The organism is Streptomyces roseoverticillatus (assembly GCF_000719265.1).
Taxonomy (GTDB): Bacteria; Actinomycetota; Actinomycetes; order Streptomycetales; family Streptomycetaceae; genus Streptomyces; species Streptomyces roseoverticillatus.
Genome location: NZ_JOFL01000019.1, coordinates 112,447 through 224,961, shown reverse-complemented (window position 1 = coordinate 224,961; position 112,515 = coordinate 112,447). Strand labels below are relative to the sequence as shown.

The window sequence follows — 112,515 nt, the reverse complement described above, 5'->3', positions numbered from 1 at the left end:
GAAGGTGACCGCCCCGGAGGGGTTCGCGCTCGCGGTGCCCAAGGGATGGCGCCGGGAGGACAAGGGGAGCGGCCAGGTCGACTACACGGGCAGCACGGGCCCCGAGCACCTGCGGATCGGCATCGTGCGCGACGCGAAGCAGTCGCCGTACGACCACTTCCAGGAGCTGGAGAAGGGCGGGGAGGGGCAGAACGGCTACCGGCGGGTGTCGATGACGCGGAACACCTTCCAGGGCCGGCCGGGCGCCCTGTGGGAGTGGACCTGGACCGAGAAGTCCACCGGCCGCACCATGCACGCCTACAACCAGGCGTACGTGGACGGCTCGGGCACCGAGTACGCCGTCATGTTCGCCGGCCGGGACGAAGGGGACGCCACGCGCAAGCCCTTCGACACCGCGCTCGGCTCCTGGCAGGCCGGTCCGCGGGCATCCGGCTGACGCTCCGCCGGGGCCGGCGAGGAGGAGCAGCCCCTGCCCGGGGCCGGGCGGGCGGCTCATAGACTCGGGTGACCAGTCCTCAGCCGAACCGGGAGAGCCGACCGTGACCGATACCGAACACTCCGCGGATGTGATCGTCGTCGGGGCCGGCCCGGCCGGGTCGACCACCGCGTACTACCTCGCCAAGGCCGGACTGGACGTCCTCCTGCTGGAGAAGACGGCGTTCCCGCGCGAGAAGGTGTGCGGCGACGGCCTGACCCCGCGCGCCACCAAGCAGCTCGTGTCGATGGGCATCGACATCTCCGAGGAGGCGGGCTGGCTGCGCAACAAGGGCCTGCGCATCATCGGCGGCGGCGTCCGGCTGCAGCTCGACTGGCCGGACCTCGCGTCCTTCCCGGACTACGGACTGGTCCGCAAGCGCGACGACTTCGACGAGCAGCTGGCCCGCAACGCGGTGAAGGCCGGCGCCCGGATGTACGAGCGCTGCAACGTGGGCGCCCCCGTCATCGACGACCGCACGGGCCGCATCGTGGGCGTCGAGGCGAAGCTCGGCGAGGAGAAGACCCCGGTCACCTTCCGCGCCCCGCTCGTCGTCGCCGCGGACGGCAACTCCTCCCGGCTGTCGCTGGGCATGGGCCTGCACCGCCGCGAGGACCGCCCGATGGGCGTCGCCGTGCGGACGTACTTCACCTCCCCGCGCCACGAGGACGACTACCTGGAGTCCTGGCTGGAGCTGTGGGACCGGCGCGGCCCGAAGGACCGGCTGCTGCCCGGCTACGGCTGGATCTTCGGCATGGGCGACGGCACGAGCAACGTCGGCCTCGGCGTCCTCAACACCTCCGAGTCCTTCAAGGAGCTGGACTGGCGCGAGGTCCTCAAGGCCTGGTGCGCCTCGATGCCCGAGGACTGGGGCTACACCCCGGAGAACATGACCGGCCCGATCCGCGGCGCCGCCCTCCCCATGGCCTTCAACCGCCAGCCGCACTACACGCGCGGCCTGCTGCTGGTCGGCGACGCGGGCGGGCTCGTGAACCCGTTCAACGGCGAGGGCATCGCGTACGCCATGGAGTCCGGGCAGATCGCCGCGGACGTCATCGTGCAGGCGCACGCGCGCGCCTCGTACGCGCAGCGCGAGCTGGCCCTGCAGCGCTACCCGAAGGTCCTCAAGGACACCTACGGCGGCTACTACACGCTCGGCAGGGCGTTCGTGAAGCTCATCGGCAACCCGAAGGTCATGAAGATCGGCGCCCAGCACGGCCTGACGCACCCGCTGCTGATGAAGTTCACCCTGAAGATGCTGGCGAACCTCACGGACCCCACGGGCGGCGACGCGATGGACCGCATCATCAACGGGCTGAGCCGGGTCGCGCCGAAGGCGTGACGATTGAAGCGACAGTAGGCCCCGGTCGTCCGCTCCGCAGCGGGTGCCCGGGGCCTCGGGGCCCGGCGCACTACAGCTTGGCGCGCCACTTCCCCCGGGCGAGGTACGTCGAGCCGTCGGGCTTGACGTAGACCCTGGCTCCGCGCACGGGCAGTTCGCCGTTGGTGAGCCAGTACGTACGGATGTCGTCGAGGGCGTCCCACAGACGGCGCGGGCCGCCCTGATGGACCCTGGGGGGCTCGTCGGTGCGAGCGGTCGCTCGTGCCCATGACCCGTCGGCATGCGCCATGACGGCGACGCGCTGTTCGTCGTCCTCACTGTATTCGTGCTCGATGCCGGGGACCATGATGTCCAGCATCGACGCCAGATCCCATGCTTCGGTCACATGAACGACCGGGTAACGACCGGTGCCGATCGCGTCGCCGTCATGCTCGCGGGCAGTGGCGAGCAGGGCGGCGAGGCGTGGCGGATAGTCGGCGCCGTGGCGGGTGTGCATGAAGCCGGCCCGGTCCCACTCGACGCGCCCTGTCGCCCCGCCCTCGTCGTTTTTTTCAGCGGTGATCAGGAGTGATGTTCCGGCGATCGTGGTCACCAGCCGGCCGCCGGGGTTCAGCGCGGCGAGCCAGCTCGCGGGGATCGGCCGGACGGCGACCGTAGCGACGATCCGGTCGAACATGTCGGGCAGACAGCCGGTTGCGTCCATGCTCACGACGGTGGGGTGCAGCCCCATCTCATCGAGGCGTGCGCGCGCGGCTTCGGCGAGGTACGGGTCGACGTCCACGGTGGTGACCTGTCTGTCCCCGAGGCGGTGACAGGCGAGGGCGTCGGCGTAGCCGGGGCCGGTGCCGATGTGCCCGAGGGTGTCGCCGTCGCCGAGCCTGGCGTGCTGAAGCATGCTGACGTTCAGGCTCGGCAGGGTCGAGGACGACGTCGGCAGGCCGGCCGGGCGGTCGTCAGTGGCGGCGCGGTCGGCGTGCAGCCCGCTCACCCGGGTCACGATGGTCTTGTCGCTGTATGCGGCGTCGAGCCATCGCGCCTCATCCGAGGGCCCGTCTCGAAGCGTCCAGCCGTCGGGGCTGCGCTCCCACCACCGTGGTGCGAGCTGATGCCGGGGCGTCCGCGCCACAGGAGCGCGCCACCGTGATGAGCGGTGGGTGACGCGCTCGGCGAGTGCCGCGGCGCGTGGTTCCCAGTTCATTCGGTCCGTCTCCTATGAGCCGTCGCCGTCGTCGTCGCCACCGGGGAAACCCGGCAGGCATGCCTCGGTGTTGGCGGGGTCGCAATCGCCGCTGTCGTCCGGGGTGCAGGCGTTGCGCCGGATGGGCACACTTTCAGTGATCTCTGCCCACTCAGGGCCGGTGAGCACCTTCGCGAGTCCGCCGGACTTCACGTTGCCGGCGACAAGGTGGCGCGACAGGATGCAGCCGTACACGTACCCGTCGGGCGAGATCGCGGCGCGTTGGCGGAAGCACCGGCCGCACAGCTCGCTCATGGCCGGTGTGGGCGTGTCCGGGGTCGCGGCGCGGCCGACTTTGCGGACGTGGTCGATGCGGGTGTGCTTCACGCCGAGGGCGCGCAGTTCGGCCTCGGCCTGCTGGACACGTTGGCCGTCGAGGATTTCGACCAGGCCGGCCCGTAGCGGGATGCCGAGTTCGAGTGCCTTGACGATGTTGGCGCGGGTGCGCGCGTGGCTTCCGGGGGACTCTGTGATCTTGTCGTGCTCGGCCGGATTGTCGCTGTAGTACGACGTGGCCAGGTGGACGCCCTTGCGGGTGAACAGCTTCCAAAGGCCGGGTCGGATGTGGGTGAGGTTCGAGTACACCTCGACGGCGAGGCGGCGGTCGAGGGCGTACTTGATCAGGGTGGGCAGGTGGGGGGATCGCGTCGGCTCACCGCCGATGAACTGCACGGTCGGGATGCCGAGGGCGTCGATGTCGTCGACGACGCGCTGCCAGTCGGCGAGGGTCATCGAGCCGTGCGACATGGTGGGGCCGGAGAGGGTGCAGTAGTGACCGCAACGCAAGTTGCAGACCTCGGTGAGCTCGCACTCGACCGACTGGACAACGGAGACGGTGGGAGATGGTGCCTGCATGACGGAGGGCATTGATGTGCCTCCTGCGGCTGATGGCCCGCCCTGATGGCTCGGCTGGGTGTGGTGGGACGTGCCTCCAGGCGGTCCCCCGCGACCGCCCGGTGCGGAGAAGATCAGGTCAGTACGGGAAGCTGCGCGTTGATCCGGAGTCCGTTACGGAGGTAGGGCGTGCCGGTGCCGCAGTTGAGGCTGGAGACGGCAGCCTCGAGACATCTCCGGTGGTAGCGGGCAATGCCCGGATGAAAGTACGTCGGGTCTACGAACGCGCAGGACTTCACGTCGTCGGGCAGCGTGACGTCGTTGAGAGAGCTGACCTCGGCGGGGGTCAGTGTGCCGCAGTGAAAGACCACGGTCAGAGTGTCTCCGGCGACGCCGAGGGGGAGCGCTTCCATGTGGTCGACGGCCAGAATGGGGCCGGGCTGCTTGGCCAGGCCGAGGCGGCGCAGATGGTAAGCGGCCGACCGCACTGCGGGCTCTTCCAGGATCGCTTCGCCACCGGGCAGTTCGAGCGCTCCGGTGGGGCGATTCACCATGAGCAGCTGCCCCGTTGCATTGGTGACCAGCGCCAGTCCAACGAGTCGCCGTGTCGAGATCTGCCCGAATCCCTGTGCCATGAGGTCTGTGCGCTCCTCGCGTGGGGGGAACTCCCGAACGCTCCGGTGTAGTACGGGAGTTACATCGTCCGCCGGACGCGGTCTCGCCTGTCATTCGCCCGGCGCGGTGGTGCAGGGCAGAACGTAGCGCTGCCATCTCGCCGGGTGCAAGGGTGGGGCAGGAGTCCGACCCTTGAGGTTCAAGTCCCTACGTTGGGCCCGCATATGCCAAAAGCCCCCCACCTGCATCGATGGGGGGCGTGCGCCGTGGCTGATCGCTAGATCAGGTCATCGAGGCGACCTGACTTGACGCCTCTGATCAGCGAGCGGAGGTGTGCCGCGGTCGTCATGATGATGTCGTTCGGGATGTCGCTTTCCCTGATCGCGATCAAGTGGGAAGCGTGCGCGACTTCGACGCAGGATTGGTTATTATCCCCACCAGAGAATGAGGACTTCTGCCATATGAGTTCGCCGGTCATAATTCTTCGCTCACAGTTCCTTTGTGATGCGTCGGATGAACTTGCTCGATTCGTCGGGGTCGAGCGCTATATCCGCCACGGAATTCAACAGGGCTCGGTAGCGTGACAGCTGAGCCTCTGCGTCCAGGAACCCGGCAGCAAACGCGCTATCGATCTGCACCGTGTCGAGCTGTGGAATCGGCCCGCCTGTGTACAGCAGTGAATGAACCGAGCTGGTGATCCGCTTCTCGAACGGGATCACGCGAACCGTGGCGGTCGGGAAATCCGACATGTCGCTCAGGAAGTCCAGCTGTTCCCGCATGGTCTCAGGCTCGCAGTAGCGCATGCGCAGTGCAGCCTCGTGGATGAACGCCTCAAACTTCGGCGGCGCCGGCCTGTCGAAGATTTCTCGACGCCTCAGTCGATGCGCAACCCTGGCGTTAAGCTCGGCTGCAGGCAGAGCGGGCATTGAAGAGATGCTATTCGACATCACCTCGCGCGCGTACTCGGCGGTCTGGAAGATTCCCGGGATGTGCAGCATCTGCACGTCCCGCAGGTACGTTGCGTGGTGCTCAAGCTCAGACAGGTAAAGGAATCCCGGCGACAGTATCCCCCGGTACTCCTCCCACCAACCCTTACTGCGCTCATCCGCCATGGCTGCGAGTGCGTCAATGAGGTGTTTGTCTGCTGCGGAGTAGTAGGCAGCCAAACGTCGGACTCTCTCCGCGCTGATGCCGTATCGGCCGGATTCGATGTGGCTCACCTGCGCACGCTCACCGCCCAGAAAAGCGGCGACCTTGCTGCCGGACATGCCCGCCTTTTCGCGCAGCTTGCGCAGCTCAGCCCCAAGTCGCCGCTGCCGCGCGGTTGGGTAACTCCTCGGCGGCATCGCCCCTCCCTCTCCCTCGTCGGTCCGAGTGTGCCGCCTACTGTGCCACGCTCCCAACTCTTGGGCCCGGCGTACCACTGTTGCGCCGTCCCACAGGTGGGCCCTATGGTCCTGACAGCACCGCGCAGCGCGTCGGGAAGACCCGAAGTGCAGCCGCCTGCATGCCTGTTGACGGGCACTCCGGGGGGCGGCCGAGCCACGGACGGCGTGAGGTGCGCGGCTACAACCGATGGGAGACGCCCCATGCGTACAGCCATGCTCAGCAGTCCCCGCACCACAACGGACGACCAGGGTGAGCTCTACCGCATCGCCGTGCCGGCCACCGAAACGGCGATCCGGGTCGCACGCGACGCTTTGCAAGCGATCCTGCGCGCTCACCCCGCAGTGATCGAGGACGCGCGCGTCTGTGTATCCGACGCCATCGCCTACGTCCTCGCCGAGACCCCCGGGCACCCGACGGTCACCGTGACTGTCCGCCTGCACCGTACGTACGTGGCCTTCGTGATCGAGGACAGCGACGGCCCTTCGCGCAACCTGTACCACTTGACGCCGAGGGACCTCGCCGCCGCGCCCCGGCTGGAGATCATCCGTCGGATGGCGCTCTACACCGGCGTTTCCCGCATGTGGGACGGCCGCCGACGAGCCACGAGCGTCTACCTCGCGCTGCCCATCCAGCGTCCGGTGCACGAACTCGCCGACTGCGTGGGCGTGCTCGCGTCGCCCGCCGACCCGCGGCGCATCCGTGCGCTGTGGCGCTTACGGCGGATCGCCGGGTGGCGTACCTTCCGGCGGAGGAACGGTCCGTCCTTCGGGTGACTTCCAGGAACGGGGCACCCGGGACACCAGGGGCAGGGCCCCTGGGGATAACTACGTCACTCCGTTCAGCAGCGCCAGCCCCAGCGGCGTCAGCGTGTGCCGCACGGACGGCCCCGTGCGGCGCGTGGTGAGGAGGCCCGCCTCCCGCAGGACGGTCGCGTGCTCGCTCGCCGAGGCCGGGGAGATCCCGGCGCGGCGGGCGAGCTGCGCGGTGCTGCCGCCGTCCGCGACCGCGTCCAGCACGCGGGCGCGGGTGCGCCCGAGCAGTGCGGTCAGCCGCACGAGGTCGCCGGTGCCGCGCCCGGCGGGGCCGGTGAGCACCGTCTGGTAGGCGGTGAGGTCGAGGGCGACGGGATAGCAGAGGTCGATGGGCGCCTCGTCGTCCGCGCTGTGGGCCCGCGCCGTGGGGTGCGGCCAGAAGAACGAGGGCGTGAGGGTCAGGCCCCGGCCCGCCAGGTGCACGTCGTGGAAGTCCCGGTGGAAGCCCTCGTTGTGCATGCAGGGCACGTGCAGCACGGGCGACTCCCAGTGCACCGTGGGGTGCAGGGTGGCCAGGAGGTGCTCGACGCCCTGCTCCGCGGCGGTGCGGATGCGGCGCGTGCGGTCGGCCTGCACGCAGGCGGTCACCTGCGACCAGTAGGGCGCGAGGGCCGTGTCGTAGTACGAGCGGAAGGCCTGGTCGACGGTGCGGGCGGCCGGCCGGTCGGCGGTGTGCAGGTCGCCGAACCACTGCGGCACGGGGCGGTGGTCCAGCGCGCACTCCAGCTCGGCCGTCCAGACCTTCTGCGGCAGGGCCCACACGGACTCCAGGCTCTCCCCGAGCGTGGTGGCGCCGTCCTCGGCGTGCAGGAACGCCTCCGGGAGGTACTCGCCCATGCCCGCCGGGGCGAGCTCCAGCAGGGGCCGCATGAGGGGGCTCAGGCCGCGCTGGGTGCGGTGCCGCCAGCCGTCGAGGGCGATCCCGCCCATCCAGCGGTTCTGCAGTACGGGCAGGCTCAGCGCCGCCTCCGCCAGGGGGTCCGGGCCGGGCGTGAGGCGCACCCTGCCGAGGTCGTCCGGGCCGAAGTGGATGCGGAGCACGACGACCGACGGTAGCGCGGGGGCACCTGCGCGGGGAACCTCCGCGCAGAGCTTCGCGCGGATTCGCTCAGGACCCCGCGCGCGTCCGGATTCGGCCCCCGCCGAAGGGCTTTGTCCCGCCGGTGACGGTGCTTGCAGACTTCACATACCGGGACGGGCGCTTCTCCAGCGGCTCGGAGCTCCCGTTCCGGTACGGGGGAGGCCGGGGTCGCGTCCTGTGGGCGACGGGGGTCGCAGGGCGTCCGGCCGGCAGCCGCGCCGCGGGCCGTGCGGGGGACACGGCCGCCGGCGGGCATGCCGAAGGGCCGCCGTCCCGAGCGGTGGGACGGCGGCCCTTCGTACGTCTGCGGAGCCCTGGGTTACAGGACGCGGACCGCGCCGGTGGGCGGGTCGTAGTTCATGTTGCGCTCGACGATGCCCGTGCTCGGGTTCTGCGCGCCGATGAACTTGCCGCCGCCGACGTACACGGCCACGTGGTACGCGCTGCCCGCGGAGCCCCAGTACAGGATGTCGCCGACCTGCAGGTTGCTCAGCGAGACCTGGGTGCCGGCCGTCGACTGGTCCTGCGAGACGCGCGGCAGGCTGATGCCGATCTGGTTGTAGGCCGCCTGGACCAGGCCGGAGCAGTCGTAGGAGGACGGGCCGGTGGAGCCCATCACGTACGCCTTGCCGAGCTGGGCCTCCAGGAAGGACACCAGGGTGGAGGTGGAGCCGGTGGCGCCCTTCGAGGAGGACGAGGCGGCCGTGGCCGCGTCCTCGGAGGTCTGGGCGGCGGACTTGGTGCTGAGGCTCTTGCGCTCGGTGGCACGGGAGGCGCGGTCGGCCTCCTCCTTCTCGCGCTTCTCCTTGGCGGCGGCGGCCTTGCGCTCCGCCTCCGCCTTGCGCTCGGCCTCGTCGGCGGCCTTCTTGGCGGCGGCCTCGACCTTGCTGGTCGCCTCGTCCTGCTGCGCGCGGTCCTGGAAGTCGAAGGACGTCTGCTGGGTGGCCGCCGCGCTCTGCGCGATGGACGTGGCCAGGGCCGCGTTGACCGCGGGCATCTCGACGGTCGCCTCGACGGGCTTCTCGGCGGCGGTGGCGGAACCGGCGCCGGCCACGGCCAGGGTGCTGAGGACGCCACCGGCAACACCAGTGCGGACGACCCACGACTGGGTGGCCGTACGACGGGGCTTCCGGTGGCTGGTTATGTGCGCGTTGGGGGACATGGGACAACGGACTATCAGTCCGCGCAGGTTGAGTTCAATAAAGGTGACGTGCGTCACAATTGACGTGCACGCGCCCAGAATTCGGGCATTTGATCACGGGAACATCACGGCGGCGGATCGCCCATGAACCCCTATCGGCCGCCTCAGCATGGGGTTTTGGCCACCGGTCATGATCGGCGATGGTCATATCACCATCACGGTTCACGTGTCGAGGCTACCCATGAAATCCGGCCCCCGAACCTCCTGTCGCGTGGCGCAGCTCACGTCCCGGCCACCCCCGTACGGGTCCTCGTGAACGAAGGCGCCGGCGGCGCGCCGCGGGCGACGCCGGGTCAGTGGGCGGCCGGTCCATATCAGTTGACGGCGGCACATACCAATTTGTGTGTGCGGCACACCCCTTGATAGTGAGCAGCCCCTCCGACCAGGCCTCGGGCGTCCGAATGTCACCCCTGGTGATCACTTGTGTGCTTCATGTATGAAGATCGCCGCTCATCCGACTTGATGATCGTTCGTCAGGTGGTGGAGATCACAAACGCGGGTGTGTACCCCGTGTCGCAGATCACAGACCGACGGGCATAGGATGCAATCGACCCGGGCTTGTGAACTGCCTCACATATCGGTGATCTTCGCGGTGATCTCCGGTGGCCCGCAGGGGCGGTCCGCCCGGCCGGGTTGGTTGAGCCGGCAGTCAGCGTCGACTGGAAGGAGCGAGGAGCGGTGAACGCCTACGCGCCCATCCTCGTACTGGGAGCCCTCGGGGCAGGCTTCGCGATCTTCTCCGTGGTCATGGCCTCGATCGTCGGGCCCAAGAGGTACAACCGCGCCAAGCTCGAGGCCTACGAGTGCGGTATCGAGCCCACCCCGCAGCCCGCGGGCGGCGGGCGCTTCCCGATCAAGTACTACCTGACGGCGATGCTCTTCATCGTCTTCGACATCGAGATCGTCTTCCTCTACCCCTGGGCCGTCACCTTCGACGCCCTGGGTCTGTTCGGGCTCGTGGAGATGCTGCTCTTCGTGCTCACCGTCTTCGTCGCCTACGCCTACGTCTGGCGCCGCGGCGGCCTGGAATGGGACTAGGGGGCACCACATGGGACTCGAGGAGAAGCTGCCCAGCGGCTTCGCGCTGACCACCGTCGAACAGGCCGCCGGCTGGGTCCGCAAGTCGTCCGTCTTCCCGGCGACCTTCGGCCTGGCCTGCTGCGCCATCGAGATGATGACCACCGGCGCCGGCCGCTACGACCTGGCCCGCTTCGGCATGGAGGTCTTCCGCGGCTCGCCCCGCCAGGCCGATCTGATGATCGTCGCCGGCCGGGTCAGCCAGAAGATGGCCCCCGTCCTGCGCCAGGTCTACGACCAGATGCCCAACCCCAAGTGGGTGATCTCCATGGGTGTCTGCGCCTCCAGCGGAGGCATGTTCAACAACTACGCGATCGTCCAGGGCGTCGACCACATCGTGCCGGTGGACATCTATCTGCCCGGCTGCCCGCCGCGCCCCGAGATGCTGATGGACGCGATCTTGAAGCTGCACAAGAAGATCCAGGGCGAGAAGCTCGGGCCGCACCGCGAGAAGGCCGAGCGCGAGGCGGAGGACGCCGCCCTGAAGGCCCTGCCTCTGATCGAGATGAAGGGGCTGCTGCGATGAGCGGACCCACGGCCGGCGGGGGCGAGCCGAACGCGGGCGGCGTGAACCCCGACAAGGACCTGAACGCCCAGAACCTCCCGGGCCAGCGGGGCGAGCACGGCGAGGCCATCCGCGTCCAGCGCGGCATGTTCGGCGCCCGCAACGGCGGCGACACCTCCGGCTACGGCGGCCTGGTGCGCACCGTCCGGCTGCCGGGCGAGGCCACCCGCCCCTACGGCGGGTACTTCGACGAGGTGGCGGACGAGCTGGAGGGCGCCCTGGAGGAACAGGGCCTCCTCCCGGAGAGCGTCATCGAGAAGACCGTCGTCGACCGCGGCGAGCTCACGTTCCACATCGCCCGCGAGCACCTCCCGCGCGTGGCCCGCACCCTCCGCGACGACCCCGCGCTCCGCTTCGAGCTGTGCACGGGCGTGAGCGGAGTGCACTTCCCCGGCACTGCATCTCTTCACGACGTGGGCCGCGAGCTGCACGCGGTCTACCACCTGCGCTCGATCACCCACAACCGGCTGATCCGGCTGGAGGTGAGCGTCCCCGACAGTGACCCGCACCTGCCGTCGATCGTGGACGTCTACCCCACCAACGACTGGCACGAGCGCGAGGCCTACGACTTCTTCGGCCTCGTCTTCGACGGCCACCCCGCGCTCACGCGGATCATGATGCCGGACGACTGGCAGGGCTTCCCGCAGCGCAAGGACTACCCCCTCGGCGGCATCCCCGTCGAGTACAAGGGCGCCCGGATCCCGGCTCCGGACGAGCGGAGGTCGTACAGCTGATGAGCGCATCACAGGCAAGCCCGCGCGAGACCACGGAAGGCACCGTCTACACCGTCACCGGCGGCGACTGGGACGAGGTGGCGGCAGCCGCGAAACAGGCCGACGACGAGCGCATCATCGTCAACATGGGCCCGCAGCACCCGTCCACCCACGGAGTGCTCCGCCTGATCCTGGAGATCGACGGCGAGACCGTCACCGAGGCCCGCTGCGGCATCGGCTACCTCCACACCGGCATCGAGAAGAACCTCGAATACCGGACGTGGACGCAGGGCACCACCTTCGTCACGCGCATGGACTACCTGACGCCGTTCTTCAACGAGACGGCGTACTGCCTGGGCGTGGAGAGGCTGCTGGGCATCGAGGAGCAGATCCCCGACCGCGCCACGGTCATCCGCGTCCTGCTGATGGAGCTGAACCGAATCTCCTCGCATCTGGTGGCCATCGCCACCGGCGGCATGGAGCTCGGCGCCACCACGATCATGATCTACGGCTTCCGGGACCGCGAGCTCGTCCTCGACGTCTACGAGCTGATCACCGGCCTGCGCATGAACCACGCCTACGTCCGCCCCGGCGGCCTCGCGCAGGACCTGCCGCCCGGCGCCGTCGACGCGGTGCGCGCCTTCGTGAAGAAGATGCGCAAGAACCTGCCGGAGTACGACAAGCTCGCCACCGGCAACCCCATCTTCAAAGGCCGCCTCCAGGGCATCGGCCACCTCGACCTGGCCGGCTGCATGGCCCTCGGCGCGACCGGCCCCATCCTGCGCGCCACCGGTCTCCCGCACGACCTGCGCAAGTCCCAGCCGTACTGCGGCTACGACACCTACGACTTCGAGGTGCCGACCGCCGACAGCTGCGACGCGTACGGGCGCTTCCTCATCCGCATCGAGGAGATGCACCAGTCCCTGCGGATCGTCGAGCAGTGCCTGGACCGGCTGGCGCCCGGCCCGGTCATGGTCGCGGACAAGAAGATCGCCTGGCCCGCGCAGCTGGCCCTCGGCCCCGACGGCCTCGGCAACTCCCTCGACCACATCAAGAAGATCATGGGCACCTCCATGGAGGCCCTGATCCACCACTTCAAGCTGGTCACGGAGGGCTTCCGGGTGCCACCCGGCCAGGTCTACGCCGCGGTCGAGTCGCCCAAGGGCGAGCTGGGCGTGCACGTCGTCAGCGACGGCGGCACCCGCCCGTACCGCGTCCACTTCCGCGATCCGTCCTTCACCAACCTGCAGTCCATGGCGGCGATGTGCGAGGGCGGCCAGGTGGCCGACGTGATCGTCGCGGTGGCGTCCATCGATCCCGTGATGGGAGGCGTCGATAGGTGAGCGTCGCACGCGCGGCCGCCGGGCCGCGGACGAAGACGAATCCCGCACCTCTGCGCCGCGCGGGCGGAGAAGCGACCAGGGAGGCGCCGTGACACATGACGTACAGCTGGGGATGCCTTCGCTCCCCGCGCCGGACTATCCCGCGGAGGTACGGGAACGGCTGGCGGCCGATGCCAAGGAGGTGATCGACCGCTATCCCGACAGCCGGAGCGCCCTGCTGCCGCTGCTCCACCTCGTCCAGGCCGAGGAGGGGCACGTCACCCGGACCGGCCTGCGCTTCTGCGCCGAGACGCTCGGCCTGACCATCGCCGAGGTCACGGCGGTCGCCACCTTCTACACGATGTACCGGCGCGAGCCGGGCGGCGAGTACCAGGTGGGGGTGTGCACCAACACCCTGTGCGCGGTCATGGGCGGCGACGCGATCTTCGAGGGCCTGCGCCGGCACCTCGGCGTCGACAACGGCGGCACCACCCCCGACGGCAAGATCACCCTTGAGCACGTCGAGTGCAACGCCGCCTGCGACTTCGCGCCCGTCGTGATGGTCAACTGGGAGTTCTTCGACAACCAGACCGTCGAGAGCGCCAAGGCCCTCGTCGACGACCTGCGCGCGGGCCGCCCCGCCGCGCCGACCCGCGGCGCCCCGCTCTGCACCTTCCGGGAGACCTCCCGGATCCTCGCCGGCTTCCCCGACTCCCGCCCGGGCGCGGTCGAGGCGAGCGGCGGTGCGGGCCCGGCCTCCCTGGCGGGGCTGCGGCTGGCCAAGGGCGAGCGGCCCGGCGCGGCGGCGCGGGTGGGGCCGCCGCGCGGTGCGCCCCCGGCCGACGGCGGGCCCGGACACCCCGGAGAGCACCTCAGCTCCCACGACGCGCCGCACGAGACGTCCGCCTCGGACCCCGACCACCCCGCGGGCCCGGTCAGCGAGGAGGGGGAGGGATGACCATGGCACCAACGATGGGGGAGACGAGCCCGGAGAAGCTGCTCGCCCCCGTGCTCTCCGCGTTCTGGGACGAGCCGCGCTCCTGGACGCTGGAGACCTACCTGCGCCACGACGGCTACCAGGGCGCGCGCAAGGCCCTCGCGATGGCCCCCGACGACGTGATCGCCTACGTGAAGGACTCGGGCCTGCGCGGCCGCGGCGGCGCGGGCTTCCCGACGGGCATGAAGTGGCAGTTCATCCCGCAGGGCGACGGCAAGCCGCACTACCTCGTGGTCAACGCGGACGAGTCCGAGCCGGGCGCCTGCAAGGACATCCCGCTGCTCTTCGCCGCGCCGCACACCCTCATCGAGGGCATCGTGATCGCCTGCCACGCGATCCGCTCGAACCGGGCCTTCATCTACCTGCGCGGCGAGGTCGTCCCCGTGCTGCGCCGGCTGCACGAGGCCGTGCGCGAGGCCTACGCCGCGGGCTACCTCGGCACGAACGTCCTCGGCTCCGGGCTGGACCTGGAGCTGACCGTGCACGCGGGCGCGGGCGCGTACATCTGCGGCGAGGAGACCGCCCTCCTCGACTCGCTCGAAGGCCGCCGCGGCCAGCCCCGGCTCCGGCCCCCCTTCCCCGCGGTCGCCGGCCTCTACGCCTGCCCCACTGTCGTGAACAACGTGGAGTCCATCGCGTCGGTTCCCGCGATCCTCCACCGGGGCAAGGAGTGGTTCCGCTCGATGGGCACCGACAAGTGCCCCGGCTTCACGCTCTATTCGCTCTCCGGGCACGTCGTGAACCCCGGCCAGTACGAGGGGCCCATGGGCATCACGCTGCGCCAGCTGCTCGACATGAGCGGCGGCATGCGGCCCGGCCACCGGCTGAAGTTCTGGACGCCGGGCGGCTCCTCCAGCCCCATGTTCACCGCCGAACACCTCGACGTGCCGCTGGACTTCGACAGCGTGGGCGCGGCCGGCTCGCTGCTGGGCACCAAGTCGCTGCAGTGCTTCGATGAGACGACGTGCGTGGTGCGCGCGGTCACCCGCTGGACGGAGTTCTACGCGCACGAGTCGTGCGGCAAGTGCACGCCCTGCCGCGAGGGCACGTACTGGCTCGTCCAGCTGCTGCGCGACATCGAGGCCGGCAAGGGCCGCAAGGCCGACCTCGACAAGCTCGCCGACATCTCCGACAACATCAACGGCAAGTCGTTCTGCGCCCTCGGCGACGGCGCCGCGGCGCCCATCCTCTCCTCGCTGCAGCACTTCCGCGCGGAGTACGAGCAGCACATCACGGGCAAGGGCTGCCCCTTCGACCCGTCGAAGTCGACCCTGTGGGCCGACGGCCCGCAGAACTTCCCCCTGGAGGTGAACGCGTGACGGTCACGACGTCTGCCCCCTCCGGAGGAGGGGGCGCGAAGCCGCCGCCGGAGGACCTCGTCTCCCTCACCATCGACGGCGCCGCGATCTCCGTCCCCAAGGGGACGCTGGTCATCCGCGCCGCGGAGCTGCTGGGCATCGAGATCCCCCGCTTCTGCGACCACCCGCTGCTCGATCCGGCCGGCGCCTGCCGGCAGTGCATCGTGGAGGTGGAGGGCCAGCGCAAGCCGATGGCGTCCTGCACCATCACCTGCACCGACGGCATGGTCGTCCGGACGCAGCTGACCTCGCCCGTCGCGGAGAAGGCGCAGCGCGGCGTGATGGAGCTGCTGCTGATCAACCACCCGCTGGACTGCCCGGTCTGCGACAAGGGCGGCGAGTGCCCCCTGCAGAACCAGGCGATGACGGCGGGGCAGGCGGACAGCCGCTTCGAGGGCCGCAAGCGGACCTTCGAGAAGCCGGTGCCGATCTCCCCGCAGGTGCTGCTGGACCGCGAGCGGTGCGTGCTGTGTGCGCGCTGCACTCGTTTCTCGCAGCAGATCGCGGGCGACCCGATGATCGAGCTGCTGGAGCGCGGCGCGCTGCAGCAGGTCGGCACAGGCGAGGGAGTGCCCTTCGAGTCGTACTTCTCGGGCAACACCATCCAGATCTGCCCGGTGGGGGCGCTGACGTCGGCGGCGTACCGCTTCCGCTCGCGCCCCTTCGACCTGGTGTCGTCGCCGACGGTGTGCGAGCACTGCGCGGGCGGCTGCGCGCTGCGCACGGACCACCGGCGCGGCAAGGTGATGCGCCGCATGGCCGCCGACGACCCCGAGGTCAACGAGGAATGGGTGTGCGACAAGGGCCGCTTCGCGTTCCGCTACGCGCAGCGGCCGGAGCGCTTCACCCACCCGCTGGTGCGGAACGCGGAGGGTGTGCTGGAGCCCGCGAGCTGGCCGGAGGCGCTGGAGGCCGCGGGGCGCGGGCTGGCGGCGGCGCGCGGCAGGGCGGGCGTCCTGACCGGCGGCCGGCTGACGGTCGAGGACGCGTACGCGTACGCCAAGTTCACGCGCGTGGCGCTCGACACGCACGACGTCGACTTCCGGGCCCGGGTGCACAGCGGTGAGGAGGCCGACTTCCTGGCCGCCCGCGTGGCGGGCAGGGGCCGGGATCTCGACGGCGGCGGGCTGACGTACGCGGCGCTGGAGAAGGCCCCGGCGGTGCTGCTGGTGGGCTTCGAGGCGGAGGAGGAGGCGCCCGGCGTCTTCCTGCGGCTGCGCAAGGCCTGGCGCAAGCACGGGCAGCGCGTCTTCGCGCTCGCCACGCACGCCACCCGCGGCCTGGAGAAGGCCGGGGGCACGCTGCTGCCGGCCGCGCCGGGCACCGAGACCATGTGGCTGCGGGCGCTGGCCGACGGCACGGGCCTGGACGACGGAGGGCAGGCCGCGGCCGAAGCCCTGCGCGCCGGCGGGTCGGTGATCGTCGTCGGTGAGCGGCTCGCGGGCGTGCCCGGTGCCCTGACGGCCGCCGTTGCCGCGGCTTCGGCGACCGGCGCGCAGCTGGTGTGGATCCCGCGCCGGGCCGGCGAGCGCGGCGCGGTCGAGGCGGGGGCCCTGCCGGGGCTGCTGCCCGGCGGCCGCCCGGCCACCGACCCGCGGGCGCGCGAGGAGACCGCGGCCGCCTGGGGCGTGTCCGGCCTGCCGCGCAGCCCGGGCCGGGACACCGGCCAGATCGTGGAGGCGGCCGCGCGGGGCGAGCTGGGTGCCCTGCTGGTGGGCGGCGTCGAGGTCGCGGACCTGCCCGACCCGGCCCGCGCGCGGGAGGCCCTGGACGCCGTCGGCTTTCTGGTCAGCCTGGAGCAGCGGCCGAGCGAGGTGTCGGACCGTGCGGACGTCGTCCTGCCGGTGGCGGCCGTCGCGGAGAAGGCGGGCACGTTCCTCAACTGGGAGGGCCGGGCCCGCCCGTTCGAGGTCGCGATCAAGCCCGACCAGCTGCCGCGCCGCCACGTGCCCGCGGACGCCCGCGTGCTGCACATGCTGGCCGACGCCATGGGCATCGGCCTCGGCCTGCCCGACACCGACGCCGTGCGCGCGGAGCTGCGCCGCCTCGGCCCCTGGGACGGGGAGCACGCCGCGGACCCGGCGGAGACCGCCGGGCCGCTGCCGCGGCCGGCCGCGGGCGAGGCGGTCCTCGCGGGCCACCGGATGCTGCTGGACCAGGGGCGCCTGCAGGACGGTGACGACGCCCTCGCCGGCACGCGGCACGCGGCGCTCGCCCGCCTGTCGCCCGCGACCGCCGCCGAGGCGGGCGTGCGCGACGGAGAGGTGCTGGCGGTGACGGGCCCGGCCGGAACGGTACGGCTGCCGCTGTGCGTGACGGCCATGCCGGACCGCGTGGTGTGGCTGCCGCTGAACTCGGCGGGCGGTGGTGTCGCCGGGGACACGGGGGCGCGCCCCGGCGAGCTCGTACGGATCGGGGCGGATTCCGGTGAGGGCACCGGGACCGGGACACCGGAGGCGCGGTAGTGAAGACTGTGGAGGCTTACAGCCTGAGCGAGCTGGCCGCCGGGGACCTGTCGGTGTTCGGCCGGGACCCGTGGTGGCTGATCGTCGTCAAGGCGGTCTTCTGCTTCGCGTTCGTCATGCTGACCGTGCTGTTCTCGATCGTCTGGGAGCGCAAGGTCGTCGCGTGGATGCAGCTGCGGATCGGCCCCAACCGGCACGGCCCGTGGGGCATGCTGCAGTCCCTCGCGGACGGCATCAAGCTGATGCTGAAAGAGGACGTGATCGTCAAGCGGGCGGACAAGGCGGTCTATCTGCTGGCCCCCGTCGTGGCGGCCGTCCCCGCGTTCATGGCGATCGCCGTGATCCCCTTCGGCCCCGCGGGCAATGAGATCTCCATCTTCGGGCACCGCACGACGATGCAGCTGACGGACCTGCCGATCGGCGTGCTCTACATCCTCGCCACGGCCTCGGTCGGCATCTACGGCATCGTGCTCGCGGGCTGGTCGTCCGGCTCGACGTACCCGCTGCTGGGCGGCCTGCGCTCGTGCGCGCAGATGATCTCCTACGAGATCGCGATGGGCGTCTCCTTCGCCGCCGTCTTCCTCTACTCCGGGTCGATGTCGACCTCGGCGATCGTGGAGGCCCAGCACGACCGCTGGTACGTGCTGCTGCTGCCGGTGTCCTTCCTCATCTACATCGTGGCGATGGTGGGGGAGACCAACCGGGCGCCGTTCGACCTGCCGGAGTCCGAGGGCGACCTGGTCGGCGGCTTCAACACCGAGTACTCCTCCATCAAGTTCGCGATGTTCATGCTGGCCGAGTACGTCAACATGGTCACCGTCTCGGCGGTGGCCGTGACGCTGTTCCTCGGCGGATGGCGGGCCCCGTACCCGGTCTCGGCGTTCTGGGAGGGCGCGAACCACGGCTGGTGGCCGCTCCTGTGGTTCGTGATCAAGCTGCAGCTGCTGCTGTTCTTCTTCATCTGGCTGCGCGGCACGCTGCCGCGGCTGCGCTACGACCAGTTCATGAAGCTGGGGTGGAAGGTCCTCATCCCGGTCTCGATGGTGTGGCTGATGCTCGTCGCCTCGGTGCGGGCGCTGCGGAACGAGAACTACGACTTCCAGCAGATCGTGCTGTACGTCGGCGGCGCCGTCGTCGCCGTCCTGCTGCTCTCCTTCGTCGCGGACATCTTCCGCAAGGGCGAGCGCGGCCAGGGGGACGGGGAGGCCGCGCCGGAGCGGGAGTTCGACCCGACGGGCGGCGGATTCCCCGTGCCGCCGCTGCCCGGGCAGACGCCGCCGCCGGTGCCGCGCCGCAGGCCGCGCCGCGACGGAGAGCTCATTGTCAGTGGTGGGCCCGATACTGTGCGTGACGGAAAGGAGGGCTGACGGCAGTGGCTACCGACCCTGCGGGCGACGCTTCGCGCGACACCCCCCGCAATCCCGTGGCCGGCTTCGGCGTGACCTTCAAGGCCATGTTCAAGAAGCGGCTGACCGAGCAGTACCCGGAGTACAAGAAGCCCACGGCCCCCCGCTTCCACGGCCGCCACCAGCTCAACCGGCACCCGGACGGCCTGGAGAAGTGCATCGGCTGCGAGCTGTGCGCCTGGGCCTGCCCCGCCGACGCCATCTACGTGGAGGGCGCGGACAACAAGGACCAGGAGCGCTATTCGCCGGGCGAGCGCTACGGCCGCGTCTACCAGATCAACTACCTCCGCTGCATCCTGTGCGGCCTGTGCGTCGAGGCGTGCCCCACCCGCGCCCTGACCATGACCAACGAGTACGAACTGGCCGACACCAGCCGCGAGTCGCTCATCTACACCAAGGAGGAGCTGCTCGCGGGCCTGGAGGAGGGCATGGTCGACGCGCCGCACGCGATCTTCCCCGGCATGACCGAACAGGACTACTACCGCGGGCTGGTGACGGAGGCCGCGCCCGGCACGGTCCGCCAGGTCGCCGTCTCCAAGGGAGAGAAGCCGGAAGAGGAAGGGGCGGACGCATGATCGCCCCTTCCCTGGCCGCCTCGGCCGCCTCCACCACCTCGACGGGTGAGGCGGTCCAGTTCTGGATCCTGGCCGTCGTCGCCGTCCTCGGGGCGCTCGGCGCCGTCCTGATGAGGAAGGCCGTGCACAGCGCCCTCTCGCTGGCCGGCACCATGATCGTCCTGGCGGTGTTCTACCTCGCCAACGGCGCCTATTTCCTGGGTGTCGTGCAGATCGTCGTCTACACCGGCGCGATCATGATGCTCTTCCTCTTCGTTGTCATGCTCGTGGGCGTCACCGCCGCCGACTCCCTCAAGGAGACCATCAAGGGCCAGCGGTGGCTGGCCGGGCTGTGCGTGCTCGGCTTCGGCATCCTGCTCATGGCCGGCATCTCCAACGCCTCCCTGAAGGAGTGGAACGGCGTCGGCCGGGCCAACGCCGGCGGCAATGTGGAGGGCCTCGCCTCCCTCATCTTCACCAAGTACGTGTTCGCGTTCGAGATCACCGGCGCCCTGCTGATCACCGCGGCCGTCGGCGCGATGGTGCTCACCCACCGCGAGCGCACCGAGCGCGCCGCCACCCAGCGCGAGCGCGCCGAACAGCGCGTCCGCGAGGGCAAGCAGGTCACCCCGCTCCCCGCCCCGGGCGTCTACGCCCGGCACAACGCCGTGGACATCCCGGGCCTCCTGCCCGACGGCACCGCCTCCGACCTGACCGTCAGCCCCACCCTGCGCGCCCGGGGCCAGGTCCGCGACGTCTCGGGCGAGGCCCTGCAGGACCTCAAGGCCCTGGAGCAGCGCTCCAGCGAATGGCTGGAGCGCGGCCGCAGCGAGGACGCAGACGCGAACGGGAAGGGGGCGGGCAAGTGAACCCGGTCAACTACCTCTACCTGGCGGCCCTGTTGTTCACCATCGGGGCGGCCGGCGTGCTCATCCGGCGGAACGCGATCGTCATCTTCATGTGCGTCGAGCTGATGCTGAACGCCTGCAACCTGGCGTTCGTCACCTTCGCCCGGCTGCACGGCAATCTCGACGGCCAGATCATCGCCTTCTTCACGATGGTCGTGGCCGCGGCCGAGGTCGTGGTGGGCCTCGCCATCATCGTGACGATCTTCCGCTCCCGGCACTCGGCCTCGGTGGACGACGCCGGCCTGCTGAAGCTGTAAGGGGACGCTGACGTGGAGAACCTCATCGGATTGCTCGTCCTTGCGCCCCTGCTGGGAGCGGGCGTGCTGCTGTGCGGCGGGCGCAGGCTCGACCGGAGCGGGCCCTGGCTGGGCACCCTGCTCGCGGCCGTGTCCTTCGCGCTCGGCGTGGTGCTCTTCGCCGACATGCTCGGCAAGGGCGGCGAGGAGCGCGCCCTGGACGTCACGGTCTTCCAGTGGGTGCCCGTCGGCGGTTTCCGCGCGGACGTCGGCTTCCACCTCGACCAGCTGTCGATGACCTTCGTCCTGCTGATCACGGGCGTGGGCTCGCTCATCCACCTGTACTCGGTGGGCTACATGGCCCACGACGAGCGCAAGCGGCGCTTCTTCGGCTATCTCAACCTCTTCCTCGCCGCGATGCTGCTGCTCGTCCTCGCCGACAACTACCTGCTCCTGTACGTGGGCTGGGAGGGCGTCGGCCTCGCCTCGTACCTGCTGATCGGCTTCTGGCAGCACAAGCCGAGCGCGGCCACCGCCGCCAAGAAGGCGTTCCTGGTCAACCGCGTCGGCGACATGGGGCTGTCGATCGCGATCATGCTGCTGTTCACCACGTTCGGCACCTTCGCCTTCGATCCCGTCCTGACGCGGGCGACCGACGCGGGGGAGGGCAAGCTGACGGCCGTGGCGCTGATGCTGCTGCTCGCCGCGTGCGGCAAGTCCGCCCAGGTGCCGCTGCAGTCCTGGCTCGGGGACGCGATGGAGGGCCCGACGCCGGTCTCGGCCCTCATCCACGCCGCGACGATGGTGACCGCCGGCGTCTATCTGATCACCCGTTCCGGCGCGGTCTTCGACGCGGCGCCGGACGCGCAGACGGCGGTCGTCACGGTCGGCGCGGTCACGCTCCTCTTCGGTGCGATCGTCGGTTGCGCCAAGGACGACATCAAGAAGGCCCTGGCCGGCTCCACCATGTCCCAGATCGGGTACATGATCCTGGCCGCCGGCCTGGGGCCGATCGGCTACGTCTTCGCGATCATGCACCTGGTGACCCACGGCTTCTTCAAGGCCGGGCTCTTCCTCGGCGCCGGGTCCGTCATGCACGGCATGAACGACGAGGTCGACATGCGCCGCTACGGCGGCCTGCGCACGTACATGCCGGTCACGTTCGTCACCTTCGGCCTCGGCTACCTCGCCATCATCGGCTTCCCGGGGCTGTCCGGCTTCTTCTCCAAGGACAAGATCATCGAGGCGGCCTTCGCCAAGGGCGGCACCGAGGGCTGGATCCTCGGCGGCGCGGCCCTGCTCGGCGCGGCCATCACCGCGTACTACATGACGCGGGTGATGCTGCTGACCTTCTTCGGGGAGAAGCGGTGGCAGCCCGACGCCGAGGGCGAGATGCCGCACCCCCACGAGTCGCCCCGCACCATGACGGTCCCGATGATCGTCCTGGCCTTCGGATCGGTCTTCGCCGGCGGCCTGTTCAGCATCAACGACACCTTCCTGAAGTGGCTGGAGCCGGTCACCGGGCACGAGGAGGGCCACTCGCCCGTCAGCGCCCTCACCGTCACCGCCGCCACCATGGTCGTGCTCGTGATCGGCGTGGCGATCGCCTGGGCGCAGTACGGGCGCCGGCCCGTCCCCGTCACGGCCCCCCGCGGCAGCCTCCTCACCCGGGCCGCCCGGCGGGACCTGCTGCAGGACGACTTCAACCACGTCGTGCTGGTCCGCGGCGGCGAGCACCTCACCCGCAGCCTGGTCTACGTCGACCACAGCCTGGTCGACGGCGTCGTCAACGGCACCGCCGCCTCGGTGGGCGGGCTGTCGGGCCGGATGCGCAAGCTGCAGAACGGCTACGCCCGTTCGTACGCGGTCTCGATGTTCGGCGGTGCGGCGGTGCTCATCGCCGCCACCCTGCTGATGAGGGCGGTTTGATTATGGCCTTTCCCCTGCTGACGCTCACGGCCGCGATCCCCGCGGTCGGCGCGGTCGCCACCGCGGCCGTGCCGGCCGGGCGGCGCACCGCCGCCAAGTGGCTCGCACTCGCCTTCTCGCTCGCCACGCTCGCCCTGGCGGCCGTGCAGCTCGTGCGCTTCGACCCTGGGGGTACCTCCCAGGCATCAAGCTCTGGGGGAGCGAAGGGTCCCTTCCAGCTCACCGAGTCGCACGCCTGGATCGCGGACTTCGGGGTCCGCTACGAACTGGGCGTGGACGGCATCGCGGTGGTCCTCATCGCCCTGGCCGCGCTGCTGATCCCCTTCATCATGCTGGCCGGCTGGCACGACGCCGACCCCCTGGAGACGCGTTCCTCGCGGTGGCGCCCCACCCAGGGCTTCTTCGCGCTGATCCTTATGGTCGAGGCCATGGTGGTGATCTCCTTCGAGGCCACCGACGTCTTCCTCTTCTACATCTTCTTCGAAGCCATGCTCATCCCGATGTACTTCCTCATCGGCGGCTTCGGGGACGGCGCGGCCGAGCACGGCGAGGCGGGCGCGGCGGCCCAGCGCTCGTACGCCGCCGTGAAGTTCCTCCTCTACAACCTCGTCGGCGGGCTGATCATGCTGGCCGCCGTCATCGGGCTGTACGCGGTCACCGCCGACCAGCTCGGCACGGGCACCTTTTCCCTCCAGGAGATCGTCCAGGCCCGCGCCGCCGGCAAGCTCGACATCGCGACCACCACCGAACGGGCCCTGTTCCTCGGCTTCTTCTTCGCCTTCGCCGTGAAGGCCCCGCTGTGGCCGCTGCACACCTGGCTGCCCAATGCCATGGGCGAGGCCACCGCCCCCGTCGCCGTGCTGATCACCGCCGTGGTCGACAAGGTCGGCACGTTCGCGATGCTCCGCTTCTGCCTCCAGCTCTTCCCGGAGGCCTCGAAGTGGGCCACCCCCGTCATCGTCGTCCTGTCGCTGATCAGCATCCTGTACGGGGCGCTGCTCGCGGTCGGGCAGCGGGACATCAAGCGGCTGGTCGCGTACGCCTCGATCTCGCACTTCGGCTTCATCGTGCTCGGCATCTTCGCGATGACCAGCCAGGGCCAGAGCGGCGCGACGCTCTACATGGTCAACCACGGCGTCTCCACGGCCGCGCTGATGCTCGTCGCCGGCTTCCTGATCTCCCGCCGCGGCTCGCGGCTCATCGCGGACTACGGCGGCGTGCAGAAGGTCGCTCCGGTCCTCGCCGGCACCTTCCTCGTCGGCGGCCTCGCGACGCTGTCGCTGCCCGGCCTCGCGCCGTTCGTCTCCGAATTCCTCGTCCTCGTCGGCACGTTCAGCCGCTATCCGGTCGCCGGCGGGATCGCCACGCTCGGCATCGTGCTCGCCGCGCTGTACGTCCTCGTGCTCTACCAGCGCACCATGACCGGGCCGGTGAAGGAGGAGGTGCGGGGCATGCCCGACCTCAGGGCGCGCGAGCTGGCAGTCGTGGCCCCGCTGATCGCCCTCCTGCTCTTCCTCGGCGTCTATCCGAAGCCGGTGACGGAGATCCTCGACCCGGCGGTCCGGCACACGATGTCGCAGGTGCACCAGGCCGACCCCAAGCCCGACGTGAACGATGTGGAGGCCGCGAAGTGAGCCACGCAGCATCCGTCCACAGCCTGTGGACGATGTCGGCGGACGCGCCGCAGAAGATCCCGGCACCGCACATCGAGTACGCCCAGCTGTCCCCGACGCTGATCGTGCTCGGCGCCGCGGTGCTCGGCATCCTCGTGGAGGCATTCCTCCCACGGCGCACCCGCCACCCCGTCCAGCTGCTGCTGACGTGCGTCGCGCTGGCCGCGGCCTTCGCCGCCGTCGTCGCCCTCGCGGCCGGCGGCTACGGCACGGGCAAGGCGCACGCCGCCGCGATGGGCGCCGTCGCCGTGGACGGCCCCGCGCTGTTCCTGCAGGGCACCATTCTCCTCGTCTCCCTCGTCGCGGTGTTCACCTTCGCCGAGCGGCGCCTGGACCCGGCGGCGCACGGCCGGCCCGTCGACTCCTTCGCCGCCCAGGGCGCCGCCGTGCCCGGCGGCCGGGCGGAGCAGGACGCGGTCAGGGCGGGCTTCACCACCACCGAGGTGTTCCCCCTCCTGCTCTTCGCGGTGGGCGGCATGCTCGTCTTCCCCGCCGCGGACGACCTGCTGACGCTCTTCGTCGCCCTGGAGGTCTTCTCCCTCCCGCTGTACGTGCTGTGCGCGCTGGCCCGCCGCAAGCGGCTCCTGTCGCAGGAGTCGGCGGTCAAGTACTTCCTGCTCGGCGCCTTCTCCTCGGCCTTCCTGCTCTTCGGCGTGGCCCTGCTCTACGGCTACGCGGGCACGGTCACGTACTCCGGCATCGCCGACGTCGTCAACGGCAACGTCCGGATGCTCGACCCGGCCCTCGCCGCCACCACCGGCAACGACGCCCTGCTGCTGATCGGCGGCGCGCTCGTCCTGATGGGCCTGCTCTTCAAGGTCGGCGCGGTGCCCTTCCACATGTGGACGCCGGACGTCTACCAGGGCGCCCCCACACCCGTCACCGGCTTCATGGCCGCCGCCACCAAGGTCGCCGGCTTCGGCGCGCTGCTGCGGCTGCTGTACGTGGTCCTGCCGGGGCTGCGCTGGGACTGGCGGCCGGTGATGTGGGGCGTCGCGATCGTCACCATGCTGGTGGGCGCCATCGTGGCCGTCACCCAGACCGACGTGAAGCGGCTGCTGGCCTACTCCTCCATCGCCCACGCCGGCTTCATCCTCGCCGGCGTTGTCGCGACGTCGCCCGACGGCGTGTCGTCCGTGCTGTTCTACCTGGGCGCGTACTCGTTCGTCACGCTCGGCGCGTTCTCGGTCGTGACGCTGGTGCGCGACGCGGGCGGGGAGGCCACGCACCTGTCCAAGTGGGCGGGGCTGGGCCGCCGTTCGCCGCTCACGGCGGCGACGTTCGCGGTGTTCCTGCTGGCCTTCGCGGGCATTCCGCTGACGAGCGGGTTCGCGGGGAAGTTCGCGGTGTTCAAGGCGGCGGCGCAGGGCGGGGCGGGGCCGCTGGTCATCGTCGGTGTCGTGTCCTCGGCGATCGCCGCGTTCTTCTACGTCCGGGTGATCGTGCTGATGTTCTTCAGCGAGCCGAAGGAGGACGGGCCGACGGTCGCCGTCCCGAGCCCGCTGACGTCCTCGGCGATCGCGATCGGGGTCGCGGTGACGCTGGCGCTGGGCGTGGCGCCGCAGTACTTCCTCGATCTGGCGGGCCGGGCGGGCGTTTTCGTGCGGTGACGCCGCCCGGCGGGGCCCTCCGTACGCGCGGAAGCCCGGACCCGTCTCGTGCACGCGCCGCTGCCCGGCAACCCTCCCCGGTTGCCGGGCAGCGGCACGCGTACGGGGCTCAGCTCTTCGGCATGGTGGGCAGGCCGCCCGCGATGCCGCCGGCGACGCCGGTCGGCTTGCCGTCGCTGCCGACGGCCTTGCTCATCTTGTCCTGCTTGCCGGAGGCCCAGACCACCGTGAAGGACTTGCCGTCGAAGTCCTTGATGGTGCCCGTGCTGTAGTCCGTGCTGCCGTCCTGGCAGCGCTTGATGGTGATCGTCGCCGGCTGCGAGGTGTCGACGAGCGTGCCCGAGCAGGCGGTCTTCCCGCTGACCATCACCGTGTTCTGGGCGAACGACAGGATGACGAGGCTCTTGTCGGTGAGCTTGCCGTTGTTCGACCAGCCGCCCGCGAGGCCGGCCGCCGTCGCGCGCTGCCCGGCGTCCGCGGCCGGCGAGGACGGCTGCTCCGCCGGGGCCTGGGAGGTCGGCGTGGCGCCGCCGACCGGCTTGTCGTCCTTCTTGCCGCCGTCGCTCGAACTGCTGCAACCGGTCATCAGCACAGCGGCGCAGAGCGCCGCCCCCGTGATCTGTACTGCCTTGCGCACGTCTCTCCTTAAAGCTGGTTCAGGGCATGACAAGTTAGCAGCCCCGGTCCGGCACTCCGAGTGACTCAGCCCGCGGCCCCGCCCCCGGCTGAATCCGCGCTGTCGCGCATCCGGTTCTTGTGCACGGCCCGCGCCACCCAGTCCGCGCGCATGAGCCGGTGCATCGCCTGCCGCTGGTGCCGGCGGCCCCAGCCGGGGCAGAGCGCCCCCGATATGCCGGTGGCGGACACCAGCGCGGCGAGCGCGCGGTCGCGCGGATCGGTGAAGCCCCCGCGCCGGGCCAGCTCGAAGCGCTCCCGTGCCGCCGTCGTCAGGTCCACCGGGCCCACGGAGTCGCGGCGGTACGGGATGACGCCGAGGAAGCGGCGGGTCTCCAGGCGTAGCGCACCCCTCTCCGCGAGCCGGGCCAGCCACGGCTCTTCGAGGTGCCGCGAGGCGCTCCGCACCCAGCCGGCCGTCCGCGGCCCGCCGGCGCCCTTGCCGGGCTGCTGCAGGCTCGCCATCGCCATGGCCAGCAGCGGGTCGGCCGGCGGCAGCGGGTTCGTGACCTGCACCCGGCCGCGCGCCTCCACGACCCTGCCGGCGAGCCGCAGTTCGGCCAGCACCGCCCCGGCCACGCCGTACCCCGAGGAGTGGCCGGCGCGCATCAGCTTGCGCCCGCTCACCGGGTCGAAGCAGAGCAGCACCAGCTCCTCGGGGAGTGTCAGGCGCGGGGCGGCGGCGGTCACGGCATCACGCGTCGCGGGCCGGGAGGACGCGGCCGGTGACCTCGCCGAGGCCGATCCGCGCCCCGCCGGGGCCGGGCGCCCAGGCCGTGATCGTGACCTCGTCGCCGTCCTCCAGCCACGGGCCCTTGCCCGCGGTCAGTTCGAGGAGGCAGCCCAGCTGGTCCGGCTCGGGGCCACTGACCGTGCCGGAGGCGTAGAAGTCGCCGGTGCGCAGGGTGGCGCCGTTGACCGTCATGTGCGCCAGCTGCTGCGCCGCTGTCCAGTACATGGCGGAGAACGGCGGCCGGGAGACCGTCTCGCCGTTGATCTTCACCTCGATGCGCAGGTCGAGGCCGCCCGGCTCGGCCGCGGAGTCGTCGAGGTAGGGCAGGAGCGGGTGGGTGCGCTCCGGCGGCGCCGTGCGGGCCTCGTCGAAGGCGTCGAGCGGGGTGATCCAGGCCGAGGCAGAGGTGGCGAAGGACTTGCCGAGGAACGGGCCGAGGGGCACGTACTCCCACGCCTGCAGGTCGCGCGCGGACCAGTCGTTGACGAGGCAGACGCCGAAGACGTGCTCGCGGAAGTCCGCGAGGCCCACGGGCGCGTCGGCGGGGGTGCCGACGACGAAGCCGACCTCGGCCTCGATGTCGAGGCGGCGCGAGGGTCCGAAGGAGGGACGGGCGTCGGCGGGGGCCTTGCGCTGGCCCTGGGGGCGCACGACGTCGGTGCCGCTGACGACGACGGTGCCGGCGCGGCCGTGGTAACCGATCGGCAGGTGCTTCCAGTTCGGCGTGAGCGGCTCGTCGTTCGGCCGGAAGATGCGGCCGACGTTGGTGGCGTGGTGCTCGCTGGAGTAGAAGTCGACGTAGTCGGCGACCTCGAACGGCAGGTGCAGCGTCACCTCGGAGAGCGGGTGGAAGGGCCCGTCGGCCAGCCAGGAGCGGACCTCGGCGCGTACGGCACGCCAGACGGGCCGGCCGGCGGCCAGCAGGGGGTTCAGCGTCGGGGCCTCCAGCAGGGCGGCGTGCGCGGAGCCGTGCGCGGCCGCCGCGGCCCCCGCGTCGAGGACGGATTCGCCGTAGCGGACGCCGATGCGGGGCCGGTCCGGGGCGTCGGCGGTGGTGAAGACGCCGTACGGGAGGGTGTCCGCGCCGAAGGGGTCGCCTTCGGGCAGCTCGCGGGGGCTGTGCTGGGGCATGGAACGCTGCCTCGCTCTCTCCTGGACGCTCCGGGAAGCCGGTGGGCCCGGGTGGGGCCCGCGGCCCACATTACGTGCTGATGGCCGCCAGACAAGGGGTGTCCGGAGGGTCCCTGCGCGGGGGGCCGGGGACGTCCCCGCGAGGCGCCCCGAACGGCTGCCCGCAGCCCACGCGGACCGGCCTCCGAACCGCTGTCCGAACCACCGCCCGACCTTCGACTAAAGAGCGCGCAATATCCGGTAATTCCTTGCTGGAAGCGGCGATTCCGAAGTAGCGTCCTTAATCGGGCCAAGCACAGTGGGGGGCCGCTGCGGCTGAGGGGCCGAGGGGGATGCTGGTGGCGAGCAGGAGCACGCCCATCGCGGCGGACCGGTCCGTTCCAGGGCTGATCGTGAAGATCGGTGACTATCCCCTGCACCACGGCGGGGTGGGCGCGATCCGCAGCCTCGGCAGACTCGGCGTGCCCATGTACGCGATCACGGAGGACCGCTGGACGCCGGCCGCCGTCTCCCGCTATCTCCGCGGCGGATTCGTCTGGCGGACGACGGGCACCGAGCAGCCCGCCGAGCTGGTCGATGGCCTGCTGCGGATCGGCCGCGAGATCGGCCGGCCGGCCGTCCTGATCCCCACCGACGAAGAGGCCGCGGTGCTCGTCGCCGAGCACTCCGCGGAGTTGTCCGGCAGCTTCCTCTTCCCGCGGGTGGAGCGGGAGTTGCCGCGACGGCTGGCGAGCAAGCAGGGGCTGCACGAGCTTTGCGTGGAGCACGGCGTGCCGTCGCCGGAGGCCCTGTTCCCGGCGTCGTACGAGGAGATCGAGGAGTTCGCGGAGCGCGCCCGGTTCCCCCTCGTCGCCAAGAACCGGGAGGCCTTCGAGCGCCGCCGCAAGCCCGCCGTGCACGGCACCACCCGGATCCACGGGCCGCGCGAGCTGCTGCGGCTGGCGCAGGGCTGGGGTCCGGCGCCCGGCGTGATCCTCCAGGAGTACCTGCCCCGCGAGCAGGCGGAGGACTGGATCGTCCACGCGTACTTCGACGCCGAGAGCACGCCGCTGGCGATGTTCACGGGCGTGAAGGTGCGCTCCTGGCCGCCGCACGCCGGCATGACCGCCAACGCCTACGTCGTGGACAATCCCGAACTGGCGGACATGACGGCCCAGTTCATCAAGCAGATCGGCTTCAGCGGCATCGTCGACCTGGACTGGCGTTTCGACCGCCGCGACGGGCGGTACAAGCTGCTGGACTTCAACCCCCGGATGGGCGCGCAGTTCCGGCTCTTCGAGAGCGAGACGGGCGTGGACGTCGTCCGGGCGCAGCACCTCGACCTGACCGGGCGCAGGGTCCCGGAGGGCGAGCAGCCGGCGGGGCGGCGGTTCGTCGTGGAGAACATCGACCTGCCCGCGCTCGCCGCGTACCGCCGCAGCGGCTACACCACCCCGCACGCGCCCGCGCGCCCCAGCAGCACGGAGCTGGCCTGGGTCGCGCGGGACGACATGAAGCCGTTCTTCACCATGCTCGCCCGGTTCGTGCGGCCGGGCGTGCGGCATCTGTGGCAGATGTGGCGCTCCAGGCGGGCCGCCGCGTCCGTCGCGGAGCGGGCCGGGCACGTCGGGTGAGCCGGGCGGACCCAGCAGTCCGGGGATCCGGGCGAGGGCCCTTGCCGACCAGTGAGCAGCGCGCAACGAGCAACGAGTGAACGAGCGAACGAGCACGAGCAGTCAGCAGTGAGGAACGCCCTGGGAGGGGACTCGTGACACTTCCCGTAGCAGTCATCGGGGCCGGCCCGTACGGCCTGTCGACCGCCGCCCATCTGCGGGCCCGCGGGATAGGGACCCGCGTCTTCGGCTCGCCGATGGTGAGCTGGCGAGAGAACATGCCCGCCGGGATGATTCTCAAATCCACCCCCTCGGCCTCCAGCATCGACGCCCCGCAACCCGGGCACACCTTGCTCGACTTCTGCCGGGAGACCGGCGAGCGGCGCTTCGAATCTGACTGGGACACCATCCCGGTCGAGACCTTCTCGCGCTACGGCCTGTGGTTCCAGGAGCGCCTGGTGCCGGAGCTGGAGCAGGTGCGCGTGGTGTCCGTGGACCGGCGGGCCGCGGACTTCGAGCTGAAGCTCGACTCCGGCGAGCAGTTCACCGCCCGGGCGGTGGTGATCGCCAGCGGTCTCAGCGGGCTGGCCCAGCTCCCGCCCGAGCTGGCCGCGGCCGTCCCGGACGGCCCGTCCGCCGTGGGCCCCGTCTCGCACAGCTCGCAGCACCGGGACCTGGCGCCGTTCGCGGGGCGCGAGGTCGTCGTCGTCGGCGCCGGGCAGTCGGCGCTGGAGACGGCCGTGCTGCTGGCCGATGCGGGGGCCGCGTCGGTACGGGTGGTCGCCCGCCGGAAGGGTGCGGTCCGTTTTGGTGCGGCGCCGGACGGGCAGTCGCGGCTGAAGCCGGACACGCCGTTCGGCCGGGCCTGGTCGCTCTACGCGTTCTCGTACCACGCCGACGGATTCCGCCATCTTCCGGCGCCGGCCCGCCGGTTCCTGGTGGGGCGCGTGCTCGGGCCCCTCGGCGCCTGGTGGCTGCGGGACCGCTTCATCGGCCGGGTGCACGTCTCGGAGGGCACGCGGATCGGCTCGGCCCGGGTCGAACAGGGCCGCCCCGTCCTCGACCTCATCGGCCCGGACGGCGCGAGCGCGGGCGAGCTCGCCGCCGACCACGTCATCGCGGCGACCGGCTACCGCGTCGACCTCGCGGCCATGGACTTCCTCGGCCACGGCCTGCGCACCCGGCTCGCCGTCGGCGCGGGCGGTCCCCGGCTCGGCCCCGGCTACCGCGCCTCGGTACCGGGGCTGTTCTTCACGGGCCTGCCGGCCGCGGCCAGCTACGGCCCGGTCATGCGGTTCGTCTGCGGCACGGAGTACGCCTCGCCGCGGCTGGCGCGGGCGGTCGCGGCTGGGCATGCCCGGTGGTGCCGGACCCGTCTGAGCCCGGGTTCGGCACCGCCGGGTGCCTTGTGGGTGGTTGCGCGCCGTGGCGGCGGGCTTTTGTTGCCTGGGGCAAGGCGTGGGGTCTGGGCATGCCCGGTGGTGCCGGACCCGTCTGAGCCCGGGTTCGGCACCGCCGGGTGCCTTGTGGGTGGTTGCGCGCCGTGGCGGCGGGCTTTTGTTGCCCGGGGCAAGGCGTGGGGCCGGCCCTGCGCGCCGCTGCGGCGGGCATCCGTTCCGGCTGCTTGCCGCAGGGTGAGCGATCCCCGCCGCAACGGCGATTGACCCCCCACGGACGTGGTCGGCGGTGCCGGAACCGTCCCGCCCGGCCCCGGCCGCCCGCGGATGGCCGAATTCCACGGCCCCGAGCCTGCCCGTCAGGGCCCCCCGTGGGGTGACCAAGGCCCCCGCGGGGCACACGTCTGGTCGCACCCGCGTCGTACGCCGGCTCGCGCATAAGGTCGGCGCAACGGGCCGCGAGGGCCCCGCACACCGGCCGGGACGGGGGCCCGGGCAGGGTCCTCGGCAGCGCAACCCGGACGGGTGGCCACGGTGATCCACAGCCGACCGGATACGCTGACTTTCGGTGGAGACAGCGACACATCGACAAACCTCGTGTTCGCAGGCAGACAGGAGTACCCCTCGTGACCGTCGTCGGGCCTTTCGGGCTGAGCGTGCGGGACCAGGCTCTTGAAGCCGATGTCCAGGCGGGACTGGCCGCTGTCGAGGAGGGCCTCCTGGAGGCCACCAAGAGCGACGTGCCCTTCATCACCGAGGCCGCGCAGCACCTCGTGCGCGCCGGGGGGAAGCGTTTCCGGCCACTCCTGGTGATGCTCGCCGCCCAGTTCGGTGACCCCTACACCCCCGGCGTCGTGCCGTCCGCCGTCGTCGTCGAGCTCACGCACCTGGCCACGCTGTACCACGACGACGTCATGGACGAGGCCGAGAAGCGGCGCGGCGTCGACAGCGCCAACGCCCGCTGGGGCAACTCCGTGGCGGTCCTCACCGGCGACTTCCTCTTCGCCCGCGCCTCGCACATACTGGCCGACCTCGGCCCCGAGGCCGTCCGCATCCAGGCCGAGGCCTTCGAGCGGCTGGTCACCGGCCAGATCCTGGAGACCGCGGGCCCCCGCGACGGCCGCGACCCCATCGAGCACTACCTGGACGTCCTCGCCGGCAAGACCGGCTCGCTGGTCGCCGTCTCCGGGCGGTACGGCGCGATGATGTCCGGCGCCGACGAGCGCACGGTCGACATCCTCACCCACTACGGGGAGCGCCTCGGCATCGCCTTCCAGCTCGCCGACGACGTCCTCGACATCGCCAGCGACTCCCACGAGTCCGGCAAGACGCCCGGCACCGACCTGCGCGAGGGCATCGCCACCCTGCCGGTCCTGCACCTGCGCGCCCAGGCCGCCGCGACCGGCTCGGCCGCCGACCTCGAACTGTGCGAGATGCTCGACGGCGACCTCACCGACGACGCCCTCCACGCCGAGGTGCTGCGCCGGCTGCGCGCCCACCCCGCGCTGGAGCAGGCCCGACGCGACACCGTGCGGTACGCGGAGGAGGCGCGGGCCACGCTGGCCCCGCTGCCGGACTGCTACGCGAAGGCCGCCCTGGAGAACCTCTGCGACGCGGTGGTCCACCGGGCGGGCTAGCGCCGGGCTTGTGCCGTGCGTGGTGGTTCCGGCCGCCTTGTATTCCGCCGGGCCCTCGCCGTGGGGGCCGGGCGCCGTGGCGGCGGGCATCTTTTCCGTGGCTTCGCCGCGGGGATCAGGGCCGGTCGGCGTGGTACTTCGGCCGGAAGCCGGGCCGGCCCCGCCGGCAGTCGGGGCCGCTCCATCCAAAAGCCGGGCCGCTCCACCCAAAAGTTGGTGTCCCCGTAGGGGATGTCCTACCCAAGAGGTACGCGGACTTGATCCCGTCGTCTGATGACCTGACAGACGGGGTCTGGTGGAATCGAAGTGTCTCGAGGCAGGGGAATTCCTCCGGATTCCCCGCTCCACCACAGAGCGGCCGGGCTCACAATGAGCCGTGGGGGGTGGCGAGTGCACGACAGGTCGAGACCGCCGCCGACGACGGAGGTAGAGGACATGGCACGCATCGAACCGACCCACGGCACCGACGGGGCGCCCGACGCCGGGGAAGGCACCCGGCGGGCGCACGGCCGCCGCAAGGCCGTCCGCTACGCCGTCCCGGTCGCGGTGGCCGGCGTCGCCGCGGCGTCGATCGGCATCGGCACCGCGCTCGCGAGCAGCGGTGACCCGGATCTTCCGAAGATCAGCGCGCAGGACCTGATAGCCAAGATGGCGGAGTCGGACACGCAGCAGCTGTCCGGCACCGTCAAGGTCACCACCGACCTGGGCCTGCCCTCGCTGCCGTCCGGGCTCTCCCTGGGCGACGCCCCGGCCGGCGGCAAGGCGGGCCACGGCTCCGCCGGCAAGGAGGCGGGGGCGGACACCTCCCCGCAGGCCAAGCTCACCGAGCTCGCCTCCGGTACGCACACGCTGCGCGTGGCCGCCGACGGCCCGGACAAGCAGCGGCTGTCGATCGTGGAGCGCGCCGCGGAGTACAGCGTGATCCGCAACGGCGACCAGGTCTGGGCGTACGACAGCAAGAGCAACACCGTCCATCGCTCCACGGCCCCCAAGGGCATGCACGGCGGCAAGGAGGCCCCGCAGGAGCTGCGCGGTGCCTCGCCGCAGGAGCTCGCCAAGAAGACGCTCGCCGCGGTCGACGACTCCACGTCGGTGACGGTCGACGGCACGGTCAAGGTCGCCGGCCGCGACGCCTACCAGCTGGTCCTGAAGCCCAAGGCGGCCGAGACGACGGTCGGCGCGGTGCGCATCGCGGTGGACGCGAAGAACGGCGTGCCGCTGAAGTTCACGCTCAGCCCGAAGAACGGCGGCAAGGCCGTCGTGGACGCGGCGTTCACCAAGGTCGGCTTCGGGAAGCCGGCCGCGGACACCTTCGACTTCAAGCCGCCGAAGGGCGCGAAGGTCATCGAGGACAAGGCGGACGGCAAGGCCGGCAAGGAGCACAAGGCCGGCCCGGGCAAGGACGCGGGCGCGCCCGACCTCTCCGGCATGAACGTGCTGGGCAAGGGCTGGACGTCGATCGCCGAGCTCAAGGCGCCCGGCGGCGTGGGTTCGGGCGCGGGCGCGAAGGGCGCCAAGGACGCCGGCCCGGCCGGTGCCCTGCTCGACAGCCTCGGCAGCAAGGTCTCGGGCTCCTTCGGCTCGGGCCACGTCTTCAGCACCCGCCTGGTCAACGTCCTGGTCACGGACGACGGCAAGGTGTACGCGGGCGCCGTCACCAAGGACGCGCTGATCAAGGCCGCGTCGAAGTAGCACGCGAAGCACACGGCAAGGGAAAGCACACCGCAAGGGGAGGCCCGATGGAGGAGCTGTCCGCCGCCGGGGAACCGGCGATAGTCACCCACGCGCTCACCAAGCGCTACCGGGGCGGGCAGCTCGCCGTCGACCGGCTCGACCTCGTCGTGCCGCGCGGCAGCGTCTTCGGCTTCCTCGGCCCCAACGGCTCCGGCAAGACCACGACGATCCGCATGCTCATGGGGCTGATCGAGCCGACCTCCGGCACCGTCCGCGTCCTCGGCGAGGAGATGCCGCGGGCCGGGCGGCGCGTGCTGCCCCGGGTGGGCGCCCTGATCGAGGGGCCCGCCCTCTACGGCTTCCTCACCGGCCGCGACAACCTCCTGCGGTTCGACGCGGCCGACCCGGCGGCCGACCCGCGCACCCGGCGGGCCCGGGTGGACGCCGCCCTGGACCGGGTGGGGCTGGTCGCCGCGGCGGGCAAGAAGGCCCGCGCGTACTCCCTCGGCATGAAGCAGCGCCTGGGCCTGGCCGCGGCCCTCCTGCAGCCCCGCGAGCTGCTCGTCCTCGACGAGCCCACCAACGGCCTCGACCCGCAGGGCATGCGGGAGATCCGTGCCCTGGTGCGCGGCCTCGCCTCCGAGGGCACCACGGTCTTCCTCTCCTCGCACCTGCTCGACGAGATCGAGCAGGTCTGCACGCACGCCGCCGTGATGGCCCAGGGCCGCCTCCTGACCCAGGGCACGGTGGCCGGGCTGGCCTCCTCCGCCCGCGGCAGGCTGGCCGTCACCACCCCCGACACGGCGGAGGCCGTCCGCGTGCTCAAGGAGCACGGCGTGAACGACCTCACCGTCGAGGACGACCGCGTCAGCGGCGAACTGCCCGCCGCGGTCCGCGAGCTCGCCGACCTCAACGCCGCCCTCGTGCGGGCCGGGGTCCGCGTCCGCTCCTTCGGCACCGCCCGCGCCTCCCTGGAGGACGCCTTCGTCGCACTCACCGGAGAGGGATTCGATGTCGCAGGCTGAGGTCACCACGGCAGCCGCTGCGCGGTCCGCTCCGAGCCCGCTGTGGGCCCTCTCGCTCTTCCGCAGCGAAGTCGGCACGGTCTTCCGCCGGTGGCGCACGATCGCGCTGCTGGGCGTCCTGGCGGCCGTTCCCGTCCTCGTCGGGATCGCCGTGAAGATGGAGACGGGCGACGGCGGCACGGCCGGGCGCGGGGGAGCGGGGCCGGCGTTTATCAGCCAGGTCACCAACAACGGCCTCTTCCTGGTCTTCACCTCCCTCGCCGCGACCCTGCCCTTCTTCCTCCCGATGGCCGTCGGCGTGGTCGCGGGTGACTCGGTGGCGGGCGAGGCGAGCTCCGGCACGCTGCGCTACCTCCTCGTCGCCCCCGCGGGCCGCACCCGGCTGCTGCTCGCCAAGTTCACGGCGACGCTCGCGTTCTGCTGCGCGGCGACCCTGACGGTCGCGGCCTCCGCGCTCGCCGTCGGCGCGCTCCTCTTCCCGCTCGGCGACGTGACCCTGATCAGCGGGGTGACGGTCTCCTTCGGGGAGGGGCTGCTGCGGGCGCTGGCGGTCGCGGGGGCGGTGGCGCTGTCGCTGGTGGGCATCGCGGCGCTCGGGCTGTTCGTCTCCACGCTCACCAACAGCGGGATCGCGGCGATGGCCACCACGGTGGGGCTGCTGATCACGGCGCAGATCGTCGACCAGTTCCCGCAGCTGCACGCGGTCCAGCCGTATCTCTTCCCGCACTACTGGCTGAGCTTCGCCGACCTGCTGCGCGCCCCGGTCTACTGGGACCAGCTGCTGGACAACCTGGGCCTGCAGGCGCTGTACGCGGCGGTGTTCGGCTCGGCGGCGTGGGCGCGGTTCACGGCGAAGGACGTTACGGCCTGAGGGGCCGGCGTACGGGAAAAGGGTGCGGGCCCGGGAGGCCGGTCACGGCCTCCCGGGCCCGCTGCGGGGTTGTGCCCTCAGTGGTCCGGAACGTGCTCGAAAACGTGAGGTCTAGAACGTGAGGTCTAGAACGTGAGCTTCCAGCTGTTGATCTGACCCGTGTCCTGCGCGGCGATGTCCTGGACGCGGAGCTTCCACGTCCCGTTCGCGGTCTCCGCGGAGGCGTCCACGGTGTACGTGGCGACGACGTCGTCCGCGGCGTCGCTGCCGCTGGAGTCCTTCAGGCGGTAGGCGCGGGCGCTCGGCCCGACGAGGTCGACGACCAGGTCACCGCGGTAGGTGTGCTTGATGTCGACGGAGGCCTTGAGGGCGGACGGGGCGTTGCCCGTCAGCCCGGAGACCGTCACGGGCGACTCGACGGCCGCCCCCGCGTCGGGGATCGGCAGCCGGCTCTTGCTCTCGAAGACCTTCCCCTGCGGCGGGTTGGTCGTGCCGCCGCTCAGTGTCCACACCGCGCTCGCGATGGCGTCGGTGTTGGTGTCGAGCGCCTTGTCGTCGATGTTCGCCGACGTGTCGCACGAGGAGTGGTAGCAGCGGTCGAACGGCTGGCCCGCGGTGCCGCCCCACTTCTGGGCCTGGGCCGCGGTCTTGCGGTAGTCGGCGCCGCTGAAGAGGCCGCCGACGGGGATGCCGGCGTTCTGGAAGGGCGCGTGGTCGGAGCGGCCGTCGCCCTCGGTGTCGATCTCGGTGGCGATGTTCTTCGCGGCGAACCAGTTCTCGAAGAGGGCCTTGAGGTTCTGGTCGTAGCCGTAGACGAAGTAGCCGGGGTTCGGCGAGCCGGTCATGTCGAAGTTCAGATACGCGTCGATCTTGCTGCGCTCGCCGGCGGGCAGCTGGTTCACGTAGTAGTTCGACCCGCGCATGCCGAGCTCTTCCGCGCCCCACCAGCCGAACCGCAGGTGCTTGGCGGGCTTGTAGCCCTCGCGGGCGACGGTGAGCGCGGTTTCGAGGACGCCGGCCGAGCCGGAGCCGTTGTCGTTGATGCCCGGCCCGGCGGAGACGGAGTCCAGGTGGGCCCCGGCGAAGACGACGTGGTCCGCGTCGCCGCCGGGCCAGTCGGCGACGAGGTTGTAGCCGGTGGCGCCGCCGGTGGTGAACTGCTGCACGGTGGTGGTGAACCCGGCGGCGTCGAGCTTGCCCTTCACGTAGTCGATCGAGGCCTTGTAGCCGCTGCGGCCGTGCGCGCGGTTGCCGCCGTTGGCGGTGGCTATCGACTGCAGCTGGGCGAGGTGGGCCTTGACGTTGGCGACGGGGATGTCGGGTCCGGCGGCGGCGACGGGCCTGGCCGTGGCGGTGGTGGGGACCGCCAGGGCCGGGCCGGCGGCGACGCCGAGCAGGGTGGCCGCGAGCGCGGCGCCGGTGGCCAGCAGGCCGGCCGGCCGGGCGCGGCCCGGGGATCTCGGTGGGTGGGTGGGCAGGGTTGGTCCGTTGAGTTCAGGCATGGGGGGCTCCCAACTCCTTTTGACGTGGCCATGATGTTGGGGGCGGCCTGAAAGAGCGTCAAGGGCGGATTCCGGACACGGGACGCCGGTTTCCGGATATCGGGCGGCTGGTTACTGCCCCTGAGCTGTGACTTCTGGTGTCTCTGAGGCTGATGTGACTTCTGTGTTAAGACTCTTGCCCGTGGTCGTGCCCCCGGCCGTGGCACCGGACGTACGGGCCCGGGCCTCCGCCTCCCGCAGCGCCACCCGCCCGCGCCGTGCCGTCCGCAGGGCGTCCCACGTCAGCAGCGCCAGGGCGAGCCACACCAGCGCGAAGCCGGCCCAGCGCTCCGGCGGCATCCCCTCGCGGAACACCAGCAGACCCAGCACGAACTGGAACGTCGGCGCCAGGTACTGCACCATGCCCACCACCGACAGCGGCAGCCGCACCGCGGCCGCGCCGAAGAGGATGAGCGGCAGCGCGGTGATCGCCCCCGAGCACATCAGCAGCGCCGTGTGCCCCGCGCCCGCGGACAGGAACGTGCTGCGCCCCGTCGTCCCCAGGAACACCAGGAACCCCGCGGCGGGGAGGAACTGCACGGCCGTCTCCGCCGCCATCGACTCCAGCCCGTCCAGCCCCACCTGCTTCTTGACCAGGCTGTACGTGCCGAACGACGCCGCGAGCACCAGCGCGATCCACGGCAGCCGCCCGTACGCCAGCGACAGCACGATCACGGCGGCCGCGCCGACGCCGACCGCCGTCCACTGCACGGGCCGCAGCCGCTCCCGCAGGACGGCCACGCCGAGCGCGATGCTCACCAGGGGGTTGATGAAATATCCCAGCGACGTCTCCACGACGTGCCCGGAATTGACGCCCCAGATGTAGACCCCCCAGTTCACCGAGATCGTGGCGGCGCACAGGACGATCAGGCCGAGGCGCTTGGGCTGCCGGAGCAGCGGGCGTATCCACGCCCAGCGGCGGGTCACGGCGAGCACGGCCAGCACGGCGACCAGGGACCACACCATGCGGTGGGCGAGGATCTCGGCGGGGCCGGCGGGGTCGAGCAGCGGCCAGTAGAGGGGGAAGAGGCCCCACAGCCCGTAGGCGGCGAAGGCGCAGAGCAGGCCCTTGCGGGTCTCGCTGCGCGAGGGCGGTGCGGGTGGTGTGGTCATGTCCCCTCCAAGGTGGTGGCGTCCTTGTGAAGGTAGCCGAGGTGGCGGAGGCGGGTCCGGCGGTGCCGGACCGTGTGCGGCCCGCACGTCATGGCTGACGCGCCCGCAGCCTCTCCATCGCCGCCCTCACATCGAACGGCACCACCGTCACCGCCACGTTCGGCAGCCGCTGCAGGGTCTTCGCGAGCTCGTCGCCCGAGTCCGTGTGGAGGAGCGCGGCGTACGTGCGGGCGTACGTGCGGCGGGGGACGAGGAGCGTCAGGGCCGTCGTCCCGTCGGCCGTGACGCGCGAGGCGAGCCCGGCGACCGCGTGCCGCAGCCGCCGGTCCGGGCACTCCACGAGCTCCAGCGGCACGTTCGTGCCCGGCAGCTCCTCCCACCGCGCCGCGAGCCGCCGCGCCCGCGTCTCGTCGATGACGAAGTGCACGGCCCGCACCTCGTCCGGCCGCAGCTCGTGCGCGTACCGCAGGGCCTTGACCGTGGCGAGGTCGAGGACGTCGACCATGACGTACACGAGATGCCGCCGCCACCGCGGCTCGTCGTCGGTGAACGGCGTCATCTCCTCCAGCGCCGCGGCCTCCTCCCGGTACTCGCGGTTGATGCGGATGAGCGCCCACACCCCGAGCGGGAAGACCACGACGACCAGCCACGCGCCCTCGGTGAACTTGGTGATCGCGAAGATCACGACGACAAGGGCCGACACCACGGCGGCCGCCAGGTTCACCCCGGTCTTCCAGGCGCTCTCGCGCCGCCGCCAGTAGTGGGCCGCCATCCCGGCGGCGGCCATCGTGAAGCCGGTGAAGACGCCGATCGCGTAGAGGGCGACGAGCTTGTCGACGTTCGCGCCCGTGACGAGGAGCAGGGCGAGCGCGACGACGGTGAGCGAGACGATGCCGCTGGAGAAGGCGAGCCGGTGCCCGCGCCGCATCAGCTTGCGGGGCAGGAAGCGGTCCTCGGCGACGAAGCTGGCGAGGAAGGGGAAGCCGGTGAAGGGCGTGTTCGCGCCGGTGTAGAGGATGAGCGCGGTCGCGAGCTGGACGTACACGAGCCCGGCCGTGCCCATCCAGCCGCCGCCGAAGACGATGTCGGCCTCCTGGGCGATGACGGTCGGGTTGCCGTCCGCGTACGGGACGGCGTGCGTGAAGTGGGCGAGGGCGGAGACGCCCAGCACCATGGTGCCGAGGATGCAGCTCATGGCGGTCAGGGTCCGCCGCGCGTTGACGCCCTGGGGGCTGCGGAAGACGGAGACGCTGTTGGAGATGGCCTCCAGGCCGGTCAGCGAGGAGCCGCCGTTGGCGAAGGCGCGCAGCACCATGAAGAGCGAGGCGCCGTAGAGCCAGCCGCTGTGCGCGTGGCCGAGCGGTACGACCCCGGCGGCGTGCAGGTCGGCGTGCGGCAGCCCGCCGTCGAGGGCCCGGACGAGGCCGACGACGAGCATCAGCGCGACGGCGAGCACGAACAGGTACGCGGGCGCCGCGAACGCCCGCCCCGCCTCGCGGATCCCGCGCAGATTCCCGTACATCAGCAGCACCACGACCCCGGTGGTGATGGGGAGCTTGAGGTGGTCGATGCCGGTGTAGCCCTCGCCCGTGAGGTGGGCCAGGGAGATCAGCGCGTCCGTGCCGGCCGCGGTCTGCACGGCGACGGTGACGATGTAGTCGACGAGCAGCGCGACGGCGGCGATCTGGGCGATGCGCGGCCCGAAGTTCTCGCGGGCGACGACGTACGAGCCGCCCGCGCGCGTGTACACGGACACCACATCGCGGTACGAGAGCGTCAGGAGCAGCAGGACGAGCAGGATCGCGCCGGTGACGGGCATGAGCAGGGTGAAGGCGGCGGCCCCGACGACGGGCACGAGGATGCGCAGCATCTCCTCGCTGCCGTACGCGGTGGAGGAGATGCAGTCGGAGGCCAGCACCCCGAGCGCCAGGGGGTTGCCGAGCTTCTCGTGGGAGAGCTGCTCGGTGACGAGCGGCGGCCCGAGCAGCCGGCACTTCACGCGGTAGGCGAGCCGGTCGCGGACGGCGGGCGGGGGCGTGACTTCGGGGTCGGCCATACCCATATGAGAGCGGTTGCCCCGGCGTCCGGGGGTGAGACGCCCCGGGCCCGGGGGGCGCAAAACGCCGGACGGGCTGAATCGTCAGCCCGTCCGGCGTGCGGTGAAGTGTGCGCGGCGCGGCTAGCCGGCCACCGTCCAGGTGTCGTTGCCGGCGAGGAGGGCGCCGAGGTCGCCCTTGCCCTTCTGCTCGACGGCGGCTTCGAGCTGGTCGGCCATCTGGGTGTCGTAGACGGGCCGGTCGACGCTGCGGAAGACGCCGATGGGGGTCTGGTGCAGGGTGTCGGGGTCGGCGAGGCGGGAGAGCGCGAAGGCGGTGGTCGGCGACGCGGCGTGCGCGTCGTGGACGAGGATGTCGCCCTCGTTCTCGGGGGTGACGGCGACGACCTTCAGGTCGCCCGTGGCCCGGTCGCGGACGACGCCCTTGTCGTTCTCCGCGCCGAAGCGGATGGGCTGCCCGTGCTCGAGGCGGATGACCGCCTCCTTGGCCTGGTCGCGGTCCTTGAGGGGCTCGAAGGCGCCGTCGTTGAAGATGTTGCAGTTCTGGTAGATCTCCACGAGGGCCGTGCCGGGGTGCTGGGCGGCCTGCCGCAGGACCTCGGTCAGGTGCTTGCGGTCGGAGTCCACCGTCCGCGCCACGAAGGACGCTTCGGCGCCGATGGCGAGCGAGACGGGGTTGAAGGGCGCGTCCAGGGAGCCCATGGGCGTGGACTTGGTGATCTTGCCCGTCTCGGACGTGGGCGAGTACTGACCCTTGGTGAGGCCGTAGATCCGGTTGTTGAACAGCAGGATCTTGAGGTTCACGTTGCGGCGGAGGGCGTGGATGAGGTGGTTGCCGCCGATGGACAGGGCGTCGCCGTCACCGGTGACGACCCACACCGACAGGTCGCGCCGGCTGGTGGCCAGGCCGGTGGCGATGGCGGGGGCGCGGCCGTGGATGGAGTGCATCCCGTAGGTGTTCATGTAGTACGGGAAGCGGGAGGAGCAGCCGATGCCGGAGACGAAGACGATGTTCTCCTTGGCCAGGCCGAGTTCGGGCATGAAACCCTGGACGGCGGCCAGGATGGCGTAGTCGCCGCAGCCGGGGCACCAGCGCACTTCCTGGTCGGACTTGAAGTCCTTCATCGTCTGCTGGGCTTCGGCCTTGGGCACCAGCTTCAGCGCCTCAGTCATCGATGGCCTCCTTGAGCACGTCTGCGAGCTGGGCCGCCTTGAAGGGCATGCCGCTGACCTGGGTGTGGGAGCGGACGTCGACCAGATAGCGGGCCCGCAGGAGGGTGGCGAGCTGGCCGAGGTTCATCTCCGGCACCACGACCTTCTCGTAGCGCCCCAGCACCTCGCCGAGGTCGGCGGGGAAGGGGTTGAGGTGGCGCAGGTGGGCCTGGGCGATCTCGTCGCCCGCGGCGCGGACGCGGCGGACCGCGGCGGTGATCGGCCCGTAGGTCGACCCCCAGCCCAGGACGAGGGTGCGGGCCTTGCCCGACGGGTCGTCGACCTCCATGGCCGGCACGGTCACGCCGTCGGTCTTGGCCTGGCGGGTGCGGACCATGAAGTCGTGGTTGGCCGGGTCGTAGGAGATGTTGCCCGTGCCGTCCTGCTTCTCGATGCCGCCGATGCGGTGCTCCAGCCCCGGCGTGCCCGGCACGGCCCACGGCCGGGCCAGGGTCTGAGGGTCGCGCTTGTAGGGCCAGAACACCTCGGTGCCGTCGGCCAGGGTGTGGTTCGGGCCGGTGGCGAACTGGGTGCGCAGGTCGGGCAGTTCGTCCGGCTCGGGGACCCGCCACGGCTCGGAGCCGTTGGCCAGGTAGCCGTCGGACAGCAGGAACACCGGCGTGCGGTAGGTCAGCGCGATCCGCGCCGCGTCCAGCGCCGCGTCGAAGCAGTCCGCGGGCGTCTTCGGGGCCACGATCGGCACCGGCGCCTCGCCGTTGCGCCCGTACATCGCCTGCAGCAGGTCCGCCTGCTCGGTCTTCGTCGGCAGGCCGGTGGACGGGCCGCCGCGCTGGATGTCGACGATCAGCAGCGGCAGCTCCAGCGACACCGCGAGACCGATGGTCTCCGACTTCAGCGCCACGCCGGGGCCGGAGGTCGTGGTGACGGCCAGCGCACCGCCGAACGCCGCGCCCAGCGCCGCGCCGATGCCGGCGATCTCGTCCTCGGCCTGGAACGTGCGCACGCCGAAGTTCTTGTGCTTCGACAGCTCGTGCAGGATGTCGGAGGCCGGCGTGATCGGGTACGAACCGAGGTAGAGCGGCAGGTCCGCCTGCCGGGCGGCGGCGATCAGCCCGTACGACAGGGCCAGGTTCCCCGAGATGTTCCGGTACGTGCCCGCCGGGAACGCCGACGTCGCCGGGGCGACCTCGTAGGAGACGGCGAAGTCCTCCGTCGTCTCACCGAAGTTCCATCCTGCCCGGAACGCCGCCACGTTCGCTTCGGCGATCTCCGGCTTCTTCGCGAACTTCCTCCGCAGGAAGTCCTCGGTGTTCTGCGTCGGGCGGTGGTACATCCACGACAGCAGGCCCAGCGCGAACATGTTCTTGCTGCGCTCGGACTCCTTGCGGGAGAGCCCGAAGTCCTTCAGTGCCTCGATCGTCAGCGTGGTCAGCGGCACGGGGTGGACGTTGTAGGCGTCCAGGGTGCCGTCCTCCAGCGGGCTGGTGGCGTAGCCGACCTTGGCCATGGCCCGCTTGGCGAACTCGTCGGTGTTGACGATGATCTCGCCGCCGCGGGGGACGTCCGCGAGGTTCGCCTTCAGCGCGGCCGGGTTCATCGCCACCAGCACGTCGGGCGCGTCGCCCGGGGTGAGGATGTCGTGGTCGGCGAAGTGCAGCTGGAAGGACGAGACGCCCGGGAGGGTGCCGGCGGGGGCGCGGATCTCGGCGGGGAAGTTCGGCAGCGTCGACAGGTCGTTGCCGAACGAGGCGGTTTCCGAAGTGAAACGGTCACCCGTCAGCTGCATGCCGTCCCCGGAGTCACCCGCGAACCGGATGATCACCCTGTCCAGCCGCCGCACCTCCTTCGCCGACGGCGGACCGGAGTCCACGGGCGACGGGGCCGCGGCCCCGCTCGGCTGCTCGGCTGGTACGGCCTGTTCGGCCGGGCTGCTGACCTGGCTGGTCACTGCTTCGGACCTCCCTCTGGCGGCGGCGCGCACTCGGTGGTGCCCGACCGGCTTACCCTCGCCATCGTACGTGGGTAAGGCCTGCCTACCTGGGATGGATCACAAGAAGAAGCGGAGGGTGAGGCTTCCACTTGTCCTGGTACGGACGGGTTTGGCCGATCCCGTGAACGCGGCCCCGCGGGCCCGCCCGCTCTAGGTCTTTCGTGCTAGGTCTCCCGGCGGCCGACCCCCTCCCACCAGGGCGGCTACCCGGCAATGACGCGGCGTCAGTTGATCAGGAGCGGAGGTAGGTCAGCACCGCCAGCACCCGCCGGTGATCCCCGTCACTAGGGGAAAGCCCAAGTTTCATGAAGATGTTGCTGACGTGCTTCTCGACCGCTCCGTCGCTCACCACCAGCTGCTTGGCGACGGCCGAGTTCGTCCGCCCCTCGGCCATCAGCCCGAGCACCTCGCGCTCGCGCGGAGTGAGCCCCGCGAGGACGTCCTGCTTCCGGCTGCGGCCCAGCAGCTGGGCGACGACCTCGGGGTCCAGCGCGGTGCCGCCGCGCGCCACCCGCACCACCGCGTCCACGAACTCGCGGACCTCCGCCACCCGGTCCTTGAGCAGGTAGCCCACGCCCGTGCTGCTGCCGGCCAGCAGCTCCGTCGCGTACTGCTCCTCCACGTACTGCGACAGGACCAGCACGCCCAGCCCCGGATGACGGCGGCGCAGCTCCACCGCGGCGCGCACGCCCTCGTCCGTATGGGTGGGCGGCATGCGGACGTCCGCCACCACCACGTCCGGCAGCGCGCCCTCGTCCGCGAGCTCGCGGACGGCCTTGATCAGCGCCTGGCCGTCGCCGACGCCGGCCACGACGTCGTGGCCCCGGTCGGTCAGCAGCCGGGTCAGGCCCTCCCGGAGGAGCACCGAATCCTCGGCGATGACGATGCGTACCCTGTCCTCCACGGCTTGCGGCTCCCCCGTCCGGCGGCATTTCGACGGGCCCAGCATGTCACGCGGGGGGCCGTCGCCGGCGGTCCCGGCGCCGTGACGCCGCAGCCGGTACGGCACCGCCGGACCGCGCCGCGGTGGTTGCTCGCCGCGGCGGCGGTCTTGAGAGGCCGGGCCTCTCGATCCGGTCTACGGGAGTGTGCCGGTGTGAAGAGGCCGGGCCTCTCGATCTACGGGAGCAACGCTTCGATCTACGGGAGCAGCGCTCCAAGAAGATGGCCGCCGCAACGGCGGGGCACCACCGCGGTGAGGGTCCGGCGGAATGGGCGACCAGAGGCCGTCACTATCCCCGCCACGGCAATTCCGCCGTCACCGTCGTCGGCCCGCCCTCCGGGGACCGGACCACCAGCAGGCCGTCCACCGAGCCCAGCCGCTCCGCGAGCCCGGCCAGCCCGCTGCCGCCGGCCGTCGACGCGCCGCCCTTGCCGTCGTCCCACACCTGCAGCATCAGCCGGTCCGCCGAGCGCCACACGTCCACCCGCGCGCTCCGCGCCTCGCTGTGCTTGCTGATGTTCTGCAGCAGCTCGGAGACCGTGAAGTACGCGATGCCCTCGATCGCCGCCGCCGGGCGGGCCGGCAGGTCCACCTCGGCCTGCACCGGGACGGTGCAGCGGGCGGCCAGCGCGGACAGGGCCGGGCCGAGGCCCCGGTCGGTGAGGATCGCCGGGTGGATGCCGCGGGCCAGGTCGCGCAGCTCCTGCAGGGCGAGCTTCACCTCGCCGTGCGCCTCGTCGACCATCCGCGCGGCCGCCTCCGGGTCCTCCTCCAGCTTCTCCTTGGCCAGGCCGAGGTCCATGGCGAGGGCGACGAGGCGGGCCTGGGCGCCGTCGTGCAGGTCGCGCTCGATGCGGCGCAGGTCGGCGGCCGCCGTGTCCACGACCACGCCGCGGTCCTCCTCCAGCTCCCACACCCGCTCCGCGAGCCGCGAGGGGCCGAGCAGCCCGGCCACCAGCAGCCGGTCGCCGTACGCGAGGCCGCGGATCACCCACGGGGTGGCCAGCACCACGAGCAGGCCGGCGGCGCAGGTCACACCGATCTCGAACGGGTTGTCGACGTAGATGCCCGCGCCGTGCTCGGAGTCGCCGCCGAGCTGCATGCCGGGCTGGCCCCACCACTCCGGGTACATCCACGAGTAGGCCGGGTAGAGGAACAGCATCCAGCCGACGGACCACGTCACGAGCGAGACGGTGAACGTCACCACGGCCCACGGCAGGTGCAGCACCGCGTAGAGCATGTGCCGCCACGACACGCCGCTCTTGAGCAGCGCCCCGGTCCACGGCACGAGCCCGCGCCGCCCGTCCCGCGCGCGCACGGGCTCCGGCTCGCTGATCTCCATGCCGAGCAGGGCCCGGGCGCGGGCCCGCTCGATCGCCCCCAGCGCCCGCACGCCGACGAGCGCCGCGGCCAGCACCGGCACGCCCACGAAGGTGATCAGCATGCCGACGCCGGCGGTCGTCATCGTCACCGCGAAGGAGAAGGCGACGACCGCGATCGGCAGGCTGAGCAGGTGGTGGAGGAACTCGCGCCAGGTGCGGGCCTCCAGGGGCGCGCGCAGCACGGCGGGCACGCGATGGGGCCGGCGTGCGTCGTGATGCGCCGCCCGCCCGTAGTCCATGGCCATGACGGTGGTCTCTCCCTGATCGCTGGTGGGCTGGTCGCGGTGGTTTCCGTACCTCAAGGCTCGCGGAGCGGACGGGCCCGGACCATGGTGGGAGTCGGTGTCCAGGAGGTGGGGTTGTCCCTACCCCGGCCGCCGGGCAGGGGGTAGAGGCGATTCCGCGCGGCGGGGGGCCGGCGGCCGCCTAGCCGGCAGCCCGGTCGCGCCACGGCAGCTCCGCCGTGACGACCGTCGGCCCGCCGGCCGGGGACTCCACCGCGAAGAGGCCGTCCACCGAGCCCAGCCGCTCCGCGAGCCCGGCCAGCCCGCTGCCCGAGGCCGTCGACGCGCCGCCCCGGCCGTCGTCGCGCACCTGGATGAGCAGCCGTCCGCCCTTGCGCCACAGCTCGACCTCGGCCGTCCGCGCCCGGCTGTGCTTGCTGACGTTCTGCAGCAGCTCGGAGACCGTGAAGTACGCGATGCCCTCGATCGCCGGCGCCGGGCGCTCGCCCAGGTCGACCGAGACCGACACCGGGACGGTGCAGCGCGCCGCGACCGACGACAGGGCGGCGTCCAGGCCGCGGTCCGTCAGCACCGCCGGGTGGATGCCGCGGGCCAGGTCGCGCAGCTCCTGCAGGGCGAGCTTCACCTCGCCGTGCGCCTCGTCGACCATCCGCGCCGCCGCCTCCGGGTCCTCCAGGACCTTCTCCTTCGCCAGACCCAGCCCCATCGCCAGGGCGACGAGGCGGGCCTGGGCGCCGTCGTGCAGGTCGCGCTCGATGCGGCGCAGGTCGGCGGCCGCCGTGTCCACGACCACGCCGCGGTCCTGCTCCAGCTCCGCGATCCGCCGCTCCAGCTCGCTGGAGGGGCTGAGCAGGCCGCGCACCATGGCGCGGTCCAGGTTCGTCATGCCACGCGCGGCGAAACCGAGGAACGGCCAGCCGACGAAGAACAGGCACAGCGTGAGCGCGAAGGTCAGGACGCCCCAGGGCAGCCGGATGAAGCCGTAGAGGGTGGTGCGCCAGGCGACCGGGTCCTTCAGCGCCGACCACATCCAGGGGAAGAAGCCGTGGCTGCGCCGCTGCCGCGAGAGCCGGCTCGGCTCCTCGACGTGCAGGCCCAGCAGCGCCCGCGCCCGCCGCCGCTCGACGCGGCCCAGCGCCCGCGCGCCCGTCAGGCCGAGCGCCAGCAGCGGCAGGCCGATGACCGTGACGGACGTCAGGACGCCGGCGTAGAGCCACAGCGACACGTAAAGGAAGCCGAGGAGCGCCTCCGGCAGGTTCAGCAGGAGGTGCGCGACCTCCTTCCACGTCCGGGCGCCGAAGGCGAAGCGGGCCGGGGGGAGGGGACCGTCGCAGCCGTCGGAATCATCCGTGTAAGAGGTGTTTGTATACTTTTCATCACCTCTGATGGTTCCGGTGTTGCTCGACGTGCTTTTCGCGGCACTGCTGGCGGTCATACCCCCAAGCCTGCACGGCCGGTACGGGCCGCCGCCATGGGGACCGTGGGTGGGGAAGGGTGGGGATAACCCCACCAGGGCCTAGACTCCCGTGCGTACAGAACGTCGAACACGCGGGACAGGGAGCGAGGGCGGACGTGACCGCGGACTACTTCCAGAGCTATTCCGTGGTAGGGCTGCTCGCCGTGGTCGGCGTGCTCTTCGTCGCCGTGGCCTTCGGAGCCGGGCGGCTGCTGCGGCCCGTCGTGCCGACGCCCGAGAAGCTGCTGACGTACGAGTGCGGCGTCGACCCCGTCGGCGAGGGCTGGGCCCACACCCAGGTCCGCTACTACGTCTACGCCTTCCTGTACGTGATCTTCGCCGTGGACTCGATCTTCCTGTTCCCCTGGGCGACGGTGTTCGCGGCGCCGGGCTTCGGCGGGGCCACGCTCGTGGAGATGTTCATCTTCCTCGGCTTCCTCGCCGTGGGCCTGTTGTACGCATGGAAGAAGGGCGTCCTGGAGTGGACGTGACACCCGTGGACCTCCCCGAGCCCCGCCGCCTCGGCCCCCTCGCCAGGCTGGCCCCGGAGCCGATGAAGGTCGTCCTGAACTGGGGACGCCGCTACAGCCTGTGGGTCTTCAACTTCGGGCTCGCCTGCTGCGCGATCGAGTTCATCGCGGCGTCCATGGCGCGGCACGACTTCATCCGGCTCGGCGTCATCCCCTTCGCGCCCGGGCCCCGGCAGGCCGACCTCATGATCGTCTCCGGCACGGTGACGGACAAGATGGCGCCCGCCGTGAAGCGGCTCTACGAGCAGATGCCCGAGCCGAAGTACGTGATCTCCTTCGGCGCCTGCTCGAACTGCGGCGGCCCGTACTGGGACTCGTACGCGGTCACCAAGGGCGTCGACCAGATCATTCCCGTCGACGTGTACGTGCCCGGCTGCCCGCCGCGGCCGGAAGCGCTGCTCCAGGGCATCTTGAAGCTGCAGGAGAAGATCGCGCGGGAGTCGCTCGGCGAGCGGTACGGGTCCGCCGGGGGTGCGGGGGCCTCCGCCGCCGCCCTGCGCAGCGGGCTGGTGACGCCGCCGCCGGCGCCGTCGGCCACGCCGGAGGAGACGGACCGATGAGCGAGCCGACGCAAGAGCCTCCTGTCTCCGAATCCGTTGGGTCCGCTCCCGAGACCTCGGTCGGCTGGCTGCCGGGCGGGACAGTCGCACTCTTCGGCGAGGGCGCGACGGCGGAGGAGACGTACGACCTGCTCACCGTCGACGTCCCGGCCGAGCGGTGGATCACCGCGCTCGAAACCGCCCGGGACCGGCTGGGCTGCACCTTCTTCGACTGGCTGAGCGCCGTGGACGAGCCCGGTACGGGCTTCCGCGTCTGCGCGCACCTGGCCGCGCTGCCGGGCGGGGGAGCGGGCACGCGCCGGCTGCTGCTGCGCACGACGGTGCCGCACGAGGCGCCGGCGCTGCCCACCGCCGTGGGCGTCTACGCGGGTGCCGCCTGGCACGAGCGCGAGACCCACGAAATGTTCGGCATCGACTTCCCGGGCCACCCGCACCTGGCCCCGCTCCTCCTCCCCGACGCCTTCGAGGGCCACCCGCTGCGCAAGGACTTCGTCCTGGCGGCACGGGTCGCCAAGGCGTGGCCGGGCGCGAAGGAGCCGGGCGAGGCGGCGGACGGCGGCCCCAAGCGCCGCCAGATGCTGCCCCCGGGCGTCCCCGACCCCAACGAATGGGGCCCCCTCAAGGGCCAGCTCCCCCCGGCCCCGGCCCGCCCCGCCCGCGCACCCCGCGCGGCGGGCGACCGCCCGGTCCGCCGCACGCGCAGCGTCGCGGAGGGCTCGGCGAGCCAGCCGGAGGCCGCGGGGCCGCCGCGGCGTGCGCGCAGCGCGAGCGAGGGCTCGGCGAGTCAGGTGGAGGACGGTGCGCCTCCGCGCCGTACCCGCAGCGCGTCCGAGGGCTCGGCGAGTCAGCCGGAAGGCGCCGCTGCCCCGGCCCGTCGTACGCGCAGTGCGGCGGACGGTTCTGCCAGTCAGGCGGAGGGCGCGGCTCCGGCTCGCCGTACCCGCAGCGCGTCCGAGGGCTCGGCCAGCCAGCCGGAAGGCGCCGCCCCGGCCCGTCGTGCCCGCAGTGCGGCGGACGGTTCTGCGAGCCAGGCAACCGAAGGCACGGCCCCGGCCCCGGCCCGCAGCGCGTCGGACGGTTCTGCCGGCCAGGCGGGGGAGGCCGCGCCGAGGCGTACCCGCCCGGCGGCCGCCGGCTCCTCCGACGCCCCGTGGCACCACGCCCGCCCGGCCTTCGAAGAAGAGCCCGGCAAGCCCGCGGCCCCGGAAGACTCGTCCGAGCCGCCCGCTTCCCCCCGCCGCGACGGCGCCCAGCCCGAGCGGCGGAGCCCGGCGGTGCCGGAGTCACCGTCCGGTGAGGCGGAGGCGTCCGGAGCCCCGGAAGACTCAACCGAGCCGCAAAGCTCTCCCCGCCGCGACGGCGCCCAGCCCGAGCGGCGGAGCCCGGCGGTGCCGGAGTCACCGTCCGGTGGGGCTCCCGGCGCCGAGCCGGCTCCGGCTCCGGCCCCGGCCGAGCCGGACACCGACGCCCCCGGCGGAGCCGGAAACGCGACCGGAGACGGCGAACCCCAGAACGACACGAACCCCGCCGGAGGCGACCCCGCATGAGCGACACTCTCGACGTCGTCCTGCGCCTCCTCGCCGTCTTCGTCGTCTTCCTCGTGCTGCCCCTGGTCATCGGCCAGACCGAGCACAAGGTGATGGCCCACATGCAGGGCCGCCTCGGCCCCATGTACGCCGGTGGTTTCCACGGCTGGGCCCAGCTCGTCGCGGACGGCGTGAAGTTCGCGCAGAAAGAGGACATCGTCCCGGCGGGCGCGGACCGCCGCGTGTTCCAGCTCGCACCGGCCGTGGCCCTCCTCCCGTACCTCCTCGTGCTGGTCGCGATCCCGGTCGGCCCGGGCAACGAGGTGGGTCAGGCCGTCGACGCGGGCATCTTCTTCGTCCTCGCCGTGATGGGCGTCGGAGTCCTCGGCTCGCTGATGGCGGGCTGGGCGTCGGCGAACAAGTTCTCGCTGCTGGGCGGCCTGCGCACGGCCGCGCAGCTCATGGCGTACGAGCTGCCGATGGTGCTGGCCGCGGCGAGCGTCGCGATGGCGGCGGGCACGGTCTCGCTGCCGGGGATCGTGGACGCCTTCCACTGGTGGTGGGTGCCGTGGCAGCTGGTCGGCGCGGTGGTCTTCTTCGTCGCGGGCCTGGCCGAGCTGCAGCGCCCCCCGTTCGACATGCCGGTCGCCGACTCGGAGATCATCTTCGGCGCGTACACCGAGTACACGGGCCTGCGCTTCGCGCTGTTCCTGCTGTCGGAGTACGCGGGCATCGTCGTGCTGTGCGGTCTGACCACGGTCCTTTTCCTCGGCGGCTGGCACGGCCCGTTCGGCGCGGACGGCCTGGGCTGGGTGTGGACGCTGCTGAAGGCAGCGGTCCTCGCCTTCGTCGTGATCTGGCTGCGGGTGACCTACCCGCGCCTGCGCGAGGACCAGCTGCAGAAGCTGGCCTGGACCGTTCTCATCCCCCTCGCCCTGGCGCAGATCGCGCTGACGGGCGTCGTCAAGGTGGTGACCCAGTAATGGGCATTCCCGGCTCCGGCCTCGCCAAGGGCCTCGCCGTCACGCTCCGCACGATGACGCGCCGCGCGCACACCGCGCAGTACCCGGACGTCCAGCCCGAGCTGCCGCCCCGTACGCGCGGCGTGATCGGCCTGTTCGAGGAGAACTGCACGGTCTGCATGCTGTGCGCCCGGGAGTGCCCGGACTGGTGCATCTACATCGACTCCCACAAGGAGACGGTGCCCGCGGCCGTCCCGGGCGGCCGCGAGCGCAGCCGCAACGTCCTCGACCGCTTCGCGATCGACTTCTCGCTGTGCATGTACTGCGGGATCTGCATCGAGGTGTGTCCCTTCGACGCGCTGTTCTGGTCGCCGGAGTTCGAGTACGCCGAGACCGACATCCAGGACCTGGTCCACGAGCGGGACAAGCTCCGCGACTGGATGTGGACCGTGCCGGAGCCGCCGGCGCTCGACCCGGCGGCCGAGGAGCCGAAGGAGATCGCGGCGGCCCGCAAGGCGGCCGAGAAGACGGCGGAGAAACTGAAGGCCCAGCAGGAGGGAGAGGCATGACCGGCACCGGCACCACCGTGCTCGCCGCACAGGCGCACGGCTTCCTCTCCCCGACCGGCGTCGAGGTCGTCTTCCTCCTCGTCGGCCTGGTCACCCTCGGCGCGGCCGTCGTGACCGTCACGACCAAGCAGCTCGTGCACGCCGCGCTCTGGCTGGTCGTCGCCCTCGGCGGGCTCGCCGTGGAGTACCTGCTGCTGACGGCGGAGTTCATCGCCTGGGTCCAGGTCCTGATCTACGTCGGCTCCGTGGTCGTCCTGCTCCTCTTCGGGCTCATGCTCACCAAGGCCCCCATCGGCCGCTCCCCGGACGCCGACTCCGGCAACCGCTGGGCCGCCCTCGGGGTCGCCGTGGCCGCGGCCGCCGCCCTCGTGTGGGTGGTCGCGGACGCCTTCCGCACGACCTGGATCGGCCTGGACGGCGACGCCCCCCAGGGCACGACGAAGGTCTCCGGAGAGATCCTCTTCCGGCACTGGGTGCTGCCCTTCGAGGCGCTGTCCGTGCTGCTGCTCGCCGCGCTCGTCGGCGCGATCGTCCTCTCCCGCAAGAGAGGCAAGGAGGAGAAGCGCTGATGCACCTCGTCTACCCGGCCGTCCTCGCGGCCCTCCTCTTCTGCACGGGCCTGTACGGCGTCCTGGCCCGGCGCAACGCGATCCTGGTCCTGATGTCCGTCGAGCTGATGCTCAACGCCGTCAACCTCAACCTCGTCGCCTTCGACGTCTGGTTGCGCGACGAGCTGCACGCGGGCCAGGCCCTCACCCTCTTCACCATCGCCATCGCCGCCGCCGAGATCGGCATCGGCCTGGCGATCGTGCTGCAGGTCCACCGCAACCGCGGCACCGCCGACGTCGACCGCCTGCGCGACCTGCGCGACGACGCCCCCGACGCCGGCTCCGACACCGAACGCGCAGACCGCGAGGAGAAGGCCGAGGCCGCCGCGTGAGCACCACGACCACCGCCGTCCTCGTCCCCCTGCTGCCGTTCCTCGGCGCCCTCGCGGGCCTCCTGACGGGCCGCCGCGCACCCGGCTTCGTACGGCCCCTCGCCGTCCTGCCGACGCTCGCCGCGGCCGTGCTCGCCGCCGTCGTCGCCTGGCGGCAGGGCGGCGGGGACGCCCTCGACGCCGCCACCCGGCTCACCCCGACCGGCTCCGTGCCGATCGACCTCGCCCTGCACCTCGACGGCTTCGCCGTCCTCGTCGCGCTCCTCGTCGGCGTCGTCGCCACCTGCGTCCAGCTCTACTCGACCGCGTACCTGCGCGACGACCCCCGCTACCCCTCCTACGCCGCCCTCGTCTCCCTCTTCACCGCGGCCATGCTGCTCGTCGTCTACTCGGGCGACCTCATGGTGCTGCTGGTCGGCTGGGAGATCATGGGCATCTGCTCGTACTTCCTGGTCGGCCACTACTGGGAGACCGAGGCCGCGCGCAGCGCCTCCCTCAAGGCCTTCCTGGTCACCAAGCTCGGCGACGTCCCCTTCCTGATCGGCATCCTCGCGCTGGCCGCCGACGCCGGGACGTTCCGGATCAACGGCATCCTCACCGCCGTCACCTCCGGCGGCATCGACCACCCCACGCTGATCGCGCTGCTGCTCCTGGCGGGCGTCGCGGGCAAGTCGGCGCAGTTCCCGCTGCACACGTGGCTGCCCGACGCGATGGCCGGCCCCACGCCGGTCTCCGCGCTGATCCACGCCGCGACGATGGTCGCGGCCGGCGTCTACTTCGTCGCCCGGCTCCTCCCCCTCTTCGCGGCCTCCACGGCCGCGCTCGTCGTGCTCGCCGTGATGGCCGCCGTCACCATGGTCGGCTCGGGCCTCGCGGCCCTCGCCCAGGACGACATCAAGCGCGTCCTCGCCTACTCGACCGTCGGCCAGCTCGGCTACATGACCGGCGCCCTCGCCGTCGGCGACCGCAGCGCGGCCGTCTTCCACCTCATCTCGCACGGCGCGTTCAAGGCCCTCCTCTTCCTCGGGGCAGGCGTGATCATCCACGCGGCCGGCACGAACTCGCTGGCCGCGATGGCCCGCACGGGCGGCCTCGCCAAGCGCATCCCCGACGCCTACTGGACGATGACCGTCGCCCTCCTCGCGCTCGCCGCGATCCCTCCGTTCAGCGGCTTCTTCTCCAAGGAAGCCGTCCTCGGCGCGGCCGAGCACGCCGCCTCCGGCGACGCCGAGGGCATCCCCGGCGCGGCCGGCTGGCTCGTCCTCGCCGCGGGGCTCCTCACGGCGCTCCTCACGGCCGCCTACGCCACCCGCCTGTGGCTGATGGCCTTCCGCGGCACGGGCCCCGAGGCCGCCGACCACGGCAAGCAGCCCGCCGCGATGAACACCGTCCTGTGGATCCTGTTCGTCCCCACGCTCGCGCTCGGCCTCGCCGCCTGGAAGCTCCCCGACTGGTTCGACGGCGGGTCGCTCACCCCGACGCTCACCACCTCCGTCCTCTCTACCGGCTGCGCCCTCGCCGGCGCGATCGTGATGTACGCGGCCTGGCGCCGCACCGCCGCGCTCGCCGCCCGCACCCCCCTCGGCGCCGTCGCCGCCGACCCGGACGCGCCCCCGTACGTCTCCGAGGAGGAGAGCATCGCCACCCACGAGGCCGCCTACGGCGACATCGCGGCGGCACCCGACCCGGCCGACCCCGGCCGGGCCCTCCTCGGCCCCCTGCACCGCCACGCCGCGGCCGGCTTCCACCTGGACGCCGTCTACTCCGCCCTGTTCGTCCGGCCCACGCGCGCCGCCGCCCGCCTCGCCGGGTTCCTCGACCGCGAGGTCGTCGAGACCTACGTGCGCGGCGCGGCCGGCGCACCCCGCCTGCTCGGCGAGGCCGTACGCCGCGCCCAGACCGGCAACGTACAGACGTACCTGAGCGCCCTGTTCGCCGGCGCCGTCGTCCTGGCCGTAGCGGCCGTGCTCGTAGCCAACGGAGCCTGACCGTGAGTCACACCGCCCTGCAGTACCTCCTCGCTGCGATCGTCGTCCTCCCCCTCGTCGGCGCCGTCGCCTCCCTGCTGCCGGCCCCGCCCGGCCTCAAGGGGAAGAGCCCCGAGCAGGCCGTCCTCCGCCACGGCGTCACCGTCACCGGCGCCGTCCTCGCGCTGAGCATCGCCCTCGCCGCCGGCTTCGACCACGACAGCCCGGCCCGCATGCAGGCGACCACCGACATCAGCTGGATCCCGGCCCTGAACATCCGGATCCACCTGGGCGTGGACGGCGTCTCGCTCCCCCTCCTCGTCCTGACCGCGCTGCTGACCTTCCTCTGCGCGCTCTACTCGTACTTCAAAATGCCTGCGGGCCCGTCTCCCAAGGCATTCGTCGCACTGCTCCTCGTCCTGGAGTCCGGCACCCTCGCGACCTTCGCCGTCCTCGACCTGATGCTGTTCTTCCTGGCCTTCGAGATGGTGCTCATCCCGATGTACTTCCTCATCGCCCGCTGGGGCGGCGAAGGCAGGGAGCGCGCCGCCTGGCGCTTCATCCTCTACACGCTGCTCGGCTCCGTCGTGATGCTGCTCGGCCTCCTCCTCGTCGGGATCAAGGGCGGCACCTTCGACATGGTGGCACTCGCCACTGACAACGGCTCGAAGCTGAGCCACACCACCCAGCTCATCGCCGTCCTCGCCATCGGCACCGGACTGGCCGTCAAGGCCCCCATGTGGCCCCTGCACAGCTGGCTGCCCGACGCGCACACCGCCGCCCCGACCGTCGGCTCGGTCCTCCTCGCGGGCGTGCTGCTGAAGATGGGCACGTACGGGTTCGTCCGCATCGTCCTGCCCGTCGCCCCGGACGGCGCGCACACCTTCGCGCCCTACCTCGCCGCCTTCGCGGCCGTCGGCATCATCTACGGCTCGCTGGTGTGCCTGAACCTGGCACGCAAGGGCGCCAAGGGTGACTTGAAGCGCCTCATCGCGTACTCCTCCGTCGGGCACATGGGCTTCGTCCTGCTCGGCATCGCGACGCTCACCCCCACCGGGGTCAACGGCGCCCTCTTCGCCAACATCGCCCACGGCCTCATCACCGGCCTCCTCTTCTTCCTCGTCGGCGCGGTCAAGGACCGCTACGGCACCAGCGACCTCGACGCCCTCTCCGGCCGCACCGGCGCCGCCCTCTACGGCAAGGCCCCCCGCCTCGGCGGGCTCCTCGCCTTCGGCGCGATCGCCTCCCTCGGCCTGCCCGGCCTCGCCGGCTTCTGGGGCGAGATGCTCGCGATGTTCGGCGCCTTCCGGCCCGCCGACGGGCTCAGCCGCCCGGCGTTCCTGACGTTCATGGCCCTGGCCGGTCTCGGCACGCTCCTGACGGCCGCCTACATGCTCGTCGTCGTCCGCCGCGTGTGCATGGGCGGCGACGGGGGCAGCACCCGGCCGCAGACCGCCGGCACCGCGCAGGACGCACCCGCCGACGTCCGGTCCTACGAGTTCGCCGCCTGGACCCCCCTCGTCGCCCTCACCGTCCTCGCCGGACTCTGGCCCGCGGCCCTCCTCGGCCTCACCGACCCGGCCGTTCAGCAGCTCCTCCGAGGAGGCAACTGATGGGCTCCCTGATCCAGTCCGTCGACTGGCTCGCCATCGCGCCGCCCACCGTCACGGCCGTCGTCGCGCTCGTCGTCCTGGTCGCCGACCTCTTCCTCCCCGAGGGCCGCAAGCCGCTCCTCGGCCGGCTCTCCGTCGCCGGACTGCTGCTCGCGGGCCTCTCCCTGCTGCCGCTCCTCGACGGCGACCGTTCCACGTTCTGCCTCACCGGGGTCTCCGACCGCGACGCCTGCAGTTACGCCGCCGACCACTTCACGCTCGTCATCCAGCTCCTGGTCCTCGGCGGCGCCCTCCTGACGGCCCTGCTGTCCATGAGCGCCGTCCGCGACCAGCGACTCCCCGAAGGGGAGTTCTGGTTCCTGCTGTTGTCCTCCGCCGCGGGCGCCGCCCTGCTGCCCGCCTCCCGGGACCTCGCGACCCTCGTCGTCGCCCTCGAAGTGGCCTCCCTGCCGGCCTTCGCCCTCGTCGGCCTGCGCCGCGGCGAACGCCGCTCCTCCGAGGCGGCCCTGAAGTTCTTCCTGTCCTCGGTCACCGCGACCGCCGTCACCCTCCTGGGCGTCAGCTTCGTCTACGCGGCCACCGGCACGCTGCACCTCACCGAGATCGCGGAGAAGCTCGGCCACGTCGACCCGCGGCTCGGCACGCTCGCCCAGGCCGGCGTCGCCCTCACCCTCGTCGGCTTCGCCTTCAAGACCGCGGCCGTGCCCTTCCACTTCTGGGTGCCCGACACCTACGTGGGCGCGCCGCTGCCCGTCGCCGCGTACCTGTCGGTGATCGGCAAGGCGGTCGGCTTCACCGGCCTCATCCTCGTGACGGTCGTCGCCTTCCCCTCGTACGCGTCGGTGTGGGCACCGGCCCTCGCCGTCCTCGCCGCGCTGACCATGACCGCCGGCAACGTCGCCGCGCTCCGCCAGCGCCCGGAGCGCGCCCACAGCGCCGTGCGCCTGCTGGCCTGGTCCTCCGTCGGCCAGGCGGGCTACCTGCTCGTGCCCATCGCCGCCGCGGGCTACGCCGACGACCCCGCGCACGCCATCGGCTCCACCGTCGCGTACGCCCTGATGTACGCCGCCGTGAACCTCGGCGCGTTCGCCGTCGCCGCCCTGGTGGCCCGTACGAGCCCGCAGAACCGCATCACCGACTACCGGGGCCTCTACGCCCGCCGGCCCCTCGCCGCGCTCGCCATGGGCTTCTTCCTGCTCTGCCTCGCGGGCCTGCCGCCCGGCATCATCGGCCTCTTCGCGAAGGTCACGGTCTTCACCGCGGCCGTCGACGCGGGGCTGGGCTGGCTGGCGATCGTCATGGCCCTCAACGTCGTGATCGCGCTGTACTACTACCTGCAGTGGACGGCGACCCTCTTCCGCCCGGCGGAGGAGGCGGAGACGGCGGCACCGGCGCGCGTCCCGGCCCCCCTGAGCGCGGCGATCGCCCTCGCCGCAGTGACCGGCATCGCCCTCTCGGGCGCCCCCCAGTTGGTCCTCCGCTTCGCCTCGCAGGCCCTGCTCTAGGGACCGGGGCCGGCGGGCACCGCCGCTCTCCGCCGCGTTGGCTGGTAGCCGTCGCGGCGGAAAGAGAGCCCGTGGCCGGTACCCGGCCCGCCCGGGCGATGGCCGCGCCGGCCCGGGCGGTTCGGGGAACCGCCCGCAAGAACGATCCGCGGCCTGTGACCGGCCCACCCGGCGACAGCCGCCGTGGGCTGCGGCCGTCCTGGAACCGCCCGCAAGCACGATCCGCCGCGACGGCGGGAAACTCCCGCGGCGAGGGTCCGGCGGTATACGCAACGGCCGGAACCAGCGCCCACGCCATGATCCGCAGGCCCGGCGGGCACCGCCGTTCTGCGCCGCGTTGGCTGGTAGCCGTCGCGGCGGAAGGAGAGCCCGTGGCCTGTGCCCGGCCCGCCCGGGCGATGGCCGCGCCGGCCTGGGCGGTTCGGGGAACCGCCCGCAAGAACGATCCGTGGCCTGTGTCCGGCCCACCCGGCGACAGCCGCCGTGGGCTGCGGCCGTCCTGGAACCGCCCGCAAGCACGATCCGCCGCGACGGCGGGGAGCCCCCGCGGCGGGGGTCCGGCGGTATACGCAACCGCCGGAACCAGCGCGCACTGAGCGAACCCGCCCGCAGCCGCAGCCGCAGTCGCCGGATCCGGCGCGTACGCCATGATCCGCCGGACAGGCGGCCGGCGCGTACCCGGCGAACCCGCCCGGAGGGCGCCCGTCACCCGGACGGACCGGCGGCGCCCCCGCGCGTAAGGGAACCCGGGGCCTTCGTCTCGCGTTGACCGGGCAAGAAGGTTCCACTGGAGACTCCACCGCGAGTGGACGCACGACAGCGCAAAGGGTTCCCCTGCCGCACCACTTGGAGGGCGTACCGTGCACCGCCGGCACAACGGGCTCAGGACCGCAGTCCTCCTCGGGGGGCTGTCCGCACTCATCATCGTCATCGGCAGCCTCTTCGGGCGGGCGGGCCTGATCGTCGCCGTCCTGGTGGCGCTGGGCACGAACGCCTACGCCTACTGGAACAGCGACAAGCTGGCCCTGCGGGCCATGCGCGCCCGCCCGGTCAGCGAGTTCGAGGCCCCGGCGCTCTACCGCATGGTCCGCGAGCTCTCGACGGCCGCCCGCCAGCCCATGCCCCGGCTCTACATCTCGCCGACGGACGCCCCCAACGCCTTCGCGACCGGCCGCAACCCCCGCAACGCCGCCGTCTGCTGCACGGACGGCATCCTGCGCCTCCTGGACGAGCGCGAGCTGCGCGGCGTCATCGGCCACGAGCTCAGCCACGTCTACAACCGCGACATCCTCATCTCCTCGATCGCGGGCGCGCTCGCCTCGGTGGTGATGTTCCTGGTGAACTTCGCGTGGCTGGTCCCCTTCGGCAGATCGGACGACGACGAGGGCCCGGGCATCGTCGGCATGATCATGATCATGCTGCTGGGCCCGGTCGCGGCGTCCCTCATCCAGCTCGCCGTCAGCCGCTCCCGCGAGTACGAGGCCGACGCCTCCGGGGCCCGTCTCACGGGCGACCCCCTGGCCCTGGCTTCGGCGCTCCGCAAGCTGGAGGCGGGCACGCAGCGCCTGCCCCTGCCCCCCGAGCCGCGCATCGAGACCGCGAGCCACATGATGATCGCGAACCCGTTCCGCGCGGGCGAGGGCATGACCAAGCTGTTCTCCACGCACCCGCCGATGGGGGAGCGCATCGCCCGCCTGGAGCAGATGGCGGGCCACGGCGGCCGCTAGCCGGCCCGTCCATCAGCCGGCCCGTCCGCCTGTCAGCCCGCTCGCCCGTCAGCCGGCGGGCGTGTCGTCGGCATCGCTGATGGGCCTGCCGTCGTATGTCCCTCCCTGGCACACCAGCACGGGCCCGAAATCGTCCCCGACCGTCACGTCGATCGTCCCGCCCCCGCCGAGGCACTGCGTGAGGGACACCTCCGTGGGCGGAGGCGGGGGGTCACCGGCCCGGGCGACCCCCGCGCCGAGCGTTCCGGCGAGCACCACGGCGGAAACCGCGGCGCCGAGGGCTTGTCGCGTACGTATGCGCATGGGAGGCTCCTCCCGCTCGTTGCGTGTCCGCCGGAGGGCAGACGCGGCGGCACGCCCACGATGACGGCGGAGCCGGCCCGCGGCACGCGGCGCTAGGCCGTTCGGGGGACGGACAGGTCATCTTCGGATCCTGGCAACCGCAGGTCAGAGGCCCTGCGTCCCACTCGCTGAGGGCTACGACGCGTGGGAGGCTGTTTTCATGAGGTTCATCCTGAACATCATCTGGTTGATCTTGTGCGGGTTCTGGATGGCGATCGGCTACGTGGTCGCCGGCCTGATCTGCTGCGTACTGATCATCACCATTCCATTTGGTATCGCTTCGTTCCGCATCGCCAGCTATGCCCTGTGGCCGTTCGGCCGGACGACCGTCGAGCGGCGGGACGCCGGTGCCGGGTCGCTGATCGGCAATGTGATCTGGTTTGTCTTCGCCGGCTGGTGGCTGGCGCTCGGCCACATCGTCACGGGCGTCGCGCTGTGCTGCACGATCATCGGAATCCCGCTGGGCATCGCGAACTTCAAGCTGATCCCGGTCTCGCTCTTCCCGCTGGGCCGCGAAATCGTCCCGACGGACCAGGCGTTCGCCGGCTACCGCTGAACCGGCGGCAGGCGAAGGCGACTTACCGCGACCGTGACTACAGCGATCGCAAGGCCTCCTCGGCCGCAGGGGTGAGGACGAGGGGGCCTTCGCCGTGCGTCCACACCACGCGGATGTCGAGGCACCGGAAGCGCCAGCCCCCGGGGGTGCGCACGACCTCGCCCGCGAAGGTGCCGCCGACGGTGAAGTGGTCCCCCGGGCCGGATCCGCGGGCCTCGCGGGTGGAGGCCAGGTGGACGTGGGTCATCAGGGCGTTCCAGCGCACCGTGGCGCGGTCCCCGGTGATGTCCAGCACGTAGTTGGTGCCGATGTGCTGCGTGCGCTCGAACTTGGCCAGGGTGGCCGCCTGCCACGCGGCCAGTCCGCCGATGCCCTCGTGCTCGCCGACCGGCGAGGTGATCCGTACGTCCGGGGTGAACAGGCCGCGGGCCCAGGCGTTGTCGAACCGGCGGGCGTCGAGGCTCAGCAGGTAGCGGTCGATGAGGTCGGTGACGGCGGCGCGGTCGGTGAGGGCGTCGATGAGGGCCTGCGGTGCGGCGGTCGCCAGGGTGGATTCCGGGGCTGTCTCCGGGGCGAACTCCGGTGCGGTGAGGGTCATGGCGGCGCTCCCTGGGTCGGTGGACGGGCCCGCTCCGGGCGGGCCGGCCGTACACCTGGACGCTAAAACCTCGACATAGCTTGAGGTCAAGACCGCCGGGCGGGCATGGTCCGGGAACGCCGAAGGCGCGCCGGAAGGGATCCCTTCCGGCGCGCCTTCGATGTGACTGCCGTCAGCCGTCGTTCCCGGGTCAGCGGTAGTTGACGAACTGGATCGCGAAGTCCAGGTCCTTGCCCTTGAGGAGGGCCTGGACGGCCTGGAGGTCGTCACGGCTCTTGGAGCTGACGCGCAGCTCGTCGCCCTGGACCTGGGCCTTGACGCCCTTGGGGCCCTCATCGCGGATGATCTTGGCGACCTTCTTGGCGTTCTCCTGGGAGATGCCCTCCTCGATCGAGGCGAAGATCTTGTACTCCTTGCCGGAGGCCTGCGGCTCGCCCGCGTCGAGGGACTTCAGCGAGATGCCGCGCTTGACCAGCTTGGTCTCGAAGATGTCGAGAACCGCCTTCACGCGCTCCTCGGCGTTGGCGCGCATCTCGATCTTCTCGCCGGACCAGGCGATCGAGGCGCCCACGCCCTTGAAGTCGTAGCGCTGCGAGATCTCCTTGGCGGCCTGGTTGAGGGCGTTGTCGACCTCCTGCCGCTCGACCTTCGAGACGATGTCGAAACTGGAGTCGGCCATATTGAGTTGGCTCCTCGTGCGTAGATCCATCGGGGGGTGCGGTCCGGGCTGCCACCGGCCCCGGGCCGGCGGCGGACCGCCCCGTCAGCCTAGCCACCCCGGGCCCGTTCTCACGGGCGATGAACCGAGTGGCGGACCACCCCAGGTCATCGGGTATGGTTTACGTCGTTGCCCCGGCGCGAATCGAAAGAGAGCCCGAGGTGACACCCCATGGCGGTGTGCCCGAGTGGCCAATGGGAGCGGACTGTAAATCCGTCGGCTTAGCCTACCCAGGTTCGAATCCTGGCGCCGCCACGGAATGGAGCCCCTGACCTGAAAAGGTCAGGGGCTTCTTTCGTTTTCCGGCCCTCAGCCGCTGCCCTCAGCCGCTGCCTTCAGCCGCTCGCCGCGGATTTCACCGCTTCCGCCACCGGCGTGTCCCCGCCGGTCAGCTCCAGCGTCCGCCCCGCCGTCCCCGGCTCGTCCAGCAGCGCCGCGAGGACCGCCGCGACGTCGTCCCGGGTCACGTCGCCCCGCCCCGTGGCCTCCCCGAGCGCCACCCGGCCCGTACCGGGCTCGTCCGTGAGCCGCCCCGGCCGCAGGATCGTCCAGTCCAGGCCGGCCCGGGCCTGTACGTCCGCGTCCGCCGCGCCCTTCGCGCGCAGGTACGCGGCGAAGACCGGATCGGTGCCCTCCGGGGGCTCGCGGTCGGCGCCCATGGAGGAGACCACGAGGAAGCGGCGGACGCCGGCCGCCTCGGCCGCGTCGGCGAAGAGGGCGGCCGCCCCGCGGTCCACGGAGTCCTTGCGGGCGATGCCGCTGCCCGGCCCCGCGCCGGCCGCGAAGACGGCGGCGTCGGCGGACTCCAGGTGCTTCACCAGATCCCCCACGGAGGCCGACTCCAGGTCGCACACGACCGGTTCGGCTCCGGCCGCCAGGAGGGCGCCGGCCTGCTCGGGCCTGCGGACGATGCCCGCGATCTCGTCTCCGCGCGCGTGCAGCAGCCGCTCCAGCCGCAGCGCGATCTGACCATGTCCACCAGCAATGACAATGCGCATGATCCGACCGTACGCCGATCACCGGAATCCGACAGAGGGCCTCGCCGGACCCCGCCCCGACCCCGCGTCAGGACGGCTCGCCCCCGCCGCGCGAGGACTGCCGGGGCAGGTCCAGGGCCGCGGCGGCCGAGCCGTCGCAGTACTCCCGCACCGCGCTCGTACGGGCCACCACGCGGCCCTGATGCACCACGAGGCGGCTGTAGGCCATCGAGAGCACGCCCTCGACGCGCTCGCCCCGCACGGCCAGCAGCTCGGCCGGAAAGCCCGCCTCCACCCGCACCCGCGGCAGCCCCATGGCCGCCCGGGCCCACCCACTGACCGCCTCGTACGCCTCCTCGGGCCGCAGCTCGCCGTGCGAGGCCAGCAGGAACGCGGCCTCCAGGGGATCGCCGCGCCCGACCGGATTGGCCGCGTCGCGCAGGGCGCCGCTGCCGGCCGCCACCCGCACCCCCGCCGCCCGCAGCAGGCGCACCGGGGCGCAGCGCGAGACGCGGGCGCCGCGCTGCTCCAGCGTCCCGCAGTCGCCCTGCGGCAGGCAGACGACGGTCACCCCGGCCGCGGACAGCTGCTCGGCGGCGCGCACGGCCAGGTCGCGGGGGAGGCGGGCGAGGCCGCCGCAGGGCCCGAGGGTGACGCCGGGGCGCAGCCCGCCGGCCATGGCGACCAGCCGGGCGAGCCGGGCCGGGTCGGAGCCGTCGGTGTGCAGGTCGACGGGGCAGCCGTACGCGGCGGCGAGGTCGAGGGCGGTCTCGGCGAAGCCGGTGGGGTCGGGGTCGAGGTCGGGGCAGCCGCCGACGGCCGCGCCCATCTTCACCGCGTCCCGCAGCAGGGCCAGTCCCTCGGCTCCGGCGGCGCCGGTGAGCAGCCGGGGCACGGCGACGGCGGTGAGGTCGGTGAGCCCGCGCAGGGCCCGCCGGGCCTGCAGGACGGCCTCCAGCGAGCGCAGCCCCTGCACGTCGCCGATCCGCACGTGGCAGCGCAGGGCGGTGGCCCCGTGCCCCAGTTGGAGCAGTGCGGCCTCGGTCGCGCGCCGCTGGACGTCCTCCGCGGCGTACGAGACGGGCCCGTCGGCCTCGGCGGTGAGCGCGGTGGCGCCGTGCGCGTGCGGTTCGGCGGGCGCGGGCAGCAGCAGATAGCCGCTGAGGTCCACGCGCGGGCCGGGCGCCAGGCTGCCGGCGGTGCCCACCGCTTCGATGCGCCCGCCGCTCAGCCGCACGTCCACGACGCGGCCGTCGGCGAGCCGGGCGCCGCCGAGCACGAGGGCGCCGTCGCCGGGCACGACGGCGGGAGGGGTGGCATCGCCGCCGGGGTTCGCCGGGGGCTGCGGCTGGCTGTCGGGCATCGCGCTCCTCCGGGTGCCGGGGCGTGCATGATCACGCAGCAGGTCCGAGCGTAGGGCGCGGCAGGAACGGCTTCGAGCAAGCGACGAATAGTCGTACTGGTGTGGTGCGGGAAGGCTTCCGTGACGCGGTTGCGGGCGTCCTCCGGATACGGATTTCACCTTCGGCGGCCAACCGTGTAATGTCTTCCTCGCTCGCCCCAATAGCTCAGTCGGCAGAGCGTCTCCATGGTAAGGAGAAGGTCAACGGTTCGATTCCGTTTTGGGGCTCTGGTGTGAGAGGTTTCCTCGCCTTCGGGCGAGGGTCCCTCCCGCATCAAAGCGGTGTAGCTCAGTCGGTAGAGCAAGCGGCTCATAATCGCTGTGTCACCGGTTCAAGTCCGGTCACCGCTACACGCAGTAGCCGATTGTGGGGTCGGTCCTCCGGTCGGCTACTCTTGTTTGCGTTCATCCGTCCATTCCGTCAAGGAGCACTCACGTGGCTGCCACCGACGTCCGCCCGAAGATCACGCTGGCCTGCGTGGAGTGCAAGGAGCGGAACTACATCACCAAGAAGAACCGGCGCAACGACCCGGACCGTCTTGAGATGAAGAAGCACTGCCCCCGTTGCAACTCGCACACTGCGCACCGCGAGACGCGATAACAACAGGCTCGTTCACGAGGCCGTCCCCATTCACCGGGGGCGGCCTCGTGGCGTATCCGCCACCGTTCACCACTGCTGCAGGAGGTACCGGGCCATGGCGCTCGACCAGTCCTTCGTAGGGCGGACCTATCCGGCCACCGAACCGTACGAGGTCGGCCGGGAGAAGATCCGCGAATTCGCCGAGGCCATCGGCGACACCAATCCGGCGTACACCGACCCGGACGCCGCCAAGGCGCTGGGCCACCCGGATGTGATCGCCCCGCCGACCTTCGTCTTCTCCGTCACGTACCGGGCAGCCGGCGCGGTCGTGAACGACCCGCAGCTGGGCCTGGACTACTCGCGCGTCGTGCACGGCGACCAGAAGTTCGCCTACGCCCGCCCCGTGCGGGCCGGTGACCGCCTGACGGTCGTCTCCACGATCGAGTCGATCAAGTCCCTGGCGGGCAACGACGTCCTGTCGATCCGCGGCGACGTCCAGGACGAGCACGGCGAGCACGTGGTGACCGCGCACACGACCCTGGTGGCCCGCGCGGCCGAGGAGGCGTAGATGACTGCCCGGATCTCCTACGACGAGGTCGAGGTCGGCACGGAGCTGCCGGTCCGCTCCTTCCCGGTGACGCGCGCGGACCTGGTCCGCTACGCGGGCGCCTCCGGCGACTTCAACCCGATCCACTGGAACGAGAAGTTCGCCAAGGAGGTCGGCCTGCCGGACGTGATCGCGCACGGCATGTTCACCATGGCCGAGGCGGCGCGCGTGGTCACGGACTGGGCCGGCGACCCGGGCGCCGTCGCCGAGTACGGCGTGCGCTTCACCCGCCCGGTCGTCGTGCCCAACGACGACGAGGGGGCGGTCATCGAGGTCGGCGGCAAGGTCGCGGCCAAGGACGACGAGCGCCGCACGGTCCGGGTGGACCTGGTGGTCAAGAGCGCGGGCCAGAAGGTCCTGGGGATGTCGCGAGCGGTCGTACGTCTCGCCTGACGAGGAGGGCGCCGCGCGCAACAAGCGGCGCCCTCCCCCTTTGACATGCAAAGTAAGTGACCACTAACTTACGTTCATGGTCAGGATGAGCGCGGAGGAGCGCCGCGAGAGTGTGATCCGCGCCGCAATCACGGAATTCGCGCGTGCCGGCTACAAGGGCACGTCCACGGAGGCGATCGCGCGCCGCGTGGGCGTCTCGCAGCCGTATCTGTTCCGGCTCTTCCCCACCAAGGAAGCGATCTTCCTGGCGGCGGCCCACCGCTGCCTGGAGGAGACCCGGGAGGTCTTCGCGAAGGTCGTCGAGGGCGCGCCGCCCCGCGGGGCGCCGCAGGCCATGGCCGCCGCCTACGACCACCTCATCGCCGAGGACCCCGAGAAGCTGCAGATGCAGATGCAGATCTACGTCGCGGTGGCCTCGGCCGAGGCGGCGGGGGACCACGAGTTCGGGAGCACGATCCGGGCGGCGTGGCTGGAGCTGTGGGACGGGGCGCACCTGGCGCTCGGCGGGGACGTGAAGGAGACGACGGGGTTCCTGGCCAAGGGGATGCTGATCAACACGCTGATGTCCCTGGGCTTCCCGCCGGACCACCGGGTGTGGAGCGGTTTCTAGGAACGCAGGAGACCCCCGTCTCCGCATACCTATCAAAGTTAGTGACTGATTACTAAGTAAGCAGGGGGAAGCATGCAGCCCAAAGCAATCTGGGCCCTGATCATCACCGGCGTGGCCGGCTTCATGGCGGCCCTGGACAACCTGGTCGTCACCACAGCCCTCCCGTCGATCCGCAAGGACCTCGGCGGGGCGCTGGAGGACCTCGAATGGACCGTCAACGCCTACACGCTGACCTTCGCGGTCCTGCTCATGTTCGGCGCGGCCCTGGGCGACCGCTTCGGCCGCCGCAAGCTCTTCGTCACCGGCCTGGTGATCTTCACGGCCGCCTCCGCCGCGGCCGCCCTCGCGCCCGGAATCGAGGCCCTGATCGCCGCCCGGGCCGTCCAGGGCGTGGGCGCCGCGATCACCATGCCGCTGACGCTCACCCTGCTCACCGCGGCCGTCCCCGCCGAGCGCCGGGGCCTGGCGTACGGCATCAAGGGAGCCGTGGACGGGCTGGCCGTCGCCGGCGGCCCGCTCATCGGCGGCGCGCTCACCGAGCACATCTCGTGGCAGTGGATCTTCTGGCTCAACGTCCCGCTGGGCCTGGCCCTCATCCCGCTGGCCCGCCTCCGCCTGGACGAGTCGCGCGCCGAGAACGCCCGCCTGGACCTCCCGGGCACGCTCCTCGTCAGCGGCGGCCTCTTCGGCGTCGTCTACGGCCTGGTCAACGCCAACGCGCACGGCTGGACGAGCCCCCAGGTCCTGACAGCCCTCATCGCGGGCAGCGTCCTCATAGGAGGCTTCATCGGCCACGGCCTGCGCGCGGAGCGGCCCATGCTGCCCATGCGCCTCTTCAAGGACCGCGCCTTCGCGGGCGTGAACGCCGCGAGCGTCTTCATGTTCCTGGGCATGTTCGGCTCGATCTTCCTGCTCAGCCAGTTCCTCCAGAACGCCCTCGGCTACTCGCCCACCGAGGCCGGGCTGCGCATGCTCCCCTGGACCGGAATGCCCATGATCGCGGCGCCGCTCTCCGGCTACCTCGCCGACCGCATCGGCAGCCGCCCCGTCGTCGTCACCGCCCTGGCCCTCCAGGCCCTCGGCCTCGCCCACTTCGCCCTGGTCATGAGCCCGGACGTCTCCTACGCGGCCCAGCTCCCCGGACTGATCGTCAGCGGCATCGGCATGGGCCTGTTCTTCGCCCCCGCCGCGAAGCTCGTCATGTCCAGCGTCCGCCCGGCGGAGCAGGGCATGGCCTCCGGTGCGAACAACGCTCTGCGGGAGGTGGGCGGGGCGCTGGGCATCGCCGTCCTCGCCTCGCTGTTCTCCGCCCAGGGCGGCTACGGGACGCCGCAGCGCTTCCTGGACGGCCTCGTCCCCGCCCTCTGGGCGGGCGCGGCCGCGGTGGCGCTCGGGGCGCTGGCGGCGACCCTGATCCCCTCGCGGCGCGGCACCGCCGCCCGGGCCGCCGCACCCGCCGCCCGGGCCGCCGCACCCGCCGCCCGGGCCGCCGCACCCGCCGCCCGCCCGGCCGGGGCGCCCTGACGGGCGGCGTGGCACCGCCCACGGGGCCGGGGCCCGGCACCGCCGGAGCCCCCGGCCCCCGGCCCCGGACCACCGCGCCCGACCCACCCGTACCCTGGTCTGGTGCAGGAACGACACGACGCCCCCCTCGCCCCCCTGACCACCTTCAGGCTCGGCGGCCCCGCCCGCCGCCTGATCACGGCAACCACCGACACCGAGGTGATCGCCGCTGTCCGCGAGGCGGACGAGACCGCCACCCCGCTGCTGATCATCGGCGGCGGCAGCAACCTCGTCATCTCCGACAAGGGCTTCGACGGCACGGCCCTGCGCATCGCGACGACCGGCTTCGAGCTGCGCGGCACGACGCTGGAGCTGGCGGCGGGCGAGAACTGGTCCGAGGCCGTGGCCCGCACCGTCGAAGCCGGCCTCGCCGGCGTCGAGTGCCTCGCCGGCATCCCCGGCTCCGCCGGCGCCACCCCCATCCAGAACGTCGGCGCCTACGGCCAGGACGTCGCCCAGACGATCACCGAAGTCGTCGCGTACGACCGCCGCACCGGCGAGACGGTGACCCTCACCAACGCCGAGTGCGCGTTCTCCTACCGGCACAGCCGCTTCAAGCAGGACCCGAGCCGCTACGTCGTCCTCCGCGTCCGCTTCGAGCTGGAGGACGCGGACGGCCTGTCGGCGCCCATCCGCTACCCCGAGACGGCCCGCGCCCTCGGCGTCGAGGCGGGCGACCGCGTGCCCGCGGAGCAGGCCCGCGAGACGGTCCTCAAGCTGCGCGCCGGCAAGGGCATGGTCCTCGACCCCGAGGACCACGACACGTGGTCGGCCGGGTCGTTCTTCTGCAACCCGATCCTCACCACCGCGGAGCACGCGGCGTTCCTGGCCCGCGCGGCAGAGCGGCTCGGGCCTGACGTGACGCCTCCCGCCTACCCGGCGGGGGAGGGCTTCATGAAGACCTCCGCGGCCTGGCTGATTGACAAGGCGGGCTTCACGAAGGGGTACGGGGCGGGCCCGGCGCGCATCAGCACGAAGCACACCCTCGCCCTGACGAACCGGGGAGAGGCCACGACGGAGGACCTCCTCGCCCTCGCACGCGAGGTCCGGGCCGGCGTCCACGAGGCGTTCGGAGTGACCCTGGTGAACGAGCCGGTCACGGTCGGCGTGGCGCTGTAAGAGCGGTCTGTCCCCACCCCGCCCAATGAGCGGCGGGGGCCGGGAGGGCGGGCAGGGCCGGGAAGCCCGGATGGCGAGCCGCCTCAGGCGGCCGCCAGCCACCCCTCGATCCCCGCCAGCAACCCCGCCCGCACAGGCTCCGGCGCGGCCGACCCCCGTACCGACTGCCGCGCCAGCTCCGCCAGCTCCGCGTCCGTGAAGCCGTGGTGCTCCCGCACCAGCTCGTACTGCGCGGCGAGCCGCGAGCCGAAGAGCAGCGGGTCGTCCGCGCCGAGCGCTATCGGCACGCCGGCGTCCCACAGGGCCCGCAGCGGCACGTCGCCGGGCTTCTCGTAGACGCCGAGGGCGACGTTGGACGACGGGCACACCTCGCACGTCACCCCCCGCTCCGCGAGCTTCCGCAGGAGCCGCGGGTCCTCGGCGGCCCGCACCCCGTGCCCGACGCGCGACGCGTACAGGTCGTCCATGCAGTCCCGGACGCTGCCGGGCCCGGACAGCTCGCCGCCGTGCGGCGCGGCCAGCAGCCCGCCTTCCCGCGCGATCTCGAACGCGCGGTCGAAGTCGCGCGCGAGCCCGCGCCGCTCGTCGTTGGAGAGGCCGAAGCCCACCACGCCCCGGTCGGCGTACCGCACGGCCAGCCGCGCCAGCGTGCGCGCGTCCAGCGGGTGCTTCATGCGGTTCGCGGCGACGAGCACCCGCATCCCCAGCCCGGTCTCCCGGGAAGCGCTCTCGACCGCGTCCAGGATGATCTCCAGCGCGGGGATGAGCCCGCCCAGCCGAGGGGCGTAGGACGTCGGGTCGACCTGGATCTCCAGCCACCCGGACCCGTCCCGGACGTCCTCCTCCGCGGCCTCGCGCACCAGCCGCTGGATGTCCTCCGGCGAGCGCAGGCACGAGCGCGCGATGTCGTAGAGCCGCTGGAACCGGAACCAGCCCCGCTCGTCCGTGGCCCGCAACTTCGGCGGCTCGCCGCTGCTCAGCGCTTCGGGGAGGTGCACCCCGTACTTGTCGGCAAGCTCAAGCAGGGTGGAAGACCGCATCGACCCGGTGAAGTGCAGGTGCAGATGGGCTTTGGGCAGCAGACGGACGTCACGAACACTCTCCATTCGCAGATCCTGCCGCATGTACCGGCCGACCGGAAGGCACTTTCCCTTAACGGGCGCCGCACCGAAAACGAAACCGAAAACGAATACGGGCCCCCGGCAAAGCCGGGAGCCCGTACGAGGTCGGCGCGAGGCTTACGCCTTCGCCTCCGCCAGCAGCTTCTGGATCCGCGAGACGCCCTCGACCAGATCCTCGTCACCCAGCGCGTAGGACAGCCGCAGGTACCCCGGCGTGCCGAACGCCTCACCCGGCACCACCGCGACCTCGACCTCCTCCAGGATCAGCGCGGCGAGCTCCACGGACGTGGCGGGCCGCTTGCCGCGGATCTCCTTGCCCAGCAGCTCCTTGACCGACGGGTAGGCGTAGAACGCACCCTCCGGCTCCGGGCAGAGCACGCCGTCGATCTCGTTGAGCATGCGCACGATCGTCTGCCGCCGCCGGTCGAAGGCGGTCTTCATCTCGTCGACGGCGGACAGGTCGCCGGAAACGGCCGCGATCGCCGCCCGCTGTGCGACGTTGGACACATTCGACGTGGCGTGCGACTGCAGGTTCGTCGCGGCCTTGATCACATCCTGCGGGGCGATGACCCACCCGACGCGCCAACCGGTCATCGCGTACGTCTTGGCGACGCCGTTGACGACGATGCACTTGTCACGGAGCTCCGGCACGACCACCGGCAGCGAGGAGAACTCGGCGTCGCCGTAGACCAGGTGCTCGTAGATCTCGTCCGTCAGCACCCACAGCCCGTGCTCGGCGGCCCAGCGGCCCACCGCCTCGACCTGCTCGCGCGAGTACACCGCACCGGTCGGGTTCGACGGCGAGACGAAGAGCAGCACCTTCGTCCGCTCGGTGCGGGCGGCCTCCAGCTGCTCGACCGACACCCGGTACCCGGTGGTCTCGTCGGCCACGACCTCGACGGGGACGCCGCCGGCCAGCCGGATCGACTCCGGGTAGGTGGTCCAGTACGGGGCGGGGACGATGACCTCGTCGCCCGGGTCGAGGATCGCGGCGAAGGCCTCGTAGATGGCCTGCTTGCCGCCGTTGGTGACCAGCACCTGCGAGGCCTCGACCTGGTAGCCGGAGTCGCGCAGCGTCTTCGCGGCGATCGCGGCCTTCAGCTCGGGGAGGCCGCCGGCGGGCGTGTAGCGGTGGTTCTTCGGGTCGCGGCAGGCCTCCATCGCGGCCTCGACGATGTAGCCGGGGGTGGGGAAGTCGGGCTCGCCGGCACCGAAGCCGATCACCGGGCGCCCGGCGGCCTTGAGGGCCTTTGCCTTGGCGTCGACGGCGAGGGTCGCGGACTCGGAGATCGATCCGACACGGGTCGACACCCGGCGCTCGGTGGGGGACTGGACGTTGGGCTCGGAAGGAGTCGCAGCGGTCATGGGGGCATCGTTGCAGACGGGGGACGAAGCGGGCACACCCGTTTCACGGACGGTTCGCGCGAGTCCGGATCGAGGCCTGATCGAGCCCTGACAGAGCCCCGGCAATCCCCCGGAATGCGACGTTCCGGCCCCGCTCCGGACCCGTCGCGACACAAGCTGTTCGACGCACGCCCCAGGAGCACGTACACTCATCCACCGTTGGCCCTCACCGGCCGCGATCCGGCTCCGCACACACCGTGCGCATGGTCGGATGCGGTACGTTGGGGAAACCACAAAGGGTCGTAGCTCAATTGGTAGAGCACTGGTCTCCAAAACCAGCGGTTGGGGGTTCAAGTCCCTTCGGCCCTGCTACACGCATCGTCACCAGGGTGCGTGCGTGCGTACGTACTGAAATGCACCGCCGTGCGGCTCAACCGGGCGCGGCACGGCTCACGACCCGGATTCAGGTGAGGACGTAGTGACGGAAGCCCTTGGCTCCACCGCGACGCCTGAGAGCGGTCGTCCCGAGGACGAGGTGGCCGCCAAGAAGGGCCGCCGTGGCGGGAAGCGCGGGAAGAAGGGCCCCTTCGGCCGCCTCGCGCTCTTCTACCGTCAGATCGTCGCAGAGCTCCGCAAGGTCGTCTGGCCCACCCGGGGTCAGCTGTCGACGTACACCACCGTGGTGATCGTCTTTGTCGTCATCGTCATTGGCCTGGTCACCGTGATTGACTATGGGTTCACCAACGCCGTCAAGTACGTCTTCGGCTGAATCCGCGGGTAGGGCGGCTGCCGTGAGGCGAGCCGCCCCTTTCGCACGTTCCACCCCTTGTAGCCAGGAAGAAGCAGCCACGTGTCTGACCCGAACCTGAACGACGCCGCCGAGAAGGCCGCTGAGGCGGCAGAGGCCGACGTGGATGCCACTGTCTCGGCCGAGGTCGAGGGCGACGACACCGCGCAGGAGATCGTCGAGGGCGCCGACGCCGCCGACGAGCTCGACGCCGAGGAAGCCGCTGCCGGCGAGCCGGCCGAGGAGGCCGCCCTCCACGTCGAGTCCGGCGAGGACGAGGCCGCCGAGGCCGCCGAGGAAGCCGCCGAGGCCGCCGAGGAAGCCGCCGAGGAGGCCGAGGAGGCCGCCGCGGAGGAGCCCGCCGCCGACCCGATCGCCGCCCTCCGCGAGGAGCTCCGCGGCCTGCCCGGCGAGTGGTATGTCATCCACACCTACGCCGGTTACGAGAACCGCGTGAAGACCAACCTCGAGCAGCGCGCCGTCTCGCTCAACGTCGAGGACTACATCTTCCAGGCCGAGGTGCCGCAGGAGGAGGTCGTCCAGATCAAGAACGGCGACCGCCGCACCGTCCGCCAGAACAAGCTCCCGGGCTACGTCCTGGTGCGCATGGACCTGACGAACGAGTCCTGGGGCGTCGTCCGCAACACCCCGGGCGTCACCGGCTTCGTCGGCAACGCCTACGACCCGTACCCGCTGACGCTGGACGAGATCGTCAAGATGCTCGCCCCGGAGGCCGAGGAGAAGGCCGCCCGCGAGGCCGCCGAGGCCGAGGGCAAGCCGGTGCCGCAGCGCAAGGTCGAGGTCCAGGTCCTGGACTTCGAGGTCGGCGACTCGGTCACCGTCACCGACGGCCCGTTCGCCACCCTGCAGGCCACGATCAACGAGATCAACGCCGACTCGAAGAAGGTCAAGGGCCTCGTCGAGATCTTCGGCCGCGAGACCCCGGTCGAGCTCAGCTTCGACCAGATCCAGAAGAACTGACACCTTCTGGCACTCAAGCCACCGAACAGGTCAGACCCGCTCGTACAGGGGTCTGACCTCTCGGTTTTTGGCCCGGCCACGTTACCCGTTATCGTGGTGCGGTATGCCTGCGCGCACTGTGCGCATGGCAAAAAAACTCTCACTAGGACCCGGAGAGAGCAATGCCTCCCAAGAAGAAGAAGGTCACGGGGCTTATCAAGCTCCAGATCAGCGCCGGTGCCGCGAACCCGGCTCCGCCGGTCGGCCCCGCGCTGGGCCAGCACGGCGTCAACATCATGGAGTTCTGCAAGGCCTACAACGCCGCGACCGAGTCGCAGCGTGGCATGGTCGTGCCGGTGGAGATCACGGTCTACGAGGACCGTTCCTTCACCTTCGTGACCAAGACTCCGCCGGCCGCGAAGCTGATCCTCAAGGCCGCGGGCGTGGAGAAGGGCTCCGGCGAGCCGCACAAGACCAAGGTCGCCAAGATCACCGAGGCGCAGGTCCGCGAGATCGCCACCACCAAGATGCCCGACCTGAACGCCAACGACCTGGACGCCGCCGCGAAGATCATCGCCGGCACCGCCCGTTCCATGGGCATCACGGTCGAAGGCTGATCAGCCACCCCCTTGCAGTACCCGTGGAAGGGCCGGCGCGGCCCGCACCACGACTCCAATCCTGAGGAGAAGCAGTGAAGCGCAGCAAGACTCTTCGCAACGTGGACGCGAAGATCGACCGGGAGCGTCTGTACGCCCCGCTCGAGGCCGTCCGCCTGGCGAAGCAGACGTCCTCCGTGAAGTTCGACGCGACCGTCGAGGTTGCCATGCGCCTGGGTGTCGACCCGCGCAAGGCCGACCAGATGGTCCGCGGCACCGTGAACCTTCCGCACGGCACCGGTAAGACCGCCCGGGTCCTGGTCTTCGCGACCGGCGACCGTGCCGAGGCCGCGCGTGCCGCGGGCGCCGACATCGTCGGCGCCGACGAGCTCATCGACGAGGTCGCGAAGGGCCGCCTGGACTTCGACGCCGTCGTCGCCACCCCGGACCTCATGGGCAAGGTCGGCCGCCTCGGCCGCGTGCTCGGTCCGCGTGGTCTGATGCCGAACCCGAAGACCGGCACCGTCACCCCGGACACGGCCAAGGCCGTGACCGACATCAAGGGCGGCAAGATCGAGTTCCGCGTCGACAAGCACTCGAACCTGCACTTCATCATCGGCAAGGTCTCCTTCGACGAGACCAAGCTGGTGGAGAACTACGCCGCTGCGCTTGAGGAGATCACCCGCCTCAAGCCGTCCGCCGCGAAGGGCCGCTACATCAAGAAGGCGACCCTGACCACGACCATGGGCGCCGGCATCCCGCTGGACAGCAACCGCACCCGCAACCTCCTGGTGGAGGACGAGACCGTCTGATCCTGACCGGATCACGACGCCTCGGCGCGTAAGCGAACGAGCAGGCCCCGCATCTCCTGGTGAGATGCGGGGCCTGCTCGCTTTTGCTCGTGAACTAACGTTCACATTGATCGCTTTTGAGCAGGAGAGAAGCAGTAGGCGTAGTAGAGGCAGTAGAGGGGGCAAGGACATGCACGAGTCCACCTGGAAGCGCCTGAGCGTGTCGGTGACGGCCGTGGCCCTGCTGGCGGGCGTTGCGGCCTGCGGGGGCGGCGAGAAGGGCGACAAGGCCGCCTCAGGGGCGTCCGCGAAGTCGGAGAAGCAGCCGGCGGCCGGGGTGTCGGCCGAGGTCATCAACGCGGCCTTCAAGAAGACGCAGGCGGCGAAGTCGGCCAGGTTCGAGATGACCATGAAGCTGCCGGGTCTCGGCGATCAGCCGCTGACCCTGCGGTCCTCCGGCGTCATGGGCTGGGACCCCACCGTCGTGGACCAGCGCATGACCGGGCTGCCCGGCAAGGACGGCGCCTCCGGCGAGACCCGGTCCCTCACGATCGGCACCGCCACGTACACCGACATGGGTGCGGAGGGCGCCGCCAAGAACGACGGCAAGCGCTGGATGAAGCTCGACCTCGCCGCCATGGCGAAGGAGTCCGGCGGCGACTCCAAGGGGCTCCAGCAGCTCCTGGGAGGCGGGCAGGGCCAGAGCCAGGACCCGGCCAAGCAGATGGCGCTCCTCAAGGCCTCGCCGAACGTCAAGCTGGTCGGCGAGGAGACGGTCGACGGCAAGAAGGCCCAGCACTACAAGGGCACGCTCTCCGCCGACGAGGCCGTGAAGTCCAACAAGAGCCTCGAAGGGCTCAGCGAGAAGGACCGGCAGGAGCTGCTGGACACCATCAAGCAGGCCGGCATCACGCAGTACGACATGGACGTCTGGCTCGACTCCGGCGACCTCCCCGTGAAGCTGGTCATGAACATGGACAGCGGCAAGGGCCGGATGGAGATCAGCGAGACCCTGACCGACTACGGCACGCCCGTCGACGTCCAGGCGCCGCCCGCGGACCAGACCGTTGATCTGCTGGAGAAGCTCAAGAAGATGAAGGAGAGCGGCGACACCCCGTCGCTGTCCTCCTGACCTGCGGGGATGCGGGCGCCCGGGGGTCGATTTGCTTCCGGGCGCCCCGTTCACGTACCTTCTTCCAGAAGCCAAAGACCGCTGGTCGTTACTGTGCCTCCGTCCGGAGGTGTGGTGGCCGAAGGATCCGCTAGCTGCGGGCGACCTGCGCAGGTGATTTGAGGAAGCACTCCCGCGACGACTTCGGGTCGAAGCGGTCGAGTTACGCCCCGAGCGCCTGCGCCGGGGCGTTTCGTTTTGCCCAGGTCCCTTCGCGTAGCGGTCCCGAATCACCCGGAAGGAGGCCGAGGCTCATGGCGACGTCCGCCAAGGCTGCTGCGGTTGCCGAGCTGACGGACAAGTTCCGTAGCTCGAATGCCGCTGTGCTGACCGAGTACCGCGGTCTCACCGTGGCGCAGCTCAAGACGCTGCGCCGTTCGCTCGGTGAGAACGCCCAGTACGCCGTGGTGAAGAACACGCTGACCCAGATCGCGGCCCGTGAGGCCGGGATCACGCTGGAGGACCAGCTCTTCGCTGGCCCGACGGCCGTTGCCTTCGTCACCGGTGACCCGGTGGCGTCGGCGAAGGGTCTTCGTGACTTCGCCAAGGAGAACCCGAACCTCATCATCAAGGGCGGTGTCCTTGATGGTAAGGCGCTCTCCGCTGATGAGATCAAGAAGCTTGCGGACCTCGAGTCCCGCGAGGTTCTGCTCAGCAAGCTGGCCGGTGCCATGAAGGGCAAGCAGTCCCAGGCTGCCTCGCTCTTCCAGGCGCTGCCGACGAAGCTCGTCCGCACTGCGGACGCGCTGCGCGCCAAGCTCGCCGAGCAGGGCGGTGCCGAGTAATTCGGCTCGCGCATTGACCGGCGCCACCCGGCACCGGTCGCAGCGGGCCGTACGCCCGCCGACATGTACATCCCGGCACCTGCCGATTTAGTGGAAGGACCGCCATCATGGCGAAGCTGACCCAGGACGAGCTGCTCGCGCAGTTCGAGGAGATGACCCTCATCGAGCTCGCGGCCTTCGTGTCCGCGTTCGAGGAGAAGTTCGACGTCACCGCCGCCGCTGCCGCGCCGGTCGTCATGGCCGGCGGCGTCGCCGGTGGCGCCGCTGAGGCCGTCGAGGAGAAGGACGAGTTCGACGTCATCCTCACCGCCGCCGGTGACAAGAAGATCCAGGTCATCAAGGTCGTCCGTGAGCTGACCTCCCTCGGCCTGAAGGAGGCCAAGGACCTCGTCGACGGCACCCCGAAGCCGGTCCTCGAGAAGGTCGCCAAGGACGCCGCGGAGAAGGCCGCCGAGGCCCTCAAGGGCGCCGGCGCCTCCGTCGAGGTCAAGTAAGACCTTGCGAGTCGTCTGACTCTTTCCGCCGGCGGCTGCCGGTAGCCAACGGGCGATCACCCATGCGGGTGGTCGCCCGTCGGCGTTTCCCCGGACGGCTGCGCGGAGCACGTCCCGGGGGCGAGTATGGTGATCTTCGTTGCCCTCCCGGACGGGCCGTGGGCCTTGACGAACGCGACGGGGCGCGCAATTCTCAGGACGCGTCGCTACATCGGTCCACCGTCCGAGGCATGGATCGAAGACGAAGAGGGAAGTCTTGCGTCAGGCGATGCCTGCAGGCGTCCGCCGCACGGCGAGGGACAACAGGATCCCGGAGGGAGAGATTGGTATCGCACCGGTCTCCGCACATCCGCTCTGGACATCAGTGGGCCAAGTGGCTACACTGACCCTTTGCGCTGCCTGTTAGCTGCTCCCTGCCCGTCACCAGGGGCATGCCCACTATCGAGCACTGCTGATGGAACCCCGCTGACCTGGGATTTCTTATCGATGCACGGTGTGGGGCCGGTACGCGCGTAGTGAGTCCGAGCCCTCGGAAGGACCCCCTCTTGGCCGCCTCGCGCAACGCCTCGACTGCCAATACGAACAACGGCGCCAGCACCGCCCCGCTGCGCATCTCTTTTGCGAAGATCAAGGAGCCCCTCGAGGTTCCGAACCTCCTCGCGCTGCAGACCGAGAGCTTCGACTGGCTGCTCGGCAATGCCGCCTGGAAGGCTCGCGTCGAGGCTGCGCTGGAGTCCGGTCAGGACGTCCCCACCAAGTCCGGTCTGGAGGAGATCTTCGAGGAGATCTCCCCGATCGAGGACTTCTCCGGGTCGATGTCGCTGACCTTCCGCGACCACCGTTTCGAGCCCCCGAAGAACTCGATCGACGAGTGCAAGGAGCGCGACTTCACGTACGCGGCCCCGCTCTTCGTCACGGCCGAGTTCACCAACAACGAGACCGGTGAGATCAAGTCTCAGACGGTCTTCATGGGCGACTTCCCGCTCATGACCAACAAGGGCACCTTCTGCATCAACGGCACCGAGCGTGTCGTCGTCTCGCAGCTGGTCCGCTCGCCCGGCGTCTACTTCGACTCCTCCATCGACAAGACGTCCGACAAGGACATCTTCACGGCCAAGATCATCCCGTCCCGGGGTGCCTGGCTGGAGATGGAGGTCGACAAGCGCGACATGGTCGGCGTCCGCATCGACCGCAAGCGCAAGCAGTCCGTCACCGTCCTCCTGAAGGCTCTCGGCTGGACCACCGAGCAGATCCTCGAGGAGTTCGGCGAGTACGAGTCCATGCGCGCCACCCTGGAGAAGGACCACACCCAGGGCCAGGACGACGCGCTGCTCGACATCTACCGCAAGCTGCGCCCGGGCGAGCCGCCGACCCGCGAGGCCGCGCAGACGCTGCTCGAGAACCTCTACTTCAACCCGAAGCGCTACGACCTCGCGAAGGTCGGCCGCTACAAGGTGAACAAGAAGCTCGGCGCGGACGCCCCCCTCGACGCCGGTGTGCTGACCACGGACGACGTCATCGCGACGATCAAGTACCTGGTCAAGCTGCACGCGGGTGAGCTGGAGACGGTCGGCGAGAACGGCACCTCGATCGTCGTCGAGACCGACGACATCGACCACTTCGGCAACCGTCGTCTGCGCAACGTCGGCGAGCTCATCCAGAACCAGGTCCGCACGGGTCTGGCTCGTATGGAGCGCGTCGTCCGCGAGCGGATGACCACCCAGGACGTCGAGGCGATCACGCCGCAGACCCTGATCAACATCCGGCCGGTCGTCGCCTCCATCAAGGAGTTCTTCGGCACCAGCCAGCTGTCCCAGTTCATGGACCAGACCAACCCGCTGTCGGGTCTGACCCACAAGCGTCGTCTGTCGGCGCTGGGTCCGGGCGGTCTCTCCCGTGAGCGGGCCGGCTTCGAGGTCCGAGACGTTCACCCGTCGCACTACGGCCGCATGTGCCCGATCGAGACGCCCGAAGGCCCGAACATCGGTCTGATCGGCTCGCTCGCCTCCTACGGCCGCGTCAACGCGTTCGGCTTCGTGGAGACCCCGTACCGCAAGGTCGTGGGCGGCGTCGTCACCGACGAGGTCGACTACCTGACTGCTGACGAGGAAGACCGCTTCGTCATCGCCCAGGCGAACGCCCCCCTCACCGAGGACATGCGCTACGCCGAGGCCCGCGTGCTGGTCCGCCGCCGTGGTGGCGAGATCGACTACATCGCCGGCGACGACGTCGACTACATGGACGTCTCCCCGCGCCAGATGGTGTCGGTCGCGACCGCCATGATCCCGTTCCTCGAGCACGACGACGCCAACCGCGCGCTCATGGGATCGAACATGATGCGCCAGGCCGTTCCGCTGATCAAGGCGGAGGCCCCGCTGGTCGGCACCGGCATGGAGTACCGCTGTGCGGTCGACGCCGGTGACGTCATCAAGGCGGAGAAGGACGGTGTGGTCCAGGAGGTCTCCGCGGACTACGTCACCGTCGCCAACGACGACGGCACGTACAACACGTACCGGGTCGCCAAGTTCTCCCGCTCCAACCAGGGCACGTCCTTCAACCAGAAGGTCGTCGTGGACGAGGGCGCCCGCGTGGTCGCCGGCCAGGTGCTCGCCGACGGTCCGTCCACGGACGAGGGCGAGATGGCCCTCGGCAAGAACCTGCTCGTGGCGTTCATGCCGTGGGAGGGTCACAACTACGAGGACGCGATCATCCTGTCGCAGCGCCTCGTCCAGGACGACGTCCTCTCCTCGATCCACATCGAGGAGCACGAGGTCGACGCCCGTGACACCAAGCTCGGCCCGGAGGAGATCACCCGGGACATCCCGAACGTCTCCGAGGAGGTCCTCGCCGACCTCGACGAGCGCGGCATCATCCGCATCGGTGCCGAGGTCGTCGCCGGCGACATCCTGGTCGGCAAGGTCACCCCGAAGGGTGAGACCGAGCTGACCCCGGAGGAGCGCCTGCTCCGCGCGATCTTCGGTGAGAAGGCCCGTGAGGTCCGTGACACCTCGCTGAAGGTCCCGCACGGCGAGATCGGCAAGGTCATCGGCGTCCGCGTCTTCGACCGCGAGGAGGGCGACGAGCTTCCCCCGGGCGTGAACCAGCTGGTCCGCGTCTACGTCGCTCAGAAGCGCAAGATCACCGACGGTGACAAGCTCGCCGGCCGTCACGGCAACAAGGGTGTTATCTCCAAGATCCTCCCGGTCGAGGACATGCCGTTCCTCGAGGACGGCACCCCGGTCGACATCATCCTCAACCCGCTCGGTGTCCCGTCCCGAATGAACCCGGGACAGGTCCTCGAGATCCACCTCGGCTGGCTCGCCAGCCGCGGCTGGAAGGTCGAGGGCGACGAGGACTGGATGAAGCGCCTGCAGGCCATCGGCGCCGACGACGTCGCGCCGGGCACCAACGTCGCGACCCCGGTCTTCGACGGCGCCCGCGAGGACGAGATCGCCGGCCTCTTCGAGTCCACGATCCCGAACCGCGACGGCGAGCGCATGGTGCTCCCCTCCGGCAAGGCCCGGATGTTCGACGGCCGCTCCGGCGAGCCGTTCCCGGACCCGATCTCCGTCGGGTACATGTACATCCTCAAGCTGCACCACCTGGTCGACGACAAGCTGCACGCCCGTTCGACCGGCCCGTACTCCATGATCACCCAGCAGCCGCTGGGTGGTAAGGCTCAGTTCGGTGGCCAGCGCTTCGGTGAGATGGAGGTGTGGGCGCTGGAGGCATACGGCGCCGCGTACGCCCTCCAGGAGCTGCTGACCATCAAGTCCGACGACGTGACCGGCCGCGTGAAGGTCTACGAGGCCATCGTCAAGGGCGAGAACATCCCCGAGCCCGGCATTCCCGAGTCCTTCAAGGTGCTCATCAAGGAAATGCAGTCCCTGTGCCTCAACGTGGAGGTGCTGTCCTCGGACGGCATGTCCATCGAGATGCGCGACACGGACGAGGACGTCTTCCGCGCTGCGGAAGAGCTCGGTATCGACCTGTCCCGGCGCGAGCCGAGCAGCGTCGAAGAGGTCTGACGGGTCTGACGGGGGGCTCGGCAAGAGCCCCCCGTCGTCCCCGGACCCCCTCAGACCACTGATGAAGACACGACCCTGAAAGAGGGATTGACGAACAGTGCTCGACGTCAACTTCTTCGACGAGCTGCGGATCGGCCTGGCGACCGCGGACGACATCCGAACCTGGTCCCACGGCGAGGTCAAGAAGCCGGAGACCATCAACTACCGCACCCTGAAGCCCGAAAAGGACGGACTCTTCTGCGAGAAGATCTTCGGTCCGACCCGGGACTGGGAGTGCTACTGCGGCAAGTACAAGCGTGTCCGCTTCAAGGGCATCATCTGTGAGCGCTGTGGCGTCGAGGTCACCCGCGCCAAGGTGCGCCGTGAGCGGATGGGCCACATCGAGCTTGCCGCTCCCGTCACCCACATCTGGTACTTCAAGGGCGTCCCGTCGCGTCTGGGCTACCTGCTCGACCTCGCCCCGAAGGACCTCGAGAAGGTCATCTACTTCGCCGCCTACATGATCACGTGGGTGGACGAGGAGCGCCGCACGCGCGACCTGCCCTCGCTGGAGGCCCACGTCTCCGTCGAGCGCCAGCAGATCGAGCAGCGCCGCGACGCCGACCTGGAGGCTCGCGCCAAGAAGCTCGAGGCCGACCTGGCCGAGCTCGAGGCCGAGGGTGCCAAGGCCGACGTGCGCCGCAAGGTGCGCGAGGGCGCCGAGCGTGAGATGAAGCAGCTGCGCGACCGCGCGCAGCGCGAGATCGACCGTCTCGACGAGGTCTGGAACCGCTTCAAGAACCTCAAGGTCCAGGACCTTGAGGGCGACGAGCTGCTCTACCGCGAGCTGCGCGACCGCTTCGGCACCTACTTCATGGGTGCGATGGGCGCCGCCGCGCTGCAGAAGCGCCTGGAGTCCTTCGACCTCGACGAGGAGGCCGAGCGCCTCCGCGAGATCATCCGGACCGGCAAGGGCCAGAAGAAGACCCGTGCGCTCAAGCGCCTCAAGGTCGTCTCCGCCTTCCTGCAGACCCGCAACAGCCCCAGCGGCATGGTGCTGGACTGCATCCCCGTGATCCCGCCGGACCTGCGTCCGATGGTGCAGCTGGACGGTGGCCGCTTCGCGACCTCCGACCTGAACGACCTGTACCGCCGTGTGATCAACCGCAACAACCGTCTGAAGCGTCTGCTCGACCTCGGTGCCCCCGAGATCATCGTGAACAACGAGAAGCGGATGCTCCAGGAGGCGGTCGACGCCCTCTTCGACAACGGCCGTCGTGGTCGCCCGGTCACGGGCCCCGGCAACCGTCCGCTGAAGTCCCTCAGCGACATGCTGAAGGGTAAGCAGGGTCGATTCCGTCAGAACCTGCTCGGTAAGCGCGTCGACTACTCGGCCCGTTCCGTCATCGTCGTCGGTCCGCAGCTGAAGCTGCACCAGTGTGGTCTGCCCAAGGCCATGGCGCTGGAGCTCTTCAAGCCGTTCGTGATGAAGCGCCTGGTCGACCTGAACCACGCGCAGAACATCAAGTCGGCCAAGCGCATGGTCGAGCGCGGCCGCACCGTCGTGTACGACGTCCTCGAAGAGGTCATCGCCGAGCACCCGGTGCTGCTGAACCGTGCGCCCACGCTGCACCGCCTCGGCATCCAGGCCTTCGAGCCGCAGCTGGTCGAGGGCAAGGCCATCCAGATCCACCCGCTCGTCTGCACCGCGTTCAACGCGGACTTCGACGGTGACCAGATGGCCGTCCACCTGCCGCTCTCCGCGGAGGCGCAGGCCGAGGCCCGCATCCTGATGCTGTCCTCGAACAACATCCTCAAGCCGGCCGACGGCCGTCCGGTCACCATGCCCACCCAGGACATGGTGCTCGGTCTGTTCTTCCTCACCACCGACGAGGAGGAGCGCAAGGTCATCGGCGAGGGCCGGTCCTTCGGCTCGGTCGCCGAGGCGATCATGGCGTTCGACGCCCGTGAGCTCTCGCTCCAGGCGAAGGTCGACATCCGCTTCCCGATCGGCACCGTTCCCCCGCGCGGCTGGGTTCCCCCGGTTGAAGAGGGGAATGACGACGGCGTCGGGGCTGCAGAGTGGCAGCAGGGTGACTCGTTCCGCCTGCGCACCACCCTGGGCCGCGCGCTCTTCAACGAGCTGCTGCCCGAGGACTACCCGTTCGTCGACTACTCGGTGGGCAAGAAGCAGCTCTCCGAGATCGTCAACGACCTGGCCGAGCGCTACCCCAAGGTCATCGTGGCGGCGACGCTCGACAACCTGAAGGCGGCCGGCTTCCACTGGGCCACTCGCTCCGGCGTCACCGTCGCCGTCTCCGACATCGTCGTGCCGGAGGCCAAGAAGGAGATCGTCAAGGGCTACGAGGCCCAGGACGAGAAGGTCCAGAAGCAGTACGAGCGCGGTCTGATCACCAAGGACGAGCGCACGCAGGAGCTCATCGCGATCTGGACCAAGGCGACCAACGAGGTTGCCGAGGCGATGAACGCGAACTTCCCCAAGACGAACCCCATCTTCATGATGGTTGACTCGGGTGCCCGAGGAAACATGATGCAGATGCGGCAGATCGCCGGTATGCGTGGTCTGGTGTCGAACGCGAAGAACGAGACCATTCCGCGACCCATTAAGGCGTCGTTCCGTGAGGGTCTCTCCGTGCTGGAGTACTTCATCTCCACCCACGGTGCCCGTAAGGGTCTCGCGGACACCGCCCTGCGTACCGCCGACTCGGGTTACCTGACCCGTCGTCTGGTGGACGTCTCGCAGGACGTCATCATCCGCGAGGAGGACTGCGGCACCGAGCGCGGCCTCAAGCTGCAGATCGCATCCCGCGGCGCCGACGGCGTGCTGCGCAAGGCCGACGACGTCGAGACCAGCGTCTACGCCCGCATGCTGGCCGAGGACGTCGTCATCGACGGCAAGGTCATCGCGCCGGCCAACGTCGACCTCGGTGACGTGCTCATCGACCAGCTCGTCGCCAACGGCGTCGAGACGGTCAAGACCCGTTCGGTCCTCACCTGTGAGTCCGCGGTCGGCACCTGTGCCTTCTGCTACGGCCGCTCGCTGGCGACCGGCAAGCTGGTGGACATCGGTGAGGCGGTCGGCATCATCGCCGCCCAGTCCATCGGTGAGCCCGGTACCCAGCTGACGATGCGTACCTTCCACACCGGTGGTGTGGCCGGTGACGACATCACCCAGGGTCTGCCCCGTGTCGTCGAGCTCTTCGAGGCCCGTACGCCCAAGGGTGTCGCCCCGATCTCGGAGGCGGCCGGCCGCATCCGCATCGAGGAGACCGAGAAGACCAAGAAGCTCGTCGTCACCCCGGACGACGGCAGCGAGGAGACGGCGTTCCCGATCTCCAAGCGTGCCCGTCTCCTGGTCAGCGAGGGCGAGCACGTCGAGGTGGGCCAGAAGCTCACCGTGGGTGCCACCAACCCGCACGACGTGCTGCGCATCCTGGGTCAGCGTGCCGTCCAGGTCCACCTGGTCGGCGAGGTCCAGAAGGTCTACAACTCGCAGGGCGTGTCGATCCACGACAAGCACATCGAGATCATCATCCGGCAGATGCTGCGCCGCGTGACGATCATCGAGTCCGGCGACGCGGAGCTGCTGCCGGGCGAGCTCGTGGAGCGCTCGCGCTTCGAGGGCGAGAACCGTCGTGTGGTCACCGAGGGCGGTCACCCTGCCTCCGGCCGTCCGCAGCTGATGGGTATCACCAAGGCCTCGCTGGCGACGGAGTCCTGGCTGTCGGCCGCCTCCTTCCAGGAGACGACCCGAGTGCTGACGGACGCGGCGATCAACGCCAAGTCCGACTCGCTCATCGGCCTCAAGGAGAACGTCATCATCGGTAAGCTCATCCCGGCCGGTACGGGCCTGTCCCGCTACCGCAACATCCGGGTGGAGCCCACCGAGGAGGCCAAGGCCGCGATGTACTCGGCCGTCGGTTACGACGACATCGACTACTCGCCCTTCGGCACCGGCTCCGGCCAGGCGGTCCCGCTGGAGGACTACGACTACGGTCCGTACAACCAGTAAGTCGCAAGCGGTACGTCCGCAGGGCGGTCACCCCACCGGGGTGGCCGCCCTGCGGCGTATCCGGGGGAGCGGTGGGCGGGCCGAGTGATTTCACCCATACGCGCGACGCGAACCTCCCGCAGAACCGGGAAACCACCACATATGCAGCACATCGGGGTGTCCTCCGCGTGTGCATTTGTTTTGACCGCAGCCCATGCGCTAGGTAGGCTCTGACCTTGTGCCTGGGGTGTCCCTGGGCTCTCGTGCGTGCCCACAGTCCGTGCGGGAGACCGGACCTCTCGGATCTTCTCGGTCCGAAGCGGTCGTAGACACCGAATTCTGCGCCCTTTCCACCATCGGCAGGGGTCTGCAGCTTTCGACACGCCCGACCGCGTGGGTCGGCGGGTTCCAGGTTAGTTTTATCGAGATCACAGAAACCGGAGAAACGGTGCCTACGATCCAGCAGCTGGTCCGGAAGGGCCGGCAGGACAAGGTCGAGAAGAACAAGACGCCCGCACTTGAGGGTTCCCCTCAGCGCCGCGGCGTCTGCACGCGTGTTTTCACGACCACCCCGAAGAAGCCGAACTCGGCGCTCCGTAAGGTCGCGCGTGTGCGCCTGACCTCCGGCATCGAGGTCACCGCTTACATTCCGGGTGAGGGCCACAACCTGCAGGAGCACTCCATCGTGCTCGTCCGCGGTGGCCGTGTGAAGGACCTGCCGGGTGTTCGCTACAAGATCATCCGCGGCTCCCTCGACACGCAGGGCGTCAAGAACCGTAAGCAGGCTCGCAGCCGCTACGGCGCCAAGAAGGAGAAGTAAGAATGCCTCGTAAGGGCCCCGCCCCGAAGCGCCCGGTCATCATCGACCCGGTTTACGGCTCCCCTCTGGTGACGTCGCTGATCAACAAGATCCTCCTGCACGGCAAGCGCTCCACCGCCGAGCGCATCGTGTACGGCGCCATGGAGGGTCTGCGCGAGAAGACCGGTAACGACCCGGTCATCACCCTCAAGCGCGCTCTCGAGAACGTGAAGCCGGCTCTCGAGGTCAAGTCCCGCCGCGTCGGTGGCGCCACCTACCAGGTGCCGGTCGAGGTCCGTCCGGGCCGCGCCTCCACCCTGGCGCTCCGCTGGGTCGTGGGTTACTCCCGCGCCCGTCGCGAGAAGACCATGACCGAGCGCCTCATGAACGAGCTCCTGGACGCCTCCAACGGTCTGGGCGCAGCGGTCAAGAAGCGCGAGGACACCCACAAGATGGCCGAGTCCAACAAGGCCTTCGCGCACTACCGCTGGTAGTCGCTACCCCCATCGAGATCCGAGAGAAGACTGAGCCATATGGCCACCACTTCGCTTGACCTGGCCAAGGTCCGCAACATCGGGATCATGGCCCACATCGACGCGGGCAAGACGACCACCACCGAGCGGATCCTGTTCTACACCGGTGTCTCGTACAAGATCGGTGAGGTCCACGACGGCGCCGCCACGATGGACTGGATGGAGCAGGAGCAGGAGCGTGGCATCACGATCACGTCTGCTGCCACCACCTGCCACTGGCCGCTCGAGAACGTCGACCACACCATCAACATCATCGACACCCCGGGTCACGTCGACTTCACCGTCGAGGTGGAGCGCTCCCTGCGCGTGCTCGACGGTGCCGTGACGGTGTTCGACGGCGTTGCCGGTGTCGAGCCCCAGTCCGAGACCGTTTGGCGTCAGGCGGACCGCTACGGCGTGCCGCGCATCTGCTTCGTCAACAAGCTCGACCGCACGGGTGCCGAGTTCCACCGCTGCGTCGACATGATCGTCGACCGCCTGGGTGCGGTTCCGCTGGTCATGCAGCTGCCGATCGGCACCGAGGCCGACTTCAAGGGCGTGGTTGACCTCGTCCAGATGAAGGCGCTGGTCTGGTCCGCCGAGGCCGCCAAGGGCGAGATGTACGACGTCGTCGACATCCCGGACACCCACATCGAGGCTGCCGAGGAATGGCGCGGCAAGCTCCTCGAGGGCGTTGCCGAGAACGACGAAGAGATGATGGAGCTCTTCCTCGAGGGCGTCGAGCCCACCGAGGAGCAGCTGATGGCGGCCATCCGCCGCATCACCCTCGCGTCGAAGGGCGGCGGCGACTCCGTCACCGTCACCCCGGTGTTCTGTGGTACCGCGTTCAAGAACAAGGGCGTGCAGCCCCTGCTCGACGCCGTGGTCCGCTACCTGCCGTCGCCGCTGGACATCGAGGCCGTTGAGGGCCACGCGGTCAACAACGCCGACGAGATCGTGAAGCGCAAGCCGTCCGACGACGAGCCGTTCGCCGGCCTTGCCTTCAAGATCATGAGCGACCCGCACCTCGGCAAGCTCACCTTCGTCCGGGTTTACTCGGGCCGCATGGAGGCCGGCACTCAGGTGCAGAACTCCGTGAAGGGCAAGAAGGAGCGCATCGGCAAGATCTACCGGATGCACGCGAACAAGCGTGAGGAGATCGACTCGGTGGGTGCCGGTGACATCGTCGCCGTCATGGGTCTGAAGCAGACCACCACCGGTGAGACCCTCTGCTCCGCGTCCGACCCGGTGATCCTCGAGTCGATGGACTTCCCGGCCCCGGTCATCCAGGTCGCCATTGAGCCCAAGTCCAAGGGCGACCAGGAGAAGCTGGGTGTCGCCATCCAGCGCCTCGCCGAGGAGGACCCGTCCTTCCAGGTCCACACGGACGAGGAGACGGGCCAGACCATCATCGCGGGTATGGGCGAGCTGCACCTCGACGTGCTGGTCGACCGTATGAAGCGTGAGTTCAAGGTCGAGGCCAACGTCGGCAAGCCGCAGGTCGCGTACCGCGAGACGATCCGCAAGGCCGTCGAGCGTATCGACTACACGCACAAGAAGCAGACTGGTGGTTCCGGCCAGTTCGCGAAGGTGCAGATGGCGATCGAGCCCCTCGAGGGCGATGGCTACGAGTTCGAGAACAAGGTCACCGGTGGCCGTATCCCGCGGGAGTACATCCCGTCCGTGGACGCGGGTTGCCAGGAGGCCATGGAGTTCGGTGTTCTGGCCGGCTACCCGCTGACCGGCGTCAAGGTGACGCTGCTCGACGGTGCCTACCACGACGTCGACTCCTCCGAGCTCGCGTTCAAGATCGCCGGTTCCATGGCGTTCAAGGAGGGTGCTCGCAAGGCGTCGCCGGCTCTGCTGGAGCCGATGATGTCGGTCGAGGTCACCACCCCCGAGGACTACATGGGTGACGTCATCGGTGACATCAACTCCCGCCGTGGCCAGATCCAGGCCATGGAGGACCGTCACGGCGCCAAGCTCGTCAAGGGCCTGGTTCCGCTGTCGGAGATGTTCGGCTACGTCGGCGACCTCCGCAGCAAGACTTCGGGTCGCGCAAGCTACTCGATGCAGTTCGACTCCTACGCCGAGGTTCCGCGGAACGTCGCCGAGGAGATCATCGCGAAGGCCAAGGGCGAGTAACGAGCTCCGTCTCCACAGACGAGGCTCACGCCTTAGGCTTGACACCGGCTGTCGGGGCATATCACCGCAAATCGTGGCGGTGTGTCCCGGCGGGCGGCTCCCCAGCAAAGATCCCTGGCGCCGACCCAATCCAGGCGTACAGAACCACTCCACAGGAGGACCCCAGTGGCGAAGGCGAAGTTCGAGCGGACTAAGCCGCACGTCAACATCGGCACCATCGGTCACGTCGACCACGGTAAGACCACTCTTACCGCGGCGATCACCAAGGTGCTGCACGACGCGTACCCGGAGCTGAACCCCTTCACGCCGTTCGACGAGATCGACAAGGCGCCCGAAGAGCGTCAGCGTGGTATCACCATCTCGATCGCGCACGTCGAGTACCAGACCGAGTCGCGTCACTACGCCCACGTCGACTGCCCGGGTCACGCGGACTACATCAAGAACATGATCACCGGTGCCGCCCAGATGGACGGCGCGATCCTCGTGGTCGCCGCGACCGACGGTCCGATGCCGCAGACCAAGGAGCACGTGCTCCTGGCCCGCCAGTCCGGCGTTCCGTACATCGTTGTCGCCCTGAACAAGGCCGACATGGTGGACGACGAGGAGATCCTGGAGCTCGTTGAGCTCGAGGTCCGTGAGCTCCTCTCCGAGTACGAGTTCGACGGCGACAACGCTCCGGTCGTCCGCGTCTCCGCGCTGAAGGCGCTGGAGGGCGACAAGGAGTGGGGCGAGAAGCTCCTCGGCCTGATGAAGGCTGTCGACGAGAACATCCCGCAGCCCGAGCGTGACGTCGACAAGCCGTTCCTGATGCCGATCGAGGACGTCTTCACGATCACCGGTCGTGGCACCGTCGTCACCGGTCGTATCGAGCGTGGTGTCCTGAAGGTCAACGAGACCGTCGACATCATCGGCATCAAGACCGAGAAGACCACCACCACGGTCACCGGTATCGAGATGTTCCGCAAGCTGCTCGACGAGGGCCAGGCCGGTGAGAACGTCGGTCTGCTCCTCCGTGGCATCAAGCGCGAGGACGTCGAGCGCGGCCAGTGCATCATCAAGCCGGGTTCGGTCACCCCGCACACCGAGTTCGAGGCCACGGCCTACATCCTGTCGAAGGACGAGGGTGGCCGTCACACCCCGTTCTTCAACAACTACCGTCCGCAGTTCTACTTCCGTACGACTGACGTGACCGGTGTTGTGACCCTCAAGGAGGGCACGGAGATGGTCATGCCCGGCGACAACGCCGAGATGACCGTCAACCTGATCCAGCCCGTCGCGATGGAGGAGGGCCTGCGCTTCACCATCCGTGAGGGTGGCCGCACCGTCGGCGCCGGCCAGGTCACCAAGATCAACAAGTAAGCTCCCGCTTGCTTGAGGGTCCGAAAGACCTGAGAAGGCCCGCACATCTTCGGATGTGCGGGCCTTCTCGCGTTTCACCCGGACGGGTGAGTGGGCGTACCTCAGGTATGAGGGATCTCCGGGCGCCGGAGCCACGGGCGCGCGTCCGGGCTCATCCCGACCACGCACAGCTGGTGGCCGGCGTCGGTGGTCATGGCGGAGGTGCCCACCGGCACGAGCCCGGCGTCCGAGCGGACCGTCTCGGAGTCCCCTGAGGCGTCGGTGAGCTGTACCTCGCCGTTCATCGCCCGCCCGAGCGCCATGACGGCGTCCTTGCCGCCCCGGGCGGCCAGGGTGAGGGCGGCGAGCGGCCCGTAGCCGGCGAAGTCCTGCAGCTCGGTGGTGCGGACCTCCCCCGTGCCGTCGGACCCCGGCGTGAAGGTGCCGACCGTCGGCTGGACGGCCGCGGGGGAGCGGTAGGCGAGGGTCAGGGCGCCCTCGGGGCCGAGCGCCGCGCCGGGGAGCCCGCCCGGCTGCGGCAGCCCCTTCAGGGGCGCGTAGTGGACCGGCTTGCCGGGCTCGTCCTGCGTCCAGTGGTGGACGGTGTCGCGGCCGGTGCCGAAGACGTGGACGCGCTTGTCCCCGTCGAGGACGGCGACCAGGCCGTCCTGGATCTCCTGGCCGTGCAGGCTCTGCCACTTCCCCCACGTGCCGTCGGCCTCGCGCACCCGGCTGGAGACGCCCTTGCCCGCGTTGCGGACGAAGAGGTGGACGCGCCCGTCGGGGGCGGCGACGGCGGCGGGCATGCCGACGCGGCGGCCGCGGTCGGGGCGGTGCTCGGGGTTGCCGAGGCCCTGCCAGGCCTTGAAGGTGCCGCCGGGGGAGCGCTCCTCCAGGACGACGATCTCGCGCGTGTCGGGGCGGCCCTGGCCCGCGAGGGCGGAGAACCGCAGGGCGAACAGCAGCCGGCGCCCCTGGGAGTCCTGGACGGACGCCAGGGCGGGCGCGAGCGGGCCGCCGCCCAGGTTCTGCGGGTCGCTCCAGCGGCCGCTGCCGGGCCGCGTCTCCTGCCAGCGCACGGCCTGCGTGCCCAGCACGCCGAAGGCCTCCAGCCGGCCGTCCTTGCCGGTGCCGGGAGGCCCGGGGGAGACGACCGGGCCCTCATAGCGGTAGTGGGTGGAGCGGATCCAGCCCTTGCGGTTCTTCATCGGGCGATCGCCGCCCTGGCCGTAGTCGCCGCAGCCGCCGGGGTTGCCGCACTCCCACGAGGGGTCGCCGCCGTACGCCTCGACCAGCCGGTGCTTCTGCTCGATCACCTCGGGCGGCAGATTGTGCGGCCAGCGCTGGTTGTAGTAGCCGCGGAAGGCCGTGGTCACGAAGCGGGGCGGGTGGCCCTCGCGCTTGGTGGCGTCGGCCACCCACTGCGAGAGCGCCTTCCAGGTGAAGAGCGCGGTCGGGGTGTGGTCGCGGTGGTCGGAGCAGGCCCCGTAGTCGTTGTCCTTGGGGTGGGTGGCGTCGTGGACCTGGTAGTCGGGGTCCGGGTCCATGGTGTGGATCACCGTGGGCCGGAACCGGTCCATGATCGCGGCCAGGGTGTCCACCAGCGTGCCGTGCCGGTAGGTGCTGGAGGTCGTGCACGGCGAGCCGGTGGCGACGAGCGACTGCATCTCGCCCTCCGGCTGTTCCCAGAGCAGGGGCAGGCGCATCTCGCCGGCCGAGAGCATGGCGATGTTGAGGAAGACCAGCTGGGCCCTGCGGTTGCCGTTGGTGAGCTCGTTGGTCTCGGCCTTGACGCCGTTGCCCAGGTCCAGGACGGACTTCTTCCAGCCCGTGAACCGGTCCAGGCCGATCATCTCGGCGTACGCCTGGCGCAGGCCCTGGTGGCGCGCGGAGGAGTAGGCGGCCTTGTCGGGCTTGCTCTTGGGCATGCCCTCGATCCAGTTCTGCCCGACGGCCTCGCCGGCCGTGACGTAGACCGAGACGACGGGGACCCCGGCCCGCACGATGTGCTCGGCGTCCGGGTTCATGAAGTACAGGTCGTCGTCGGGGTGCGCCATGACCTGCAGCAGCAGGGCGTCGCCGGCGTTGCTGAACGACTGCGTGGCGCTGGGGTCCACCGCTCTTATGGGGTTGGGGGAGGCCTTGGGCTTCTTCTTGCCGCCCTCCCCGCTGCACCCCGCCGCGAGGGCCGCGGTCGTGGCGGCCAGGCCGGCGAGGGCGGTCCGGCGGGATATCACCATGTGCTGTGAGATGTTCAACTACATGACTCCGTCCCGTTGTGCAGCACGCGGGTCCCTGCCCCTGCTGCCCCAGCGTGATAGGGGACGATCGAGGGGGCGCGGCGGTTGCCCAGCCCTCGGCAAACCCCGCCAAAAGCCCGATTTCCCGGCCCTGCGGCGGCCTGCACCGGGTGAGCCGGGGGACCGAAGCGGCGGTCGAGGTGTAAGAGCCATAGTGTCCCGTATGTCGGCGGGGTGGTTTGACAACTGAGCCGCCCGGGGTACGGTCATTGGCTTCGATTGGCGCCCCCTCGGCCGCATATGGCACACTGTTCAGGTTGCTCGGTTGAGTGCCGATGCTGCGCGCCTCCCGCCGGGAGGACTGGAAGCGAGTCCCGCAGTACTCGTCGCCCCATGCTGTACATCGAGAGGTGTAGGGGCGGAAGTACGGGAATCTTCCGGGAAGTGTCAGCGGGGCCCCAGCCAGGCGCTCGGTGGGTGTCTTTCCCCCACAACCCCCTTCATCAGGGATTTTCCTTCGGGAAAGCTGCTGGAAGGGGCGCGACACGCCCGACCGCGTGGGTCGGAGGTGGAGTGGGGAGAGACCGCGTTCGGAAGCGATGAAGTTGCTTCTGAGCGCAGCCGGCCGAGTCCCAGAGCGTTACGAGAGACAGGACTACTGAGTAGCCATGGCGGGACAGAAGATCCGCATCCGGCTCAAGGCCTACGACCACGAGGTCATCGACTCCTCGGCGAAGAAGATCGTCGAGACGGTGACGCGCACTGGTGCGTCGGTCGCGGGCCCGGTGCCGCTGCCCACTGAGAAGAACGTGTACTGCGTCATCAAGTCGCCGCACAAGTACAAGGACTCGCGCGAGCACTTCGAGATGCGCACGCACAAGCGCCTCATCGACATCCTCGACCCCACGCCGAAGACGGTTGACTCGCTCATGCGTCTCGACCTGCCGGCGGGCGTCGACATCGAGATCAAGCTCTGAGGTGACGCGCGAGATGGCTAAGAACATTAAGGGCGTCCTGGGCGAGAAGCTCGGCATGACCCAGGTCTGGGACGAGAACAACCGGGTCGTCCCGGTGACCGTCGTCAAGGCCGGGCCCTGCGTCGTCACCCAGGTCCGCACCAACGACAGCGACGGCTACGAGTCGGTCCAGATCGCCTTCGGCGAGATCGACCCGCGCAAGGTGAACAAGCCCCTCAAGGGTCACTTCGCCAAGGCCGACGTCACCCCGCGCCGCCACCTGGTGGAGCTGCGTACCGCTGACGCCAGCGAGTACACGCTCGGCCAGGAGATCACCGCTGCCGTGTTCGAGTCGGGCGTCAAGGTTGACGTCACCGGCAAGAGCAAGGGCAAGGGCTTCGCCGGTGTCATGAAGCGTCACAACTTCCGTGGCCTCGGCGCCGGGCACGGCACCCAGCGCAAGCACCGCTCCCCCGGTTCCATCGGTGGCTGCGCCACCCCGGGCCGTGTGTTCAAGGGCCTCCGCATGGCGGGCCGTATGGGCAACGAGCGGGTCACCACCCAGAACCTGACCGTCCACGCCGTTGACGCGGAGAAGGGCCTGCTCCTCATCAAGGGCGCGGTTCCTGGTCCGAACGGCGGCCTCGTCCTGGTCCGTACCGCGGCCAAGGGGGCCTGAGGTAACGATGAGCACCATTGACATCCTTTCGCCGGCAGGCGACAAGGCCGGGACCGTCGAGCTCCCCTCGGAGATCTTCGACGCGAAGGTCAGCGTTCCGCTGATCCACCAGGTCGTCGTCGCGCAGCTGGCCGCTGCCCGTCAGGGCACGCACAAGACCAAGACCCGTGGCGAGGTCCGCGGCGGTGGCAAGAAGCCGTACCGCCAGAAGGGCACCGGTCGCGCCCGTCAGGGTTCGACCCGCGCGCCGCAGTTCGCCGGTGGTGGCGTCGTGCACGGTCCCGTGCCGCGTGACTACTCGCAGCGCACCCCGAAGAAGATGAAGGCCGCCGCCCTGCGCGGTGCCCTCTCGGACCGCGCGCGTCACTCCCGTATCCACGTCGTCTCCGACGTGGTCGAGGGTGCGGCGTCCACCAAGGCCGCCAAGAGCCTGTTCGGCAAGATCTCGGAGCGCAAGAACCTGCTCCTGGTCGTCGAGCGCGCCAACGAGGCCGCGTGGCTGTCCGCCCGCAACCTGCCCCAGGTTCACATCCTGGAGCCGGGCCAGCTGAACACGTATGACGTGCTCGTCTCCGACGACGTGGTCTTCACCCAGGCCGCCTTCGAGTCCTTCGTGTCTGGCGCCCCCACTGGCCGGAACGTTGAGACCGAAGGGAGCGAGGCCTGATGACTGAGGCCGTCGTCACCAGCAAGACGTTCTCGGACCCGCGCGACCTCCTGGTCAAGCCGGTCGTCTCCGAGAAGAGCTACGCGCTGCTGGACGAGAACAAGTACACGTTCATCGTCGACCCGCGCGCCAACAAGACCCAGATCAAGCAGGCCGTCGAGGCGGTCTTCTCGGTCAAGGTCACCGGGGTCAACACGATCAACCGTCAGGGTAAGCGCAAGCGCACCAAGACCGGTTTCGGCAAGCGCGCCAACACCAAGCGCGCCATCGTGACCCTCGCCGAGGGCGACCGTATCGACATCTTCGGCGGTCCGACCGCCTAAGGGCGGTCTGGATCGTCCGGAATCGGACGAGGACTGAGAAATGGGTATCCGCAAGTACAAGCCGACGACCCCGGGCCGTCGTGGCTCCAGCGTCGCCGACTTTGTCGAGATCACGCGGTCCACGCCGGAGAAGTCGCTGGTCCGCCCCCTGCACAGCAAGGGCGGCCGTAACAACACCGGTCGTGTGACCGTCCGTCACCAGGGCGGTGGCCACAAGCGCGCCTACCGTGTGATCGACTTCCGTCGTCACGACAAGGACGGCGTGCCGGCCAAGGTCGCTCACATCGAGTACGACCCGAACCGCACCGCGCGCATCGCGCTGCTGCACTACGCAGACGGCGAGAAGCGCTACATCATCGCCCCGGCCAAGCTGAGCCAGGGCGACCGGATTGAGAACGGCCCTGGCGCCGACATCAAGCCGGGCAACAACCTCCCGCTCCGCAACATCCCGGTCGGTACCACGATCCACGCGATCGAGCTCCGTCCCGGTGGTGGCGCCAAGTTCGCCCGCTCTGCCGGTTCCTCCGTGCAGCTGCTGGCGAAGGAGGGCCAGTACGCCCACCTGCGCATGCCGTCCGGCGAGGTCCGCCTGGTCGACGTCCGCTGCCGCGCCACGGTCGGCGAGGTCGGCAACGCCGAGCAGTCGAACATCAACTGGGGCAAGGCCGGCCGCATGCGCTGGAAGGGCGTTCGCCCGACCGTCCGCGGTGTCGCGATGAACCCGGTTGACCACCCGCACGGTGGTGGTGAGGGCAAGACCTCCGGTGGTCGTCACCCGGTCTCCCCGTGGGGTCAGAAGGAGGGTCGTACTCGTTCTCCCAAGAAGGCGAGCAACAAGTACATCGTCCGCCGCCGCAAGACGAACAAGAAGCGCTAGGAGCGGGTTTAGATGCCGCGTAGTCTCAAGAAGGGACCCTTCGTCGACGACCACCTCATCAAGAAGGTGGACGCTCAGAACGAAGCCGGTACCAAGAACGTCATCAAGACCTGGTCCCGTCGCTCCATGATCGTGCCGGCCATGCTCGGCCACACGCTCGCGGTGCACAACGGCAAGACGCACGTCCCGGTGTTCGTCACCGAGTCGATGGTCGGCCACAAGCTCGGCGAGTTCTCGCCGACCCGCACCTTCCGCGGCCACGTCAAGGACGACCGCAAGTCGAAGCGCCGCTAGGCGGGGTGTGAACGACTATGACTGACACCGAAGGGACAACCATGGAAGCCAGGGCCCAGGCGCGGTACATCCGCGTCACGCCCATGAAGGCCCGCCGCGTGGTGGACCTCATCCGTGGCATGGATGCCACGGAGGCTCAGGCGGTCCTGCGTTTCGCCCCGCAGGCCGCGAGCGTGCCGGTGGGCAAGGTGCTGGACAGCGCCATTGCCAACGCCGCGCACAACTACGACCACACGGACGCTTCGTCGCTGTACATCAGCGAGGCGTTCGTGGACGAGGGCCCGACCCTGAAGCGGTTCCGTCCGCGTGCCCAGGGTCGTGCCTACCGGATCCGCAAGCGGACCAGCCACATCACCGTGGTCGTCAGCAGCAAGGAAGGAACCCGGTAATGGGCCAGAAGGTTAACCCGCACGGGTTCCGGCTCGGCATCACCACGGACTTCAAGTCCCGGTGGTACGCCGACAAGCTGTACAAGGACTACGTCAAGGAAGACGTTGCCATTCGTCGCATGATGACGAAGGGCATGGAGCGCGCCGGTATCTCGAAGGTTGAGATCGAGCGCACCCGCGACCGCGTCCGCGTTGACATCCACACCGCTCGTCCGGGCATCGTCATCGGCCGCCGCGGCGCCGAGGCCGACCGCATCCGCGGCGAGCTGGAGAAGCTGACCGGCAAGCAGGTCCAGCTGAACATCCTCGAGGTCAAGAACCCCGAGGTTGACGCTCAGCTGGTGGCCCAGGCCGTCGCCGAGCAGCTGTCCTCCCGCGTCTCCTTCCGTCGCGCCATGCGTAAGAGCATGCAGTCGACGATGAAGGCCGGCGCCAAGGGCATCAAGATCCAGTGTGGCGGTCGTCTCGGCGGCGCCGAGATGTCCCGCTCGGAGTTCTACCGCGAGGGCCGTGTGCCCCTGCACACGCTCCGCGCGAACGTCGACTACGGCTTCTTCGAGGCCAAGACGACCTTCGGTCGTATTGGCGTCAAGGTCTGGATCTACAAGGGCGACGTCAAGAACATCGCCGAGGTCCGCGCCGAGAACGCTGCCGCTCGTGCGGGCAACCGCCCGTCGCGTGGTGGCGCCCAGGACCGCCCGGCCCGTGGTGGCCGTGGTGGCGAGCGTGGCGGCCGCGGCCGCAAGCCGCAGCAGAGCGCCGCTGCCGAGGCCCCCAAGGCCGAGGCCGCTGCCGCTGCTCCGGCTGAGTCCACCGGAACGGAGGCCTGACCGACATGCTGATCCCTCGCAGGGTCAAGCACCGCAAGCAGCACCACCCCAAGCGGAACGGCATGGCCAAGGGTGGCACCGAGCTCGCGTTCGGTGAGTACGGCATCCAGGCCCTGACCCCGGCCTACGTGACGAACCGTCAGATCGAGTCCGCTCGTATCGCCATGACGCGTCACATCAAGCGTGGCGGCAAGGTGTGGATCAACATCTACCCGGACCGTCCGCTGACCAAGAAGCCGGCCGAAACCCGCATGGGTTCCGGTAAGGGTTCCCCGGAGTGGTGGATCGCGAACGTCAAGCCCGGTCGGGTGATGTTCGAGCTGTCTTTCCCGAACGAAAAGGTTGCTAAGGAGGCGCTCACCCGCGCCGCCCACAAGCTTCCGATGAAGTGCCGCATTGTTCGGCGCGAGGCAGGTGAGTCGTGATGGCCGCTGGTATCAAGGCGACCGAGCTGCGTGAGCTGAACGACGAGGACCTCGTCGCGAAGCTCCGTGAGGCCAAGGAAGAGCTGTTCAACCTCCGCTTCCAGGCGGCGACCGGGCAGCTTGAGAACCACGGTCGGCTCAAGTCCGTCCGTAAGGACATCGCCCGGATCTACACCCTGATGCGCGAGCGCGAGCTGGGCATCGAGACGGTGGAGAGCGCCTGATGAGCGAGAAGAATGTGACTGAGACGAACGACCGCGGTTTCCGCAAGACCCGTGAGGGTCTCGTCGTCAGCGACAAGATGGACAAGACCGTCGTCGTCGCCGTCGAGGACCGCGTCAAGCACGCGCTGTACGGCAAGGTCATCCGCCGTACGAACAAGCTCAAGGCGCACGACGAGCAGAACGCTGCCGTCCTCACCTCGGTGAGGCCCCCCGCCGGGAACCGGCAGACGATCAGGAGATAGACGTGATCCAGCAGGAGTCGCGACTTCGGGTCGCCGACAACACTGGTGCCAAGGAGATCCTTTGCATCCGTGTTCTCGGTGGTTCGGGTCGCCGCTACGCGGGCATCGGTGACGTCATCGTCGCCACCGTCAAGGACGCGATCCCCGGTGGCAACGTGAAGAAGGGTGACGTCATCAAGGCCGTCATCGTTCGCACCGTCAAGGAGCGCCGCCGTCCGGATGGCTCGTACATCCGTTTCGACGAGAACGCCGCTGTCGTTCTCAAGAACGACGGTGACCCCCGCGGCACCCGTATCTTCGGCCCCGTGGGCCGAGAGCTGCGCGAGAAGAAGTTCATGAAGATCGTCTCGCTCGCGCCGGAGGTGCTGTAACCGATGAAGATCAAGAAGGGCGACCTGGTCCAGGTCATCACCGGTAAGGACAAGGGCAAGCAGGGCAAGGTCATCGTGGCCATGCCCAGCGAGAACCGCGTCCTCGTCGAGGGTGTCAACCGGGTCAAGAAGCACACCAAGGCCGGCCAGACCGCTCGTGGTTCGCAGACCGGCGGCATTGTCACGACCGAGGCCCCCATCCACGTGAGCAACGTTCAGCTCGTCGTGGAGAAGGACGGCAAGAAGGTCGTCACGCGTGTCGGTTACCGCTTCGACGAGAACGGCAACAAGATCCGCGTTGCCAAGCGCACCGGTGAGGACATCTGATGACTGCCACCACCAACGCGCCGCGTCTCAAGCTGCGCTACCGCGAAGAGATCGTCGGCAAGCTGCGTGAGGAGTTCTCCTACGAGAACGTCATGCAGGTTCCCGGCCTCACCAAGATCGTGGTCAACATGGGTGTGGGCGACGCCGCCCGCGACTCCAAGCTGATCGAGGGCGCCATCCGCGACCTCACCACGATCACGGGCCAGAAGCCCGCCGTCACCAAGGCTCGCAAGTCCATCGCGCAGTTCAAGCTGCGTGAGGGCCAGCCGATCGGCGCCCACGTCACCCTCCGTGGTGACCGCATGTGGGAGTTCCTGGACCGCACCCTGTCGCTCGCGCTGCCGCGCATCCGCGACTTCCGTGGTCTGTCCCCGAAGCAGTTCGACGGTCGGGGCAACTACACCTTCGGCCTCACGGAGCAGGTCATGTTCCACGAGATCGACCAGGACAAGATCGACCGCGTCCGGGGTATGGACATCACCGTGGTGACCACGGCGACCAACGACGACGAGGGCCGCGCCCTCCTTCGTCACCTCGGCTTCCCGTTCAAGGAGGCGTAAGCGAGATGGCGAAGAAGTCTCTTATTGCCAAGGCTGCTCGCAAGCCCAAGTTCGGTGTGCGCGCGTACACCCGCTGCCAGCGCTGCGGCCGCCCGCACTCCGTTTACCGCAAGTTCGGCCTCTGCCGCGTGTGCCTTCGTGAGATGGCTCACCGTGGCGAGCTGCCGGGCGTGACCAAGAGCTCCTGGTAACACCCACCCGTCGCCCAACCACCGCCCCTCAAGGGCGTTCTGGCGAACGGCGGCATTTTCGGTGGGTTAACCAGGGCTCTCGGTAAGCATCAAGGACGGTGGGGCCCGGCCCGGCACTCGCGTAGAGTTGCAGGGTTGGGTGCCCGCCGCCCATGACCGTCTTACTACGCCGTAGGTCCCCGCACCGCACCCGCCCCGACACAGTTCGGGGAGAGGGATGGCGCACATAGGAAACCCCGGCGAGAGAGGCCGAAGGCCAAACATGACCATGACCGATCCGATCGCAGACATGCTGACCCGTCTGCGGAACGCGAACTCGGCTTACCACGACACCGTGGCCATGCCCCACAGCAAGATCAAGGCGCACATCGCCGAGATCCTGCAGCAGGAGGGCTACATCGCCGGCTGGAAGGTCGAGGACGCCGAGGTTGGCAAGAGCCTCGTCATCGACCTGAAGTTCGGTCCGAACCGCGAGCGCTCCATTGCGGGCATCAAGCGGATCTCGAAGCCGGGCCTGCGTGTCTACGCAAAGTCCACCAACCTGCCGAAGGTCCTCGGCGGCCTGGGCGTGGCGATCATCTCCACGTCCCACGGTCTCCTGACCGGCCAGCAGGCCAGCAAGAAGGGCGTGGGTGGGGAAGTCCTCGCCTACGTCTGGTAACCAGGGAACGGAGGAAAAGCCAATGTCGCGTATTGGACGGCTGCCCATCCAGGTTCCCGCTGGTGTGGACGTCACCATCGATGGCCGTACGGTGCACGTGAAGGGCCCCAAGGGTTCCCTCACGCACGCCGTTGCCGCGCCCATCGAGATCGCTAAGGCCGAGGACGGCACCCTTGTCGTCTCTCGTCCGAACGACGAGCGTCAGAACAAGGCCCTGCACGGCCTGTCCCGCACGCTGGTGGCGAACATGATCACCGGCGTGACCGCGGGCTACAGCAAGGCTCTCGAGATCAGCGGTGTCGGTTACCGCGTCCAGGCGAAGGGCTCCAACCTGGAGTTCTCGCTGGGCTACAGCCACCCGATCCTGATCGAGGCGCCCGAGGGCATCACCTTCAAGGTCGAGTCGCCCACCAAGCTCAGCGTCGAGGGCATCGACAAGCAGAAGGTCGGCGAGGTCGCGGCGAACATCCGCAAGCTGCGGAAGCCCGACCCGTACAAGGCCAAGGGCGTCAAGTACGCCGGCGAGGTCATCCGCCGCAAGGTCGGAAAGGCTGGTAAGTAAGCCATGGCATACGGTGTGAAGATCGCCAAGGGCGACGCTTACAAGCGTGCCGCCAAGGCCCGCCGCCATGTCCGCATTCGCAAGAACGTGTCGGGTACGGCGGAGCGTCCGCGCCTCGTCGTGACCCGCTCGAACCGCGGCATCACCGCTCAGGTCATCGACGACCTCAAGGGTCACACCCTGGCGTCGGCGTCGAACCTGGACGCTTCGATCCGTGGTGGCGAGGGCGACAAGTCCGCGCAGGCCAAGCAGGTCGGTGCCCTGGTCGCCGAGCGTGCGAAGGCCGCCGGTGTCGAGGCCGTCGTGTTCGACCGTGGTGGCAACAGGTACGCCGGGCGCATTGCCGCTCTGGCTGACGCCGCCCGCGAAGCCGGGCTGAAGTTCTAAGCCCCGGTTCCGGAGCTAGCGGACGTAACAGAGAGAGGTAAATCCAATGGCTGGACCCCAGCGCCGCGGAAGCGGTGCCGGTGGCGGCGAGCGGCGGGACCGGAAGGGTCGCGACGGTGGCGCTGCCGCCGAGAAGACCGCGTACGTTGAGCGCGTAGTCGCGATCAACCGCGTCGCCAAGGTTGTCAAGGGTGGTCGTCGCTTCAGCTTCACCGCGCTCGTCGTGGTGGGTGACGGTGACGGCACCGTGGGTGTCGGTTACGGCAAGGCCAAGGAAGTTCCGGCTGCCATCGCCAAGGGCGTGGAAGAGGCCAAGAAGAACTTCTTCAAGGTCCCCCGTATCCAGGGCACCATCCCGCACCCGATCCAGGGCGAGAAGGCCGCGGGCGTCGTCCTGCTCAAGCCGGCTTCCCCCGGTACCGGTGTTATCGCCGGTGGCCCGGTGCGTGCCGTGCTCGAGTGCGCCGGCGTTCACGACATCCTGTCGAAGTCGCTCGGTTCTTCGAACCCGATCAACATCGTGCACGCCACGGTGACGGCCCTCCAGGGACTCTCCCGTCCCGAGGAGATCGCCGCCCGTCGTGGCCTGCCGCTGGAGGACGTTGCTCCCGCCGCTCTGCTGCGGGCGCGTGCAGGGGCGGGTGCGTAATGGCTCGCCTCAAGGTCACGCAGGTTAAGTCCTACATCGGTAGCAAGCAGAACCACCGCGACACCCTTCGTTCGCTTGGTCTCAAGCGCATGAACGATGTGGTTGTCAAGGAGGACCGCCCCGAGATCCGCGGCATGGTGCAGACCGTCCGCCACCTCGTGACGGTCGAGGAGGTCGACTGACATGGCGGAGCAGAACCCGCTGAAGGTCCACAACCTCCGTCCCGCCCCCGGCGCCAAGACCGCCAAGACCCGTGTCGGTCGTGGTGAGGCGTCGAAGGGTAAGACGGCCGGTCGTGGTACCAAGGGCACGAAGGCTCGTTACCAGGTTCCGCAGCGCTTCGAGGGTGGGCAGATGCCCCTCCACATGCGCCTGCCGAAGCTCAAGGGCTTCAAGAACCCGTTCCGTACCGAGTTCCAGGTCGTGAACCTGGACAAGCTGGCCGCGCTCTACCCGCAGGGTGGCGAGGTCACGGTGGCCGACCTGGTCGCCAAGGGTGCGGTTCGCAAGAACCAGCTCGTCAAGGTCCTGGGCCAGGGCGAGATCTCCGTGGCGCTGCAGGTGACGGTCGACGCCGTCTCCGGCTCCGCCAAGGAGAAGATTGCCGCTGCCGGCGGCACCGTCACCGAGCTCGTCTGAGCTCGTTGAACTGACAACCGGGGATGTCCCAAAAGGGGCATCCCCGGTTGGTCGTTCCAAGGGGGGCACGGTCGCCGGTAAGGTGGCGTGCACTGTTAACCTCCGCGCGGCCTGTGTCCGCGCGGATTTTGACTGATAAGTATTCGTCGATCCTCAAGACCGTCACCTCTCGCGTGGCAACGCGAGAGGCGCAGGAGGCACCGTGCTCACCGCGTTCGCCCGGGCGTTCAAGACGCCCGACCTGCGCAAGAAGCTGCTGTTCACGCTGGGCATCATGGTGCTCTTCCGGCTCGGTGCGCATGTACCGGTGCCGGGAGTCGACTACCGCAATGTCCAGATGTGCATGGACCAGACCAAGAGCGGTCAGGGCCTCTTCGGCCTCGTGAACATGTTCAGTGGTGGCGCGCTGCTGCAGATCACGATCTTTGCGCTCGGGATCATGCCGTACATCACGGCGAGCATCATCCTGCAGCTCCTGACCGTCGTCATTCCACGGCTGGAAGCCCTCAAGAAGGAGGGTCAGTCGGGGCAGGCAAAGATCACGCAGTACACGCGTTATCTGACCGTGGCTCTTGCCGTCCTCCAGGGCACCGGCCTCGTGGCCACTGCCCGCAGCGGTGCCTTGTTCGGGGGCTGCACCGTCGGGAACCAGATCGTTCCCAACCAGTCGATCTTCACCACCGTCGTCATGGTCGTCACCATGACCGCCGGCACCTGTCTGATCATGTGGCTCGGTGAGCTCATCACCGACCGCGGCATCGGCAACGGCATGTCGATCCTGATGTTCACCTCCATCGCCGCCGGCTTCCCGACCGCCCTCTGGGCGATCAAGCTGCAGGGCACCCTGATGGGCGGCTGGCTGGAGTTCTCTCTGGTCATCCTCTGCGGCCTGGCCATGGTCGCGCTCGTGGTGTTCGTCGAGCAGGCCCAGCGCCGGATCCCCGTGCAGTACGCCAAGCGCATGATCGGCCGCCGTTCCTACGGCGGCACGTCCACCTACATCCCGCTCAAGGTGAACCAGGCGGGTGTGATTCCCGTCATCTTCGCCTCGTCGCTGCTCTACATCCCGGCGCTGCTCGTGCAGTTCACCGGGTCGAAGGCGGACTGGGCGGAGTGGATCCAGCGCAATCTGGTCAAGGGTGACCACCCGATCTACATGGTCACGTACTTCCTGCTGATCGTTTTCTTCGCGTTCTTCTACGTCGCCATCTCCTTCAACCCCGAAGAAGTTGCCGACAACATGAAGAAGTATGGTGGGTTCATCCCGGGCATCCGGGCGGGTCGTCCCACCGCGGAGTACCTGAGCTACGTGCTGAACCGCATCACGTGGCCCGGCTCTCTCTACCTGGGCCTGATCGCCCTGGTGCCCACGGTGGCGCTGGTCACACTCAACGCAAACCAGAACTTCCCGTTCGGGGGAACCAGCATCCTGATCATCGTGGGTGTCGGTCTGGAGACTGTGAAGCAGATCGAGAGCCAGCTTCAGCAGCGCAACTACGAAGGGTTCCTCCGCTGATGCGAATCGTCCTCGTCGGGCCGCCCGGCGCCGGCAAGGGTACGCAGGCCGCGTACCTCGCCAAGAACCTCGCGATCCCGCACATCTCGACGGGCGACCTCTTCCGGGCGAACATCAGCCAGGGCACGCCCCTGGGCCAGAAGGCCCAGGAGTACATGCGGGCCGGCCAGCTCGTGCCGGACGAGGTCACCATCGGCATGGCCAAGGACCGCATGGACCAGGCGGACGCCGCCGGCGGCTTCCTGCTCGACGGCTTCCCGCGCAACCTGGCCCAGGCCGAGGCGCTGGACGCCATCCTCAAGGCCGACGACCTCAAGCTGGACGCCGTCCTGGACCTGGAGGTCCCGGAGGACGAGGTCGTCAAGCGGATCGCCGGTCGCCGGATGTGCCGCAAGGACAGCTCGCACATCTTCCACGCGATCTACAACCCGCCGGCCGTGGAGGGTGTCTGCGACACCTGCGGCGGCGAGCTGTACCAGCGCGAGGACGACAGCGAGGAGACCGTCCGCCGCCGGCTGGAGGTCTACCACAGCGAGACCGAGCCGATCATCGACTACTACAAGGCCCAGGGCCTCGTGGTGACGATCTCGGCCCTCGGCAAGGTCACCGAGGTCACGGAGCGCGCGATGGCGGCTCTGTCGCGCGACTGAGCTCTCGCGGAGGTGGTTGCGCGCCGCCGCGGTTCCTCAATTGATGATTGCTGTACTACGGCCGCGGTGCCCCTAGGGGCACCGCGGCCGTAGTGTTATTCGAGTCGGACCGTAGTCCCAGAAAGGCACCACCCATGGTCGAGATCAAGACCGCCGAGCAGATCGCGAAGATGCGCGAGGCGGGGCTGGTCGTCGCCGCCATCCACGCGGCCACCCGGGAGGCGGCCGTGCCGGGTGCCACGACCAAGGACCTGGACGAGGTCGCCCGCAAGGTGATCGCCGAGCACGGCGCGAAGTCGAATTTCCTCGGGTACGGCGGCTTCCCCGCCACCATCTGCACCTCGGTGAACGAGGTCGTCGTCCACGGCATCCCGGACGAGAAGACGGTCCTCAAGGACGGCGACATCATCTCGATCGACGCCGGCGCCATCGTGGGCGGCTGGCACGGCGACGCGGCCTTCACGGCCTTCGTGGGCACCGGTCACGCTCCGGAGCTGATCGAGCTCTCCCGGGTGACCGAGGAATCCATGTGGGCCGGCATCGCCGCCGTGAAGAACGGCAACCGCCTGGTGGACATCTCCAAGGCCATCGAGGGCTACATCCGCCGCCAGCCCCGCCCGGCCACCGGCAAGTACGGGATCATCGAGGACTACGGCGGCCACGGCATCGGCTCCGAGATGCACATGGACCCGCACCTGCTGAACTACGTCTCCCGCAAGCGCGGCAAGGGCCCCAAGCTCGTCCCGGGCTTCTGCATCGCCATCGAGCCCATGGTGAGCCTCGGCACGGCCCGTACGCACGTCCTGGAGGACGACTGGACGGTCCTCACGGACGACATGTCCTGGTCCTCCCACTGGGAGCACTCCGTCGCCCTGACGGAGGAAGGGCCGCTGGTCCTGACGGCGGTCGACGGCGGCAAGGCGAAGCTGGCGGAATACGGCGTCACGGCGGCCCCGGATCCCCTGGCGTGAGCACCGCTTAAGGATCACTGCGGCGGGGCAGTCACCCCTGGATTAGTCTTTCGGGTTGCCCTGACGTAGACTGACGCGTCGGCTCTCGTGTATCCGCATGCCTTCGTGCCGATGGCACGCACATACGAGAGTTGATCAAGGTAGCCGATTCGAAAGGCGAAGCGTGGCCAAGAAGCAAGGTGCCATCGAGATCGAGGGCACCGTGATCGAGTCTCTGCCGAACGCAATGTTCAAGGTGGAGCTCCAGAACGGTCACAAGGTCCTCGCGCACATCAGCGGCAAGATGCGTATGCACTACATCCGCATCCTTCCGGATGACCGGGTCGTCGTGGAGCTCTCTCCGTACGACCTGACGCGTGGCCGGATCGTCTACCGCTACAAGTAGATCTTGTCGACGCCCCATGTCCGTGGGGTGACGGCACTGACCCGGAGAACCTCACACCCATGAAGGTCAAGCCGAGCGTCAAGAAGATCTGCGACAAGTGCAAGGTGATCCGCCGCCACGGCCGGGTCATGGTCATCTGCGACAACCTGCGCCACAAGCAGCGCCAGGGCTGACGCAGAACCTGCACTCCGCAGTTTCTTCGCGCGACGCGAGCAAAAAACGTACATACGCAGAGCCCGTCCGGTGTTCGATCACCGGCGACACCTCCGGCGGGGGCCGGGGACCCGGAACGTACCTAGTACGGCGGCCGGGATCGGTTCTGTGTCAGACCCCCGAGAACATCTGGAGCCATTGAATGGCACGCGTTTCCGGTGTTGACATCCCGCGCGACAAGCGCGTGGAGGTTGCACTCACCTACGTCTTCGGTATCGGCCGCACCCAGTCGCAGGCGACTCTCGCCGCCACCGGTGTGAACCCGAACACCCGCGTTCGTGACCTTCCCGAAGAGGACCTGGTCAAGATCCGCGAGTACGTGGACGCCAACCTCAAGACCGAGGGTGACCTCCGTCGCGAGATCCAGGCCGACATCCGCCGCAAGGTCGAGATCGGCTGCTACCAGGGTCTGCGTCACCGCCGTGGCCTGCCCGTTCACGGTCAGCGCACCAGCACGAACGCCCGTACCCGCAAGGGCCCGCGTCGCGCCATCGCCGGCAAGAAGAAGCCGGGCAAGAAGTAGTCCGCAGCGGACGCCGCGGGTATTCGGGGGTCTTCCCCCGGAACCCCCGCAATCCAGCGGTCTTCGCTGTAGGACCGACCACCTCCCTCCATTCAGGAGTAAGACATGCCCCCCAAGGGTCGTCAGGGCGCTGCCAAGAAGGTGCGCCGCAAGGAAAAGAAGAACGTCGCTCACGGCCACGCGCACATCAAGAGCACGTTCAACAACACCATCGTTTCGATCACCGACCCCACGGGCAACGTGATCTCCTGGGCCTCCGCCGGCCACGTCGGCTTCAAGGGCTCGCGCAAGTCCACCCCGTTCGCCGCGCAGATGGCTGCCGAGTCGGCCGCCCGTCGCGCGCAGGAGCACGGCATGCGCAAGGTTGACGTCTTCGTCAAGGGCCCGGGCTCCGGTCGTGAGACCGCCATCCGTTCGCTCCAGGCGACCGGTCTCGAGGTCGGCTCCATCCAGGACGTCACCCCGACGCCGCACAACGGCTGCCGTCCCCCGAAGCGTCGCCGCGTCTGATCCGTCGGGCCGCGAGGCCCGCTGATCATCATCGCGCCGCTTCGTACGGCACACGGGCGGTACGGCTCCTCGGGGCCGTATCGCCCGTACCCTTGTAGTACCTCAGGGCATCAAATAGTGGGTGCCCATGACTGAAGGATTCATCGCATGCTGATCGCTCAGCGTCCCTCGCTGACCGAAGAGGTCGTCGACGAGTTCCGCTCGCGGTTCGTGATCGAGCCGCTCGAGCCGGGCTTTGGCTACACCCTCGGCAACTCCCTGCGTCGTACGCTCCTCTCCTCGATCCCGGGTGCGGCGGTCACGTCCATCCGCATCGACGGTGTCCTGCACGAGTTCACCACCGTGCCGGGCGTCAAGGAGGACGTCACCGACCTCATCCTGAACATCAAGCAGCTGGTCGTCTCCTCGGAGCACGACGAGCCGGTCGTGATGTACCTGCGCAAGCAGGGCCCGGGTCTGGTCACCGCCGCCGACATCGCCCCGCCGGCCGGTGTCGAGGTGCACAACCCCGACCTGGTCCTGGCGACCCTGAACGCCAAGGGCAAGCTGGAGATGGAGCTGACCGTCGAGCGCGGTCGCGGCTACGTCTCCGCCGTCCAGAACAAGCAGGTGGGCCAGGAGATCGGCCGTATCCCGGTCGACTCCATCTACTCGCCGGTTCTCAAGGTCACCTACAAGGTCGAGGCGACCCGTGTCGAGCAGCGCACCGACTTCGACAAGCTGATCGTCGACGTCGAGACCAAGCAGGCCATGCGCCCGCGCGACGCCATGGCGTCCGCAGGTAAGACCCTGGTCGAGCTGTTCGGTCTGGCCCGCGAGCTCAACATCGACGCCGAGGGCATCGACATGGGCCCGTCCCCGACGGACGCCGCCCTGGCCGCCGACCTGGCGCTGCCGATCGAGGAGCTCGAGCTCACCGTTCGGTCCTACAACTGCCTCAAGCGCGAGGGCATCCACTCCGTGGGTGAGCTCGTCGCCCGCTCCGAGGCCGACCTGCTCGACATCCGCAACTTCGGTGCGAAGTCGATCGACGAGGTCAAGGCGAAGCTGGCCGGCATGGGCCTGGCCCTCAAGGACAGCCCGCCCGGATTCGACCCGACCGCCGCGGCGGATGCCTTCGGCGCCGACGACGACGCGGATGCCGGGTTCGTCGAGACCGAGCAGTACTAAGAGCTCGGGCCTGGTGGCCTGATCTTGGCTGCGGCCCGGCTTCGGCTGGGCGCGCAGTTCCCCGCGCCCCTTACGGGGCGCGGACCCTCCGGGGCGCAGCCCCGGATCTCCGACAGGCAACCGCCTGCTCGGATACTGACCTCGGTACCTGATACGGCCGGGGCAGACTAAAGGAGAAACACCATGCCGCGTCCCACCAAGGGTGCCCGTCTGGGCGGCGGTGCCGCGCACGAGAAGCTGATGCTGGCGAACCTCGCCAAGTCGCTCTTCGAGCACGGCCGCATCACGACGACCGAGGCCAAGGCCCGCCGCCTGCGTCCGGTCGCCGAGCGCCTGATCACCAAGGCGAAGAAGGGCGACATCCACAACCGTCGCCAGGTGCTGCAGACGATCACGGACAAGGGCATCGTGCACGTGCTCTTCACCGAGATCGCTCCGCGCTTCGCCGAGCGTCCGGGTGGCTACACCCGCATCACCAAGATCGGCAACCGTCGTGGCGACAACGCCCCGATGGCCGTGATCGAGCTCGTCGAGGGCGAGATCGCCAAGAAGGCGACCGTCGCCGAGGCCGAGGCCGCCACCAAGCGTGCGGTCAAGGAGTCCGAGGCTGCTGCCGAGGCTCCGGCCGAGGAGTCGAAGGACGCCTGACGACTCCCTCCTGGCGCCGCCTTCGGCGCAGGAGGGGCCCACCTGGGCCGTCCGGACGGGCCCGCTCCCACGGGGGGCGGGCCCGTCCCGCATTTCTTGAGAGGAACTCTCGGTGAGTGACGAGGTGGCACCCGGTTTCGTGCGGGTGCGGCTGGACCTGTCGTACGACGGCAAGGACTTCTCCGGCTGGGCCAAGCAGCGCGAGGGCCAGCGCACGGTGCAGGGTGAGATCGAGGCCGCGATCCGGACCGTGACGCGGTCCAAGGAGACGTACGAGCTGACGGTCGCGGGCCGTACCGACGCGGGGGTGCACGCGCGGGGCCAGGTCGCGCACGTCGACCTGCCGGCCGAGGTGTGGGCCGAGCACGAGGAGAAGCTGCTGCGGCGGCTCGCCGGCCGGCTGTCCCACGACGTACGGGTGTGGAAGGTCGCCGAAGCGCCGACCGGGTTCAACGCGCGCTTCTCCGCCATCTGGCGGCGGTACGCCTACCGGGTGACGGACCATCACGGCGGCGTCGACCCGCTGCTGCGGGGTCATGTGCTGTGGCACGACTGGCCGTTGGACGTCGATGCCATGAACGCGGCCTCGAAGGCGCTGATCGGCGAGCACGACTTCGCCGCCTACTGCAAGCGTCGCGAAGGCGCGACGACCATCCGCACGCTGCAGCAGCTGAGTTGGGAGCGGGACGCCTCCGGCGTCATCACGGCGACCGTGCGGGCGGACGCCTTCTGCCACAACATGGTGCGGTCGCTGGTGGGCGCGCTGCTGTTCGTCGGCGACGGGCACCGGCCGGTGGACTGGCCGGGCCGCGTGCTGGCCGCGGGCGTGCGGGACTCTGCCGTGCATGTCGTGCGTCCGCACGGGTTGACGTTGGAGGAGGTCGGGTATCCGGCCGACTCCGAGCTGGCCGCGCGGAATCTTGCCGCGCGGAACAAGAGGTCGCTCCCTGGCGGGGGTTGCTGCTAGAGATCGGGGCTCTGCCCCGGACCCACGGTCCTCAGACGCCGGACGGCTTGGATTTTCCAGCCGTCCGGCGTTTTTGGCGTCCCGTCAGATCATCACGTGGCGTCGGGCGCCGGGCAGCTGATGGCCAGGTCGCTGTTGACCGTGAAGTACGGCTTGATGCCGTCGACCTTCGGGTACAGGTCCGTCTTGTTGCGGTCGACGATGTCGCCGATGAGGCGGGCCACCTTGACCGGCTCGCCGTCCGGGGTCAGGCGCAGGGCCAGGTCCCAGACGGTGTTCTCCTCGTTCCCCCCGCCCGTGCCGCGGGCGTGGCGCAGCTCGGCGTAGGGGATGGTCACTCGGAAGGTCGTGCTGTCGACGGCGGTGACCTCGGCGGTCACCCGGTCGGCGGTCTCGGCGCGCGGGGTGGCGATGAGGACCGGCTCGGTGCCGTCGGCGAACTCGGCGCCGTGCAGGGTGCCTTCGACGGTGAGGGCCGTCTCGTCCTGGCGGACGGCGCGGGCCTCGGCGTGGACGGGGCGGTTCCAGGCGCGCAGGGCGAGGAAGCCGTCGACCGTCGGGTAGGGCACCCACCAGGTGAACGGCGCGTCGGGCAGGGGCTCCAGCTCGACGAGGCCGCGGCCTTCGGCGAGGTGGGAGACGACGCGGCGGCGGGCGCCGTCGTCGCCGCGGACGACGTGGAGGTCCCAGCGGCCCTCGCCCAGGCGGAGCTGCTTGCGGTCGAGGACGGCGGTGTAGGGGGCCTGGGGGCCGGTCGGTGCCGTGAGGGGCACGCTGACGGGCTTGCCCTCCTTGCGCCGGGTGACCGTGAGGGAGAGCTTGTCGCCGGAGAGGCCCTTGCGGTCGACCGAGACGAGGATGTTGCCGTCGGCGTCGACGCGGCAGGAGGCGGTGCAGCGCAGCGGCTTGCGGACGATCTCCTTGATCGCGGCCTTCACCGGAGGGGTGGAGGGCTTGGCGACGCCGCGGCGCAGCGGGCGCAGCAGCTTGCCGGCGGTGCGGCGCAGCATCTTGGAGAGGGGGACGGGCGCGGGCTTGCGCTCGGCGGTCCCCGCACCGGAGCCCGTGGGGGCGGGTGCCGGGGCGGAGCCGTCGCGGGCGCCGCCGAGGCTCTCGATGAGCTCCTCGTAGCGGCGGGCGATGGCGTCGGGGTGGTAGCGCTCGGCGGAGACGAGGGCGTTCTTGCCCATGGTGTGCCGCAGCTCGTCGTCCTCGATGAGCTTGAGGAGGCCCTTGGCGATGGCGTCGCTGTCGAGGTTGGTGACGAGGAGGCCGTCGTGGCCGTCCTTGATGATCTCGCCGGGGCCGTGCGGGCAGTCGGTGGCGACGACGGGGACGCCGCAGTTCATGGCCTCCACGATCGTCATGCCGAAGGACTCCTCGCGGGAGGTGACGGCGGCGATCGAGCCCTTGGCCCACTCGGTCTCGATGGGGGAGTGGGCGCCCATGAGGGTGATGTGGCCGGCGAGGCCGAGCTGGTCGATCTGCTCGCGGAGCTTGGCCTGCTGGGGGCCGCGGCCGTAGATGCGCAAGCGCCAGTCGGGGCGGGTGGCGGCGACGGTGGCCCAGGCCTTGACGAGGAGGTCGTAGCGCTTGACGGGGATGAGGCGGCCGGCGGCGACGACGAGCTTGGCGTTGCCGTCGGAGGGCTCGACCTCGGAGGCGGGGACGCCGTTGGGCAGCGCGATGAGCTTGGTCTTGACGTCCGGGAACTGCTCGCGGTGGGTCGCGGCGTCGGCGTCGGAGACGGAGGTGTGGGCGTCCAGGTGCGGGATGGCGAGGTCCTGGGCGGCGCGGATGTTCGGCTCGT

At 70.1% G+C, this 112,515-nt stretch carries 111 protein-coding genes, 4 tRNA genes and 1 pseudogene (2 of these 116 cut by a window edge); 89 read left to right on the top strand and 27 right to left on the bottom strand.

All coding sequences use genetic code 11. The annotated features are described in order from the left end of the window. Both IF61_RS35970 and IF61_RS0123490 read left to right on the top strand, forming a co-directional pair. A protein-coding gene (locus IF61_RS35970; protein ID WP_157848653.1) for a zinc ribbon domain-containing protein crosses the window boundary here: on the top strand, window positions 1–436 show its 3' end. Its footprint begins 467 nt before the window's first position; the window shows 436 of its 903 coding nt (coding positions 468–903); its start codon lies beyond the left edge, outside the window; the stop codon is at window positions 434–436. 103 nt (window positions 437–539) lie between these two features. Then, window positions 540–1,817, top strand: coding sequence for a geranylgeranyl reductase family protein (locus tag IF61_RS0123490; protein ID WP_030368493.1), 1,278 nt, complete (start codon window positions 540–542; stop codon window positions 1,815–1,817). A 70-nt stretch (window positions 1,818–1,887) separates the two neighbouring features. On the opposite strand, the gene IF61_RS0123485 is transcribed toward IF61_RS0123490, so the two are convergent. The 5 genes from IF61_RS0123485 to IF61_RS0123465 form a co-directional block, all read right to left on the bottom strand. Beyond that, window positions 1,888–3,015 (bottom strand): methyltransferase domain-containing protein, encoded by a 1,128-nt coding sequence (locus IF61_RS0123485; RefSeq protein ID WP_030368492.1) that lies wholly within the window; start codon window positions 3,013–3,015, stop codon window positions 1,888–1,890. 12 nt (window positions 3,016–3,027) lie between these two features. Further along, on the bottom strand, window positions 3,028–3,921 hold the full coding sequence (locus IF61_RS0123480; RefSeq protein ID WP_030368491.1) for a radical SAM/SPASM domain-containing protein: 894 nt from the start codon (window positions 3,919–3,921) through the stop codon (window positions 3,028–3,030). 101 nt (window positions 3,922–4,022) lie between these two features. Further along, the gene (locus tag IF61_RS0123475; RefSeq protein ID WP_157848652.1) at window positions 4,023–4,523 is read right to left on the bottom strand and encodes an NUDIX hydrolase; all 501 of its coding nucleotides are present in this window, start codon (window positions 4,521–4,523) and stop codon (window positions 4,023–4,025) included. A 257-nt stretch (window positions 4,524–4,780) separates the two neighbouring features. Next, a complete protein-coding gene (locus tag IF61_RS0123470; protein WP_030368489.1) occupies window positions 4,781–4,981 on the bottom strand; it encodes a DUF397 domain-containing protein in 201 nt (66 codons plus the stop codon). A 10-nt stretch (window positions 4,982–4,991) separates the two neighbouring features. Then, on the bottom strand, window positions 4,992–5,849 hold the full coding sequence (locus IF61_RS0123465) for a helix-turn-helix domain-containing protein (protein WP_030368488.1): 858 nt from the start codon (window positions 5,847–5,849) through the stop codon (window positions 4,992–4,994). A 243-nt stretch (window positions 5,850–6,092) separates the two neighbouring features. Between IF61_RS0123465 and IF61_RS0123460 the strand changes: the two genes are divergently transcribed. Further along, window positions 6,093–6,665, top strand: coding sequence for a hypothetical protein (locus tag IF61_RS0123460; RefSeq protein WP_030368487.1), 573 nt, complete (start codon window positions 6,093–6,095; stop codon window positions 6,663–6,665). 51 nt (window positions 6,666–6,716) lie between these two features. On the opposite strand, the gene IF61_RS0123455 is transcribed toward IF61_RS0123460, so the two are convergent. Together IF61_RS0123455 and IF61_RS0123450 are read right to left on the bottom strand one after the other, a co-directional pair. After that, a complete protein-coding gene (locus IF61_RS0123455) occupies window positions 6,717–7,745 on the bottom strand; it encodes a winged helix-turn-helix domain-containing protein (protein ID WP_030368486.1) in 1,029 nt (342 codons plus the stop codon). A gap of 359 nt (window positions 7,746–8,104) precedes the next feature. Beyond that, window positions 8,105–8,947, bottom strand: coding sequence for a C40 family peptidase (locus IF61_RS0123450; protein WP_030368485.1), 843 nt, complete (start codon window positions 8,945–8,947; stop codon window positions 8,105–8,107). Between the two features lie 717 nt (window positions 8,948–9,664). Between IF61_RS0123450 and IF61_RS0123445 the strand changes: the two genes are divergently transcribed. The 14 genes from IF61_RS0123445 to nuoN all read left to right on the top strand — a co-directional run bounded on the left by IF61_RS0123445 (window position 9,665) and on the right by nuoN (window position 25,799). Next, a complete protein-coding gene (locus IF61_RS0123445) occupies window positions 9,665–10,024 on the top strand; it encodes an NADH-quinone oxidoreductase subunit A (RefSeq protein ID WP_030368484.1) in 360 nt (119 codons plus the stop codon). 10 nt (window positions 10,025–10,034) lie between these two features. Further along, complete coding sequence (locus IF61_RS0123440; RefSeq protein ID WP_030368483.1) at window positions 10,035–10,589, top strand: NuoB/complex I 20 kDa subunit family protein; 555 nt, start codon at window positions 10,035–10,037, stop codon at window positions 10,587–10,589. Further along, the gene (locus IF61_RS0123435) at window positions 10,586–11,362 is read left to right on the top strand and encodes an NADH-quinone oxidoreductase subunit C (protein ID WP_030368482.1); all 777 of its coding nucleotides are present in this window, start codon (window positions 10,586–10,588) and stop codon (window positions 11,360–11,362) included. The genes IF61_RS0123440 and IF61_RS0123435 overlap by 4 nt, the downstream gene beginning before the upstream one ends. Next, entirely contained in the window at window positions 11,362–12,684 is a 1,323-nt protein-coding gene (locus IF61_RS0123430) for an NADH-quinone oxidoreductase subunit D (RefSeq protein WP_030368481.1), read from the top strand. The genes IF61_RS0123435 and IF61_RS0123430 overlap by 1 nt, the downstream gene beginning before the upstream one ends. Window positions 12,685–12,796: 112 nt before the next feature. Continuing rightward, window positions 12,797–13,621: an NADH-quinone oxidoreductase subunit NuoE gene (nuoE, locus tag IF61_RS0123425; protein WP_030368480.1), complete on the top strand. Its 825-nt coding sequence runs from the start codon at window positions 12,797–12,799 to the stop codon at window positions 13,619–13,621. After that, on the top strand, window positions 13,618–14,979 hold the full coding sequence (gene nuoF / locus IF61_RS0123420; RefSeq protein WP_030368479.1) for an NADH-quinone oxidoreductase subunit NuoF: 1,362 nt from the start codon (window positions 13,618–13,620) through the stop codon (window positions 14,977–14,979). The genes nuoE and nuoF overlap by 4 nt, the downstream gene beginning before the upstream one ends. After that, window positions 14,976–17,483, top strand: coding sequence for an NADH-quinone oxidoreductase subunit G (locus IF61_RS0123415; RefSeq protein WP_043190301.1), 2,508 nt, complete (start codon window positions 14,976–14,978; stop codon window positions 17,481–17,483). The genes nuoF and IF61_RS0123415 overlap by 4 nt, the downstream gene beginning before the upstream one ends. After that, window positions 17,483–18,850, top strand: a complete 1,368-nt coding sequence (nuoH, locus tag IF61_RS0123410) for an NADH-quinone oxidoreductase subunit NuoH (protein ID WP_030368477.1) — start codon at window positions 17,483–17,485, stop codon at window positions 18,848–18,850. The genes IF61_RS0123415 and nuoH (IF61_RS0123410) overlap by 1 nt, the downstream gene beginning before the upstream one ends. A gap of 5 nt (window positions 18,851–18,855) precedes the next feature. Further along, a complete protein-coding gene (gene nuoI / locus IF61_RS0123405; protein WP_052392946.1) occupies window positions 18,856–19,464 on the top strand; it encodes an NADH-quinone oxidoreductase subunit NuoI in 609 nt (202 codons plus the stop codon). After that, the gene (locus IF61_RS0123400) at window positions 19,461–20,312 is read left to right on the top strand and encodes an NADH-quinone oxidoreductase subunit J (RefSeq protein WP_030368475.1); all 852 of its coding nucleotides are present in this window, start codon (window positions 19,461–19,463) and stop codon (window positions 20,310–20,312) included. The genes nuoI and IF61_RS0123400 overlap by 4 nt, the downstream gene beginning before the upstream one ends. Continuing rightward, window positions 20,309–20,608, top strand: coding sequence for an NADH-quinone oxidoreductase subunit NuoK (gene nuoK / locus IF61_RS0123395; RefSeq protein WP_030368474.1), 300 nt, complete (start codon window positions 20,309–20,311; stop codon window positions 20,606–20,608). The genes IF61_RS0123400 and nuoK (IF61_RS0123395) overlap by 4 nt, the downstream gene beginning before the upstream one ends. A gap of 12 nt (window positions 20,609–20,620) precedes the next feature. Continuing rightward, the gene (nuoL, locus tag IF61_RS0123390) at window positions 20,621–22,516 is read left to right on the top strand and encodes an NADH-quinone oxidoreductase subunit L (protein ID WP_030368473.1); all 1,896 of its coding nucleotides are present in this window, start codon (window positions 20,621–20,623) and stop codon (window positions 22,514–22,516) included. Window positions 22,517–22,518: 2 nt separating this feature from the next. Continuing rightward, window positions 22,519–24,150, top strand: coding sequence for an NADH-quinone oxidoreductase subunit M (locus tag IF61_RS0123385; RefSeq protein ID WP_030368472.1), 1,632 nt, complete (start codon window positions 22,519–22,521; stop codon window positions 24,148–24,150). Beyond that, the gene (nuoN, locus tag IF61_RS0123380) at window positions 24,147–25,799 is read left to right on the top strand and encodes an NADH-quinone oxidoreductase subunit NuoN (protein WP_030368471.1); all 1,653 of its coding nucleotides are present in this window, start codon (window positions 24,147–24,149) and stop codon (window positions 25,797–25,799) included. Before IF61_RS0123385 ends, nuoN begins: the two co-directional genes overlap by 4 nt. A gap of 109 nt (window positions 25,800–25,908) precedes the next feature. Here nuoN and IF61_RS0123375 read toward each other — a convergent pair whose 3' ends face one another. From IF61_RS0123375 to fahA, 3 genes are all read right to left on the bottom strand, one after another. After that, window positions 25,909–26,436, bottom strand: coding sequence for a hypothetical protein (locus IF61_RS0123375; protein ID WP_030368470.1), 528 nt, complete (start codon window positions 26,434–26,436; stop codon window positions 25,909–25,911). A 65-nt stretch (window positions 26,437–26,501) separates the two neighbouring features. Further along, window positions 26,502–27,164 carry a GOLPH3/VPS74 family protein gene (locus IF61_RS0123370; RefSeq protein ID WP_030368469.1) on the bottom strand — a complete coding sequence of 221 codons (663 nt, stop codon included), beginning with the start codon at window positions 27,162–27,164 and terminating at the stop codon, window positions 26,502–26,504. Window positions 27,165–27,168: 4 nt separating this feature from the next. After that, window positions 27,169–28,338 (bottom strand): fumarylacetoacetase, encoded by a 1,170-nt coding sequence (gene fahA, locus IF61_RS0123365; RefSeq protein ID WP_030368468.1) that lies wholly within the window; start codon window positions 28,336–28,338, stop codon window positions 27,169–27,171. A 332-nt stretch (window positions 28,339–28,670) separates the two neighbouring features. Here fahA and IF61_RS0123360 point away from each other — a divergent pair, with 332 nt between their 5' ends. The 6 genes and pseudogenes from IF61_RS0123360 (at window position 28,671) to IF61_RS0123335 (ending at window position 36,534) form a co-directional block, all read left to right on the top strand. Beyond that, the gene (locus IF61_RS0123360) at window positions 28,671–29,951 is read left to right on the top strand and encodes a carboxylate--amine ligase (protein WP_030368467.1); all 1,281 of its coding nucleotides are present in this window, start codon (window positions 28,671–28,673) and stop codon (window positions 29,949–29,951) included. A gap of 134 nt (window positions 29,952–30,085) precedes the next feature. Continuing rightward, window positions 30,086–31,285 (top strand): annotated as a pseudogene (locus IF61_RS0123355) (FAD-dependent oxidoreductase); the annotation flags it as partial. Between the two features lie 668 nt (window positions 31,286–31,953). Then, entirely contained in the window at window positions 31,954–32,964 is a 1,011-nt protein-coding gene (locus IF61_RS0123350; protein ID WP_030368465.1) for a polyprenyl synthetase family protein, read from the top strand. A gap of 435 nt (window positions 32,965–33,399) precedes the next feature. After that, the gene (locus IF61_RS0123345) at window positions 33,400–34,656 is read left to right on the top strand and encodes a LolA family protein (RefSeq protein WP_030368464.1); all 1,257 of its coding nucleotides are present in this window, start codon (window positions 33,400–33,402) and stop codon (window positions 34,654–34,656) included. A 47-nt stretch (window positions 34,657–34,703) separates the two neighbouring features. Next, complete coding sequence (locus tag IF61_RS0123340) at window positions 34,704–35,663, top strand: ABC transporter ATP-binding protein (protein ID WP_030368463.1); 960 nt, start codon at window positions 34,704–34,706, stop codon at window positions 35,661–35,663. Then, a complete protein-coding gene (locus IF61_RS0123335) occupies window positions 35,650–36,534 on the top strand; it encodes an ABC transporter permease (protein ID WP_030368462.1) in 885 nt (294 codons plus the stop codon). Before IF61_RS0123340 ends, IF61_RS0123335 begins: the two co-directional genes overlap by 14 nt. A 125-nt stretch (window positions 36,535–36,659) precedes the next feature. On the opposite strand, the gene IF61_RS0123330 is transcribed toward IF61_RS0123335, so the two are convergent. The 8 genes from IF61_RS0123330 to IF61_RS0123295 all read right to left on the bottom strand — a co-directional run bounded on the left by IF61_RS0123330 (window position 36,660) and on the right by IF61_RS0123295 (window position 48,412). Beyond that, window positions 36,660–38,036 carry a M28 family metallopeptidase gene (locus tag IF61_RS0123330; protein WP_052392945.1) on the bottom strand — a complete coding sequence of 459 codons (1,377 nt, stop codon included), beginning with the start codon at window positions 38,034–38,036 and terminating at the stop codon, window positions 36,660–36,662. Between the two features lie 111 nt (window positions 38,037–38,147). Then, complete coding sequence (gene rarD, locus IF61_RS0123325; RefSeq protein ID WP_078660426.1) at window positions 38,148–39,188, bottom strand: EamA family transporter RarD; 1,041 nt, start codon at window positions 39,186–39,188, stop codon at window positions 38,148–38,150. Window positions 39,189–39,276: 88 nt separating this feature from the next. Further along, entirely contained in the window at window positions 39,277–41,244 is a 1,968-nt protein-coding gene (locus IF61_RS0123320; protein WP_030368459.1) for an APC family permease, read from the bottom strand. Window positions 41,245–41,367: 123 nt separating this feature from the next. Continuing rightward, window positions 41,368–42,417 (bottom strand): 2-oxoacid:ferredoxin oxidoreductase subunit beta, encoded by a 1,050-nt coding sequence (locus IF61_RS0123315; RefSeq protein WP_030368458.1) that lies wholly within the window; start codon window positions 42,415–42,417, stop codon window positions 41,368–41,370. After that, window positions 42,410–44,365 (bottom strand): 2-oxoacid:acceptor oxidoreductase subunit alpha, encoded by a 1,956-nt coding sequence (locus IF61_RS0123310; RefSeq protein ID WP_030368457.1) that lies wholly within the window; start codon window positions 44,363–44,365, stop codon window positions 42,410–42,412. Before IF61_RS0123310 ends, IF61_RS0123315 begins: the two co-directional genes overlap by 8 nt. Before the next feature lie 274 nt (window positions 44,366–44,639). Further along, the gene (locus IF61_RS0123305) at window positions 44,640–45,356 is read right to left on the bottom strand and encodes a response regulator transcription factor (RefSeq protein ID WP_078660432.1); all 717 of its coding nucleotides are present in this window, start codon (window positions 45,354–45,356) and stop codon (window positions 44,640–44,642) included. A 283-nt stretch (window positions 45,357–45,639) separates the two neighbouring features. After that, window positions 45,640–46,977 carry a sensor histidine kinase gene (locus IF61_RS0123300; protein ID WP_030368455.1) on the bottom strand — a complete coding sequence of 446 codons (1,338 nt, stop codon included), beginning with the start codon at window positions 46,975–46,977 and terminating at the stop codon, window positions 45,640–45,642. 181 nt (window positions 46,978–47,158) lie between these two features. After that, window positions 47,159–48,412, bottom strand: coding sequence for a sensor histidine kinase (locus IF61_RS0123295; protein WP_078660425.1), 1,254 nt, complete (start codon window positions 48,410–48,412; stop codon window positions 47,159–47,161). 137 nt (window positions 48,413–48,549) lie between these two features. On the opposite strand from IF61_RS0123295, the gene IF61_RS0123290 reads away from it, so the two are divergent. The 11 genes from IF61_RS0123290 (at window position 48,550) to htpX (ending at window position 60,332) form a co-directional block, all read left to right on the top strand. After that, window positions 48,550–48,924 carry an NADH-quinone oxidoreductase subunit A gene (locus tag IF61_RS0123290; RefSeq protein ID WP_030368453.1) on the top strand — a complete coding sequence of 125 codons (375 nt, stop codon included), beginning with the start codon at window positions 48,550–48,552 and terminating at the stop codon, window positions 48,922–48,924. Continuing rightward, window positions 48,915–49,523, top strand: a complete 609-nt coding sequence (locus IF61_RS0123285) for an NADH-quinone oxidoreductase subunit B (RefSeq protein ID WP_030368452.1) — start codon at window positions 48,915–48,917, stop codon at window positions 49,521–49,523. Before IF61_RS0123290 ends, IF61_RS0123285 begins: the two co-directional genes overlap by 10 nt. Further along, window positions 49,520–51,070 carry an NADH-quinone oxidoreductase subunit C gene (locus tag IF61_RS0123280; protein WP_078660424.1) on the top strand — a complete coding sequence of 517 codons (1,551 nt, stop codon included), beginning with the start codon at window positions 49,520–49,522 and terminating at the stop codon, window positions 51,068–51,070. The genes IF61_RS0123285 and IF61_RS0123280 overlap by 4 nt, the downstream gene beginning before the upstream one ends. Continuing rightward, on the top strand, window positions 51,067–52,032 hold the full coding sequence (gene nuoH / locus IF61_RS0123275; protein ID WP_030368450.1) for an NADH-quinone oxidoreductase subunit NuoH: 966 nt from the start codon (window positions 51,067–51,069) through the stop codon (window positions 52,030–52,032). The genes IF61_RS0123280 and nuoH (IF61_RS0123275) overlap by 4 nt, the downstream gene beginning before the upstream one ends. Then, on the top strand, window positions 52,032–52,580 hold the full coding sequence (locus IF61_RS0123270; protein WP_030368449.1) for a NuoI/complex I 23 kDa subunit family protein: 549 nt from the start codon (window positions 52,032–52,034) through the stop codon (window positions 52,578–52,580). Before nuoH (IF61_RS0123275) ends, IF61_RS0123270 begins: the two co-directional genes overlap by 1 nt. Next, on the top strand, window positions 52,577–53,149 hold the full coding sequence (locus IF61_RS0123265; RefSeq protein ID WP_030368448.1) for an NADH-quinone oxidoreductase subunit J family protein: 573 nt from the start codon (window positions 52,577–52,579) through the stop codon (window positions 53,147–53,149). The genes IF61_RS0123270 and IF61_RS0123265 overlap by 4 nt, the downstream gene beginning before the upstream one ends. After that, entirely contained in the window at window positions 53,149–53,520 is a 372-nt protein-coding gene (gene nuoK, locus IF61_RS0123260) for an NADH-quinone oxidoreductase subunit NuoK (protein ID WP_030368447.1), read from the top strand. The genes IF61_RS0123265 and nuoK (IF61_RS0123260) overlap by 1 nt, the downstream gene beginning before the upstream one ends. Further along, entirely contained in the window at window positions 53,517–55,508 is a 1,992-nt protein-coding gene (locus IF61_RS0123255) for an NADH-quinone oxidoreductase subunit 5 family protein (RefSeq protein ID WP_030368446.1), read from the top strand. Before nuoK (IF61_RS0123260) ends, IF61_RS0123255 begins: the two co-directional genes overlap by 4 nt. A gap of 2 nt (window positions 55,509–55,510) precedes the next feature. After that, a complete protein-coding gene (locus tag IF61_RS0123250) occupies window positions 55,511–57,100 on the top strand; it encodes a complex I subunit 4 family protein (RefSeq protein WP_078660423.1) in 1,590 nt (529 codons plus the stop codon). After that, a complete protein-coding gene (locus IF61_RS0123245; RefSeq protein WP_030368444.1) occupies window positions 57,100–58,605 on the top strand; it encodes an NADH-quinone oxidoreductase subunit N in 1,506 nt (501 codons plus the stop codon). The genes IF61_RS0123250 and IF61_RS0123245 overlap by 1 nt, the downstream gene beginning before the upstream one ends. 860 nt (window positions 58,606–59,465) lie before the next feature. Beyond that, complete coding sequence (htpX, locus tag IF61_RS0123240) at window positions 59,466–60,332, top strand: zinc metalloprotease HtpX (protein ID WP_030368443.1); 867 nt, start codon at window positions 59,466–59,468, stop codon at window positions 60,330–60,332. Window positions 60,333–60,380: 48 nt separating this feature from the next. On the opposite strand, the gene IF61_RS0123235 is transcribed toward htpX, so the two are convergent. Next, the gene (locus tag IF61_RS0123235; RefSeq protein ID WP_030368442.1) at window positions 60,381–60,635 is read right to left on the bottom strand and encodes a hypothetical protein; all 255 of its coding nucleotides are present in this window, start codon (window positions 60,633–60,635) and stop codon (window positions 60,381–60,383) included. A gap of 199 nt (window positions 60,636–60,834) precedes the next feature. On the opposite strand from IF61_RS0123235, the gene IF61_RS0123230 reads away from it, so the two are divergent. Next, window positions 60,835–61,230, top strand: coding sequence for a YccF domain-containing protein (locus IF61_RS0123230; RefSeq protein ID WP_030368441.1), 396 nt, complete (start codon window positions 60,835–60,837; stop codon window positions 61,228–61,230). Between the two features lie 37 nt (window positions 61,231–61,267). Here the strand turns inward: IF61_RS0123230 and IF61_RS32580 are convergent, their stop codons facing one another. After that, window positions 61,268–61,828: a nuclear transport factor 2 family protein gene (locus IF61_RS32580; protein ID WP_078660422.1), complete on the bottom strand. Its 561-nt coding sequence runs from the start codon at window positions 61,826–61,828 to the stop codon at window positions 61,268–61,270. Between the two features lie 190 nt (window positions 61,829–62,018). After that, window positions 62,019–62,507 carry a YajQ family cyclic di-GMP-binding protein gene (locus tag IF61_RS0123220; protein ID WP_030368439.1) on the bottom strand — a complete coding sequence of 163 codons (489 nt, stop codon included), beginning with the start codon at window positions 62,505–62,507 and terminating at the stop codon, window positions 62,019–62,021. A 212-nt stretch (window positions 62,508–62,719) separates the two neighbouring features. On the opposite strand from IF61_RS0123220, the gene IF61_RS0123215 reads away from it, so the two are divergent. After that, a tRNA-Tyr gene (locus IF61_RS0123215) sits at window positions 62,720–62,801 on the top strand. An 80-nt stretch (window positions 62,802–62,881) separates the two neighbouring features. Here IF61_RS0123215 and IF61_RS0123210 read toward each other — a convergent pair. Beyond that, window positions 62,882–63,544 (bottom strand): NAD(P)H-binding protein, encoded by a 663-nt coding sequence (locus IF61_RS0123210; RefSeq protein WP_030368438.1) that lies wholly within the window; start codon window positions 63,542–63,544, stop codon window positions 62,882–62,884. Window positions 63,545–63,611: 67 nt separating this feature from the next. Continuing rightward, a complete protein-coding gene (locus tag IF61_RS0123205; protein WP_030368437.1) occupies window positions 63,612–64,886 on the bottom strand; it encodes an amidohydrolase family protein in 1,275 nt (424 codons plus the stop codon). A gap of 194 nt (window positions 64,887–65,080) precedes the next feature. Between IF61_RS0123205 and IF61_RS0123200 the strand changes: the two genes are divergently transcribed. From IF61_RS0123200 to IF61_RS0123165, 8 genes are all read left to right on the top strand, one after another. Beyond that, window positions 65,081–65,153, top strand: a tRNA-Thr gene (locus IF61_RS0123200). 50 nt (window positions 65,154–65,203) lie between these two features. Then, window positions 65,204–65,276: transfer RNA gene (locus tag IF61_RS0123195), tRNA-Met, on the top strand. A gap of 85 nt (window positions 65,277–65,361) precedes the next feature. Further along, complete coding sequence (gene rpmG / locus IF61_RS0123190) at window positions 65,362–65,526, top strand: 50S ribosomal protein L33 (protein WP_006604855.1); 165 nt, start codon at window positions 65,362–65,364, stop codon at window positions 65,524–65,526. A gap of 94 nt (window positions 65,527–65,620) precedes the next feature. Next, entirely contained in the window at window positions 65,621–66,073 is a 453-nt protein-coding gene (locus IF61_RS0123185) for a MaoC family dehydratase N-terminal domain-containing protein (RefSeq protein ID WP_030368436.1), read from the top strand. After that, entirely contained in the window at window positions 66,074–66,505 is a 432-nt protein-coding gene (locus IF61_RS0123180) for a MaoC family dehydratase (RefSeq protein WP_030368435.1), read from the top strand. A 76-nt stretch (window positions 66,506–66,581) separates the two neighbouring features. Continuing rightward, window positions 66,582–67,115: a TetR/AcrR family transcriptional regulator gene (locus tag IF61_RS0123175; RefSeq protein ID WP_030368434.1), complete on the top strand. Its 534-nt coding sequence runs from the start codon at window positions 66,582–66,584 to the stop codon at window positions 67,113–67,115. A 72-nt stretch (window positions 67,116–67,187) separates the two neighbouring features. Next, complete coding sequence (locus IF61_RS0123170; RefSeq protein WP_030368433.1) at window positions 67,188–68,639, top strand: DHA2 family efflux MFS transporter permease subunit; 1,452 nt, start codon at window positions 67,188–67,190, stop codon at window positions 68,637–68,639. Between the two features lie 102 nt (window positions 68,640–68,741). Next, complete coding sequence (locus IF61_RS0123165) at window positions 68,742–69,797, top strand: UDP-N-acetylmuramate dehydrogenase (protein WP_030368432.1); 1,056 nt, start codon at window positions 68,742–68,744, stop codon at window positions 69,795–69,797. Between the two features lie 83 nt (window positions 69,798–69,880). Here the strand turns inward: IF61_RS0123165 and IF61_RS0123160 are convergent, their stop codons facing one another. Together IF61_RS0123160 and IF61_RS0123155 are read right to left on the bottom strand one after the other, a co-directional pair. Further along, window positions 69,881–70,903, bottom strand: coding sequence for an adenosine deaminase (locus IF61_RS0123160; RefSeq protein ID WP_030368431.1), 1,023 nt, complete (start codon window positions 70,901–70,903; stop codon window positions 69,881–69,883). A gap of 132 nt (window positions 70,904–71,035) precedes the next feature. Continuing rightward, a complete protein-coding gene (locus IF61_RS0123155; protein ID WP_030368430.1) occupies window positions 71,036–72,283 on the bottom strand; it encodes a pyridoxal phosphate-dependent aminotransferase in 1,248 nt (415 codons plus the stop codon). A 275-nt stretch (window positions 72,284–72,558) separates the two neighbouring features. On the opposite strand from IF61_RS0123155, the gene IF61_RS0123150 reads away from it, so the two are divergent. From IF61_RS0123150 to tuf, 14 genes are all read left to right on the top strand, one after another. Beyond that, window positions 72,559–72,631, top strand: a tRNA-Trp gene (locus IF61_RS0123150). Window positions 72,632–72,740: 109 nt separating this feature from the next. Next, on the top strand, window positions 72,741–73,031 hold the full coding sequence (gene secE, locus IF61_RS0123145; protein WP_030368429.1) for a preprotein translocase subunit SecE: 291 nt from the start codon (window positions 72,741–72,743) through the stop codon (window positions 73,029–73,031). A gap of 81 nt (window positions 73,032–73,112) precedes the next feature. After that, window positions 73,113–74,030 (top strand): transcription termination/antitermination protein NusG, encoded by a 918-nt coding sequence (gene nusG / locus IF61_RS0123140; RefSeq protein WP_030368428.1) that lies wholly within the window; start codon window positions 73,113–73,115, stop codon window positions 74,028–74,030. A 161-nt stretch (window positions 74,031–74,191) separates the two neighbouring features. Beyond that, complete coding sequence (rplK, locus tag IF61_RS0123135; RefSeq protein WP_030368427.1) at window positions 74,192–74,626, top strand: 50S ribosomal protein L11; 435 nt, start codon at window positions 74,192–74,194, stop codon at window positions 74,624–74,626. A 74-nt stretch (window positions 74,627–74,700) separates the two neighbouring features. Next, window positions 74,701–75,417 (top strand): 50S ribosomal protein L1, encoded by a 717-nt coding sequence (rplA, locus tag IF61_RS0123130; RefSeq protein ID WP_030368426.1) that lies wholly within the window; start codon window positions 74,701–74,703, stop codon window positions 75,415–75,417. Window positions 75,418–75,586: 169 nt separating this feature from the next. Next, window positions 75,587–76,528, top strand: a complete 942-nt coding sequence (locus tag IF61_RS0123125; RefSeq protein ID WP_043190287.1) for an SCO4651 family lipoprotein — start codon at window positions 75,587–75,589, stop codon at window positions 76,526–76,528. A gap of 293 nt (window positions 76,529–76,821) precedes the next feature. Continuing rightward, window positions 76,822–77,352 carry a 50S ribosomal protein L10 gene (rplJ, locus tag IF61_RS0123120; protein ID WP_030368424.1) on the top strand — a complete coding sequence of 177 codons (531 nt, stop codon included), beginning with the start codon at window positions 76,822–76,824 and terminating at the stop codon, window positions 77,350–77,352. 107 nt (window positions 77,353–77,459) lie between these two features. After that, the gene (gene rplL, locus IF61_RS0123115; RefSeq protein ID WP_030368423.1) at window positions 77,460–77,846 is read left to right on the top strand and encodes a 50S ribosomal protein L7/L12; all 387 of its coding nucleotides are present in this window, start codon (window positions 77,460–77,462) and stop codon (window positions 77,844–77,846) included. Between the two features lie 545 nt (window positions 77,847–78,391). After that, window positions 78,392–81,874 (top strand): DNA-directed RNA polymerase subunit beta, encoded by a 3,483-nt coding sequence (gene rpoB / locus IF61_RS0123110; protein WP_030368422.1) that lies wholly within the window; start codon window positions 78,392–78,394, stop codon window positions 81,872–81,874. Window positions 81,875–81,971: 97 nt separating this feature from the next. Further along, on the top strand, window positions 81,972–85,886 hold the full coding sequence (locus tag IF61_RS0123105; protein WP_030368421.1) for a DNA-directed RNA polymerase subunit beta': 3,915 nt from the start codon (window positions 81,972–81,974) through the stop codon (window positions 85,884–85,886). A 427-nt stretch (window positions 85,887–86,313) separates the two neighbouring features. Then, window positions 86,314–86,685, top strand: coding sequence for a 30S ribosomal protein S12 (rpsL, locus tag IF61_RS0123100; RefSeq protein WP_003948652.1), 372 nt, complete (start codon window positions 86,314–86,316; stop codon window positions 86,683–86,685). A 2-nt stretch (window positions 86,686–86,687) separates the two neighbouring features. Next, a complete protein-coding gene (rpsG, locus tag IF61_RS0123095; RefSeq protein ID WP_030368420.1) occupies window positions 86,688–87,158 on the top strand; it encodes a 30S ribosomal protein S7 in 471 nt (156 codons plus the stop codon). A 39-nt stretch (window positions 87,159–87,197) separates the two neighbouring features. After that, complete coding sequence (gene fusA, locus IF61_RS0123090) at window positions 87,198–89,321, top strand: elongation factor G (protein ID WP_030368419.1); 2,124 nt, start codon at window positions 87,198–87,200, stop codon at window positions 89,319–89,321. 165 nt (window positions 89,322–89,486) lie between these two features. Then, window positions 89,487–90,680, top strand: a complete 1,194-nt coding sequence (gene tuf, locus IF61_RS0123085) for an elongation factor Tu (protein WP_030368418.1) — start codon at window positions 89,487–89,489, stop codon at window positions 90,678–90,680. 101 nt (window positions 90,681–90,781) lie between these two features. On the opposite strand, the gene IF61_RS0123080 is transcribed toward tuf, so the two are convergent. Beyond that, window positions 90,782–92,917, bottom strand: a complete 2,136-nt coding sequence (locus IF61_RS0123080; RefSeq protein WP_342668017.1) for a PIG-L family deacetylase — start codon at window positions 92,915–92,917, stop codon at window positions 90,782–90,784. Window positions 92,918–93,567: 650 nt separating this feature from the next. Between IF61_RS0123080 and rpsJ the strand changes: the two genes are divergently transcribed. From rpsJ to truA, 31 genes are all read left to right on the top strand, one after another. Next, the gene (gene rpsJ / locus IF61_RS0123075; protein ID WP_003948644.1) at window positions 93,568–93,876 is read left to right on the top strand and encodes a 30S ribosomal protein S10; all 309 of its coding nucleotides are present in this window, start codon (window positions 93,568–93,570) and stop codon (window positions 93,874–93,876) included. A 13-nt stretch (window positions 93,877–93,889) separates the two neighbouring features. Continuing rightward, a complete protein-coding gene (gene rplC, locus IF61_RS0123070) occupies window positions 93,890–94,534 on the top strand; it encodes a 50S ribosomal protein L3 (protein ID WP_030368416.1) in 645 nt (214 codons plus the stop codon). A gap of 7 nt (window positions 94,535–94,541) precedes the next feature. Continuing rightward, entirely contained in the window at window positions 94,542–95,201 is a 660-nt protein-coding gene (rplD, locus tag IF61_RS0123065) for a 50S ribosomal protein L4 (protein ID WP_030368415.1), read from the top strand. Continuing rightward, complete coding sequence (rplW, locus tag IF61_RS0123060; protein ID WP_030368414.1) at window positions 95,201–95,524, top strand: 50S ribosomal protein L23; 324 nt, start codon at window positions 95,201–95,203, stop codon at window positions 95,522–95,524. The genes rplD and rplW overlap by 1 nt, the downstream gene beginning before the upstream one ends. Before the next feature lie 40 nt (window positions 95,525–95,564). After that, window positions 95,565–96,401 (top strand): 50S ribosomal protein L2, encoded by an 837-nt coding sequence (gene rplB, locus IF61_RS0123055; protein WP_030368413.1) that lies wholly within the window; start codon window positions 95,565–95,567, stop codon window positions 96,399–96,401. Window positions 96,402–96,413: 12 nt separating this feature from the next. Continuing rightward, complete coding sequence (rpsS, locus tag IF61_RS0123050) at window positions 96,414–96,695, top strand: 30S ribosomal protein S19 (RefSeq protein WP_030368412.1); 282 nt, start codon at window positions 96,414–96,416, stop codon at window positions 96,693–96,695. Between the two features lie 41 nt (window positions 96,696–96,736). Then, complete coding sequence (rplV, locus tag IF61_RS0123045; RefSeq protein ID WP_031012097.1) at window positions 96,737–97,084, top strand: 50S ribosomal protein L22; 348 nt, start codon at window positions 96,737–96,739, stop codon at window positions 97,082–97,084. Beyond that, complete coding sequence (rpsC, locus tag IF61_RS0123040; protein WP_030368410.1) at window positions 97,084–97,914, top strand: 30S ribosomal protein S3; 831 nt, start codon at window positions 97,084–97,086, stop codon at window positions 97,912–97,914. The genes rplV and rpsC overlap by 1 nt, the downstream gene beginning before the upstream one ends. Window positions 97,915–97,919: 5 nt before the next feature. Beyond that, entirely contained in the window at window positions 97,920–98,339 is a 420-nt protein-coding gene (gene rplP, locus IF61_RS0123035; protein WP_030368409.1) for a 50S ribosomal protein L16, read from the top strand. Next, complete coding sequence (gene rpmC, locus IF61_RS0123030; RefSeq protein ID WP_030368408.1) at window positions 98,339–98,563, top strand: 50S ribosomal protein L29; 225 nt, start codon at window positions 98,339–98,341, stop codon at window positions 98,561–98,563. The genes rplP and rpmC overlap by 1 nt, the downstream gene beginning before the upstream one ends. After that, window positions 98,563–98,805, top strand: coding sequence for a 30S ribosomal protein S17 (rpsQ, locus tag IF61_RS32575; protein WP_043190268.1), 243 nt, complete (start codon window positions 98,563–98,565; stop codon window positions 98,803–98,805). The genes rpmC and rpsQ overlap by 1 nt, the downstream gene beginning before the upstream one ends. 2 nt (window positions 98,806–98,807) lie before the next feature. Continuing rightward, a complete protein-coding gene (gene rplN / locus IF61_RS0123020) occupies window positions 98,808–99,176 on the top strand; it encodes a 50S ribosomal protein L14 (RefSeq protein WP_030368406.1) in 369 nt (122 codons plus the stop codon). A 3-nt stretch (window positions 99,177–99,179) separates the two neighbouring features. Then, entirely contained in the window at window positions 99,180–99,503 is a 324-nt protein-coding gene (gene rplX, locus IF61_RS0123015; protein ID WP_030368405.1) for a 50S ribosomal protein L24, read from the top strand. After that, a complete protein-coding gene (rplE, locus tag IF61_RS0123010; RefSeq protein ID WP_030368404.1) occupies window positions 99,503–100,063 on the top strand; it encodes a 50S ribosomal protein L5 in 561 nt (186 codons plus the stop codon). Before rplX ends, rplE begins: the two co-directional genes overlap by 1 nt. Before the next feature lie 5 nt (window positions 100,064–100,068). Then, entirely contained in the window at window positions 100,069–100,254 is a 186-nt protein-coding gene (locus tag IF61_RS0123005; protein WP_030368403.1) for a type Z 30S ribosomal protein S14, read from the top strand. Window positions 100,255–100,516: 262 nt separating this feature from the next. Then, complete coding sequence (gene rpsH, locus IF61_RS0123000) at window positions 100,517–100,915, top strand: 30S ribosomal protein S8 (protein WP_030368402.1); 399 nt, start codon at window positions 100,517–100,519, stop codon at window positions 100,913–100,915. A 22-nt stretch (window positions 100,916–100,937) separates the two neighbouring features. After that, a complete protein-coding gene (gene rplF / locus IF61_RS0122995) occupies window positions 100,938–101,477 on the top strand; it encodes a 50S ribosomal protein L6 (RefSeq protein ID WP_030368401.1) in 540 nt (179 codons plus the stop codon). Window positions 101,478–101,480: 3 nt separating this feature from the next. After that, window positions 101,481–101,864, top strand: a complete 384-nt coding sequence (gene rplR / locus IF61_RS0122990) for a 50S ribosomal protein L18 (protein ID WP_030368400.1) — start codon at window positions 101,481–101,483, stop codon at window positions 101,862–101,864. A gap of 46 nt (window positions 101,865–101,910) precedes the next feature. Then, window positions 101,911–102,513 carry a 30S ribosomal protein S5 gene (gene rpsE, locus IF61_RS0122985; protein WP_030368399.1) on the top strand — a complete coding sequence of 201 codons (603 nt, stop codon included), beginning with the start codon at window positions 101,911–101,913 and terminating at the stop codon, window positions 102,511–102,513. Next, on the top strand, window positions 102,513–102,695 hold the full coding sequence (gene rpmD, locus IF61_RS0122980) for a 50S ribosomal protein L30 (RefSeq protein WP_030368398.1): 183 nt from the start codon (window positions 102,513–102,515) through the stop codon (window positions 102,693–102,695). Before rpsE ends, rpmD begins: the two co-directional genes overlap by 1 nt. A gap of 1 nt (window position 102,696) precedes the next feature. Further along, window positions 102,697–103,152 (top strand): 50S ribosomal protein L15, encoded by a 456-nt coding sequence (rplO, locus tag IF61_RS0122975; protein ID WP_030368397.1) that lies wholly within the window; start codon window positions 102,697–102,699, stop codon window positions 103,150–103,152. 202 nt (window positions 103,153–103,354) lie between these two features. Beyond that, entirely contained in the window at window positions 103,355–104,668 is a 1,314-nt protein-coding gene (gene secY, locus IF61_RS0122970) for a preprotein translocase subunit SecY (RefSeq protein ID WP_030368396.1), read from the top strand. Further along, the gene (locus IF61_RS0122965) at window positions 104,668–105,318 is read left to right on the top strand and encodes an adenylate kinase (protein WP_030368395.1); all 651 of its coding nucleotides are present in this window, start codon (window positions 104,668–104,670) and stop codon (window positions 105,316–105,318) included. The genes secY and IF61_RS0122965 overlap by 1 nt, the downstream gene beginning before the upstream one ends. Window positions 105,319–105,452: 134 nt before the next feature. Then, a complete protein-coding gene (gene map / locus IF61_RS0122960) occupies window positions 105,453–106,289 on the top strand; it encodes a type I methionyl aminopeptidase (RefSeq protein WP_030368394.1) in 837 nt (278 codons plus the stop codon). Between the two features lie 163 nt (window positions 106,290–106,452). Continuing rightward, window positions 106,453–106,674, top strand: coding sequence for a translation initiation factor IF-1 (infA, locus tag IF61_RS0122955; RefSeq protein WP_003956442.1), 222 nt, complete (start codon window positions 106,453–106,455; stop codon window positions 106,672–106,674). A gap of 59 nt (window positions 106,675–106,733) precedes the next feature. Then, the gene (gene rpmJ, locus IF61_RS0122950) at window positions 106,734–106,847 is read left to right on the top strand and encodes a 50S ribosomal protein L36 (RefSeq protein ID WP_003956441.1); all 114 of its coding nucleotides are present in this window, start codon (window positions 106,734–106,736) and stop codon (window positions 106,845–106,847) included. Window positions 106,848–107,029: 182 nt separating this feature from the next. Next, complete coding sequence (rpsM, locus tag IF61_RS0122945) at window positions 107,030–107,410, top strand: 30S ribosomal protein S13 (RefSeq protein ID WP_030368393.1); 381 nt, start codon at window positions 107,030–107,032, stop codon at window positions 107,408–107,410. A gap of 105 nt (window positions 107,411–107,515) precedes the next feature. Then, complete coding sequence (gene rpsK, locus IF61_RS0122940; RefSeq protein WP_003948617.1) at window positions 107,516–107,920, top strand: 30S ribosomal protein S11; 405 nt, start codon at window positions 107,516–107,518, stop codon at window positions 107,918–107,920. A gap of 147 nt (window positions 107,921–108,067) precedes the next feature. Then, complete coding sequence (locus IF61_RS0122935) at window positions 108,068–109,090, top strand: DNA-directed RNA polymerase subunit alpha (protein ID WP_004946635.1); 1,023 nt, start codon at window positions 108,068–108,070, stop codon at window positions 109,088–109,090. A 183-nt stretch (window positions 109,091–109,273) separates the two neighbouring features. Continuing rightward, window positions 109,274–109,738 (top strand): 50S ribosomal protein L17, encoded by a 465-nt coding sequence (gene rplQ, locus IF61_RS0122930; protein WP_030368392.1) that lies wholly within the window; start codon window positions 109,274–109,276, stop codon window positions 109,736–109,738. A 112-nt stretch (window positions 109,739–109,850) separates the two neighbouring features. Then, window positions 109,851–110,705, top strand: coding sequence for a tRNA pseudouridine(38-40) synthase TruA (truA, locus tag IF61_RS0122925; protein WP_030368391.1), 855 nt, complete (start codon window positions 109,851–109,853; stop codon window positions 110,703–110,705). Between the two features lie 92 nt (window positions 110,706–110,797). Here truA and IF61_RS0122920 read toward each other — a convergent pair whose 3' ends face one another. After that, window positions 110,798–112,515: the 3' portion of a glycosyltransferase family 4 protein gene (locus IF61_RS0122920; protein WP_030368390.1), read on the bottom strand. The gene runs 427 nt beyond the window's last position; the window shows 1,718 of its 2,145 coding nt (coding positions 428–2,145); its start codon lies beyond the right edge, outside the window; it ends in the stop codon at window positions 110,798–110,800.

Coding starts and splice junctions, on each gene's coding strand:
- IF61_RS0123485 (WP_030368492.1), bottom strand. CDS start 3,015: ATGAACTGGGAACCACGCGCCGCGGCACTCGCCGAGCGCGTCACCCAC.
- IF61_RS0123480 (WP_030368491.1), bottom strand. CDS start 3,921: ATGCCCTCCGTCATGCAGGCACCATCTCCCACCGTCTCCGTTGTCCAG.
- IF61_RS0123475 (WP_157848652.1), bottom strand. CDS start 4,523: ATGGCACAGGGATTCGGGCAGATCTCGACACGGCGACTCGTTGGACTG.
- IF61_RS0123470 (WP_030368489.1), bottom strand. CDS start 4,981: ATGACCGGCGAACTCATATGGCAGAAGTCCTCATTCTCTGGTGGGGAT.
- IF61_RS0123465 (WP_030368488.1), bottom strand. CDS start 5,849: ATGCCGCCGAGGAGTTACCCAACCGCGCGGCAGCGGCGACTTGGGGCT.
- IF61_RS0123460 (WP_030368487.1), top strand. CDS start 6,093: ATGCGTACAGCCATGCTCAGCAGTCCCCGCACCACAACGGACGACCAG.
- IF61_RS0123450 (WP_030368485.1), bottom strand. CDS start 8,947: ATGTCCCCCAACGCGCACATAACCAGCCACCGGAAGCCCCGTCGTACG.
- IF61_RS0123440 (WP_030368483.1), top strand. CDS start 10,035: ATGGGACTCGAGGAGAAGCTGCCCAGCGGCTTCGCGCTGACCACCGTC.
- IF61_RS0123435 (WP_030368482.1), top strand. CDS start 10,586: ATGAGCGGACCCACGGCCGGCGGGGGCGAGCCGAACGCGGGCGGCGTG.
- IF61_RS0123430 (WP_030368481.1), top strand. CDS start 11,362: ATGAGCGCATCACAGGCAAGCCCGCGCGAGACCACGGAAGGCACCGTC.
- nuoE (WP_030368480.1), top strand. CDS start 12,797: ATGCCTTCGCTCCCCGCGCCGGACTATCCCGCGGAGGTACGGGAACGG.
- nuoF (WP_030368479.1), top strand. CDS start 13,618: ATGACCATGGCACCAACGATGGGGGAGACGAGCCCGGAGAAGCTGCTC.
- IF61_RS0123400 (WP_030368475.1), top strand. CDS start 19,461: ATGATCGCCCCTTCCCTGGCCGCCTCGGCCGCCTCCACCACCTCGACG.
- IF61_RS0123385 (WP_030368472.1), top strand. CDS start 22,519: ATGGCCTTTCCCCTGCTGACGCTCACGGCCGCGATCCCCGCGGTCGGC.
- fahA (WP_030368468.1), bottom strand. CDS start 28,338: ATGCCCCAGCACAGCCCCCGCGAGCTGCCCGAAGGCGACCCCTTCGGC.
- IF61_RS0123360 (WP_030368467.1), top strand. CDS start 28,671: ATGCTGGTGGCGAGCAGGAGCACGCCCATCGCGGCGGACCGGTCCGTT.
- IF61_RS0123345 (WP_030368464.1), top strand. CDS start 33,400: ATGGCACGCATCGAACCGACCCACGGCACCGACGGGGCGCCCGACGCC.
- IF61_RS0123340 (WP_030368463.1), top strand. CDS start 34,704: ATGGAGGAGCTGTCCGCCGCCGGGGAACCGGCGATAGTCACCCACGCG.
- IF61_RS0123335 (WP_030368462.1), top strand. CDS start 35,650: ATGTCGCAGGCTGAGGTCACCACGGCAGCCGCTGCGCGGTCCGCTCCG.
- IF61_RS0123330 (WP_052392945.1), bottom strand. CDS start 38,036: ATGCCTGAACTCAACGGACCAACCCTGCCCACCCACCCACCGAGATCC.
- rarD (WP_078660426.1), bottom strand. CDS start 39,188: ATGACCACACCACCCGCACCGCCCTCGCGCAGCGAGACCCGCAAGGGC.
- IF61_RS0123320 (WP_030368459.1), bottom strand. CDS start 41,244: ATGGCCGACCCCGAAGTCACGCCCCCGCCCGCCGTCCGCGACCGGCTC.
- IF61_RS0123315 (WP_030368458.1), bottom strand. CDS start 42,417: ATGACTGAGGCGCTGAAGCTGGTGCCCAAGGCCGAAGCCCAGCAGACG.
- IF61_RS0123305 (WP_078660432.1), bottom strand. CDS start 45,356: ATGCTGGGCCCGTCGAAATGCCGCCGGACGGGGGAGCCGCAAGCCGTG.
- IF61_RS0123300 (WP_030368455.1), bottom strand. CDS start 46,977: ATGGCCATGGACTACGGGCGGGCGGCGCATCACGACGCACGCCGGCCC.
- IF61_RS0123295 (WP_078660425.1), bottom strand. CDS start 48,412: ATGACCGCCAGCAGTGCCGCGAAAAGCACGTCGAGCAACACCGGAACC.
- IF61_RS0123280 (WP_078660424.1), top strand. CDS start 49,520: ATGAGCGAGCCGACGCAAGAGCCTCCTGTCTCCGAATCCGTTGGGTCC.
- nuoH (WP_030368450.1), top strand. CDS start 51,067: ATGAGCGACACTCTCGACGTCGTCCTGCGCCTCCTCGCCGTCTTCGTC.
- IF61_RS0123270 (WP_030368449.1), top strand. CDS start 52,032: ATGGGCATTCCCGGCTCCGGCCTCGCCAAGGGCCTCGCCGTCACGCTC.
- IF61_RS0123265 (WP_030368448.1), top strand. CDS start 52,577: ATGACCGGCACCGGCACCACCGTGCTCGCCGCACAGGCGCACGGCTTC.
- nuoK (WP_030368447.1), top strand. CDS start 53,149: ATGCACCTCGTCTACCCGGCCGTCCTCGCGGCCCTCCTCTTCTGCACG.
- IF61_RS0123245 (WP_030368444.1), top strand. CDS start 57,100: ATGGGCTCCCTGATCCAGTCCGTCGACTGGCTCGCCATCGCGCCGCCC.
- IF61_RS0123235 (WP_030368442.1), bottom strand. CDS start 60,635: ATGCGCATACGTACGCGACAAGCCCTCGGCGCCGCGGTTTCCGCCGTG.
- IF61_RS0123230 (WP_030368441.1), top strand. CDS start 60,835: ATGAGGTTCATCCTGAACATCATCTGGTTGATCTTGTGCGGGTTCTGG.
- IF61_RS32580 (WP_078660422.1), bottom strand. CDS start 61,828: ATGACCCTCACCGCACCGGAGTTCGCCCCGGAGACAGCCCCGGAATCC.
- IF61_RS0123220 (WP_030368439.1), bottom strand. CDS start 62,507: ATGGCCGACTCCAGTTTCGACATCGTCTCGAAGGTCGAGCGGCAGGAG.
- IF61_RS0123210 (WP_030368438.1), bottom strand. CDS start 63,544: ATGCGCATTGTCATTGCTGGTGGACATGGTCAGATCGCGCTGCGGCTG.
- IF61_RS0123205 (WP_030368437.1), bottom strand. CDS start 64,886: ATGCCCGACAGCCAGCCGCAGCCCCCGGCGAACCCCGGCGGCGATGCC.
- IF61_RS0123185 (WP_030368436.1), top strand. CDS start 65,621: ATGGCGCTCGACCAGTCCTTCGTAGGGCGGACCTATCCGGCCACCGAA.
- IF61_RS0123180 (WP_030368435.1), top strand. CDS start 66,074: ATGACTGCCCGGATCTCCTACGACGAGGTCGAGGTCGGCACGGAGCTG.
- IF61_RS0123175 (WP_030368434.1), top strand. CDS start 66,582: ATGGTCAGGATGAGCGCGGAGGAGCGCCGCGAGAGTGTGATCCGCGCC.
- IF61_RS0123170 (WP_030368433.1), top strand. CDS start 67,188: ATGCAGCCCAAAGCAATCTGGGCCCTGATCATCACCGGCGTGGCCGGC.
- IF61_RS0123160 (WP_030368431.1), bottom strand. CDS start 70,903: ATGGAGAGTGTTCGTGACGTCCGTCTGCTGCCCAAAGCCCATCTGCAC.
- IF61_RS0123155 (WP_030368430.1), bottom strand. CDS start 72,283: ATGACCGCTGCGACTCCTTCCGAGCCCAACGTCCAGTCCCCCACCGAG.
- rplK (WP_030368427.1), top strand. CDS start 74,192: ATGCCTCCCAAGAAGAAGAAGGTCACGGGGCTTATCAAGCTCCAGATC.
- IF61_RS0123125 (WP_043190287.1), top strand. CDS start 75,587: ATGCACGAGTCCACCTGGAAGCGCCTGAGCGTGTCGGTGACGGCCGTG.
- rplJ (WP_030368424.1), top strand. CDS start 76,822: ATGGCGACGTCCGCCAAGGCTGCTGCGGTTGCCGAGCTGACGGACAAG.
- rplL (WP_030368423.1), top strand. CDS start 77,460: ATGGCGAAGCTGACCCAGGACGAGCTGCTCGCGCAGTTCGAGGAGATG.
- rpsG (WP_030368420.1), top strand. CDS start 86,688: ATGCCTCGTAAGGGCCCCGCCCCGAAGCGCCCGGTCATCATCGACCCG.
- fusA (WP_030368419.1), top strand. CDS start 87,198: ATGGCCACCACTTCGCTTGACCTGGCCAAGGTCCGCAACATCGGGATC.
- rpsJ (WP_003948644.1), top strand. CDS start 93,568: ATGGCGGGACAGAAGATCCGCATCCGGCTCAAGGCCTACGACCACGAG.
- rplC (WP_030368416.1), top strand. CDS start 93,890: ATGGCTAAGAACATTAAGGGCGTCCTGGGCGAGAAGCTCGGCATGACC.
- rplD (WP_030368415.1), top strand. CDS start 94,542: ATGAGCACCATTGACATCCTTTCGCCGGCAGGCGACAAGGCCGGGACC.
- rplW (WP_030368414.1), top strand. CDS start 95,201: ATGACTGAGGCCGTCGTCACCAGCAAGACGTTCTCGGACCCGCGCGAC.
- rplB (WP_030368413.1), top strand. CDS start 95,565: ATGGGTATCCGCAAGTACAAGCCGACGACCCCGGGCCGTCGTGGCTCC.
- rpsS (WP_030368412.1), top strand. CDS start 96,414: ATGCCGCGTAGTCTCAAGAAGGGACCCTTCGTCGACGACCACCTCATC.
- rplV (WP_031012097.1), top strand. CDS start 96,737: ATGGAAGCCAGGGCCCAGGCGCGGTACATCCGCGTCACGCCCATGAAG.
- rpsC (WP_030368410.1), top strand. CDS start 97,084: ATGGGCCAGAAGGTTAACCCGCACGGGTTCCGGCTCGGCATCACCACG.
- rplP (WP_030368409.1), top strand. CDS start 97,920: ATGCTGATCCCTCGCAGGGTCAAGCACCGCAAGCAGCACCACCCCAAG.
- rpmC (WP_030368408.1), top strand. CDS start 98,339: ATGGCCGCTGGTATCAAGGCGACCGAGCTGCGTGAGCTGAACGACGAG.
- rpsQ (WP_043190268.1), top strand. CDS start 98,563: ATGAGCGAGAAGAATGTGACTGAGACGAACGACCGCGGTTTCCGCAAG.
- rplX (WP_030368405.1), top strand. CDS start 99,180: ATGAAGATCAAGAAGGGCGACCTGGTCCAGGTCATCACCGGTAAGGAC.
- rplE (WP_030368404.1), top strand. CDS start 99,503: ATGACTGCCACCACCAACGCGCCGCGTCTCAAGCTGCGCTACCGCGAA.
- IF61_RS0123005 (WP_030368403.1), top strand. CDS start 100,069: ATGGCGAAGAAGTCTCTTATTGCCAAGGCTGCTCGCAAGCCCAAGTTC.
- rpsH (WP_030368402.1), top strand. CDS start 100,517: ATGACCATGACCGATCCGATCGCAGACATGCTGACCCGTCTGCGGAAC.
- rplF (WP_030368401.1), top strand. CDS start 100,938: ATGTCGCGTATTGGACGGCTGCCCATCCAGGTTCCCGCTGGTGTGGAC.
- rplR (WP_030368400.1), top strand. CDS start 101,481: ATGGCATACGGTGTGAAGATCGCCAAGGGCGACGCTTACAAGCGTGCC.
- rpsE (WP_030368399.1), top strand. CDS start 101,911: ATGGCTGGACCCCAGCGCCGCGGAAGCGGTGCCGGTGGCGGCGAGCGG.
- rpmD (WP_030368398.1), top strand. CDS start 102,513: ATGGCTCGCCTCAAGGTCACGCAGGTTAAGTCCTACATCGGTAGCAAG.
- rplO (WP_030368397.1), top strand. CDS start 102,697: ATGGCGGAGCAGAACCCGCTGAAGGTCCACAACCTCCGTCCCGCCCCC.
- IF61_RS0122965 (WP_030368395.1), top strand. CDS start 104,668: ATGCGAATCGTCCTCGTCGGGCCGCCCGGCGCCGGCAAGGGTACGCAG.
- map (WP_030368394.1), top strand. CDS start 105,453: ATGGTCGAGATCAAGACCGCCGAGCAGATCGCGAAGATGCGCGAGGCG.
- rpmJ (WP_003956441.1), top strand. CDS start 106,734: ATGAAGGTCAAGCCGAGCGTCAAGAAGATCTGCGACAAGTGCAAGGTG.
- rpsM (WP_030368393.1), top strand. CDS start 107,030: ATGGCACGCGTTTCCGGTGTTGACATCCCGCGCGACAAGCGCGTGGAG.
- rpsK (WP_003948617.1), top strand. CDS start 107,516: ATGCCCCCCAAGGGTCGTCAGGGCGCTGCCAAGAAGGTGCGCCGCAAG.
- IF61_RS0122935 (WP_004946635.1), top strand. CDS start 108,068: ATGCTGATCGCTCAGCGTCCCTCGCTGACCGAAGAGGTCGTCGACGAG.
- rplQ (WP_030368392.1), top strand. CDS start 109,274: ATGCCGCGTCCCACCAAGGGTGCCCGTCTGGGCGGCGGTGCCGCGCAC.